General features: G+C 55.5%; 103 protein-coding genes, 2 tRNA genes and 1 other RNA gene (1 of these 106 running past the window's edge). 46 read left to right on the top strand and 60 right to left on the bottom strand.

The features are described 5' to 3' along the window. The first annotated feature begins 729 nt into the window (after positions 1-729). Entirely contained in the window at positions 730-1,452 is a 723-nt protein-coding gene (locus AUQ42_RS05175; RefSeq protein ID WP_068518044.1) for a glycoside hydrolase family 25 protein, read from the top strand. A gap of 253 nt (positions 1,453-1,705) precedes the next feature. Here the strand turns inward: AUQ42_RS05175 and AUQ42_RS05185 are convergent, their stop codons facing one another. The 3 genes from AUQ42_RS05185 to AUQ42_RS05195 form a co-directional block, all read right to left on the bottom strand. Beyond that, positions 1,706-2,290, bottom strand: coding sequence for a YceI family protein (locus AUQ42_RS05185; RefSeq protein ID WP_068518046.1), 585 nt, complete (start codon positions 2,288-2,290; stop codon positions 1,706-1,708). Further along, a complete protein-coding gene (locus AUQ42_RS05190; protein ID WP_068518273.1) occupies positions 2,290-2,886 on the bottom strand; it encodes a cytochrome b in 597 nt (198 codons plus the stop codon). The genes AUQ42_RS05185 and AUQ42_RS05190 overlap by 1 nt, the downstream gene beginning before the upstream one ends. 83 nt (positions 2,887-2,969) lie before the next feature. After that, positions 2,970-3,563, bottom strand: coding sequence for a YceI family protein (locus AUQ42_RS05195; protein ID WP_068518047.1), 594 nt, complete (start codon positions 3,561-3,563; stop codon positions 2,970-2,972). 35 nt (positions 3,564-3,598) lie between these two features. Here AUQ42_RS05195 and AUQ42_RS15775 point away from each other — a divergent pair, with 35 nt between their 5' ends. Beyond that, positions 3,599-3,913, top strand: a complete 315-nt coding sequence (locus AUQ42_RS15775) for a hypothetical protein (RefSeq protein ID WP_156480840.1) — start codon at positions 3,599-3,601, stop codon at positions 3,911-3,913. A 120-nt stretch (positions 3,914-4,033) separates the two neighbouring features. Here the strand turns inward: AUQ42_RS15775 and AUQ42_RS05200 are convergent, their stop codons facing one another. The 4 genes from AUQ42_RS05200 to AUQ42_RS05215 all read right to left on the bottom strand — a co-directional run bounded on the left by AUQ42_RS05200 (position 4,034) and on the right by AUQ42_RS05215 (position 5,875). Further along, a complete protein-coding gene (locus AUQ42_RS05200) occupies positions 4,034-4,480 on the bottom strand; it encodes a DUF2155 domain-containing protein (RefSeq protein WP_068518048.1) in 447 nt (148 codons plus the stop codon). An 8-nt stretch (positions 4,481-4,488) separates the two neighbouring features. Continuing rightward, positions 4,489-4,776: a hypothetical protein gene (locus AUQ42_RS05205; protein ID WP_231856686.1), complete on the bottom strand. Its 288-nt coding sequence runs from the start codon at positions 4,774-4,776 to the stop codon at positions 4,489-4,491. A gap of 123 nt (positions 4,777-4,899) precedes the next feature. After that, the gene (gene mlaD / locus AUQ42_RS05210; protein WP_068518050.1) at positions 4,900-5,352 is read right to left on the bottom strand and encodes an outer membrane lipid asymmetry maintenance protein MlaD; all 453 of its coding nucleotides are present in this window, start codon (positions 5,350-5,352) and stop codon (positions 4,900-4,902) included. A gap of 160 nt (positions 5,353-5,512) precedes the next feature. Then, positions 5,513-5,875 (bottom strand): NADH:ubiquinone oxidoreductase subunit NDUFA12, encoded by a 363-nt coding sequence (locus AUQ42_RS05215; RefSeq protein ID WP_068518051.1) that lies wholly within the window; start codon positions 5,873-5,875, stop codon positions 5,513-5,515. Positions 5,876-6,813: 938 nt separating this feature from the next. Between AUQ42_RS05215 and AUQ42_RS05220 the strand changes: the two genes are divergently transcribed. From AUQ42_RS05220 to AUQ42_RS05230, 3 genes are all read left to right on the top strand, one after another. After that, positions 6,814-10,527, top strand: a complete 3,714-nt coding sequence (locus AUQ42_RS05220; protein ID WP_068518052.1) for a vitamin B12-dependent ribonucleotide reductase — start codon at positions 6,814-6,816, stop codon at positions 10,525-10,527. Positions 10,528-10,629: 102 nt separating this feature from the next. Then, positions 10,630-11,199 carry an isochorismatase family protein gene (locus AUQ42_RS05225; RefSeq protein ID WP_068518053.1) on the top strand — a complete coding sequence of 190 codons (570 nt, stop codon included), beginning with the start codon at positions 10,630-10,632 and terminating at the stop codon, positions 11,197-11,199. Between the two features lie 103 nt (positions 11,200-11,302). Continuing rightward, positions 11,303-11,512 carry a DUF3185 family protein gene (locus tag AUQ42_RS05230; RefSeq protein ID WP_068518054.1) on the top strand — a complete coding sequence of 70 codons (210 nt, stop codon included), beginning with the start codon at positions 11,303-11,305 and terminating at the stop codon, positions 11,510-11,512. A 487-nt stretch (positions 11,513-11,999) separates the two neighbouring features. Here AUQ42_RS05230 and AUQ42_RS05235 read toward each other — a convergent pair whose 3' ends face one another. Further along, entirely contained in the window at positions 12,000-13,052 is a 1,053-nt protein-coding gene (locus AUQ42_RS05235; RefSeq protein WP_068518055.1) for a helix-turn-helix domain-containing protein, read from the bottom strand. Positions 13,053-13,314: 262 nt separating this feature from the next. Between AUQ42_RS05235 and AUQ42_RS05240 the strand changes: the two genes are divergently transcribed. Then, positions 13,315-14,163, top strand: a complete 849-nt coding sequence (locus tag AUQ42_RS05240) for a class III extradiol ring-cleavage dioxygenase (RefSeq protein WP_068518056.1) — start codon at positions 13,315-13,317, stop codon at positions 14,161-14,163. A gap of 83 nt (positions 14,164-14,246) precedes the next feature. Here AUQ42_RS05240 and AUQ42_RS05245 read toward each other — a convergent pair whose 3' ends face one another. The 4 genes from AUQ42_RS05245 to AUQ42_RS05260 all read right to left on the bottom strand — a co-directional run bounded on the left by AUQ42_RS05245 (position 14,247) and on the right by AUQ42_RS05260 (position 17,922). Beyond that, a complete protein-coding gene (locus AUQ42_RS05245; protein ID WP_068518057.1) occupies positions 14,247-14,972 on the bottom strand; it encodes a copper resistance protein B in 726 nt (241 codons plus the stop codon). Positions 14,973-14,978: 6 nt separating this feature from the next. Beyond that, on the bottom strand, positions 14,979-16,769 hold the full coding sequence (locus AUQ42_RS05250; RefSeq protein ID WP_068518058.1) for a copper resistance system multicopper oxidase: 1,791 nt from the start codon (positions 16,767-16,769) through the stop codon (positions 14,979-14,981). 83 nt (positions 16,770-16,852) lie between these two features. After that, complete coding sequence (locus AUQ42_RS05255; RefSeq protein ID WP_156480841.1) at positions 16,853-17,419, bottom strand: plastocyanin/azurin family copper-binding protein; 567 nt, start codon at positions 17,417-17,419, stop codon at positions 16,853-16,855. Between the two features lie 140 nt (positions 17,420-17,559). Next, on the bottom strand, positions 17,560-17,922 hold the full coding sequence (locus AUQ42_RS05260; RefSeq protein ID WP_068518059.1) for a hypothetical protein: 363 nt from the start codon (positions 17,920-17,922) through the stop codon (positions 17,560-17,562). 172 nt (positions 17,923-18,094) lie between these two features. Between AUQ42_RS05260 and AUQ42_RS05265 the strand changes: the two genes are divergently transcribed. Continuing rightward, complete coding sequence (locus AUQ42_RS05265) at positions 18,095-18,514, top strand: secondary thiamine-phosphate synthase enzyme YjbQ (RefSeq protein ID WP_369813518.1); 420 nt, start codon at positions 18,095-18,097, stop codon at positions 18,512-18,514. Between the two features lie 6 nt (positions 18,515-18,520). Here AUQ42_RS05265 and AUQ42_RS05270 read toward each other — a convergent pair whose 3' ends face one another. The 3 genes from AUQ42_RS05270 to AUQ42_RS05280 all read right to left on the bottom strand — a co-directional run bounded on the left by AUQ42_RS05270 (position 18,521) and on the right by AUQ42_RS05280 (position 22,022). Beyond that, positions 18,521-19,141: a TetR/AcrR family transcriptional regulator gene (locus AUQ42_RS05270; protein WP_068518061.1), complete on the bottom strand. Its 621-nt coding sequence runs from the start codon at positions 19,139-19,141 to the stop codon at positions 18,521-18,523. 96 nt (positions 19,142-19,237) lie between these two features. Further along, positions 19,238-20,965, bottom strand: coding sequence for a phosphoethanolamine transferase (locus AUQ42_RS05275; RefSeq protein WP_082817747.1), 1,728 nt, complete (start codon positions 20,963-20,965; stop codon positions 19,238-19,240). Positions 20,966-21,122: 157 nt separating this feature from the next. Beyond that, a complete protein-coding gene (locus AUQ42_RS05280; RefSeq protein ID WP_068518062.1) occupies positions 21,123-22,022 on the bottom strand; it encodes a DMT family transporter in 900 nt (299 codons plus the stop codon). A gap of 290 nt (positions 22,023-22,312) precedes the next feature. Here AUQ42_RS05280 and AUQ42_RS05290 point away from each other — a divergent pair, with 290 nt between their 5' ends. Next, the gene (locus AUQ42_RS05290) at positions 22,313-22,777 is read left to right on the top strand and encodes a RidA family protein (RefSeq protein WP_068518275.1); all 465 of its coding nucleotides are present in this window, start codon (positions 22,313-22,315) and stop codon (positions 22,775-22,777) included. Positions 22,778-22,940: 163 nt separating this feature from the next. Then, complete coding sequence (locus AUQ42_RS05295) at positions 22,941-23,852, top strand: NAD-dependent epimerase/dehydratase family protein (RefSeq protein WP_068518064.1); 912 nt, start codon at positions 22,941-22,943, stop codon at positions 23,850-23,852. On the opposite strand, the gene AUQ42_RS05300 is transcribed toward AUQ42_RS05295, so the two are convergent. Then, positions 23,849-24,337 carry a multidrug efflux SMR transporter gene (locus tag AUQ42_RS05300; RefSeq protein ID WP_231856687.1) on the bottom strand — a complete coding sequence of 163 codons (489 nt, stop codon included), beginning with the start codon at positions 24,335-24,337 and terminating at the stop codon, positions 23,849-23,851. The genes AUQ42_RS05295 and AUQ42_RS05300 overlap by 4 nt on opposite strands. Positions 24,338-24,946: 609 nt before the next feature. On the opposite strand from AUQ42_RS05300, the gene AUQ42_RS05305 reads away from it, so the two are divergent. Then, positions 24,947-26,137, top strand: a complete 1,191-nt coding sequence (locus AUQ42_RS05305) for an FAD-dependent oxidoreductase (protein ID WP_068518065.1) — start codon at positions 24,947-24,949, stop codon at positions 26,135-26,137. 78 nt (positions 26,138-26,215) lie between these two features. Here the strand turns inward: AUQ42_RS05305 and AUQ42_RS05310 are convergent, their stop codons facing one another. Beyond that, positions 26,216-27,607, bottom strand: coding sequence for an ATP-binding protein (locus AUQ42_RS05310; RefSeq protein ID WP_231856688.1), 1,392 nt, complete (start codon positions 27,605-27,607; stop codon positions 26,216-26,218). Positions 27,608-27,619: 12 nt separating this feature from the next. Further along, positions 27,620-28,273, bottom strand: a complete 654-nt coding sequence (locus AUQ42_RS05315) for a response regulator transcription factor (protein ID WP_068518067.1) — start codon at positions 28,271-28,273, stop codon at positions 27,620-27,622. Between the two features lie 260 nt (positions 28,274-28,533). Between AUQ42_RS05315 and AUQ42_RS05320 the strand changes: the two genes are divergently transcribed. Together AUQ42_RS05320 and AUQ42_RS05325 are read left to right on the top strand one after the other, a co-directional pair. After that, a complete protein-coding gene (locus tag AUQ42_RS05320) occupies positions 28,534-28,845 on the top strand; it encodes a PepSY domain-containing protein (protein WP_068518068.1) in 312 nt (103 codons plus the stop codon). Positions 28,846-28,944: 99 nt separating this feature from the next. Next, positions 28,945-29,478 carry a cytochrome b/b6 domain-containing protein gene (locus AUQ42_RS05325; protein WP_068518069.1) on the top strand — a complete coding sequence of 178 codons (534 nt, stop codon included), beginning with the start codon at positions 28,945-28,947 and terminating at the stop codon, positions 29,476-29,478. Positions 29,479-29,575: 97 nt separating this feature from the next. On the opposite strand, the gene AUQ42_RS05330 is transcribed toward AUQ42_RS05325, so the two are convergent. Then, on the bottom strand, positions 29,576-30,127 hold the full coding sequence (locus AUQ42_RS05330) for a sugar O-acetyltransferase (RefSeq protein WP_068518070.1): 552 nt from the start codon (positions 30,125-30,127) through the stop codon (positions 29,576-29,578). 173 nt (positions 30,128-30,300) lie between these two features. Next, positions 30,301-31,413, bottom strand: coding sequence for a patatin-like phospholipase family protein (locus tag AUQ42_RS05335; RefSeq protein WP_082817748.1), 1,113 nt, complete (start codon positions 31,411-31,413; stop codon positions 30,301-30,303). 166 nt (positions 31,414-31,579) lie between these two features. Between AUQ42_RS05335 and AUQ42_RS05340 the strand changes: the two genes are divergently transcribed. Continuing rightward, positions 31,580-33,151 (top strand): hypothetical protein, encoded by a 1,572-nt coding sequence (locus tag AUQ42_RS05340; protein WP_068518071.1) that lies wholly within the window; start codon positions 31,580-31,582, stop codon positions 33,149-33,151. An 8-nt stretch (positions 33,152-33,159) separates the two neighbouring features. Here AUQ42_RS05340 and AUQ42_RS05345 read toward each other — a convergent pair whose 3' ends face one another. Beyond that, positions 33,160-34,167 carry an alpha/beta fold hydrolase gene (locus AUQ42_RS05345; RefSeq protein WP_068518072.1) on the bottom strand — a complete coding sequence of 336 codons (1,008 nt, stop codon included), beginning with the start codon at positions 34,165-34,167 and terminating at the stop codon, positions 33,160-33,162. A 226-nt stretch (positions 34,168-34,393) separates the two neighbouring features. Here AUQ42_RS05345 and AUQ42_RS05350 point away from each other — a divergent pair, with 226 nt between their 5' ends. Beyond that, positions 34,394-34,981, top strand: coding sequence for a TetR/AcrR family transcriptional regulator (locus tag AUQ42_RS05350; RefSeq protein WP_068518073.1), 588 nt, complete (start codon positions 34,394-34,396; stop codon positions 34,979-34,981). 441 nt (positions 34,982-35,422) lie between these two features. Here the strand turns inward: AUQ42_RS05350 and AUQ42_RS05355 are convergent, their stop codons facing one another. Next, entirely contained in the window at positions 35,423-36,580 is a 1,158-nt protein-coding gene (locus tag AUQ42_RS05355; protein WP_068518074.1) for a LysR family transcriptional regulator, read from the bottom strand. A gap of 1,136 nt (positions 36,581-37,716) precedes the next feature. Here AUQ42_RS05355 and AUQ42_RS05360 point away from each other — a divergent pair. Continuing rightward, positions 37,717-40,764, top strand: a complete 3,048-nt coding sequence (locus AUQ42_RS05360; RefSeq protein WP_068518278.1) for an FAD-binding and (Fe-S)-binding domain-containing protein — start codon at positions 37,717-37,719, stop codon at positions 40,762-40,764. Positions 40,765-40,856: 92 nt separating this feature from the next. Here the strand turns inward: AUQ42_RS05360 and hydA are convergent, their stop codons facing one another. The 5 genes from hydA to AUQ42_RS05385 form a co-directional block, all read right to left on the bottom strand. Then, positions 40,857-42,272: a dihydropyrimidinase gene (gene hydA, locus AUQ42_RS05365; protein ID WP_068518075.1), complete on the bottom strand. Its 1,416-nt coding sequence runs from the start codon at positions 42,270-42,272 to the stop codon at positions 40,857-40,859. A gap of 41 nt (positions 42,273-42,313) precedes the next feature. After that, the gene (locus AUQ42_RS05370; protein WP_068518076.1) at positions 42,314-43,564 is read right to left on the bottom strand and encodes a cysteine desulfurase-like protein; all 1,251 of its coding nucleotides are present in this window, start codon (positions 43,562-43,564) and stop codon (positions 42,314-42,316) included. Between the two features lie 33 nt (positions 43,565-43,597). After that, positions 43,598-44,326 (bottom strand): amino acid ABC transporter ATP-binding protein, encoded by a 729-nt coding sequence (locus tag AUQ42_RS05375; protein ID WP_231856698.1) that lies wholly within the window; start codon positions 44,324-44,326, stop codon positions 43,598-43,600. A gap of 11 nt (positions 44,327-44,337) precedes the next feature. Beyond that, on the bottom strand, positions 44,338-45,009 hold the full coding sequence (locus AUQ42_RS05380) for an amino acid ABC transporter permease (RefSeq protein ID WP_068518077.1): 672 nt from the start codon (positions 45,007-45,009) through the stop codon (positions 44,338-44,340). 96 nt (positions 45,010-45,105) lie between these two features. Further along, the gene (locus tag AUQ42_RS05385; RefSeq protein WP_068518078.1) at positions 45,106-45,903 is read right to left on the bottom strand and encodes an ABC transporter substrate-binding protein; all 798 of its coding nucleotides are present in this window, start codon (positions 45,901-45,903) and stop codon (positions 45,106-45,108) included. A 175-nt stretch (positions 45,904-46,078) separates the two neighbouring features. On the opposite strand from AUQ42_RS05385, the gene AUQ42_RS05390 reads away from it, so the two are divergent. Continuing rightward, complete coding sequence (locus AUQ42_RS05390) at positions 46,079-46,768, top strand: FadR/GntR family transcriptional regulator (protein ID WP_068518079.1); 690 nt, start codon at positions 46,079-46,081, stop codon at positions 46,766-46,768. Between the two features lie 22 nt (positions 46,769-46,790). Here the strand turns inward: AUQ42_RS05390 and AUQ42_RS05395 are convergent, their stop codons facing one another. Further along, positions 46,791-47,720, bottom strand: a complete 930-nt coding sequence (locus AUQ42_RS05395) for a LysR family transcriptional regulator (protein WP_068518280.1) — start codon at positions 47,718-47,720, stop codon at positions 46,791-46,793. Positions 47,721-47,841: 121 nt separating this feature from the next. Between AUQ42_RS05395 and AUQ42_RS05400 the strand changes: the two genes are divergently transcribed. The 6 genes from AUQ42_RS05400 (at position 47,842) to AUQ42_RS05425 (ending at position 54,960) form a co-directional block, all read left to right on the top strand. Further along, positions 47,842-49,146, top strand: a complete 1,305-nt coding sequence (locus tag AUQ42_RS05400; RefSeq protein WP_068518080.1) for an aspartate aminotransferase family protein — start codon at positions 47,842-47,844, stop codon at positions 49,144-49,146. A 38-nt stretch (positions 49,147-49,184) separates the two neighbouring features. Further along, positions 49,185-49,535, top strand: coding sequence for a Dabb family protein (locus AUQ42_RS05405; RefSeq protein WP_231856690.1), 351 nt, complete (start codon positions 49,185-49,187; stop codon positions 49,533-49,535). 87 nt (positions 49,536-49,622) lie between these two features. Next, entirely contained in the window at positions 49,623-49,835 is a 213-nt protein-coding gene (gene vapB / locus AUQ42_RS05410) for a type II toxin-antitoxin system VapB family antitoxin (protein WP_068518081.1), read from the top strand. A 161-nt stretch (positions 49,836-49,996) separates the two neighbouring features. Next, positions 49,997-51,007, top strand: a complete 1,011-nt coding sequence (locus AUQ42_RS05415) for an HlyD family secretion protein (protein WP_068518082.1) — start codon at positions 49,997-49,999, stop codon at positions 51,005-51,007. Further along, entirely contained in the window at positions 51,007-53,814 is a 2,808-nt protein-coding gene (gene rbbA / locus AUQ42_RS05420) for a ribosome-associated ATPase/putative transporter RbbA (RefSeq protein WP_082817749.1), read from the top strand. The genes AUQ42_RS05415 and rbbA overlap by 1 nt, the downstream gene beginning before the upstream one ends. Before the next feature lie 3 nt (positions 53,815-53,817). Beyond that, positions 53,818-54,960: an ABC transporter permease gene (locus AUQ42_RS05425; protein WP_068518083.1), complete on the top strand. Its 1,143-nt coding sequence runs from the start codon at positions 53,818-53,820 to the stop codon at positions 54,958-54,960. A gap of 69 nt (positions 54,961-55,029) precedes the next feature. Here AUQ42_RS05425 and AUQ42_RS05430 read toward each other — a convergent pair. Both AUQ42_RS05430 and AUQ42_RS05435 read right to left on the bottom strand, forming a co-directional pair. Further along, positions 55,030-55,106 (bottom strand) — tRNA-Val (locus tag AUQ42_RS05430). A 16-nt stretch (positions 55,107-55,122) separates the two neighbouring features. Further along, positions 55,123-55,199 (bottom strand) — tRNA-Val (locus tag AUQ42_RS05435). 260 nt (positions 55,200-55,459) lie between these two features. Between AUQ42_RS05435 and AUQ42_RS05440 the strand changes: the two genes are divergently transcribed. From AUQ42_RS05440 to AUQ42_RS05450, 3 genes are all read left to right on the top strand, one after another. Then, the gene (locus tag AUQ42_RS05440; protein ID WP_068518084.1) at positions 55,460-56,326 is read left to right on the top strand and encodes an N-formylglutamate amidohydrolase; all 867 of its coding nucleotides are present in this window, start codon (positions 55,460-55,462) and stop codon (positions 56,324-56,326) included. Then, the gene (locus AUQ42_RS05445) at positions 56,326-56,901 is read left to right on the top strand and encodes a GNAT family N-acetyltransferase (protein WP_068518085.1); all 576 of its coding nucleotides are present in this window, start codon (positions 56,326-56,328) and stop codon (positions 56,899-56,901) included. Before AUQ42_RS05440 ends, AUQ42_RS05445 begins: the two co-directional genes overlap by 1 nt. Positions 56,902-57,066: 165 nt before the next feature. After that, on the top strand, positions 57,067-57,909 hold the full coding sequence (locus tag AUQ42_RS05450; protein ID WP_068518086.1) for a hypothetical protein: 843 nt from the start codon (positions 57,067-57,069) through the stop codon (positions 57,907-57,909). A gap of 1,152 nt (positions 57,910-59,061) precedes the next feature. On the opposite strand, the gene AUQ42_RS05455 is transcribed toward AUQ42_RS05450, so the two are convergent. From AUQ42_RS05455 to dgcN, 3 genes are all read right to left on the bottom strand, one after another. Beyond that, positions 59,062-60,168, bottom strand: coding sequence for a diguanylate cyclase (locus AUQ42_RS05455; RefSeq protein ID WP_231856691.1), 1,107 nt, complete (start codon positions 60,166-60,168; stop codon positions 59,062-59,064). A 466-nt stretch (positions 60,169-60,634) separates the two neighbouring features. Continuing rightward, a complete protein-coding gene (gene dgcA / locus AUQ42_RS05460) occupies positions 60,635-61,615 on the bottom strand; it encodes an N-acetyl-D-Glu racemase DgcA (protein WP_068518088.1) in 981 nt (326 codons plus the stop codon). A 1-nt stretch (position 61,616) separates the two neighbouring features. Continuing rightward, on the bottom strand, positions 61,617-62,621 hold the full coding sequence (gene dgcN, locus AUQ42_RS05465) for an N-acetyltransferase DgcN (protein WP_068518089.1): 1,005 nt from the start codon (positions 62,619-62,621) through the stop codon (positions 61,617-61,619). 270 nt (positions 62,622-62,891) lie between these two features. Between dgcN and AUQ42_RS05470 the strand changes: the two genes are divergently transcribed. From AUQ42_RS05470 to AUQ42_RS05490, 5 genes are all read left to right on the top strand, one after another. Beyond that, on the top strand, positions 62,892-64,241 hold the full coding sequence (locus tag AUQ42_RS05470) for a glutamine synthetase family protein (protein WP_068518283.1): 1,350 nt from the start codon (positions 62,892-62,894) through the stop codon (positions 64,239-64,241). Positions 64,242-64,466: 225 nt separating this feature from the next. After that, entirely contained in the window at positions 64,467-65,567 is a 1,101-nt protein-coding gene (locus AUQ42_RS05475) for a polyamine ABC transporter substrate-binding protein (protein ID WP_068518090.1), read from the top strand. Between the two features lie 448 nt (positions 65,568-66,015). Beyond that, the gene (locus tag AUQ42_RS05480; protein ID WP_068518091.1) at positions 66,016-67,182 is read left to right on the top strand and encodes an ABC transporter ATP-binding protein; all 1,167 of its coding nucleotides are present in this window, start codon (positions 66,016-66,018) and stop codon (positions 67,180-67,182) included. Beyond that, a complete protein-coding gene (locus AUQ42_RS05485; protein ID WP_068518092.1) occupies positions 67,179-68,108 on the top strand; it encodes an ABC transporter permease subunit in 930 nt (309 codons plus the stop codon). The genes AUQ42_RS05480 and AUQ42_RS05485 overlap by 4 nt, the downstream gene beginning before the upstream one ends. Next, positions 68,105-68,944, top strand: coding sequence for an ABC transporter permease subunit (locus AUQ42_RS05490; protein WP_068518093.1), 840 nt, complete (start codon positions 68,105-68,107; stop codon positions 68,942-68,944). Before AUQ42_RS05485 ends, AUQ42_RS05490 begins: the two co-directional genes overlap by 4 nt. A 116-nt stretch (positions 68,945-69,060) precedes the next feature. On the opposite strand, the gene AUQ42_RS05495 is transcribed toward AUQ42_RS05490, so the two are convergent. Together AUQ42_RS05495 and AUQ42_RS05500 are read right to left on the bottom strand one after the other, a co-directional pair. Next, positions 69,061-69,771, bottom strand: coding sequence for a TetR family transcriptional regulator (locus tag AUQ42_RS05495; RefSeq protein WP_068518094.1), 711 nt, complete (start codon positions 69,769-69,771; stop codon positions 69,061-69,063). Between the two features lie 257 nt (positions 69,772-70,028). Beyond that, entirely contained in the window at positions 70,029-70,487 is a 459-nt protein-coding gene (locus AUQ42_RS05500) for an Lrp/AsnC family transcriptional regulator (protein WP_068518095.1), read from the bottom strand. Between the two features lie 204 nt (positions 70,488-70,691). On the opposite strand from AUQ42_RS05500, the gene ald reads away from it, so the two are divergent. Further along, positions 70,692-71,795 carry an alanine dehydrogenase gene (gene ald, locus AUQ42_RS05505; RefSeq protein ID WP_068518096.1) on the top strand — a complete coding sequence of 368 codons (1,104 nt, stop codon included), beginning with the start codon at positions 70,692-70,694 and terminating at the stop codon, positions 71,793-71,795. A 70-nt stretch (positions 71,796-71,865) separates the two neighbouring features. Here ald and ilvD read toward each other — a convergent pair whose 3' ends face one another. Beyond that, complete coding sequence (gene ilvD, locus AUQ42_RS05510) at positions 71,866-73,719, bottom strand: dihydroxy-acid dehydratase (RefSeq protein ID WP_068518097.1); 1,854 nt, start codon at positions 73,717-73,719, stop codon at positions 71,866-71,868. 531 nt (positions 73,720-74,250) lie between these two features. Between ilvD and AUQ42_RS05515 the strand changes: the two genes are divergently transcribed. After that, a complete protein-coding gene (locus AUQ42_RS05515) occupies positions 74,251-76,320 on the top strand; it encodes a tetratricopeptide repeat protein (protein ID WP_068518098.1) in 2,070 nt (689 codons plus the stop codon). Positions 76,321-76,380: 60 nt separating this feature from the next. On the opposite strand, the gene AUQ42_RS05520 is transcribed toward AUQ42_RS05515, so the two are convergent. Further along, entirely contained in the window at positions 76,381-77,022 is a 642-nt protein-coding gene (locus tag AUQ42_RS05520) for a D-glycero-beta-D-manno-heptose 1,7-bisphosphate 7-phosphatase (protein WP_068518099.1), read from the bottom strand. 250 nt (positions 77,023-77,272) lie between these two features. On the opposite strand from AUQ42_RS05520, the gene AUQ42_RS05525 reads away from it, so the two are divergent. Then, entirely contained in the window at positions 77,273-78,148 is an 876-nt protein-coding gene (locus AUQ42_RS05525; protein WP_068518100.1) for an AEC family transporter, read from the top strand. Positions 78,149-78,196: 48 nt separating this feature from the next. On the opposite strand, the gene AUQ42_RS05530 is transcribed toward AUQ42_RS05525, so the two are convergent. From AUQ42_RS05530 to glmM, 4 genes are all read right to left on the bottom strand, one after another. Beyond that, positions 78,197-78,556 carry a hypothetical protein gene (locus tag AUQ42_RS05530; protein ID WP_156480842.1) on the bottom strand — a complete coding sequence of 120 codons (360 nt, stop codon included), beginning with the start codon at positions 78,554-78,556 and terminating at the stop codon, positions 78,197-78,199. 9 nt (positions 78,557-78,565) lie between these two features. Next, the gene (locus AUQ42_RS05535) at positions 78,566-79,114 is read right to left on the bottom strand and encodes a DinB family protein (protein ID WP_068518102.1); all 549 of its coding nucleotides are present in this window, start codon (positions 79,112-79,114) and stop codon (positions 78,566-78,568) included. 49 nt (positions 79,115-79,163) lie between these two features. Next, positions 79,164-79,961: a bifunctional hydroxymethylpyrimidine kinase/phosphomethylpyrimidine kinase gene (gene thiD / locus AUQ42_RS05540; protein ID WP_068518103.1), complete on the bottom strand. Its 798-nt coding sequence runs from the start codon at positions 79,959-79,961 to the stop codon at positions 79,164-79,166. 66 nt (positions 79,962-80,027) lie between these two features. Then, a complete protein-coding gene (gene glmM, locus AUQ42_RS05545) occupies positions 80,028-81,377 on the bottom strand; it encodes a phosphoglucosamine mutase (protein WP_068518104.1) in 1,350 nt (449 codons plus the stop codon). A gap of 245 nt (positions 81,378-81,622) precedes the next feature. Here glmM and AUQ42_RS05550 point away from each other — a divergent pair, with 245 nt between their 5' ends. Together AUQ42_RS05550 and AUQ42_RS05555 are read left to right on the top strand one after the other, a co-directional pair. Continuing rightward, entirely contained in the window at positions 81,623-83,662 is a 2,040-nt protein-coding gene (locus tag AUQ42_RS05550) for a sensor histidine kinase (RefSeq protein ID WP_068518105.1), read from the top strand. Between the two features lies 1 nt (position 83,663). Continuing rightward, complete coding sequence (locus AUQ42_RS05555; protein WP_068518106.1) at positions 83,664-85,694, top strand: 7TM-DISM domain-containing protein; 2,031 nt, start codon at positions 83,664-83,666, stop codon at positions 85,692-85,694. Between the two features lie 133 nt (positions 85,695-85,827). Here the strand turns inward: AUQ42_RS05555 and AUQ42_RS05560 are convergent, their stop codons facing one another. The 15 genes from AUQ42_RS05560 to AUQ42_RS05630 form a co-directional block, all read right to left on the bottom strand. Further along, positions 85,828-86,553 carry a response regulator transcription factor gene (locus AUQ42_RS05560; RefSeq protein WP_228195907.1) on the bottom strand — a complete coding sequence of 242 codons (726 nt, stop codon included), beginning with the start codon at positions 86,551-86,553 and terminating at the stop codon, positions 85,828-85,830. A gap of 331 nt (positions 86,554-86,884) precedes the next feature. Then, complete coding sequence (gene folP, locus AUQ42_RS05565) at positions 86,885-88,000, bottom strand: dihydropteroate synthase (RefSeq protein WP_068518108.1); 1,116 nt, start codon at positions 87,998-88,000, stop codon at positions 86,885-86,887. Positions 88,001-88,012: 12 nt separating this feature from the next. Next, positions 88,013-89,956: an ATP-dependent zinc metalloprotease FtsH gene (gene ftsH / locus AUQ42_RS05570; RefSeq protein ID WP_068518109.1), complete on the bottom strand. Its 1,944-nt coding sequence runs from the start codon at positions 89,954-89,956 to the stop codon at positions 88,013-88,015. A gap of 84 nt (positions 89,957-90,040) precedes the next feature. After that, positions 90,041-91,507 carry a tRNA lysidine(34) synthetase TilS gene (tilS, locus tag AUQ42_RS05575; RefSeq protein WP_068518110.1) on the bottom strand — a complete coding sequence of 489 codons (1,467 nt, stop codon included), beginning with the start codon at positions 91,505-91,507 and terminating at the stop codon, positions 90,041-90,043. Positions 91,508-91,528: 21 nt separating this feature from the next. Beyond that, positions 91,529-92,530, bottom strand: a complete 1,002-nt coding sequence (ybgF, locus tag AUQ42_RS05580; RefSeq protein ID WP_068518284.1) for a tol-pal system protein YbgF — start codon at positions 92,528-92,530, stop codon at positions 91,529-91,531. Positions 92,531-92,824: 294 nt separating this feature from the next. Further along, complete coding sequence (gene pal, locus AUQ42_RS05585; RefSeq protein ID WP_068518111.1) at positions 92,825-93,319, bottom strand: peptidoglycan-associated lipoprotein Pal; 495 nt, start codon at positions 93,317-93,319, stop codon at positions 92,825-92,827. Positions 93,320-93,448: 129 nt separating this feature from the next. Then, positions 93,449-94,819 (bottom strand): Tol-Pal system beta propeller repeat protein TolB, encoded by a 1,371-nt coding sequence (gene tolB / locus AUQ42_RS05590; protein ID WP_068518112.1) that lies wholly within the window; start codon positions 94,817-94,819, stop codon positions 93,449-93,451. Between the two features lie 40 nt (positions 94,820-94,859). After that, entirely contained in the window at positions 94,860-95,825 is a 966-nt protein-coding gene (locus AUQ42_RS05595) for an energy transducer TonB (RefSeq protein ID WP_068518113.1), read from the bottom strand. Positions 95,826-95,831: 6 nt separating this feature from the next. Next, complete coding sequence (tolR, locus tag AUQ42_RS05600; protein WP_068518114.1) at positions 95,832-96,287, bottom strand: protein TolR; 456 nt, start codon at positions 96,285-96,287, stop codon at positions 95,832-95,834. Positions 96,288-96,289: 2 nt separating this feature from the next. Then, a complete protein-coding gene (tolQ, locus tag AUQ42_RS05605) occupies positions 96,290-97,021 on the bottom strand; it encodes a protein TolQ (RefSeq protein WP_068518115.1) in 732 nt (243 codons plus the stop codon). A 7-nt stretch (positions 97,022-97,028) separates the two neighbouring features. Further along, positions 97,029-97,490: a YbgC/FadM family acyl-CoA thioesterase gene (locus tag AUQ42_RS05610; RefSeq protein WP_068518116.1), complete on the bottom strand. Its 462-nt coding sequence runs from the start codon at positions 97,488-97,490 to the stop codon at positions 97,029-97,031. Then, positions 97,490-98,563: a Holliday junction branch migration DNA helicase RuvB gene (gene ruvB, locus AUQ42_RS05615; RefSeq protein WP_068518117.1), complete on the bottom strand. Its 1,074-nt coding sequence runs from the start codon at positions 98,561-98,563 to the stop codon at positions 97,490-97,492. The genes AUQ42_RS05610 and ruvB overlap by 1 nt, the downstream gene beginning before the upstream one ends. Beyond that, on the bottom strand, positions 98,560-99,255 hold the full coding sequence (ruvA, locus tag AUQ42_RS05620; protein ID WP_068518118.1) for a Holliday junction branch migration protein RuvA: 696 nt from the start codon (positions 99,253-99,255) through the stop codon (positions 98,560-98,562). The genes ruvB and ruvA overlap by 4 nt, the downstream gene beginning before the upstream one ends. Then, a complete protein-coding gene (gene ruvC, locus AUQ42_RS05625; RefSeq protein ID WP_068518119.1) occupies positions 99,252-99,827 on the bottom strand; it encodes a crossover junction endodeoxyribonuclease RuvC in 576 nt (191 codons plus the stop codon). The genes ruvA and ruvC overlap by 4 nt, the downstream gene beginning before the upstream one ends. Positions 99,828-99,911: 84 nt before the next feature. Beyond that, positions 99,912-100,658 carry a YebC/PmpR family DNA-binding transcriptional regulator gene (locus tag AUQ42_RS05630; RefSeq protein ID WP_068518120.1) on the bottom strand — a complete coding sequence of 249 codons (747 nt, stop codon included), beginning with the start codon at positions 100,656-100,658 and terminating at the stop codon, positions 99,912-99,914. 487 nt (positions 100,659-101,145) lie between these two features. Here AUQ42_RS05630 and AUQ42_RS05635 point away from each other — a divergent pair, with 487 nt between their 5' ends. Next, positions 101,146-103,320 (top strand): methyl-accepting chemotaxis protein, encoded by a 2,175-nt coding sequence (locus AUQ42_RS05635; RefSeq protein WP_068518121.1) that lies wholly within the window; start codon positions 101,146-101,148, stop codon positions 103,318-103,320. A 377-nt stretch (positions 103,321-103,697) separates the two neighbouring features. Beyond that, positions 103,698-105,920 (top strand): methyl-accepting chemotaxis protein, encoded by a 2,223-nt coding sequence (locus AUQ42_RS05640; RefSeq protein WP_068518122.1) that lies wholly within the window; start codon positions 103,698-103,700, stop codon positions 105,918-105,920. Between the two features lie 121 nt (positions 105,921-106,041). Here AUQ42_RS05640 and AUQ42_RS05645 read toward each other — a convergent pair whose 3' ends face one another. The 4 genes from AUQ42_RS05645 to AUQ42_RS05660 all read right to left on the bottom strand — a co-directional run bounded on the left by AUQ42_RS05645 (position 106,042) and on the right by AUQ42_RS05660 (position 107,910). Further along, positions 106,042-106,857, bottom strand: coding sequence for a TIGR00282 family metallophosphoesterase (locus tag AUQ42_RS05645; RefSeq protein ID WP_068518123.1), 816 nt, complete (start codon positions 106,855-106,857; stop codon positions 106,042-106,044). Positions 106,858-106,979: 122 nt separating this feature from the next. After that, a non-coding RNA gene (ssrS, locus tag AUQ42_RS05650) (6S RNA) lies at positions 106,980-107,140 on the bottom strand. A 161-nt stretch (positions 107,141-107,301) separates the two neighbouring features. Then, positions 107,302-107,640 (bottom strand): cell division protein ZapA, encoded by a 339-nt coding sequence (locus AUQ42_RS05655; RefSeq protein ID WP_068518124.1) that lies wholly within the window; start codon positions 107,638-107,640, stop codon positions 107,302-107,304. 3 nt (positions 107,641-107,643) lie between these two features. Beyond that, positions 107,644-107,910, bottom strand: a complete 267-nt coding sequence (locus AUQ42_RS05660) for a hypothetical protein (RefSeq protein ID WP_068518125.1) — start codon at positions 107,908-107,910, stop codon at positions 107,644-107,646. Between the two features lie 104 nt (positions 107,911-108,014). Here AUQ42_RS05660 and AUQ42_RS05665 point away from each other — a divergent pair, with 104 nt between their 5' ends. The 9 genes from AUQ42_RS05665 to AUQ42_RS05705 form a co-directional block, all read left to right on the top strand. Then, positions 108,015-108,209: a hypothetical protein gene (locus AUQ42_RS05665; RefSeq protein WP_156480843.1), complete on the top strand. Its 195-nt coding sequence runs from the start codon at positions 108,015-108,017 to the stop codon at positions 108,207-108,209. 122 nt (positions 108,210-108,331) lie between these two features. Next, positions 108,332-110,314 carry a transketolase gene (gene tkt, locus AUQ42_RS05670; protein WP_068518127.1) on the top strand — a complete coding sequence of 661 codons (1,983 nt, stop codon included), beginning with the start codon at positions 108,332-108,334 and terminating at the stop codon, positions 110,312-110,314. A 113-nt stretch (positions 110,315-110,427) separates the two neighbouring features. Continuing rightward, positions 110,428-111,435 carry a type I glyceraldehyde-3-phosphate dehydrogenase gene (gene gap, locus AUQ42_RS05675; protein WP_068518128.1) on the top strand — a complete coding sequence of 336 codons (1,008 nt, stop codon included), beginning with the start codon at positions 110,428-110,430 and terminating at the stop codon, positions 111,433-111,435. A gap of 124 nt (positions 111,436-111,559) precedes the next feature. Continuing rightward, complete coding sequence (locus AUQ42_RS05680) at positions 111,560-112,282, top strand: spermidine synthase (RefSeq protein WP_068518129.1); 723 nt, start codon at positions 111,560-111,562, stop codon at positions 112,280-112,282. A gap of 13 nt (positions 112,283-112,295) precedes the next feature. Then, positions 112,296-112,724 carry a hypothetical protein gene (locus AUQ42_RS05685; protein ID WP_068518130.1) on the top strand — a complete coding sequence of 143 codons (429 nt, stop codon included), beginning with the start codon at positions 112,296-112,298 and terminating at the stop codon, positions 112,722-112,724. Positions 112,725-112,787: 63 nt separating this feature from the next. After that, positions 112,788-113,429, top strand: coding sequence for a thiamine phosphate synthase (gene thiE, locus AUQ42_RS05690; protein WP_068518131.1), 642 nt, complete (start codon positions 112,788-112,790; stop codon positions 113,427-113,429). 197 nt (positions 113,430-113,626) lie between these two features. Beyond that, positions 113,627-114,193 (top strand): elongation factor P, encoded by a 567-nt coding sequence (gene efp, locus AUQ42_RS05695; protein WP_068518132.1) that lies wholly within the window; start codon positions 113,627-113,629, stop codon positions 114,191-114,193. A gap of 53 nt (positions 114,194-114,246) precedes the next feature. Continuing rightward, positions 114,247-115,056 (top strand): inositol monophosphatase family protein, encoded by an 810-nt coding sequence (locus AUQ42_RS05700; RefSeq protein ID WP_197460791.1) that lies wholly within the window; start codon positions 114,247-114,249, stop codon positions 115,054-115,056. A gap of 266 nt (positions 115,057-115,322) precedes the next feature. Beyond that, a protein-coding gene (locus AUQ42_RS05705) for an OmpA family protein (protein ID WP_068518134.1) crosses the window boundary here: on the top strand, positions 115,323-115,343 show its 5' portion. 1,266 nt of this gene lie beyond the right edge of the window; the window shows 21 of its 1,287 coding nt (coding positions 1-21); its start codon is at positions 115,323-115,325; its stop codon lies off the right edge, out of view.

Consider the following 115,343-nt stretch of genomic DNA (forward strand, 5'->3'; position numbering starts at 1 on the left):
GGGCGCGTATCTTCCGGCACCAGCCAGCTGGCCCATTCGGCCGAAAAACTGGTCGATGAAGCCCGCTCGCTTGATCAGGCGGTCGAAAACTTCCTGGCCGACCTGCGTCAAAGCGCGACCAAATGACCGCGCTTTGATCCCTGCGGATATTTCCGCCCCCGCTTTCATCCCCCGGTGCCCGCCACCGGGGGATTTTTGTCTCCCCGGCATGTCTCCCTGTCCGCCCGCTTGGTGCGTATTGACCCGCTTGTCTGACCGCATTTCCGACAGCATCTCCGACGACAATTCGGATCACGCTTCGGACGGCCCCGGACCTGTTTCCCTGGCCGTTTAGCAGGTCGTGTCTCTGGCCATTTCAATCGTCCCTTCACTGGTCGGCTTCTCTTGTCACGTCCCAGGCCCCGTCTCTTGCCACGTTTCTGGCCACGTCTCTAGCCACGTCCCCGGCCGCTCCCGTCTACCGCCCTCCGGACCGCTTCCCAAACTGCGTTCCAAACCTGCCCCGCCCGCAATCACGCCCCGAACATCGCCGCCCGTCACCCTGACAAGCTCCCCACGTTCCGGGCGTGTTTCAAAACACGGATCACATCCTTTGGGGCAAACAGTGTACCGATCCATGCGCCATATGGCTCTGGCCTGATTGTGGTCTTGGATTTACACTGAGTGCGACTTCAGTTCATTGATCGACCGGCCGCCATGCGGTCATGGCCATCGGAAGGACGGAATATCATGACGCCTTCAACCAGTCTGAACACGGTTATTCGCCATGTTTTATCGGGCATCGCGATTGCGGCACTCCTTGTGGCCTTCAATCCGCTTGATGTTCGCGCCGATGACCGGAACCCGTCCCTGCATGGCATTGATACATCCCATCACAATGGCGATATCGACTGGCAGAAGGTGCAAAATAACGGCATTGCCTTCACCTTTGTAAAGGCCACCGACGGGCTGGATTATCTTGATCCGACCTTCACCGACCATTTCGCTGCCGCCCGCAAGGCCGGGCTGTTGCGCGGGGCCTATCATTTCTATGAAACCAATGATGACGGTGCCGGTCAGGCCGACTGGTTTATCAAAAACGTCACCCTTGAACCGGGGGACCTGCCGCCGGTTGTTGATATCGAACGGATCAAACCGCCGGTAAAGGGCGATCTGCATCAACAGTTCGAAACCTTCCTGACCAGACTGGAAACCCATTATGGCCGCCGCCCGATCATCTATACCGGCCCGACATTCTGGGAACATGCCATGAAGGATCATTTTCCCGGCAATCAGCTATGGATTGCCGAATATGGCGTTGATCAACCGACCATCCCGGTGGAATGGGCCAGTTGGAGTTTCTGGCAATATACCGAAGAACTCAGCGTGCCGGGCGTACCGACCAAGGTTGACGGCACCTATTTCAACGGCGATCACGCCCATCTGCGCGCCATGCTGATCCCGGCCAAATAGCCCCCCGTCACACAGCTTCAGGCACATAGCATCACATACTGGCACGTTCACGCTGGCACATGCATACTGGTATCAGCCCCCCGAACGCCACAGACAACAAAGGACGGAAAGCATCCTTTCCGTCCTTCATCATCAGCAATTTTTTATTAGCAGTTCCGGGCCTGCCCCGATGCCCGATGCCCGATGCTTCACGCTTTGCCCCGGCAACCCCGACCGCATCGGCTGTCATGACAGGGGGCTGGCGTCTGCGGCGTTATTTCGACGCCGCAATCGTGATATTGATCGTCACGTCATCGCCAACCTGGCTGGTATCGGCCCACTGGCCCTGCCCGACGCCAAAATCGGTACGTGCGATAGTGACGCTGCCTTTTGCCTCGGCCTGATCGCCAGTGATCATCAGATCAAATGGCAAGGTCACTTCACGCGTCACATCACGGATCGTCAGATCGGCGACCGCCTGATAGCGGCCCGGTTCGATCTCGGAAAACGACTTGGTTTCAAATTTGGCGGTTGGCCATTGTGCAGCATCAAACCAGTCGGGCGATACGATCTGGCTGTCGCGGTCGCCATTCTGGGTATCGACCGATGCAATATCAATCAGCACCTCGACCGAGGATCCGGCAAGATCGTCTGGCGAAAAGGCAATGGTTGCGGTGAAATCTTCAAACACCCCGTCAAACCCCGCACCCAGCTGTGTTCCGGTAAAGGCAATCGTGCTTTGGCTGGCATCAACAACCCACTGGTCGGCGGCCTTTGCCGGGGCGGCAAATACCATAAGCGATGCCACGAACGCGGCGGCAAGCGGGCGCATCAGTGTCGATTTAAAAGTCAAACCCATCAGGAATTCTCCTTGGCAGTCGTATTGGCGCCGATATCGGCATTGTCATTGCCGCCAAACGCCGGCAACATCCGGCGCAATGTGGCATCGCGATCAATAAAGTGATGTTTCAGGGCCGCACACACATGTCCGCCAACCAGGGCAACAATCACCCAGGACAACACGAAATGCGCAGTCCTGAGACTTTCAAAAAGCCCCTGATCCGGCGCGACAAGGTTTGGCAATGTAAACAGTCCGAAAACACTGACCGGGAAATTGGCCGCGGACGACATCATCCAGCCAGTCAGCGGCATGGCAATCATCACCCCATACAGGCCAAGATGCCCGATCTTTGCCGCCAGCCGTTCAATCGCATGTTTGCCCAGTGCCGCGGGTGTCGGTTCGGACAAACGCCAGATGATCCGCAAAACTGCAAGCATCAGGATCGTCACACCAAGCGATTTGTGCCGTGACATCCATTCAAGTTTGGCCATGCCAAGCGGCAGGAAATCCATATACCAGCCGATGGCAAACACACCGATAAACAGTGCGGCAACAATCCAGTGCAGGCTTTTGGTCACGCTGCCAAAACCGTTGCGGTGACTACGCAATGCCATACCCATCCCCTTCCACGCAGAAGACGAAAATGGCAGGCCGGCCATGATGCCAAACCCGCCATTCTCTTTTAAAAAAAGTCGGCTTATTTCTGCTTCAGGAATTCCGAAGAAATCTGCAATTTGACGTCATCGCCAACGCCCGGAACCAGGAAGTTCATGCCATATTCCGAACGGGTCACGGTACCAGTCGCGCCAAAGCCGACAACATGATCGCCGGTCATCGGATGATCGCCTTCACCGGTCAGGGTAACATCAAGAACCAGCGGCTTGGTTTCGCCAAGCAGGGTCAGATCACCGGTGATTTTGGCTGCATTGTCGCCAACCAGCTCGACCGAGGTGCTTTTGAACGTCGCGGTCGGGAATTTTTCAACATTCAGGAAGTCGGCGGTTTTCATATGATTGTCGAGCGCCTCGACACCGCTATCAACCTGGTTAAGGTCGATCGTGATGATCGCAGCCGATGCTGCCGGGTTTTCACGATCAAGGGTCAGTTCGCCCGAAACACCGGCAAAACGGCCCTGGAAATTCGAAAAACCAAGATGGTTAACAATAAAGATCACGCTGGTATGGGTCGGATCAAGCTTATAGCTTTCTGCCGCCTGTGCCGAAAAAGCAGCTGCCGAAAGACCGGTTGCAAGTGCCAGTGCAAGACCGGCTTTTTTCATCGCTTTGAACATTGTCTATTTCCCTCAATTTCGGATCGCGATCCGCAATGCTGCGTCGCAAAACTTGTGGCATGAGGATGACAGTCAAACAACCGGCTCTCAAGCCGGTGCTGCGGCAACATATATTTTCTATTCAGGAAACAATATCCGGCGCTTTTGCCATATTTGGGACAACATCCAAACAATCAAATATTGGTTCGCCCGACCTTCTCGACCCTGAAACGGCGCAAAACCGCCAAAAACCGAAATCCCGCCCGCAAACCACATATCGTCACGGCCTGCCTCTATATTCCGGCAAAATGGCACGACTGGGTCCGTTCCGTGAACGATCAAGCATTCACCTAAAGACACCAAACAGATGACGGAAAAACCCAGGATCAGGAGCCCGCTGCCCGAGTGCCCGAGAGCACAAGGCTGATGACAGCCTTACATCCATGCTTGTATGGCTGCCATATTAAGGCTGCGATCTTATGGCTGCAATCTTATGGCTGCTCGGGGGCCGGTTTGCCCTGTGCGGCTTCGGGTTTGGAGTCGTCCGCATCCGCCGGATCAAGACATTCTTTCAGCCACACATCGTAAACCGGATGTTCAAGTGCCGAAAGACCGGGGCTTGATGCAAACATCCATCCCGAAAACAGTTGTTGGCGCGTCGCGTTACCATCATCGCGCACATCGGCGATCTCAAGGAAGGTCGCACTTTCCGGGCGTTCTTCGGGCGGGGTCCGGTAACAGGCATCGACCCGGATCGACAGGGTGCCGAAACTGGCAACCTGCCCGACCGGCACTTCAAAAGTCGAAATGCGGGCGGTAATTTTATCAAGCCCCTGAAGCTGGGCAACCGGGGCCGGACGATAATCAAGCGCGGCATAGGCCGTTCCGATCATTGCACATGTCGAACAGATCGCGGCAATCGCAAAAGATCGTTTCATCTTGTTATTCAGTCCTGTGTGTCGCTGGTATCATAGGGATTGTGCAATTCGGCCACGAGATCGCGCATCACCTTGCGGAATTGCTCCTCGTCGCAGCCCATCAGAAGTGCATCTTCAAGCGCATCCTGCATCATCTCGCGCAATTCGCCGAAATTGTCGTTCAAAACCTTGATCTTTTCCACGCAGGACAAAGGCGACCCGTCTGTCGCCTGCCAGGTTGGAAAATGTTCCATCTGTTCGGTTTTCTTCATCGAACGCTCCGACATTTCTTGCACAGCAGACCATTTTACTGCCATTGCCCGGCACCCTGCCCGGCAAAACCGGCAAAATCATGACCGGTTTGATATTTCCCTGCGAGTTGCAAGGCCACCATTCCCGAACTGGTCACAATGTCCCGTCACAATATGGTGTGCTTGTGCCTATTCGCTGCTACTGGTCGAGGAATAAATAACCTGACCAATCAGATCTTCAAGATTGACCGACCCTTGCGTGTATTCGATTTCACCACCGGCCTGGATCATGTCGATATCCCCGCCCGGCTCGATCGATACGAACTTGCCGCCCAAAAGACCATCCGATGCCACCTTGGCCGAACTGTCCATCGGCAACGACAGGTCCGCGCGCACCGACATTTTGACAACCGCCATATAGGTATCGGGATCAAGTTCCTGTCCGGTAACGCTGCCAACCTTCACGCCGGAAATCCGCACGTCGTTGCCCACGACCAGACCATCAATACGGTTAAAGCTGGCTTTGATTTCATACCCTTCTACCGTGTCGATCCCCGCACGGCTGTATGAATATGCTGCAAACCCGATCGCGACTGCGATCACCGCAGCACCTGCAAGGGTTTCAATCAGTCTGTTGCTCATGGACCTTATCCGATCTGTATCTCTTTGATTGGCATATTGTATTGCACAGCGCCAAAACACAACCGCCCAAAACAGAACCACTTAAACAAAAAGCAGGCCCCGAAACAAAAACGGGCGCGAGTTGCCCCGCGCCCGCCTGAATTTTCAAATTTCCGGCTGATCAGCCTTCCGGCGACCAGGCCTGATAATCGCCCGTCGCTTTCGCGCGCTTGCCACCGCTATATTCGTGGCCCTGCGGGCGATATGCGTGTTTGGTCCCGGTCAGGTTCGGCAGATGCTCTTTCTGCCAGTCATAACGGTCCTCGGCCTTCTCCGACAGCGGCGCATCAAGGGTATAATGCAGCCATGCATGCCATTCGGCCGGAACTTTCGATCCTTCGTCAACGCCCTTGTAGATCACCCAGCGCTTGGTGCGGCGGCCCTTGGCCGGAGTCTTTTCGGTGTAATAGACATTGCCGAAACGGTCTTCGCCAACGCGCTTGCCAAACAGCGCAGTATAAATACGGGTGCCGACGGTGGCCATGTTGGGTCTCTCTCCAGATTTGGTTTGTCCGCCAGACTGAAACCGGCGGAACAGGGGTCATGCGGTGTGAACCCTGTCGAACAAGTGACTTATATGTCGTGATGCGGTTTGAAAGTCAATGTTTCAAGGACATCGACCCGCCCCAAATCACAACATTTGCCCGCAGCCCGCCCCGCCACCACAAGCCGCCTCAACCCCGACCTGAACCAGCACGCCGCGACAGTGCCATTTATCGGTTCAAAACAACCCACAACTGCTTGTAGTGCGACGACTCATTGATCCGCATATATCTGGGGCGTCTGTCCACCCGGTTATCCACAATCACACACATATATATGGTATGGGCTGTTGGCTGATATCCGCGGATTTGCGCCTGCGATAAAATCAATACTTTAATATAAATATCAAACTGTTATCATTACCGCATGTGCTAAGAACATCATTGTTACGGCACATTTTCAGCTTCGCACTGGAAATGAAACGCAAACAGCGTTAGCTTGGGTTCGTGTTCGGGAAAACCGATCCTTCCCACACAACATCTAGTCCGAGTCTTAGGACAGGCACACAATCTCGCGGTAACAGAAACCGCAGTTTTACAGGCCCTTAGCCCTGATTCAGAGATTGTTAACACGAATCCCACCAGCATCGAATCAGCAAGACAGCAACCGACCCACTACATGTTGTGGTAAAAATTGCTGTCAACCACAAAGATTAGTGGACTGTGGCGAAATTTTGCCATTATAGTCTTCCCCACGGACCGGATGGTTCCAAGGGGGGACCACACCACCGAATTCAGATAGATGCGAGGCGCCAAAAACACCGGAAAATATCGGGTATTGGGGCAGCGCAAAAGCGATGAGCAAACTATATAAAGTCAGGCGATGTTGGCGCATTACCAGATAGCGCCCCCTCACGTCTGATCAAAACCGGAGCAGACCATGCGGATTACCAGAAAGTTCACTCAGGACGGTGTCAGCCCTTACGCCGACATCGAGTTTCGTAAGTCATCTTCTGTCATCAAAAACCCGGATGGTTCCGTTGTTTTTGCGATGAATGACATCGACATGCCCGCTTCCTGGTCACAGGTGGCGAGTGACGTTCTGGCTCAGAAATATTTCCGCAAGGCCGGCGTTCCGGTTGCCCTCAAACCGGTCAAGGAAAAGGACGTCCCGTCCTGGCTGTGGCGCAAGACTGCCGACACCGCCAAACTTGACAAAATGCCGGCTGAAAAACGCTACACCAGCGAAACCAGCGCGACCCAGGTCTTTGATCGCCTTGCCGGCACCTGGACCTATTGGGGTTGGAAAGGCGGCTATTTTGACGCCGAATCTGACGCGCAGGCCTTCTTTGATGAAATGCGTTATCAGCTCTCCCACCAGATGGGTGCGCCGAACTCTCCGCAGTGGTTCAACACCGGTCTGCATTGGGCCTATGGCATTGACGGCCCGGCACAGGGTCACTCCTATGTTGATTTCAAAACCGGCGAACTGACCAAATCGGCCAGTGCCTATGAACATCCGCAGCCCCATGCCTGCTTCATCCAGTCGGTTGCCGATGACCTGGTCAATGAAGGCGGCATCATGGATCTGTGGACCCGTGAAGCCCGTCTGTTCAAATTTGGTTCGGGTACCGGTTCGAACTTCTCGAACGTTCGCGGTGCGGGTGAAACCCTGTCGGGTGGCGGTCGTTCTTCGGGCCTGATGAGCTTCCTGAAAATCGGTGACCGTGCTGCTGGCGCGATCAAGTCGGGTGGCACCACCCGCCGTGCGGCCAAAATGGTCGTGGTTGATATCGACCATCCGGATATCGAAGAATATATCGACTGGAAAGTCGTTGAAGAACAGAAAGTTGCCGCCCTTGTTGCCGGCTCCAAACTTGCTGAAAAGCACCTGACCGCAGTTCTTGCGGCCTGCACCAACTGGGACGGTGCCGCAGATTCGGAAGACCGTTTCATTCCGCGCGCCAACCCGCAGCTCAAAGAAGCTGTGCTGGCAGCCCGCGCTGTGATGATCCCGGATTCCTATATCAACAAGATCATCGAATTCGCCCGTCAGGGCTTCACCGAAATCAGCTTCAAGACCTATGACACTGACTGGGATTCCGAAGCATATCTGACCGTTTCGGGTCAGAACTCGAACAACTCGGTTCGTGTGTCGAACGACTTCCTTCAGGCTGTTCTTGATAACGGTGACTGGAACCTGATCCGTCGTATCGACGGCAAGGTCGCAAAAACCATCTCTGCCCGCGAATTGTGGGACAAGGTTGGCGAAGCAGCCTGGGCCTGTGCCGATCCGGGCATCCAGTACGACACCACCATTAACGAATGGCACACCTGCCCGAATTCGGGTCGCATCAATGCGTCCAACCCGTGCTCGGAATACATGTTCCTTGATGACACCGCATGTAACCTCGCATCGCTCAACCTGATGAACTTCCGTTCCGATGATGGCGGCGTTGATATCGAGGCCTACGAACATGCCGTTCGTCTGTGGACTGTGGTTCTGGAAATCTCGGTTCTGATGGCACAGTTCCCGTCCGACCGTATTGCCGAACTGTCCTATCGTTACCGTACCCTTGGCCTTGGCTATGCCAACATTGGCGGCCTGCTGATGAGCATGGGCATCCCTTATGACAGCGACGAAGGCCGTGCAATCGGTGCGTCCCTGACCGCGATCATGTGTGGTATTTCCTATGCGACCTCGGCCGAAATGGCTGGCGAACAGGGTCCGTTCCCGGGCTATGCCGACAATGCCGATGAAATGCTGCGCGTCATGCGCAACCATCGCCGTGCGGCTTATGGCGAACAGGAAGGCTACGAAGGCCTGTCAATCAATCCGGTTCCGCTGGTTGCTGCTGACAGCCCCTATGCCGATCTTCCGGTTGCAGCGCGTGCTGCATGGGACAAGGCACTGGAACTGGGTGAAAAGCACGGTTACCGCAACGCCCAGACCACCGTTATTGCGCCGACCGGCACCATCGGTCTGGTCATGGATTGCGACACCACCGGGATCGAGCCGGACTTCGCCCTTGTGAAGTTCAAAAAGCTTGCTGGCGGCGGTTACTTCAAGATCATCAACCGCACCGTTCCGGTTGCACTTGCAACCCTTGGCTATACCGAAAACCAGATCCGCGACATTGAAAAATACGCGGTTGGTCACGGAACCCTCGTTGGTTCGCCGGCCGTCTCCCATGACGATCTGCGTGCCAAGGGCTTCGATGACGACGCCATTGCCAAGGTTGAAGGTGCACTTAAAAACGCATTCGACATCAAGTTCGTCTTTAACAAATACACCTTTGGCGATGATTTCTGCGTCAACACCCTGGGCCTCGATGCCAAAGCCATCAACTCGATGGACTTTGACATGCTTGCCGCTCTTGGTTTCGACAAGAAACAGATCGAAGCAGCCAACACCTATGTTTGCGGTTCGATGACCCTTGAAGGTGCCCCGCATCTGCGTGACGAAGACCTTCCGGTCTTTGATTGTGCAAACCCGTGCGGCCGTATCGGCAAGCGTTACCTGTCGGCTGAAAGCCACATCCGCATGATGGCAGCAGCCCAGCCGTTCATCTCGGGTGCGATTTCCAAAACCATCAACATGCCGAGCAGTGCTAACATTCAGGATTGCAAGGACGCCTACATGCTCTCCTGGCGCCTGGGTCTGAAAGCCAACGCTCTGTATCGTGATGGCTCGAAACTCAGCCAGCCGCTCAACGCTGCCCTGGTTGAAGAAGACGATTACGCCGATCAGCCGACCGCTGCCAAGGCAACGGCCGTGTCTGAACAGATCGTTGAAAAAATCATCGAACGCGTCATCCGCGGCGAGCGTCGCTCGCTTCCGGGTCGCCGCAAAGGTTACACCCAGAAGGCCACCGTTGGCGGTCACAAGGTTTACCTGCGCACCGGTGAATATGAAGATGGCAAGCTTGGCGAAATCTTCATCGACATGCACAAGGAAGGCGCTGCTTTCCGCTCGCTGATGAACAACTTCGCAATCGCGGTTTCCATCGGCCTTCAGTATGGCGTGCCGCTCGAAGAATATGTCGAAGCCTTCACCTTCACCCGCTTTGAACCGTCGGGTATGGTCTCGGGCAACGATGCGATCAAGATGGCAACCTCCATCCTTGATTACATGTTCCGCGAACTCGCCATCTCTTACCTTGGCCGTAACGATCTCGCCCACGTTCAGCCGTCCGACATCCTTCCCGATGCCGTTGGCGAAGGTGTCGCCGAAGGTGATCTTGGCGAAACCGCCCAGAAAGCCGGCGATCAGGCGATCGAAACCATCCGCAAGGTCGCATCAAGCGGCTTCGTACGTCGCAACCTCTACGTTGTCGATGGCGGTGCCCAGACCGAAGAACGCGTTGTCGAAGTCAAGTCCACCGGCACGGACGGTCATGGCCATAACCACAGCCATGAAACCACCGCAAGTGCCGCAACCACCGCGACCCCGTCCGCACCGCAGACCTCTGCGATCCTGACGGCAAGCGAAGAAGTCATCGCCAAAACCGATGACAAGATGGACAAAATTCGCGAAGCCCGCATGAAGGGCTACGAAGGCGACGGTTGCCCCGATTGCGGCAACTTCACCCTGGTGCGTAACGGCACCTGCCTGAAATGCGACTCTTGCGGCGCGACCACCGGTTGCTCCTAAGGGTTACGGCCCGAACGACTTTCTGATCTGATCAGCAAAACGGCCGGGATTTTCCCGGCCGTTTTTGGTTTGCCCCGGCCCGTCAGACAAGGAAACACCACCATGCCCCTTCCATCGCTTGGCCAAGACACCGCCCTGATCATTCTAGATGTGCAAAAGGCAATGGATCATTCGCGCTGGAATGCCAAAAACAATCCCGGTTATGCCGATGTGATTGCCAAATTGCTCGCGGCCTTTCGCGCCGCCGACCTGCCCGTGATCCATATCCGCCACGAAGAAGCCAATCCGGCTTCAAGCTTCTATGTCAACGGCCCCGGACAGCCGTTCAAGGACGAAGTTGCGCCCATTGCCGGTGAAACCGTCTTCGCCAAGCAGCAAAACTGCGCATTCGTCGGCACCACGCTTGAAAAACACCTGCATGATCATGGAATCAAACGCCTGATCTTTACCGGTGTGGTCATTCATAATTCAATGGATGTCACCATCCGCATGGCCCATTGTCTGGGCTTTGAAAACTGGTTGCCGCTCGATGCGACCACGGCAATCGATGTGACCGATGCCAACGGCAAAACCTTCCCGGCACAGGATGTGTTTGATCTTTATGCCGCCGTTCTGGCCTCCGAATATTGCCAACTGACCGATGCCGATACCGTGATCAAATCCCTGCCCTGACACCGTGTTTTTGACGCGTCGGGAACAAGCTTCCCGATTGCGCGTTATCAACCCTGTTCAAAAGTTCTGGCAAACGGAACCGAAAAAAACAGGAGCAAACATCATGTCGATTGGCCGCATTCTTGGCGTTGTTATCCTTGTGATTGGCGTTGGCCTTCTGGTGACGGGCTATAACGCATCGGAAAGTGCTGTGGATCAGATTTCCGAAACACTGGTTGGTCGCTATACCGATGAAACCATCTGGTATCTGATCGCCGGGATTGCCGGCATCGTCGGCGGTGTCTTGCTGATGCTGTTTGGTCGCCGTCGCTAATTCTCCCCCCGACAGCCTGTTGCCATCGCCCTCGGCCCTCCCCCCCCACTGAAACGCGGGCCTTGGCGGCAGGCTGTTACCCTTTTTTCCCCTCACGTTCTGACCTCGGGATCTGATCGCGACACTGTTTCGTAAACGAAAACACGCAACATCCCAACGTCCCCCCGGTCAACATCACCCGGACTTCCCGACCGATCCCGGAATTGGCAAAGCACCCGCAATCCCTGCCAGACGCCCAATAGCAGTTCGCCCGCAGCCCCCCGGAAAGCCGATCTTAGGCGCCGCAGCTCTGGCATACCCTCCCAATAGACCATCCGAACACGCCATCACCACGACACGACGCGCCCTCTCCCCCGCTTTCAACTCAAGACCCGCGCTCCGACGCCCAAAGCTGGTTTTCCCTTACAAGCCCGGCCCGCACCAATCTTACCCGGTCCAGCACATGGCCGCATGTGCATCTGGAATTACGATGGGTGGTGCATGGCCGTCAGCTCAGGCCGTGGATCCAGCTTTCATAGCGATGATCCAGCAGATCATTTTGCGGTTTGGTCGAACGCGGTACATGTCCGGCCCGCACATCCCCCGGCGTCACGTCATACTTGGCGCGAAAGGCCCGGATAAAGCTGGCATCGGTCGCATATCCGCATTCAAGGGCAATGTCATAGATCGAACTGCTGCGCCGTGCCGGATCGCTCAGCAAATGCAACGCATGGCGCAGGCGCATATCGCGCACAAACTGGTTCACGCCGCCATATTGCGCAAACAGCTGATACAAAACACTGCGCGACACCCCAAGATCGGATGCCGCACGTCTTGCGGTCAATTCCGTCGACAGCATATTGGCCCGCAAATAGCGCCGCGCACGTACCAGTTTATCAAGATCCTGGCGAAAACCTGTATTTTGCGCCCCAATGCCCGATGCATCATTCATGCAGGCAGCTAGCATCATGACGATGGTTTTCTGCATCACGGCAATCTGTTCGTCACTCATAACATCAACATGGCGATGCAACGCCAAAATCTGGTCATGCAGGATCCGCACCAGCGGATCGCGTTCCGACAAAAAACGCAGATTGTGGTCATCGGGATTTTTAAGCTGATCTTCCAGAAGCCGACGTGGCAAAAACAGATGCAGGGAATTGAAATGGCTGGTCTGAGCTTCTGTGGGCTGGGCCAGATCAAGCAAAAGCAAGCCGCCATGGGAAATCGTATCGCCGCCAAGTCCTTTTTCCGCCGCAACATGCCCGCTGGTAAAAAGCTGCACATTGTAATGGTCAAGCCCGTCCCGGCCTGCCATTTGGGAGGATCGGACAAAGTTCTGGGGTTGGCTTTTCGCCTGCACCATCACCATGTCCTTGTGGCACCATGAATTCAGATCGGCGCTAAAGCCGTCCTTGCGATCCTGCCGAGGGGCATCAACCGAATAGACGCAATTGATGCTGTCCTTCCAGACTTCAAACTGCTGGTCGCGTGGAAGCGCATCAAGCGAGAAAACCGATCTTTCCAATATCCGGCTGCCAAGTGGCGGCTGCTGGTCCATTCAAAATATGCCTCGGTGGAACAATGACTTGCCCCAGATTGATGCAATTCCGTTTCATTATCAAGACCACCGGTCATTTATATCGCACCCTGACGGCAAACCGGCGGCAAATCCCGCCTGTTTGCCCCTGCCTTTTTACCCCAGCCCGTTTACCCCTGCCTGCTTGCTGGCAACAGACTGTTGCCAAACCGGGTCTGGTCTTGCTGCCCGCAGCGGCGCATAGTCATGGCAAATGATGCAATTCTGACCAAGGTAGTCCGCCATGACTGACACCGCGATCTCCCCGTCCCGGCCGGATCAATCCGTATCGCAAGACCGGCATAATCTGGCCCCGATCTTTATTTCGCACGGCTCGCCGATGCTGGTGGCGCGCCAACGCACGCCGGCATTTGATTTTTTTGTCGGCAATCTTGGCCGTCATACCGATGGCGTGCGGGCCATCCTGATGGTTTCCGCCCACTGGCAAACAGCCGAACCGACCATATCGACCGCTGCGCGTCAGGAAACCATTCACGATTTCTATGGCTTCCCGCAGCCTCTTTATCAGTTGCACTATGACGTTGCTGGCGATCCGGCACTGGCCCGCCAGATTGCCGATCAGATCGGCTGTGCCACAGACAATGCGCGCGGTCTTGATCACGGGGCCTGGATGCCGCTGATCCTTGCAAGGCCCAATGCCGACATCCCGGTCTTCCAGCTTTCCATGCTGGCCCATGGCGGTCCGTCCGATCATTTTGAACTGGGCAAAAAATTGCGCGGTTTGCGCGATCTTGGCGTTCTGGTGGTGGCAAGCGGTGCGATGACCCACAATCTGCGTGCGCTTGATCGTCACGAAGGCCCGATTGATCCCTGGGCGATCGAATTCACCACCTGGATGATCGACCGGGTCAAGGCCCATGATATTGACGCCCTGCTCGATTATCGCCGCCTTGCGCCCCATGCCGCCATGGCCCATCCCGAAGACGACCATCTGATGCCGTTCTATGTCGCCCTTGGCGCCGCATCCGATGATTTCGCCCCCGATGTCATCCATGACAGCTATGAATTTGGCAATCTCGCCATGACGGCCCTTCGTTTCTATGGACCGAACGAGGACCGCATTGCAGCCTGATCAAGCTACCCGCCTGATCTGCCGGGTCTTGCTGATCCTCACATATAAAAAGGGCCGGAAGGAAATCCTCCCGGCCCTTGTTTCTAGAACATCAACCGAAGCCCCGTGACGATATAGGTCGCCTCGAAATCCTCGCCGTCTTCCTTGGCAAAGTCGGCGGTATCGCCAAATTTGCGTTCATAGGACACCCCGATATAGGGCGCGACACTGCGATCAATCAGATCGTAGCTTAACCGCAATCCGATCTCTGCACTTGATATCCCTGTGCCGACTTCAATTTCCCGATCCTCGGAAAAGGCAGCATTCAGTTCAATCGACGGGGTCAGGATGACGCGATTGGTAATCAGCCCCTCATATTCAAGATCAAGCCGTGCGCTGCCATCCCCGGTTTCGCTGACAAAAAGATCGGCATCGACTTCGATCCATTGCGGGGCAAGCCCCATGATCCCGATCGTCCCGTACCAGCGATCCGTGCCCGTCGGGGTATCGAGCCTTATCCCCGCCTTGGCATCGAAAAAGTCACTGATCGGGGTTTGCAGCACCAACCGGTTTTCAAACCCTTCATTGATATCGGCATCAAGGTCGCGTTCGCCCTCGCCCTGCCAGCGCAGTTTGAGCTCGTCCGTTCCCCAAAAGGCATCCGCATCCCAGACCAGCCGTTTTTCATTCTCGTCACCAAGACGATATTCAAACTGTTCGGCCTGGAACCCGTAATAGGTCCGCCCTTCTGCGGCCTGTCCGGTGCCCGGAACGGCGGCCATCACCATGGCGACAAAGCCGCCCTTCATCATCAGATCATGTCGTTTCATGATGGATCAATTCCCGTTCTTCAGTGTCGCAACCGCCGGACCGCCTTCAACCACGACCTTGCGGAACATGCCCGTCGCCATGTGATAGCTCAGATGGCAATGAAACGCCCATTGGCCGGGCTCATCGACCTCGGTCTCGGAATAGACGGTGGTGCCGGGATTGATATTGATGGTGTGCTTGACCGGGTTCCATTTGCCCTGCCCGGTATCAAGGATCGACCACATGCCATGCAGATGCATCGGGTGCGACATCATGGTTTCATTGACAAATTTGAACCGCACCCGTTCGCCGTATTTCAGGCGGATCGGCTCGGCATCCTCGTATTTCACGCCATTGATCGACCAGCTATAACGTTCCATATTCCCGGTCAGGCGCAGCTCGATCTCGCGCGTGGCCGGACGGTCGGCATAAAGCGGCTTTTGCGCCTTGAGATCGGCATAAGACAGGAACTTGCCGCCATTTGCCGCCTTGGGCGTCAATCCGCTGCCCGCCGCATAAAACGGATCGGCGCGATTGCCCATCGCCATCGCCGAATGATCCATCCCCGCCATATTTGAATGGTCCATACCGGCCATGCCGGAATGATCCATGCCCGGCATCGCCCCGGCCGATCCATGATCCATTGCTGCATTGCCCATTGCCGAATTGCCCATTGCCGCACTTCCCGATGGTGCTGCGCCATGATCCATACCGGCCATATCGCCTTTGCCCATATCACCGTGCCCGATGTCACCATGGTTCATGCCCATATCGGCCATGGTCAGAAGCGGTGCCTCCTTGCGCAATTCGGGCATTTCGGCACGCATGCCCTCATGCGGGGCCAATGTGCCAAATCCGTATCCCGAACGGCCCATCGATTCCGCCATGATCGCATAGGCCTTGTCGTCTTTGGGCTGGACAATCACGTCATAGGTTTCGGCAACCGCAATGCGGAATTCATCAACCTTTACCGGCTGCACATTATTGCCATCGGCCTGCACCACCGTCATTTCAAGTCCGGGGATCCGCACATCGAAATAGGTCATGGCCGATGCATTGATGAACCGCAACCGCACCCGTTCTTCGGGATGGAACAGCCCCGTCCAGTTCTGTTCGGGCGACATGCCGTTGATCAGGCCGACAAAGCCCTGCACATCCTCGATATCGGTCGGCATCATGCGCATCGCGCCCCAGTCGGCACGCTCCGAAAGTGTCGCGCCCAGGCCGTTCTTGCGCGCATCCATGATGAAATCGCCAAGGCTGCGCTGATTGCGGTTGTAATAATCAGGCATCATTTTCAGATTGCGCAGGATGCGCTCGCCCGAATGCGGGTGCTTGTCTTTCAGAACCACCACATATTCACGGTCAAATTTGAATGGTTCACGCTTTTGCGGCTCGATAATGATCGACCCATAAGCGCCGTCGGGTTCCTGAAAACCCGAATGGCTGTGAAACCAGTATGTGCCGTTTTGCGAAACCGGAATGCGATAGGTAAAAGTCTCGCCCGGCTCGATGCCGGGGAAACTAATGCCCGGCACCCCGTCCATCTGATAGGGCAGGATCAACCCGTGCCAGTGGATCGACGTTGCTTCATCAAGATTGTTGGTGACATTGATCACCACTTCCTCGCCTTCCTTGAACCGCAAGGTCGGCCCGGGCGATGACCCGTTATATCCGATGCCGTGCGTTTTCATGGTTCCGGTATCGATTTCGACATAATCGACCGTCAGATCATAGGTCGCAGCAAAACTGGGCGCAGACAGCATGACCGTCCCCAGCGCACCCAACAGGGCGCGTAAGACAATGCGTTGTTTCATTTCAAATTACCTGAAAAGGCCGGACAGACGCCCGGGATGGCAGACAAGCCGATCCCGAACGCCCCCGGTCACATCAATGATGATTACTGAAGACGGATTTTGCCCATCATGCCGCTTTCATAGTGGCCCGGCACATTGCACGCGAATTCAAGTTCGGTGTCCTTGGGGAACGTCCAGATCACTTCGGCACTTTGGCCCGGCTCAAGCAGGACACTGTTGGGATCGTCATGCTTCATCGTCATGCCGTTGCCCATGTCCATTTCCATCATCGCCATGTTGATTTTGTCGGCTTCAAGCGCGCCATGCTCCATCATCATGAACATTTCCTTCTGATGGTCTGCATGCATTGCGGCGGTGCCGATATTGAATTCGTGAACGAATTCGCCCTTGTTCTCGATCATGAAGCGTACGGTTTCGCCCGCACGCACAATGATCTTTTCCTGATCAAAGAAATTGTCTTCCATCACGATCCGGATGGTCCGGCGAACATCGGACAACTGGCCGGGCATGCCGATATCGGTCGATGCCCCGCCATGACCACCGCTATGGCCTGCACCGGCAAAGGCCGGGGCCTGCATACCGGCAAGCGCGCCCAAAAGAACGGTCGATGTCGCGATGTGACGGATAAGGGATTTCTTGAAACTGGGCATATCATGCTCCTGAAAATAATCGTCAGAATGATTGCCATCGCCGCATGAAGACATGCGCAAACCTTGCTGCTTTGCCCAACACTGGTCAAACAGACACGGGCCAAACAAACGACGGCGTTTTCTTTAAAACGGGATTATTTTCAGGCGCGCGGCGGCTTGTAGCTGCCATCCGCCTCGGCGGAAACAAGGGTACGGTCCTGCACCCAATAGGTCACAGACGTCACCACCGGCATGAACAATGCTGTGCTGACATGTTCCTCGGCATAGGGACCGCACACCGTCATGCCGCAAATATCGGCATGGGATGAATGCGGATCATGGGACACCGGTTTGGTGACATCGATCGTCACAACATGGTGCCCGTCACCGGACGAACCGGAACCTGCCTGCACGGTGCCATGCCCCGACAGCAGAACTGTCAGGCTGATCAGGATCACAAGCATGCAGGAAATGAAACGCAACGGATTTTCCAGTCGAAAGTTAACGCCCAGATCGTTATTCACACCGGCCGTTTGCGTCAAGTGGCAATATTGTGGCACGGATAACATGCTGAAAACGTGATGTTTTTAATGCACCTGCCAACAAACATGACAGCCCCCTTGTCAGCAACAGATCGCACTTCTACCATCACCGCCAGACCAATTTCCCGTCAATGACAGGCAAGATGAAATGATGCTGCGTCAGGATCAATGCACCCTTGAAATCAAAACCGGTACCCAGGGACTGACTGAAATCACCGATCAGGTGCAATCATGGGTCGCCTCGACCGGCATTGCGCGCGGGCAGTTGACGGTCTTTGTCCGCCACACATCGGCCAGCCTGACCATTCAGGAAAATGCCGATCCTGATGTGCGTCTTGATCTGGAAACATTCTTTGGCCGGCTGGTTCAGGAAAATCCTAGCCTTTATCGCCACACCTGCGAAGGCCCCGATGACATGCCCGCCCACATCAAATCAGCCCTGACCGATGTGTCCCTTACCATTCCGGTTGCCGATGGCTTTGCCATGCTTGGCACCTGGCAGGGCATCTATCTGTTCGAACATCGCCACGCCCCGCATCGGCGCCAGGTCATCCTGCATCTGATCGGGGAATAGGTCCGGTTACGCCGCACATTCGGGTTTGCGGGCCCAAAGTCCGATTGTCTGGACCTCGATCAGTTCGCGCAGCGTCGCACACATGTCTTCGCAGTCGAAATTCTGCGTGCTCATATGTTCGTGGATCGTAAACAGGAACAGCGCCATCAGGCTTTTGCGGATCAGGGTCGGCGACAGATCCGGGTTCAGTTCCCCCGAAAGTTGCGCTTCTTCGATCAGGTCGGTAATCGCCTTGATCAGGCCGCTGCGCTGCATCATGTCATGCACCGCCCCCTTGCGCGGCGCAAAGGTCAGCTGGCGCATGATCACGTTCCAAAGTGTCGGATGAAGGCCGATCTGGGTAAAGCGGTATGACGCCACATGCATCAGCTTATCCACAAAGCACCATTCCGGGTCCATCGTATAAAGACCCTTTTCAATGGCTTCGGCCAGCTGTGTGGTCACACAGCTGATGATCAGTTCTTCCTTGGTCGAAAAGTGATGAAAAATCGTCCCTTCGGCGACCCCGGCCCGCTTGGCGATTTCGCGCGTCGATGCCTCCTCGAAATCACCGCTTTCAAGGATGCCCCGCGCCGCCTCAAGTATCTTCTTACGGGTTTCTTCACGTCTGGTTGCCCGAATGCTCATCGGGGCCCTCCAACTCATCAAGCAAACTCACTGAGTTCACTCAACTAATACGAAGTGCCCCGTCTGTCAATTCCTTGCGGGCCTTGTCCCTGCACCTTACTGCCGTTGCGGACCGGCCGCGGACACTGTTGCAAGGGCCGCTTCAACGGCCCCGTCGCGCCGCCCTGCCATGTCGGCATCGTTGGCGGCACAGCGCGCCAGAATATCCTTGGCCGGCTGATAAAGCGCGGTTTCGACCCCCATGACGCCAAGCACGGTTGAAAACAGATTGTCATGGGAAAACGCGCCATTTTGCGCCTGATCACCAAGGCACTCCTGCCCGACCGCGCGCGCGGTCTGATATCCATCGGACATCCACATCATCATCGGCACATGGGTCTGTTCATCCGGGGCCAGCATATAGGGCGCGCCATGCAGATAAAGCCCGCCTTCGCCAAGCGATTCCCCGTGATCGGACACATAAAGCAACACGGTGTTATAGCGATCCTCATAGGATTTAAGCTTCGCCACCAGTTCCGCCACCACATAATCGGTATAGCGGATCGTATTGTCATAGGTATTGATCAGCTCCCTGGCACTGCAATTTTCAATATCGCTGCGCGGGCAGTCCGGCGCAAAGGCGCGATGGGCCTCGGGATAACGTTTGTAATAGGTCGGCCCGTGACTGCCCATCAGGTGAAAGGCAATAAGCTGATCGACCGGCTTATCTGCCACCTGCTGATCAAGGTTGCGCAACATCACCTCGTCATAACAGGTGCCAAGAACGCATTCTTCGGGAAACGCATCGGCTGAAATCTCGATGCTCGGAATGCGGTCACAGACCCCCTTGCAGCCTTCGTCATTATCCTTCCACAGGACCTTGACCCCGGCACGCTGCAACACATCCATCAGGCTTTCGCTGTGGCGCGCGATTTCGCCATCATAGTTGGCATGATCCATCGGTGAAAACATGCAGGGAACCGAAACAGCGGTCGCCGTGCCACAGGATTGCACATTCTGAAACGCCAGAAGCCCGTCAATCTGACTGGTAAAGGGCGATGTCGGGCGATCATACCCGTTGGCCGCCACACTTTGCGCCCGCGCGGTTTCCCCGATCACCAGAAACATCAATGTCGGCTTGGTCTTCCCCGGTGCAGCAACAAGACGCGCATCCTCGCCGATCTTGCGAAACGGCATATCGGCATAAAGATAGCGCCGCTTGACCAGCTGGATCGTCCCGGTGATGAAATTTGACGGGATGATCTCCTTGCCCAGCACCTTGTTATTGCGCCCGACCGATGCGTAATCCTTGAAATAAAGGCCGCCAATTCCGCCCAGCAACACCAGCGGCACAAGCATCATGACAATGCGCTGCCCGACCCCGCGCAACACTGTCGACGGATAGCGCACCGGCACGATCAAAAGAACACATACCGGCACGATACCGGTCGCCACAAACCACAACAGGGCCGACACACTGAAATAGGATGCCGCTTCAAGCTGGTTGGTTTCGATCACGTTTTCCATCATGCCGCGATCAAACACGATGCCGTATTTCATCATCCCGTAATGGGCAAGCGCACTTGTTGCGATCAGCACCACGAAAAACGGCTTGAACAGATAGCGCCACGAAAACGGCGTAAACACCACAAGTGACGCCAAAATCAGCACAAACGGCGCACTGATCGCAAATCCACGGTCATAGGCACCAAGCGCACCCAGAATGTCATAGAAATGACCAAGCACCCTGGCATTGAGAACCAGCGTGAAAAAGACCGCCAGCACAACAAGAACAATACGATAATCAATCGGTGGAATTTTCGGCATGAACCGGGAACGGGGCATAAAGGCCTACCTGCTATCTGGGCACATCCACCCCGCAGCAGAAAGCGCACCTCAACAGATGCCCTGCGGGGCGATTGGTCCTTGACCAACCCCGCAACATTTAAAGCCCCAACCTGACAGCAACCTGAAAGATGTGCGCTGGCAACAACCGCCCCGGTCAGGCCGATGCACCAACCCGCATCCGGCGCACTTCACGAATACCAAGATAGCTGTGAAGCACCAGTGTCACGATCACCACCGATCCGCAAATCAGTGTCGTGTTGCTTGGTACTTCACCGATAAACAGCCACACCAGAAACGATCCGAAAATCGCTTCGTTCAGCATGATCAGGCCAACCTCGGCTGCCGGTATTTTGCGCGCCCCTGCCGAAATGAACAGAAACGATACCGGCAACACCCAAAAGCCCAGCATCGCCAGCCACAACCAATCCATGCCGGTCACAGTAAACGGCTCCGCTGTTGGCAGCAAAATCACCGCCCCCAGAACAGCGCCCAGCAACATTGCCTTGATTTCATTGATTTCGGGCTTGGCCCCGATCACGTTGAAAAACCCGGCCATGCAGGTCGCCGTTCCCAGCGCCAGAAGATCGCCAAGCGCATTCTTGCCGCCAAACCCGGCCCCGACAATCATGCCCAAAGCCGCCAGCACGACAAAGGATGCCACCCAGGTCCGCATCGGTTGTCCGCGCTTGAAAATGAAGACCCCCATCACCCCGGCAATCAGCGGGGTTGCGGCAATGATCACCAGCGTATTGGCCGCATCGGTATTGCGCACCGACAAAATGAAAAAGATCGTCGTGCCGCAATAAAACAAGGCTGCCGGGATCTCGGTCCTGCCCGGTGTGACCGATTGCAAAACACCTTCGCCGCGCCGCTGCCCTTTCCACAAGGCCAGCATCAGGGTCGCAACACTCAACAATGCCAGACGCCAGAACGACGCCGTCATGTCATCGACTTCAATCAGCCGGATCAACAGCGCATCCGGGCAAATCACCAGTACCCCGATCAGGGCAAGCCACCCGCCATGCAAATTTCCGATCTGGTCGCGCAATGCCATGAAGTCCCCTTTGGCGAACTGGTTTCATTCCAAACATGTGCCCGGCATCTGCCACCGGCACCGGTTGTTGTGCATACAGTTTTGCGGTGCTTTGCCGCCCGGCACAATTTGATTTTTCTCAACTATCGGTGAAATGCGGCACCGCAGCAATGCCCAATCCCTGCCATCGTCATAAATCCCCGATGACCGACGAACCAAAAGAAACTGTTTTGTTCGGCGGTCAGGATCGGTAAGTTTGCCTCAAACGAGGGTTCCGACCCTGTGCCACCACAGTCAGAAGGATGGAAATCATGGCTGGTAAAATCGACGCACGTCTTGCCGAACTTGGCATCACCCTGCCCAATGCCACCGCACCGGTTGCGAATTATGTGCCCTATGTTGTCTCGAACAATCTGGTTCACATTTCCGGTCAGATCACCATGGAAAATGGCGAACTGAAATTTGTCGGCAAACTCGGCAAGGATTATCAGGTCGAAGACGGCCAAAAGGCCGCCCGCCTGTGCGCGCTGAACCTGATTGCCCAGCTCAAGGCTGCGATCGGCGACCTTGATAAAGTCACCCGCGTTGTCAAACTCAATGCCTTTGTCAATTCCGCCCCGGAATTCACCGATCAGCCCAAAGTCGTCAATGGTGCGTCTGACACCATGGTCGAAATATTTGGCGATGTCGGCAAACATGCCCGCTCCGCGGTTGGTGTGGCATCGCTTCCGCTTGGCGTTGCGGTTGAAATTGACGGCATATTCGAAGTCGCCTGATCAAATCGCCGATCACAATTTCAAAGCCGGGCAAATGCCCGGCTTTTTTGTTTGCCCGGATTTTGATTGCCCCGATAAAACCGCTTGACCTCAACCGCGGTTGAGGTCCGAAAACACCGCCTGTGGCCATCGCCAAATCTGTTCTCACAGGAAGGAATTTCAGATGCGTGTTTTCATTACCGGCGGAACCGGGCTGATCGGCTCGGCAATTGTTGACACCCTGATTTCCCGTAAATACCGGGTCTTTGCGCTGGCCCGATCTGAAACCGCCTGCACCAGATTGCGCGCGATCGGGGCTGTTCCGATCCATGGCGATCTGACCGATCCGACCCGCTGGTGTGCGGCCCTTCCACCCGTTGATGCGGTCATTCATGCGGCCTGCGATTTTTCCGATGCCATGACCGATATCGACCGCACCCTGCTTGATCACCTGATCCCGGCGATGCACGCCATGCCTGGACCTGTGCGCTTCCTCTATACCGGTGGCAGTTGGTTGTTTGCGCAAACCCCGCCCGGACAGTCAATCGATGAAGGCAGCCCCTTTGATCCGCTGCCCGAATTTCAATGGATGTGCTCCGGCATTGATCGCGTGCTGGGCGATGAACGATTGCACGGCATCGTCATTCACCCGGGCTGTGTCTATGCCACCGGGCGGCACGGGCATTACGGGCTTCTTGGCCGTGATCTGCAAACCGCACGTACCGATGGCCGCGTCACCCTGATTGGTGATGACGATGTGACCCTGCCGATGGTTCATGCCGATGATCTGGCCGATCTTTATTGTCTGGCCCTTGGCAAAGCCACCCCCGGTTCAAGCTATACCGGGGTTGCGATCAATGATCTGACCAACCGTGCGCTGGCCGGTCTGATCGCCCGCCATGTCGGCACGCCCGATTGCCAGATTGATGCGATCACGGTGCAAACCGCCATCTCGCGACTGGGCCGCTGGGCGGCGGGACTTGCCCGCCATCAATCCATGACCGCGACAAGGGCCGTCACCGATCTTGGCTGGAATCCGGCTCATTGCGATCTTGAAAATGATCTTCGCCGGATCGGCGCACAATTTCGGGATTAGCTTTCCGAACTGATCGCCTTTAATCCGACCACACCGCCAATGGTCATCAACAGGAAAACACCCTTAAGGACGGTCATCGGCTCCTTGAAAAATACCAGGCCAATGATCGCGACGGCCGCCGTGCCAAGCCCCGACCACACCGCATAGGCCGTGCTGATCGGCAAAACCTTCAAGGTCAGCGCCAGCACCCAGAAGCTCAGCCCGTACATCACAAGCGTCAGGACCGAAAATTTCAGGTCGGTAAATCCGTTGGAAAATTTAAGCGACACGGTCCCGATCACTTCAAGACCGATCGCGCCCATCAAATAGACCCAGGCGAGCATGGCAAATATCCTGCACATAAAGGTGGTGGCAACAAACGCCCGCCCAAAATGCCCGATCCGCCCTTCCGGCGCAATCCCGCCCGCCACATGCCTGCTGTGACATGCGCCCGGAACGGCCTGAACCATCTCGAACATCCACTGCAACACACCCACCACCAGCACCGTTCACGTACCCCCCTGGCACTCGCAAACCACAAACACCCGCGCAACGCTCCACCCGCCCCCAACACATATCCGCCCACGCAATCACCCGAACGCTGCCCCTCCCAAACCAAAAGCCCGCACCCGCCCGCAAAAAACCGCCCCGTTCACCCCCAACACCAACACGGATGCCTTGGGCAGCGATACCACGCCCCAAACATCATCCCCCCACCAGCGATGGCTGTCATCGCCCGTCACGCCCCGAACCACCACAATGCCACCCCCTAGCCGCCTCACTGCATCACCACATCACGGCAAAACCACACCACCACCTCCCCGCCTAACCGCCTCACGGCATCAAAACACCACTGCACCACTGCAACACAGCACCACCAGCCCGCCCCCTGCTCCGACGCCCCGAACACCTCCCGTCCCCGATACGATGCCTCTTGCACCTTCCTGCTGCCGCATGATCAATCGGATGGCGGGTGCAATGCGTATAGCAAGACGATCTGTATCAAGACATTTGGCAAAACAATTGCGTATAGTCCGCCAAACGGGCACATTGCCCGACATCAAATGTATGGCTTTGGCCGCTGCATTTTGCCGTGAAGACAGGAAAGACCGATCATGATCGAAACCGATATTCTGATTGCTGGTGGCGGGATCGCCGGAATGAGTGCAGCCGCGCGGTTTGCAGCCGACGGACATCAGATCGTGATTGTCGATCCGGCCCCCGCCGATATTGGCGAAGGCACGGATTTGCGGACCACCGCCTTTCTTGAGCCGGGCATCGAAACCCTTAAAAAGGCCGGTGTCTGGGATGCGATCAAACCGACCGGGGCGGAACTTCGCGTCATGCGGATCGTCGATGCCGGCGGTTCCGAATGGCAACCGCGCGAAACCGCCGATTTTGACGGGGCCGAAACCAAACAGGGATTTTTCGGCTGGAACGTTTCAAACAAGGCGGCCCGCGTTGCCCTGATGGCCCGTCTGGCCGAACTTGAAAATGTCGATTTCCGGTTTTCGACCACGGTAACCGGATTCAAAAGCGCTGCGCGTTTTGTCGAAGTCACGCTGTCCGATGGTGAAACCGTCCGGGCCAAAGTCGTGATCGCCGCCGATGGCCGCAATTCCAGCTTGCGCGACATGGCCGGGATCAAACACAAACGCTGGGCCTATGATCAAAGCGCGTTGGTCTTTGTCGTCACCCATGACAAGCCGCATGACAATATCTCGACCGAAATCCACCGCACCGGCGGGCCGCTGACACTGGTGCCGATGCCTGATCTTGATGGCAAACCGTGCTCGTCCGTGGTCTGGATGACGCCTGCGGCCCGTGCCGATGAGCTTAATGCCATGAGTGACGATGCACTGTCCGCCGAAATCACCCATGACACCATGAACCTGTTTGGTCCGCTAAGCGTGGCATCCCCGCGGGCGGTCTGGCCGATGATCGCACAGATCCCCACCCGCCTGATTGCCGCCCGTCTTGCCCTGATCGCCGAGGCTGCCCACGTCGTGCCGCCGATTGGCGCACAAGGGCTGAATATGAGCCTGCATGACATCGAAACCCTGGCCGAACTGATGGCAAAGGCCAAGCTGCACGGCAAGGATATCGGCGAAACCCCGCTTCTGAAATCCTATGAACGCCGCCAGTTGCCCAAAACCGTGATGCGGGTCGGCGGTATCGATATCCTGAACCGCGCATCGATGCTTGAACCCAAACCGTTGCGCGACCTGCGTCTGGCGGGCCTGTCGGCAATCAACCGCATCAGCCCGCTTCGCAAACTGGCCATCAAGGTCGGGGTCGGCAAATAGCCCGCCCCATCTTCGCGCTTATCACGGATATCACGATACCAATGACGCAAAGGCCACCTTCGGGCGGCCTTTTTGCGTTCAGCTTTGATGCAGGATCAATTCCGCCATGAAACCGTCCGTCTTGCCCGGACGCGGCGAATAAAGGTTCAGCTCGGACCGTGTATTGCGCACGATCGCATCAACGATCGCAAGTCCAAGCCCCGCCCCGTCCCCGCTGTTATGGGACCGTTTGAACCGGGTTTTAAGATCATCAAGATTGCCCGCCGCGATCGCCGGTCCGCCATTGGCCACCCGGATGATGTGGCGGTCTGTGACCGTAATCTCGACCGCCTGGTCCTTTGCCCCGTGTCTGAGCGCATTTTCAATCAGATTGCGCAAACAGATGGCAAAGGCATCATGATCGATATTGGCCTCAAGCGTTGCCACCGCATCGCTGTCATAGACGATATCACCGCCATAAATTCCCGCACGCATCAGATCATCAATCACCAGCAAAAGCGTCGATCCAAGCTTCTGGTCATGCCCGGTCGGGCTAAAGCCGCCGCCCGCTTCGGCCCGCGCCAGCTGCAAAAGCTTTTCGGCCAGCCGCGACAACCGTTTAAGCGATGCCTCGGTCTGAAGGGCGCGCTTGCGGCTTTCATGACCTTCGGGCAGTTCAAGCACAAGCCGCTGGGTCTGTGCCAGGGCTGCGGCAATCGGGGTGCGCAATTCATGGGCGCTGTTGGCGGTAAAACTGCGCTCGACATTCAGCGCCGCCTCAAGCTTGCCCATCAGGCTGTTGACCGCCGATACGATGGTGGTGATTTCTTCGGGGGCTTCTTCCTGTTCAATCGGCGTCAGGTTGCCTTCGCCGCGCGCCTCGATCTCGTCGCGCACCCGCTGTACCGGCCTAAGCCCCTGACGCACGCCAAGGATAATCCCGATAATCACCGTCGGGATCAGAAGCGCAATCGGCAAAAACTGCGCCGCCACACTTTCAAGGATTGCCTCGTGGCGATGCTCAAGCGGCTCTGCCACCTGCATGTAAAGCTGCCCGTCGCCACTGCGGGCGGTATAAATCCGGAAATCGTCATCCTGATAAAACCCGACCGCCACCGGGGCGGCAAACGGTGCGGCCATGGCATTATGCGATCGCAACAACACATCCCCGTTAGCCGCCCGCAACTGATAAAGCAGATAATCGGCGACATTTTCCTCGTCCCCGTCATTATCGGTGCTTGCCATTTGATCGGCCGGGGGCGGCATCACCACCATGGATGATCCGTCCCAATGGGCATCAAAATAAAACCGCATAAGGGTCGAACCCCGCCGCGCGGTTTCAACAAGCCCGGTATCGGCGGCCTCTTCGAGTTCGTGATACATGCTATAGGCCGCAAGAACCGAGCCTGCGATCCAGCACAGTGCGACAATGATCGTCAGCCGCTTGGTCAGGATGAATTGCAGGCTGTTTTGCTGCTTGATTTTCATCATGCCGGCCCCGCCCTATACCCGATAACCCACACCGCGCACGGTCTTGATCACATCGCGCCCAAGCTTTCGGCGCACCCGGCTGACATAGACTTCAACCGTATTGCTTTCAATTTCCGCCCCGAATTCATAAAGCGCTTCTTCAAGCTGGCGTTTTGACAATGTCTGACCGGGGCGGCGCACCATCTGGTCAAGCAACGCCCATTCGCGCGATGTCAGATCGGTCTGCACCCCGTCCACCAGAACGGTCCGCCCGGCAAGGTCAACCTCGACCCCGCCATCAAGGGTGACAAACGGATTGGGATTGCCGCTATAACGCCGCGCAACCGCGGCCAGACGGGCCGATAATTCATTCAGATCAAACGGCTTGACCAGATAATCATCCGCCCCGGCATTCAGCCCGGCAATCCGGTCGGAAATCTGATCCTGGGCGGTCAGAATGATACAGGGAATGGCCGATCCGCGCCGCCTGAGCCCGCGCAAAAGATCAAGCCCGCTGCCATCTGGCAAATTAAGATCAAGCAACAGCACATCATAATTGGTGGTGCGCATCATGATCTCGGCATCGGTGACATTTTCGCTGTGATCCACCGCCTCGCCACTGGCCAGCAAATGATCGCGCACTGCCTCGCCCAGCATGATCTCGTCTTCAACCAGAAGAATTCGCAACGATTTTCCATCCACGATATCTGCACCAGACCGTTATTGAACCAAACCGTCTGGCTATGCCCCTGTCCTGACAGCAACCTGAACAACGCACATGGCGCCTTCAGTTGGCTGTCAGGAAACACCGTCATTCTTGTTCCTGTTCGGCGCATCGTTGACACGGCACATCCCGGAAATGTCCGTCACATCGCCTGCGTCCGCCGGAATTCCTGCATCGTTCCCTCTGCCGGATCCGCGTCCCACAGTTATGAAGGATTATGCCCATGAAAAGAACTGTTTTCCCAACCGCCCTTTTTGCCGTTGCCATCACGGCCCTTCTGGCCGGGGCGGTCGCGTCGCTTTCCTCGACCGCGGCCTTTGCTGACGAGGATTACTGCAAGGTTCCGAAATCGGAATGGAAAACCACCGACGAACTCAAGGCCAAGCTGACCGGCGAAGGCTGGGACGTCCGCAAGATCAAGGAAGACGAAGGCTGCTTTGAAGTTTACGCCATCGACAGCGACGGCAAGAAAATCGAAGCCTATTTCGATCCGGCATCTTTCGTGATCGTCAAACAGGATGGCGAAGACGACTGATCCCCAAAGTCAGTTGTTGCCATATCCGGGTGTTTCTGGCGGCGCCAACAGTCCCCCGCGTCGCCGGAAACGCTTTCTGTCTGTCTGAAAGGAACCATCATGTCGATCAAGGTCTGGGATCCGTTCATCCGCCTGTTCCACTGGGGATTGGCAACAAGCTTCCTGATCGCCTGGATCACGGCCGATGAATGGCATACCCTTCATCACTGGGCCGGTTATGCTGCCGGATGCCTGATTGCGCTGCGTCTTATCTGGGGATTGGTCGGTACGCACTATGCCCGCTTTGCCCAGTTCATCAAAGGCCCGGCAACCACACTTGGCTATCTCGGCGATATCGCGCGCGGTCGTGAACACCGCTATATCGGCCATAATCCGGCCGGGGCGGCCATGATCATCGCCCTGCTGCTTGCCATGGGTGGCTGCGCCTTTACCGGCTGGCTTTATACCACCGATGCCTTCTGGGGCTCTGATGCTGTCGAACATATCCATGAATTTCTGGCCAACGGCCTGCTTGCGCTTGTGCTGCTGCATATTGGCGGTGTGCTGCTGGCAAGCCTGCGCCATCACGAAAACCTGATCCGCGCCATGTTTACCGGGCGCAAACGCCGCCCGATGTCTGACGATATCGCCTGAATTCGATCTTTCCCTCATACTGCAAACTTGCGGCGGCCGGTCCTCACCCCCTTCTGGCTGCCGCTTTTTTTTGGAAAAAGTCAAAACGATCCGAAGATCACCCGATGGCCCGTGCCGGATTCCCGACAACCGTGGTGCCCGGCGCAACATCGCGGGTCACCACCGATCCGGCCCCGACAATCGCATCATTGCCGATGGTAATGCCCGGCAGAATGATCGCTCCGCCGCCGATCCAGACATTTTCCCCGATCGTCACCGGCTTTCCGACTTCAAGATGTTCCTTGCGCAATTGCGGATCACGATGATGGTCCGCACAGTAAATCTGCACATTGGGGCCCAGCATCGAATGATCGCCGATATGGACCGGTGCGGTATCAAGGATCACGCAACCGACATTCAAAAACACATCCCGCCCAAGATGGATATTGATGCCATAGGCACAATGAAACCGTGCTTCGATCCGCACATCATCGGCACAGGCAGCAAACAGGGCACGCAAGGACGGCCCGATATTGCCGCGTTCTGCCGGGGACAGAACGCTATGCTCGTGACAGGCTTCAAGCGCACGACGGCGCAGGGCCGAAAGCTCCTGATCAAGGCAGCTATACCATTCCCCTGCCTGCATTTTTTCAAATTCGGTTTTGGACATTTCCGGTCGCACTTTGTTGGTTCTATCGGGCGGTTTGTCTTTGGACTGCCGTCTCTGGACGGCCTTCTCTGGATTCCTTCTCTGGACTGCCAATCTCCGGGCGCCATGTATCTGGTGCAGACAAACAAGCCTACGCCCCGCACGCGCAATGTGCAATCGCCCAACAGAGGGTCTCAGGACGTATAATCGGGCGCAAACAGATCAAGATCAAGCGACGGCCTGACACCGATATCGCGGCGATGGCGGCTCAGAAACGCGCTTGCCGCCTCCCGCCCGAGATCGCGCAACATGGTCATGAAGCTCCATTCCGCATTGAGTTTCGAGGAATGATCAAGATCGAGCATATCTTCACTGGCAATACAATGCATGCGCATCGCCCCCCATTTGGCGGCTTCGCACATATGTTCGGGCGCATCCTTACGCAGGATCGAAATCATCCGCAGCTCTTTCATCAGGCTGCTGTTAAATGAAACCTCATTAAGCCGGTTGGCAATTTCACGTGACGTTTTGGGCACCCCCGGCCGCCGGACCGGATTGATCTGCACCAGAACCGTGTCATCGGACCCGCATTCCAGCACCAGCGGACCAAGGCTCGGATTGCCGGTATAACCGCCATCCCAATAGGGCACGCCATCAATCTCGACCGCCTTGTAGATCGTTGGCAAACAGGCCGATGCCAGCAACACATCAACCGTGATATCGGGATTGCGAAATACCCGCCCCTGCCCGGTTTCAACATTGGTGGCGGTGATAAACAGCTTGGCCGGGCTACTGTTCAACGCCTTGAAATCCACGACCTCTGTCAGGATCGCGGCCAATGGATTGTCGCCGGTTGGGTTAAGGTCATAGGGAGAAAACATCTTGGCACTCATATCAAGCCACATATAGGCCAGCGAGTTTTCAAGCGACCAGTTGCCAAACAGAATATCAATCGGGCTGCGTTGCAGCGGGCTGAACCGCGCGGCTTCGGACACCGCCCGCCAGAAGGTTTCAAGATCGGCCCGTGCGCCTTCATACCCGCCCCTGGCAACCCCCGACGTCACCACAGCGGCATTCATCGCCCCGGCCGAGGTCCCCGAAATCGCCTCGATGCTCAGTTCCTCATCCTCAAGCAACCGGTCCAGAACGCCCCATGTAAACGCCCCGTGCGACCCGCCCCCCTGAAGGGCAAGACTGATATTTTTGCGCGGCTTTTTGCCCGCACTGGCACCATCACCCCCGGCATCAGCCCCCTTTTCGGTTTCGGTTTCGGTTTCCGTCCCCGTATCCGCGCCCTTCGCACTCATACCGCCTCCTGCCTGACATCACACAACCCGCAATCATGATATGTCGCAGCCGGCACAAATTGCCAGTTTCTCTCCTGCGACGAACGTCCATAACAATCCTAGGTTGATAAATTTACCATCATAAGTTACTAATATAATATTGCAACAGACGGCAAAGGGGGCTCTCATGGGTCGACAGCACTTCAAATATATGCTTCCGGCCTTCCTGGGCCTCGCGACCATCACTGGTTGCACCGAGCTAAAATCAGGTCTGGTAAGCGACGACGGAAAAGAAGCACTGCAAGGGGGCGTTCTTTATAGCCTTCCAATGGTGCAATACGAGCTCGAAACAAGCTTCCGTATAACGGGCTGCCCCGATCCCTCGATTGCCGACATTCCATTAGAAGCTGGAAATATTCTTCTTGCGCCGGATTTTGAAATCAAACAGACCGCAAAGGAAAACATAACCCCCGACCCGGACCGGCTCTATATCCTGAACTATGAAGACATGTCAGGTCCGACCAAAACCTCGACTTTGAAAGTGGATTTGCACGAAAACGGCACACTCAAAAGCATCAATGCAGGCGTCACGGATCGCACCACCGAAGTTGCAAAGTCTGCGATCAAAACCGGCTTCAAAATCGTCCAGCTGGCCTCCGGTTTTTCAGGCGCTATGCCATTAGACAAAACCAAGTCTACAGACGTTGGCGGTGTCATATGCACTCCCTACGCAGAGCAACTAATGATCAAGCGGAGCTCAACCAGCAGCAAGCAACAGACAGAAACGGCAACATTACTTGTTAAAACACAGGCACTTGAAAAAGCACGTGCGGTTGTAGAAGCATCTGCCAAACCCAGCGATCAGGCCGTCCAGGCGCTTGAAACCGCTTTGAAAGACAGCCTGGCTGCGGAAAAGGCACTGGCTGGAACTCAAAAACTGCTGGCAAAAATAGACGCTGCCTTGACGATCAAGGTTTCTGACACGTGGCCGAAACAAGGAACCGAGACGTCAACCCGAACCCGCATGCCTGCGCCACCGATTTCCAAGCTTTTGAGGGATGGTTCATTCACGCTGGCAAACGACGGTTTGAAGGCACAAGTGACCACAACGTCCCTTGCTGAACTGCCTGAACAGCTTGCTGTCCTCACCGAAATATCAAAGGTAACAAGCACCGGCCCAACCGCCGGAAATTGCAGTGACGGGAGTTGGGATTGCAGCTCTGACAGACAGGGTGTGTACTACCGGATTCCGGCGAAGGCCTATCTGCGTTCCTGCATGTCAGGTTCAGCCATAAATGCCGGATGCGGCAGCATCCCCGAAAGCAGCCTGCTTTTGAACGAGTATCTAGACGTGCCGCAACTTGGCGTCCTTGCCGTCTTGCCGCTTAAGAATGGCGTCGGGCAGGATAATGTTCTGGCCGCGACATTTTCAGACAAGGGCATGCTGGAAACATTCAGCTATGATGAAAAAACGGCTTCCCTTGAAAAGATTGCGGGTGTTCTTGATGACGCTGTCGACAATGCTTTGGCCTTCAAGGAACTTCGTCGAACTGCCGAACTTGAAGACCTGAAACTTGAAAAACAGGAGGTCGAAGCACGCAACGCATTGCAGGCCGCGATCGCCGAAGGCCAACCCGACCCGACAAGCGAAAGCACCGCACAAATCAACAGCGAGACAGAACTGCTAAATGCCCTGCTCGAACGCATCAAGGCCCAAAAGGCCCTTGAGGAAGCCCAGGCTGCCTTAGCGGCGCAGTGATCCTGCGATCAGGCGACGGCTCCTGATTGGGTTGGTTCCGTTGCGGCCTGCTTCGCCTCGACATACGCCAACTCGCCTGCGTGTTGCGCAAGCCCCGCACAGGCATCCGTCCATGCCGGGTCATCACCATAAAGGGCGGATCGCAGATAGGCCCATGTCATGCGCTGGGTAATCGCAAGGCGGTCCGGGTCCTCGTCATCGGTTTCCTTGGCATCATAACCGGCAATGCCGCCAAGCCCGTGTTTGCCACCGATCAGGGTCAGCAAGAACTCCCCGCCCGGCGCATGATGGAACGGATCGGTGTGCCAGGCCGCCCCGCGTGTGGTCAGGTTCGGATTGAGATCCTGATCGCCCGCCACCACCAATGTCCGCGTCGTCATATGCGAAAAATCGGGATTAAGCGCGGTATAGTTCCGGCGCGCATGATCGCTCAGGCTGTCGCCACCCAGGCCCGGTGCCGCCAAAAGAACCCCGGCCTTGATCCGTGGATCGATCAGATTGACATCCTGCGCATCCGGGTCGGCACTGTCGCTCAGCCGCGCGCCCAGCAACATGCCCACCGTCTGCCCGCCAAGCGAATGACCGACCGCCGCCACCCGATCATGATCCAGTCGCCCGTCCAGAATAGGGCTGGCACGTTCGATATCATCAAGATGATCGAGAATGGTTTTGAAATCCTCGACCCGCGATCGCCAAAAGAACGGTGCACCGGGCGCGTCCGCGCCAAACCCGGCGACTTTGGAATTGCCATGGGTCGGCTGGATCACGACAAAGCCGTGCTCGGCATAGAAATTGGCAAGCGGCCCATAGCCATCCTTGGACGGGATATAAAGCGACGGACCATGCCCGTGCGACAACAGGATAATCGGCAAATCCCGCCCCTGTGCCGGGGCCGTCACCCGCATTTCGATCGGTTTGGGCCGCCCGGGTGCGGCCAGGATCACCGGACATACCGAAATGGTCGAAACAGCTTCATTGACCGGAATGTGGCGGGCCTTATCAATCAGGTTATTCATCGCTGAGATCCTTTTCCGATTGGCGAAACCGGATGTTTCACCTATATATCCCGAAACGGAACATTGATCCGATAAGCTGTGGCCCGTAAGCGGGCTCATAAATGGATCAACGTTCCGCTTATGCGAATGCAAATATGGAACATTGTTCCGTTTATCAAGCACAAAATTTGACGCGACGATTCCGTCCGCACGTCAAAACCCGATTTTGCTATTGGAAAACAATGAGATGACCGACGACACTGCCGTCGAAAAAAAAAGCATCCGTGCCGATGCCCTGCGCAATGAGGACGCGCTTCTTGAAGCCGCCAAGGAGATTTTTGCGACCTCGGGGGTGGATGCGCCGGTGCGTGAAATCGCCGCCAGGGCCGGTGTTGGTGTCGGAACGCTTTATCGTCGTTTTCCCAAACGCAGCGACCTTGTGGTTGGTGTTTACAAGCGCGAAGTCGATGCCTGCGTCAAAGCCGCGGCCGACTTTACCGGCCAATATGGTCCGGGTGATGCCCTGACCCACTGGCTGAAACGCTATTGCCAGTTCATCGTCACCAAAAAGGGACTGGCCGCCGCCCTCTATTCCGGCGATCCGGCCTTTGACGCCCTGCCCGCCTATTTCCGCGCCAATTTCGAACCGACCCTGCAATCCCTCCTGCAATCAGCAGCCAGGGCCGGCGAAATCCGCGGCGATATTGACGCCTTTGACTTGCTCCGCGCCATCGGCAACCTCGCCTCGGTCGGCGGCACCGAAGGTGCTGAACACACGCATCGCATGCTCGAACTGATGATTGATGGCCTGCGTTTCGGGGCGGCGAAGCCCTAGGACCAGCTCGCCAGCCGCACATTGCATTACCCCTTTGCCCCAATCCGGGGATATCAGTTCCCGGGCAACCGGCACCTGCAAGATGCTGGCGGCAAAGCAAAGCTGCCTGGAACACCCTGCGCCCAAGATCACCCTTTCCCGGATGCCCCGCGCAGCAATTCATCCATCAAGGGGCCAATTTTTTCTTCTGTTGACGCCCATTTGGAAGCGCTGAGCCCGCTGCCGCAAACTCATTACTGGCAGGACCAGCTTATCACCCGGCGCGGACTGGCGTGTGCCCGGGCCTGCCCCATCACAGTACGCAGCACCAGGCACTTGGCACTCAGGACCCGACACCGGGCACTAGGCACTCGGCACTCGACACTCGACACTCAGTACTCGACACCGGGCAATCTGTCTCCCACTCCTTTCGCATCGGTGCTGCCTCCTGCATCCCTTGCCTCAATACCACTCCAACGCCGCTGGCAGATCAAGGCCTGCGGCCTGTTCGCGGACCTGATGCAGGAACAGGCTGGCAATCGGCGACAGGCTTTTGCTTTTGCGGGTGATGATGCCGATATGGCGCTGACGGACCGGGGCGGACAGCGGCACGAAGACGAGCCCCTTGTCGCGCGTCATGTCCGATACCCGGGCGGCCAGTTCCGGCAGTACCGTGATCCCCACCCCCTGGGCCACCATGGCGGCCAGCGTTAGGGTATTGGACGCCTCCACCGTCGGGCGCGGCAGGGTGATCGGCATGGCCGAAGCTCCGTCGCCCGCACTTGCGCGTACTGCGGATTTTGCGGCTTTTTCTGTGCGCTGGTCGGTCAGTTTATTCTGTGCGCGCGCCAGTTTTTTGGCCTGTTTCATCACCCCTTTGGCCGCCGCGATGCCAAGCCTTGCGGCATCTTCGATGGCCGGACTTGTGAAATCCGATCCGCTATGTTGCGGGGCCTTTGCCGTGCCCTCCCCCCGGGGCTCGCCGCTGACCCCGGCCATCATTGCCGATGTCCCGGATTCCGGACCCAGCCCGACAAAGGGTTGATCGGCCAACTGCGCCCAGGTCACGAACGGGTGTTTGGCAAAGGCATGATCGGCCCGGCACAGCACCCCGAACCTGTCGGAAAACAGCGGCCGGAACGCAATATCGGGCAGCGCTTCCCACTCCCCGGCGATGCCGAAATCGGCCTCGTTCGCCGCCACGGCTGCATGGACCTCCCCGGCATTCATTTCATCAAGCCGTAATCGCGCATCGGGATGATCGACCACAAAACGCGATATCACGGCCGGCAATATCCGGGTCAGGACCGACGGGGCCGCGGCAATGGTGATTTTCCCGCCAATCCCCTTGGACAGCGCATCAAGATCGCCAAGTGCCTCCTCGAAATCACCGATCAAGCGCTTTGCCACCGGCAAAAACCGCTCCCCCGTATCGGTCAGGGTGACTTGCCGTGTCGTGCGATCAAAAAGCGCTGCCCCCGTCACATCCTCGAACTGGCGAATGGTGGTGGTCAGGCTGGGCGGGGTGACCCCAAGAACGGCTGCCGCCGCCGTAAAGGACCCGTGATCGGCCACCGCCACAAAGGACCGCATATGGCGCATATTCAGCGATGAAAACATCGAAACTCCCCTTTTTTCGGCCATTTATGACCTGGCAATACCGGCCATCACAGCCCAATCAAATCACCGACAACATCAGTACAGTGTCAGCACGGCTTCTGCATTCTTTCCAACGGCTTCAGCACAGCTTGCAAACGGCTTCCGAGCGGCTTCAACATGATCTCAACACGACACCTGCATCCGCACGCCGCCAACACGACCACCGCACAATTGCGACCCGGCTGCTGCACGGCTATTGCGCGGCCACTGCACGACTTCCACCTGGCTATTGCACCGCTTCTGCACGACTTCTGCCCGGCGATTGCACTACTTCTACCCGGCGATTGCACCGCTTCTGCAAGGCTCCGGAAGACCTTTGGCTCACGCTCTTCCGCTCATGCCCCCGGCACAGAAACCATGCCCAAAACACCCAAATCCCCAGTCCGCATGCCAGCCGGACGATTAAAGGCCGCCTGTACTAAGCTCCAGCGCGCTGGGCTGTGCCGGGTCGGGTCGCACCGAAACGGACCAACTCAGAGCCGACCTACCCAAACCAAACTTGCCCGAACTGAACCGAACCAAACATGCCCTGTCCAGGCCAGTCCGGGCCAAACACCATCAGGCCATGCACCATCAAACCAGCCCCCGTTGCCAGGACGGGTTCACGCCAGAACAGACCGCGCCACCGCGGCTCAACCAAACAGCACCACGCGCTGTAAACTTTTCTTTACATCGGCACTTTATGGCGGCTGCGCATCCGCACCCTTTGATCGATGCCCGATGCAAATTTCACAGCCGGAAAACAAATCCTCATACAAATAAAATGGTGCTGTGGCTAAAAACGGGTTCCGGTTTCCCGGCGATGAGGCCCGAATTCCAAAATTCTGCCAGGAGGTGTCAGCAAGTCGGTCTTTGCAGCATGGTTTTCCAGTCGGGATTATTAGGCAAAAACTAATAATCATTCGGAATTTTCAATTTGTCCAATTAATCCTGATCGGGTCAAATAGGGAAAATTGCCATGACATCGATCCCGCCCCGGTGCCAGATCCGCCATGAAATCCGATATCAAGTCCGGTATCAGACTTGCTATCAGAACAGGCATCAAACCCGGAACCAAACCGGCATCCAGCCGGGGGATCGCAGACAGAGAGATCACCATGCCCGCCGCGACCGCCGCCAAAAGCGTTATTGCCAAATTGCCCCGCCTGACCCCGGACCGGTCGCTGGACAGTTTGACGCTAAGTTTCCTCAAAACCCTTGAATCCGAAGGAAAATTTAGCGGCGAGATCCATGCAGATTTCCCGACCCGCCTGATCCATGCCACCGACAACAGCGTCTATCAGGTGATGCCGCGTGCGGTGTTGCAGCCGCGTACCCGCGATGACATCAATATCGTCATGGAAATGGCCGGTCGCGAAAAATTCAGCGAGGTCAAAATCACCCCGCGCGGCGGCGGGACCGGCACCAATGGCCAGTCGCTGAACAACACCATCATTCTCGATACTTCCAAATATCTCAATAACATACTGGGTTTTGATGCGGAAAAGGGACTGGTTCATGTTGAACCGGGCGTGGTGCTTGATCAGCTTAATGCCTGGCTGAAACCGCATGGCTATTTCTTCCCGCCCGCCGTCTCGACCGCAAGCCGCGCCACGGTTGGCGGCATGATCGGATCGGACAGTTCGGGCAAGGGATCGCGGATTTATGGCAAAACCAGCCACTATATCCATGACATGACCACGGTTCTGATTGACGGCACCGATTTCCGCACATCGGCCCTAAGTGCCGATAAAGCAAAGGAAATCATGTCCCGCGACGACCGTGTTGGCGCGCTTTATCGCAAGGTCCATGACGAAATCGCCCCGCGTCGTGATCAGATCAAGGCAACCTTCCCGGAAATGAACCGCGGGCTTACAGGCTATAACCTTAAGGAAGCCGTTTCCGATCAGGGGGATATGAACCTTTCCTTCCTGATTGCCGGGGCCGAGGGCAGCCTTGGCATGGTCAAGGAAATCACCTTCCGGGTTATTCCGCTGCCCAAGCACAAGGCGATCACCGTTGTCCGTTATGACAGCTTTGATAGCGCCCTTCGTCACGTGCAAGCCCTTGTAAAGTTTGATCCTGTCGCGATTGAAAGTATTGATGACAAGGTCATGAAACTGGCCGAGCAGGATGAAAGCTGGCACATGCTGGGCAAGCTTTTGGGTACGGAAACCAGTACCGTTGCCACGCGCGGCTTTAACGTCGTTGAATTTGTTGGCGAAACGCCCGAAGAAGTCTCTGCCAAACAGGACGAACTGCGCGCCTATCTTGATGGCAATCCCGATACCGCTTACGCCCCGATCGGCTTTGTGCAGGCAACCGACCCCGGCCAGATCGCGGCAATCTGGTCAATCCGTGCCAAATCGGTAGGATTGCTCGGCAATCTTGAAGGCAAACGCCGCGCGACACCATTCGTCGAAGATACCGCTGTCCCGCCCGAAAACCTTGCCGATTTTATCGCCGAATTCCGCGCACTTCTGGATGCCGAAGGCCTTGATTACGGCATGTTTGGCCATGTCGATGTCGGGTGCCTGCATGTCCGCCCGCTGCTTGATATGTGCGACGAAGAAGACGAAGCGCGCCTGCGCCGGGTATCGGACGCGGTCGCCGAATTGACCAAGCGCTATAACGGCTTGATCTGGGGCGAACATGGCAAGGGGTTCCGCGGCGAATACAGCCCGATCTATTTCGGGCCGGAGCTTTATGACGTTCTGCGCCGTATCAAGGAAGCCTTTGACCCGGAAGGACAATTAAACCCCGGCAAGATCGCGTCCCCCTATTCCAAGGACATCCCGATCACGGCAATCGACGAAGCCCCGATGCGCGGGCAGCTTGACCGTCAGATCGAAGATGCCCTTCGTGATGAATACCTTAATGCGACGCGCTGTAACGGCAACGGGGCGTGCTTTAACTGGGATCTGATGGATGCCATGTGCCCTTCCTATAAGGTCACGCGGTCGCGTGTGCATTCGCCCAAGGGCCGTGCGGGAATGCTGCGCGAATGGATCAGGCAGCTTTCGGTCGGCACCGATCCGATGAACCAGGATTTGGCGGTGATCAACGGGCGCGATTTTTCGCACGATGTGTATGAATCGATGGCCGGTTGCCTGTCATGCAAGGCCTGCGCAGGGCAATGCCCGGTCAAGGTCGATATCCCGGAAATGAAATCCCGTTTTTTGGAGACCTATCACACCCGTTACAAACGTCCGGTGAAGGATTATGTCATTGCAAAACTTGAATATATGGCCCCGCTTCTGGCAAGCGCGCCGGGCCTGTTCAATGCCCTGCAATCAATCCCGCCAATGCCGTGGATTTTCAAACGCTTCATCGGCCTGACCGATCTGCCGAAGCTTGACACCCGGGGCCTTAAATCAGGCCTGCGTGCGCGCGGCATTGGCAAATTCCGGCAGGCTGATCTGGATGGCCTGAGCCCTGATGAAAAGGCGAAGTCGGTCATTATCTTGCAGGATTGCTTTACCACGCATTATGACACCGACGTGTTCCTTGCCCATGTCGATTTGCTGCAACGCCTTGGATACCGGGTGTTTGTGCCGCCCTATCGCCCGAACGGCAAAGCGATGCATGTCAAAGGGTTCCTGAAGAAATTCGATTATCAGGCCAAACAGAACGATATCGTTTATGGCCGCCTTGCCAAATCCGGTGTCGCCATGGTCGGCATCGAGGCCAGCGTCACCCTGACCTATCGCCAGGAATATGCCCAGCGCCTTTCAGACCGACCGGATTACCGCGTGCATCTGTTCCATGAATGGCTGGCATCAGAAATCAGTGACGGTCGCCTGAACGCGCCAAAAATTGATAACGCCGTTAACATCAACACCCCGGCAAGCCTGTTCCCCCACTGCACGGAAAAGACATCGATCCCCGATGTTGGCGTAAAATGGCAGAAAATCTTTGAGGCGTTTGGTCTTAAACTGACGGCAGAGAAAACCGGCTGCTGCGGCATGGCGGGCGTTTACGGACACGAAACCCGCCATCAGGAAACCTCACACGAGTTGTATGAGCTGAGCTGGAAAAAGAAGGTCGATGCGACGGGCCCCGAAAACATGCTGGTCACCGGCTATTCCTGCCGCTGTCAGGTCAACCGCTATGAAGGCGTGAAACCGCAGCATCCGGTGCAGTATCTGGTGAAACTTGTGGCTTGATACAGCCCGCCAAGCGACATCGAAACCAACAAAAAATGCGACGTTTTTCACGTCGCATTTTCTTTGTTAATCAGTTCAGTAGCCTGGCAGGGCTAGCCAGCCATGTTGGAAACCAGGTTCGACTTCTGTCTGGGCAGGTATTTGCCATCGCCTTTTTGCCCCATGACCTCACCATCCTTCACCACAGTTTTGCCGCGGACGATGGTGTGGACAGGCCAGCCTTTGACCTCCAAGCCTTCATAAGGGCTGTAATCGCAGCCCTGTTGCAGGATGTCGTTGGTGATGGTGACGTTTTTGGTCGGGTCCCAAAGGGCAAGGTCTGCGTCCGAGCCAATCGCGATTGTGCCCTTTTGTGGGTACATGCCATAAAGTTTGGCGTGGTTGGTCGATGTCAGGGCTACAAAGCGGTTCAGGTCGATGCGGCCCTTTTGCACGCCTTCGGAAAACAGGATCGGCAGGCGGGTGGCGACACCGGGGATGCCATTGGGGATCCAGCGGAAGCTTTTCTTGCCCTTTTCATTCAGCTTGCCTTCCGGGTCGTTAAAGCGGAACGGGCAATGATCGGACGAGAACAGGTCAAACACCCCGCGTTCCAGACCATCCCAGCAGGCATCCTGACTTTCCTTGTCGCGTGGCGGCGGGGAGCAGACGAATTTCGCGCCTTCGAGTTCATCCTGATCCAGATCATCGGCAGTCAGCATCAGATATTGCGGGCAGGTTTCGCCCACGACCTTACTGCCGCGTACACGGGCGCGTTCGATTTCTTCCATCGCCTGCCGGTTGGAGACATGGACGATGACAATCGGCGTATCAACGATTTCGGCCAGTGACAGCGCACGATGGGTGGCTTCGCGTTCAGCGGCAATCGGGCGCGCGGTGGCGTGTGATTTGGCAGAGAATTCGCCGGCTTCTTCGTGCTGTCCGATCAGGAAGCGAATGGCGTCTTCGTTTTCGCAATGTACCAGCACGAGCGCCCCGGTACGCCGTGCGGCATCAAGCGTATCAAGGATTTCATCATCGCGCAGACGCAGGTTTTCATAGGTCATGAAAACCTTGAACGAGGTATAGCCGTCTTCGACCAGGGCCGGGAGTTCCTGCCCCAAAACCGAGGGCGTCGGATCGGTGACGATCATGTGAAACGCCACATCGATATGGCAATTGCCATCGGCCTTGGCGTGATAGACATCCAAAGCATGGCGCAAGCTGTCGCCCTTTTCCTGCATGCAGAATGCAAGGATCGAGGTATTGCCGCCAATGGCAGCCGAGCGTGTGCCACTTTCGAAGTTATCGGCCATGACGATGCCATCGCCAGATGGCTGATCAATATGAACATGGCTGTCGATGCCGCCGGGCATGACGTAAAGCCCTTTGGCATCAACAATATCATCGGCCCCGTCAAGGGATGCAGCGATGGCAGAAATCCTGCCATCCGTAATCCCGATATCGGCGCGATAGGTATCACTGGCGGTCACGATGGTGCCGTTTTTGATAATGCGGTCAAACTGCATGATACATCCCCTGCTGGTTGGCTGATTTCCGGTGATGGTCCTTATTGATCCGATGCATCAAGCAACCGGTCAAAGGCCGCGGTCAGGCGGTCGACCTGTTCGATGGTGTTATAATGCACCATCGAAACACGCAGTGCGCCGCCATTATCAGACAGACCCAGATATTCGACCAGACGACGGGAATGGAAATCCCCAAAACGAATGGCGATTTTTTCGCGATCAATGATCTTGCAGACTTCTTCGGCATTGCGGTTATCAAACCGGAAACTGATGGTCGGAATGCGCGTGCCGTCGCGATTGTCGGCCTGCCCGATCACCACGCAATCATTGCGCCCGCGCAGATATGACAACAACCGTTCGGTCAGGGCATTTTCCTGATGGGTGATGGCATCATAGGCGGCAACGATTTTATCGCGCACCGATCCGGTTTCCCCAGCCCGTTCGCCCAGTTCGCACAGGTAATCAACAATACCGCAAACCGAATAGGCCATTTCATAGCTGGGATTGCCTGGCTCCAACTTGCCGGGGACTTTATCCTTGCCATAGAAATAATGATAAAGCGTATCAAGTTCGAGAAGCAGGTCATACTTCCCGTACATCATCGCCCCGTGCGGACCATAGGTTTTATACAGGCTGAAGACATAATAATCGGCATCAAAGGCCTGCACATCAACGGCACGGTGCGGCGCATAGGCCACCGCATCAATGCAGATTTTGGCCCCCATCGCATGGGCGTAATCGGCGAACTGGCGGACCGGATTGACCTCGCCAACGATGTTTGACACATGAGTCACACAGACAAGCTTGGTCTTATCGGTCATGACGGCCTTAAGCCCGTCAAGATGAAGACGACCGCTTTTGGCATCAGGTTCCCAAAAGCGGATATTCACACCGAATTCTTCCAGTGCCACCCAAGGCCCGATATTGGATTCATGATCGCCGATGGTGACAACGATTTCATCGCCTGCGGAAAACTGGCTGCGCATGGCGCGCGCAAGGTTTTGCAAAAGAACGGTGGTCGAAGCACCGAAAATGATTTCCTCGGGCCGGGACGCATTGACCAGCTGTGCCGCACTTTTGCGCGCATCAAGCAGGGCCTCGGCCGCAAGTTTGGAAACCTCGTAAGAGCCGCCGATCTGCACATTGCGGTTGAGCAGGAAGCTGTTGATACGGTCCAGCGCCTTGGTCAGAATTTGCGACCCGCCGGCATTATCAAAAAAGGCCCAGCCGTTTGACAGTGCCGGAAACTGGCTATGGACATATTCCATATCAAGGGTGCGTGTGTTTGCCATGAAAGGCATCCTCCGGGTGTATGGTTTCTATTTTTAATGATCGAGAACGGCGTGGAGGAAATTCCGCGTGCGTTCTTCTTTGGGGGCGTCAAATATTTCGGTGGGTGTTCCGGCCTCGATGATGTTGCCACCATCCATGAACAGGACCCGGTCAGCGACCTGACGCGCAAAGCCCATTTCATGGGTCACGACGACCATGGTCACCCCGGTCCCGGCGAGCTTTTTCATCACATCAAGCACCTCGCCGACCATTTCGGGATCCAAAGCCGATGTCGGTTCATCAAACAACAGCACCTTTGGTTCCATGGCGAGCGCCCGGGCAATCGCCACGCGCTGTTGCTGTCCGCCAGAAAGCTGACCGGGATATTTTTCGGCCTGAACCGAAATACCGACACGATCCAGCAGATCACGGGCACGTTTTTCGGCGTCGGCCTCTTTCATGCCGCGCACCCGGATCGGGGCCAGCATGACATTGCGCAAAACGGTCATGTGCGGGAACAGATTGAAGGACTGAAACACCATGCCGACTTCGGCCCGAACATCGGCAAGATCGCGACCGGGGCGGACCGGAATGCCATCAACGATGATCTCGCCGTCATTTTCGAACGGTTCGAGATGGTTGATGCAACGGATCAGCGTTGATTTCCCCGAACCGGACGGACCGACAACACAGACGACCTCGCCCTGTGCGATTTCAAGATCAATGCCGTGCAAAACGGTGAAATTGCCATAGGCCTTGCGGAGGTTTTTGATTGTGATCAGGGGCGCTTTCATCATGATCTCCCGCGGCTAAAACGTTTTTCAAGGCGGGCGACGAACCGCACCATCGGCAACAGCAAGATCAGATAGATCACAGCCGCCCCGATCAGTGGCGTCGGGTTGGCAGAAAGTGCCTGTGCCTGGGTCGCCTGTTTGAGCAGGTCCGGCATGGCAACAACCGATGCCAGCGCGGTATCCTTGAGAACGTTGATACAGTTATTGGTCAGCGGCGGGATGACGATGCGGATCGCCTGGGGCAGGATCACATCCGTCATGGTATAGCGGTTGGAAAGACCAAGGGCGGCGGATGCCTCGAACTGGCCCTTGGGGATGGCTTCGATCCCGGCGCGGAAAATTTCGGCAGTATAGGCGGCAGAAACCAGTGTCAGGGCCGTTACCGCCGAAAAGAACGGCGACAGGCGAATGCCGACAAAAGGCAGCGCGTAATAAACAATGATCAAAAGCACCAGAAGCGGGATCGAGCGGAAGACATCGATATATCCGCGCACCAACGTATTGGTGACAGGTCCGGCATAAAGCCGCAAAACAGCCAGGAAAAGCCCGCCAATCAGACCGGCAATAATACTTGTTACGCCAATCCCGATGGTCACAAGCAGGCCGTTTAACAATTGCGGCAGGCTGGCGACCAGGACGGGGATGTTAAAGAAGGTCGAAAATAAATCCATTTCACCACCAGTTCAAATTCACCCTGCCGACAATGCCGGGAGCCGCATGCCAATATCGGGGGCATCATCGGCAGGGTTGATGTGCGATATGCGCGATTATTTCAGGGTCGGCATATCAAGCACTTTGACCGTCGAGGTGGTGTCTTCCGGCGTTGCGCCGAACCAGGTTTCATGCAGACCGGCGATGAAACCTTCTTTTTTAAGTTCGGTGATCACGTCATTGACTTCGGTCGCAAGCGCGGCGTCCTTGTTAAACATGATCGAGTATTTTTCGCCCGTGGTGATACGTTCAACAACCTTCAGGTTCGGCTTGTCCTTGACGTAGTAAAGCAATGCCGGAATGTCGCTGATATAGCCGTCGATACGGCCCGCAGTCAGATCAAGCATCGCAGGCGAAAGACCTTCGTAGCGACGCACATCGCCAATACCGTATTCGCCGCCGTTTTGGGTGACCCACATGTCCCCGGTGGAGCCGGTATCAACACCGACAACCTTGCCCTTCATGGCATCAAGACCGGTAACACCGCCTGCGGCCGTCGCGGTCAGAGACTGGTCACTGTCATAGTAAGGCTGTGCAAAGGTCACAGACTCAAGACGCTTGTCGGTGATGGTGATCGAGGAAACCGCCATATCGATGCGGCCCGACTGAACGGCCGGGAACAGACCGTTGAACGGAATATTGACGAATTCGACGCTTTTACCCAGACGCTTGGCGATTTCGTTGACCAGATCGACTTCAAAGCCGACCACGGTGCCATCTGCCTGTTCAAATTCCCACGGAACGTTGCCGATATTGGCACCAACGGTCAGATCGGCAGCATTGACCGAGCTTGCGACACCCATCGCAAAAACCCCACCGACAACGGAAGCCGCAACATATGAAAAGAGCTTCATTTTATTATCCTTGTGTTTTTCGATATCCCTGATAACTACTGGTCTAACCGGTCTGACCAGTTAGACCACAAGGAAACATAAATCCGAAACCGTTGCAAGTGGGTTGGAGAAAAATCGTGACAAGCACACAACCAGCGCGGTATTCGCTTTAAGAACAAGGAACGAGGGAAGAGCAATGTTCAACAGGACCCTATTGCCGCAATCTGTGGCGCGGGAAATTCAGGGAATGATTCAGGACGGCACCCTGAAGCCCGGCGAAAAGATCCCCTCGCAGCGCGAATTTGCCCAGAAATTCGGGGTAAGTCGCGCATCGCTCCGCGAAGCCCTTTTAACGCTTGAAACCCTTGGCCTGATCAAGACCGAAGCCGGTCGTGGCACCTTTGTCACCGCAGGCGGCGGTAAATCAGAAGGCGATATGGCCCCCTGGCGCTATTCCGAAACCCATAGCGTTTTTGACGTTTTCCAGACCCGCATGATCCTAGAAAGCGAGATTGCCGCACTTGCCTGTGGACGCCTGACCGCAACCCAGTTTGACGCGATGGAAGACGCCACCAATCGCATGGAAAAATGCTGGGCTGATCAGGACCTTATTGCCAATGTCGAGGCCGATCTTGAATTCCACGGAACCATCGTTGCGGCATGCAGCAACAGTATGTTGCGCGACCTTTACAAGACCGTGCGCGACCAGATCACGGAAACCCAGCGCCAGCCGATTCCGATCACCGACCCGGAACGCATGCGTGAATCCATTGGCGAACATCGCAAAATTATGGCGGCCCTGCGCGACAATGACCCTGAACGCGCCCGCAAGGAAATGCAGACCCATGTCCGCAACACGGCACGCTGTGCGGGTTTGCAGGCCTGATCAGCCCGCGACACCAGTTCCCTTATAAAAACGGCAGCATATTTTTGACGTGGTCGGCGAAGGCGGTTGTAGCCGGGTTTTGAGTACCCTCGCCTGCGATGACTTTCAGGCCCAGTTTGGGCAAGGCGGGTAGCGGCGCCTTGAGGATATACAGATCATTTGGCACCGCCTTTTGCATCATCACACTGATGGCAAGGCCGGAACGGGCGACGGCGATCAGGCCGGTCAGGCTGCTGCTGGCATAGGAAATCTTGTAGGGAATTCCGGCTGCCTCGATTGCATCACACGCGGCCTTGTGATCAAGGGCGTTTGATGCGGGCAAGGCCAGCGGGATGGTTCGGGCGGGTGTCGGGCTGTCACCTGCCCCCGATGCATCGCTGATAGTGTTTCCGATCCCGGTTCCAATTCCTGTACCAAAATCATGCAGATCAAGGGTCGGCTTGGCACCGACCCAGGCAAGTTGTTCGGCCCGTGCGATATCAGGTTCCCCGTCCGGGTTGGCGACCGAGACCAGTGCCAGATCAATCTGGCGGGCGCGCAGCATTTTATGAAGCTCCGGCGTCGGGGCCGAAACCACCCTGATCTCGACATCCGGGTAGATCGTCCCGAAGCTTTTAAGCAGGGCCGGGAAAAAGGCGATCAGGTAATCCTCGGGACAGCCAAACACCATCGATCCGCGCAAACCCCGGTCGGAAAAGGCAAAGACCGCCTCGTCATGCAATTTCAAAATCCGTTCGGCATAGCCAAGGAACCGTTCACCGCTTCCGGTCAGGGCAACGCCACTGCCGCTGCGATGAAAAAGCGTCTGGCCCAGCGCATCTTCAAGACGCTGTATCTGCATGGTGACGGTTGATTGCGTGCGCCCGACCTGAAGCGCAGTTGCACTTAGCGTCCCGGAATGGGCAGCGCGTACAAAAGTCGTCAGCAGTTTGAGATCAAGCAGGTTTTGCATGGCTTTGCCCACCGCATATCAATTTTTCCAATACCGGAATGCCATAATTATCAATTTTACCAAGATATCAACAGCCGATACCCTGTATCCATCAAAGACACACGCTTGCAGGGAGCCAACCATGTCAAACAATGCCGATCCGAAATTCTGGGATGCCGCCAAAAAACACCTGATCCGCTATGGCGGAACGTTCGAACCAGCCATCATTGAACGTGCCAAGGGATCGTTTGTATATGATGCCGACAATCGCGCGATCCTTGATTTCACATCCGGGCAAATGAGTGCGGTTTTGGGGCACGGGCACCCGAAAATTGTCGAAACCGTGCAGCGCCAGGTCGAAACGGTGGCCCATCTGTTTAGTGGCATGTTGACCCGCCCGGTGGTGACCTTGGCCGAACGTTTGGCCGCCCTTGCGCCGGGGCTTGATCGCGTGCTTTTGCTGTCCACAGGGGCGGAAAGCAACGAAGCCGCCATTCGCATGGCAAAGCTTGTGACCGGCAAGCACGAGATTGTCGCCTTTTCCAAAAGCTGGCACGGGATGACCGGGGTTGCGGCATCGGCGACCTATAGTGCGGGGCGCAAGGGTTATGGCCCGGCGGCAGTCGGATCGCTTGCCATTCCGGCCCCCAATGCGTTTCGTCCGCGGTTTAAAAATGCTGACGGATCGCTTGACTGGCAGACCGAACTTGATGACGCCTTTAACCTGATTGATGCGCAATCAACCGGCAATCTGGCGGCATTTGTCGCCGAACCGATCTTATCAAGCGGCGGGATGTTGGAACTTCCCAAAGGGTATCTTGCCGCACTCAAGCAGAAATGCGTTGAGCGCGGGATGCTTTTGATCCTGGACGAGGCCCAAACCGGCATTGGCCGCACCGGCACCATGTTTGCCTTTGAACGTGATGGCGTGATGCCCGATATCCTCACCCTTTCAAAAACCATCGGGGCCGGATTGCCGCTTTCGGCTGTGATGACGACGCCGGAAATCGAAGATGCCGCCCATGAAAAGGGCTATCTGTTCTATACCACCCACGTTTCCGATCCCCTGCCCGCCGCCGTGGGCGTAACGGTTCTTGATGTCGTGGCCGAGGAAAACCTTGTGGCGCGCGCAGGTCACATGGGCAAACGGCTGTTTGACGGGTTGGCCGCACTGAAAAACCAGTATTCGTGTGTTGGCGATGTGCGCGGACGCGGGCTTATGCTGGGTATGGAGATCGTCAAGGATGGCGGTGCGCCCGATCATGATCTGGGGGCTGCGATTGCGAGTGAGGCATTCAAGCGCGGGCTTAGCATGAATATCGTCAAGCTTCCGGGCATGGGCGGTGTGTTCCGCATTGCCCCGCCGCTGACCATTACCGAAGAAGAACTTGATCTTGGCATTGCGATCATCGGGGATAGCATTGCAGCAAGCCTTCATGGTCGCTGATCACGTTCACATCAGTTGACAGACCAAACGAAACAGAGGTGAAATCAGACAAAGCCAACCTTCGCAAAGGTCTTGTCATGATCCGCCATATCGTTCTGGTCAAATTCCAATCGGGCATCAAACAGGATGACATCACATCCCTGTTTGATGCCCTTGCCAATCTTGGCACCCTTATCCCCGGCATGCGGGGCTTTGATGGCGGCATATCGGTCAGCCCGGAAAAGCTTGAACAGGGTTTCCGCCACGGGTTCTGCATTGATTTTGATGATGCCGCCGCGCGTGATGCCTATCTTGAACATCCCGAGCATCAGAAACTTGGCGGGCAACTGGTCGGGATGCTTGAAGGTGGTTTGGCGGGATTGGTGGTGTTTGATCTTGAGATGGCGTGATTCGTCGATTTTGGTCTCTCATTGAAACCAGATTGAAAATGCACATATTGGCCCTCAGACCCTGCATATCCGAGCGGAGGGATTGCCATGAAACAGACAACGGTATTCAGCGATAGCAAGGGACAGGCTGTTCGTATCCCGGCAGAGATGGCCTTTCCACAAGGCACGAAAACAGTTGCCGTACATTCCATCAATGCGGCTCGCGTTGTTACGCCAGTCGATCATTTGTGGGATACATTCTTTGACAGCCCATCGGTCAGTCTCGATTTCATGGAAGATCGCAACCAGCCCAAAGTGTAATAAAATACTTTGCGCAATATCAAAGAACACCCTCGCACAACCCTTTAGGATCATTCCAGAAAATCGGACATTGCAAGCGTAAGCGAACTCTGGTCAGATATTACGATCAGAGATTGTAGATCCCTTGCCCCCTGTCCTGGCCCCGTTTCTCGGAGAATGGAATGAAGAACCTGCGTTCTGTGCTGATTGTTCTTGTGGTGATTGTCGTGGCGGCCGGTGGCGGCTTTGCCTATTGGAAATCCCAGCAATCCGAGCTTCCCGACTTTATCGCATCGGGCAATGGCCGCATTGAAGCCGAAGAAATCCGGGTGGCGACCAAATATGCCGGGCGGGTCGACGAGGTTCTGGTTGATGAGGGCGATACGGTCAGTGCCGGTCAGGTCCTGGCACGTATGGATACCGCCGAACTGATGGCCAGTCAGGCGCGTGCGCGGGCCGAAGTTGCCGGTGCCGAACAGGGCATTGCCGAGGCCGAGGCATTGATCATCCAGCGCCAAAGCGAGCTTTCCTTTGCCCAGCAGCAATTGGCGCGCGCCAATGAGCTGGTGAAAAACAACAACATTTCCCGCGAACAGGTCGATCAGCGCCGGGCCGACCGGGATGTCGCACAAGCAGCCCTTAGTGCCGCCCAGGCCAAGCTTGTGAGTGCGCAGCGCAATGTCGAGGCGACCGAAGCGGAACTCAGACGCATTCAGGTCCAGATTGATGATTCAGTCCTGAAAGCGCCGCGCGATGGGCGAGTGCAATATCGCCTTGCCGAACCGGGCGAGGTTTTGTCGGGTGGCGGGCCGGTCATCACGATGATTGATCTGAGCGATGTTTACATGAATGTGTTCCTGCCTACGCGACAGGCCGGTCTGGCCTTTGTTGGCAATGAGGCGCGCATCATGCTCGATGCCGCGCCGGGCTTTGTGATCCCGGCCAAGGTATCGTTTGTTGCCGATGACGCGCAATTCACCCCGCGCGAGGTCGAAACACGGTCCGAACGTGACAAGCTGATGTTCCGGGTCAAGGTGCGGATTGATCGGGAATTGCTTGCCGAACATATCAAACGGGTCAAGACCGGCCTTCCCGGTGAGGCCTATATCATGCTGGCCGATCATCAGGACTGGCCCGATGCCTTCACGCCAAATGTGCCCGATGACGCCACCCTTCGCCAGAGCATGAAGTAATGAGTGATACCGGCTCAAAGCCCGTTCACGCTGTCGGTCAGGGCGTCGTTCAGGGTGTCTATCATGCCATCGAACATGCCGTGCGGCTTAAAGATGTGTGCCACCGCTATGGCAAGGTCACGGCGCTTGATCATATTGATCTGGAAATCCCGACCGGACAGACCGTGGGCTTTATCGGGCCGGATGGTGTGGGGAAATCGACCGCCCTTGCCCTGATATCGGGTGCGCGCAAGGTTCAGGACGGGTTGGTTGAGACATTGGGCGGATCAATGGCCGATCGCGCCCACCGCAACGATATCCTGCCCCGGATTGCCTATATGCCCCAGGGACTTGGCAAGAACCTTTATATGGATCTGACAATCCGCGAGAACCTTGATTTCTTTGGCCGGTTGTTTGGTCAGGGCAAGCGAGAACGCAACGAGCGGATCGCGTCCCTTACCAAGGCGACCGGACTGGCACCGTTTACCGAACGGCCCGCCGGAAAGCTTTCGGGCGGGATGAAGCAGAAGCTTGGTCTGTGTTGCGCGCTTATTCATGATCCCGATATCCTGATTTTGGATGAACCGACCACAGGGGTTGATCCCCTGTCGCGACGGCAATTCTGGCAACTGATTGACGCAATCAGACAAACCCGGCGCGAGATGACGGTCCTTGTCGCCACTGCCTATATGGATGAGGCCGCCCGGTTTGACCATCTGATTGCGATGAATGACGGCAAGATCCTTGCGACCGGCAGTGCCGATGACATCCTGAGCCGGACCGGAACAGATAACCTTGAAGCGGCCTTTATCGCCCTTTTGCCCGAAGAAGAACGCAGCGGGCATCATGAACTGGTCATTCCGCCGCGCACCAGTCATGGCGACACACCGGCCATTGTTGCCGAAAACCTGACCCAGCGATTTGGCGATTTTACCGCCGTGGACAATGTCAGCTTCCGCATCGAAAAAGGCGAGATTTTCGGGTTTCTGGGCTCGAACGGTTGCGGCAAAACCACGACCATGAAGATGCTGACCGGGCTTTTGGCAGCAACCGAAGGCACGGCAGAACTTTTTGGCAAGCCGGTCGACGGACAGGATATCGAGCTTCGCCGCAAGGTTGGCTATATGAGCCAGGCCTTTTCGCTTTATTCCGAACTGACCGTGATGCAGAACCTTGAGCTGCATGCGCGGCTGTTTCACCTGTCCGAGGATCAGATCAAGCCGCGTATTGACGCGCTTTCCGAGCGGTTCGGGCTTGGTGAATATCACCATGATCTGGCAGAGCGCCTTCCGCTTGGTGTGCGGCAACGCTTGTCGCTGGCGGTTGCGATCATTCATGATCCGGAAATCCTGATCCTTGATGAACCGACATCGGGTGTCGATCCGGTGGCGCGTGACGGGTTCTGGGAATTGCTGGTTGAACTTTCGCGCAAGCAGGGTGTGACGATCTTTATTTCCACCCATTTCATGAATGAGGCGGAGCGGTGCGATCGCATATCGCTGATGCATGCCGGCAAGGTGTTGATCAGCGACACCCCGGACGCGATTACCAAGGGACGCGGATCAGACACCCTTGAAGAAGCCTTTATCAGTTATCTGGTCGAGGCCAGCGGCGAACAGGAAGCTGCCCCCGAACCGGACCCGGATCAGATTTCGGGCGATGACATTCAACCCGATCACTGGAAACCGGCAAAGGCATCGATATTCAGCCCGCGTCGACTTTGGGCCTATTCATTGCGCGAAACCATGGAGCTGATCCGCGATCCGATCCGGCTGATGTTTGCCCTGATCGGGACGGCGATCCTGATGCCGGTCTTTGGCTATGGCATTACGTTTGATGTTGAAAACCTGACCTATGCGGTGCTGGACCGCGATCAGACGCCGGAAAGCCGGACCTATATCGAAAATCTTTCGGGATCGCGCTATTTCCGGGAACAGGAACCGCTGATCAGCAATGCCGATCTTGAGGCACGATTGCTGTCGGGCAGCATTTCACTGGCGATTGAAATCCCGCCCGGTTTCGGGCGCGATGTCGGCCGGGGTGCCAGCCCGGAAATCGGGGCCTTTATTGACGGCACCATGCCGTTCCGGGCCGAGACCATTCATGGCTATGTCGAAGGCATCCATCAACGGTATCTGAGCGAGACAGCCCGCCGTGAGGATGGCAGCACGACATCATCCCTGCCGATCCAGATTGAAACCCGGTATCGCTACAATCAGGATTTCAAAAGCATCTATGCCATGGTGCCATCGGTGATTGCCCTGCTTTTGATGTTTATTCCGGCCGTTCTGATGGCAGTGGGCGTGGTGCGCGAAAAGGAATTGGGATCGATCACCAATCTTTATGTCACCCCGGTTTCAAAGCTTGAGTTTCTGTTGGGTAAACAGTTGCCCTATATCGCGCTTGGTTTGATCAACTTTGTCCTGATGAGCGCCATGGCGCTGTTCTGGTTCGAGGTGCCGTTGCGCGGCAATGGATTGACGCTTTTGCTTGGGGCAACACTATTTGTGATTTCGACCACGGGGCTTGGTCTTTTGATTTCGTCCTTTACCAGCACCCAGATTGCCGCCCTGTTTGGCACGGCGATCATTACCATGGTGCCATCGGTGATGTTTTCAGGAATGATGCAGCCGATTTCATCACTGGAAGGCGCGCCGGCGGTTCTTTCGACCATCATCCCGACATCGCATTTCATGTCGATCAGTGTCGGCACCTTTACCAAGGCGCTTGGCTTTGCCGAGCTGTATCCCGAACTGATCAAGCTTGCGATCTTCTTCCCGGCACTCAGCATGATTTCGATGCTGCTTTTGAAAAAGCAGGAGGCCTAAGCGATGTTGGCAAGACGGATCAGCAATATCTATCGGCTTGGCATCAAGGAGCTTTACAGCCTTAAACGCGACATCGTTCTGATGATCCTGATTGTCTGGGCGTTTTCATTTGCGATCTATAACGCGGCGACCGGGTTTTCCCATGACCTTAACCATGCGTCGATCGCGATTTCCGATCAGGACGGATCGGCACTTTCTCTGCGCATCCGTGATTCATTCCTGCCACCATTTTTCCAGAACCCGGTCCAGATCGAGGAACGCGACCTTGATGCGGCAATGGATAGCGGTGAATTCACCTTTGTACTGGTGATCCCGCCGCAATTCGAACGCGACCTGATTGGCGGGCGCAATCCGGAAGTGCAGCTTAATATCGATGCCACGGCGATGATGCAGGCCGGGATCGGCCAGGGATATGTCAGCAATATCATTTCGCGGGAAGTATCAACCTGGCTCGGCGGCAAATCGGCCTATGCCGGGGCCAATGGCGACAGCACGGCCCAGATCGTCACGCGCTATGCCTATAACCAGAATGCGACCAGTTCGTGGTTTACCGCGACCATGGAAATCATCAATGCCATTACCATGCTGTCGATCATTCTTTCGGGGGCGGCCCTTATTCGCGAACGCGAACATGGCACGATCGAACACCTTCTGGTCATGCCGCTTGATCCGTTTGAAATCATGATGGCAAAGGTCTGGGCCAATGGGCTTGTCATTCTGATTGCCAGTACGCTGTCGCTGACCTTTGTGGTCGAGCTGATCCTTGGCGTGCCGGTGATCGGATCTAAGCTGTTATTCATGGCCGGCACGGTGCTTTATCTGTTCTTTGCCACTGCCCTTGGCATTTTCCTGGCGACCATGACGCGATCCATGCCGCAATTCGGGTTGCTGTTTATCCTGGTCGTCCTGCCGCTTCGGATGCTTTCGGGGGGCACCACCCCGCTTGAAAGCATGCCCGAAACCCTTCAGAACATCATGCAGATCGCGCCATCAACCCATTTCGTGAAATATGCGCAAGCCATCCTGTTTCGCGGAGCGGGCATTGATGTGGTGTGGCCGGAATTTCTTTTGGTCTTTGTGATCGGCAGCGCCTTTTTCGCATTCAGTGCCATGCGGTTCAGAAAAAGCATCGCGCAAATGCGGTGAGGACCGGGCCAGAAACACACTCCCCCCGAGAAACACAAAACCCCGCGCGGCAACCCGGCGGGGTGGGAATGGTGGGCCTAACAAGACTCGAACTTGTGACCTCTCGCATGTCAAGCGAACGCTCTAACCAACTGAGCTATAGGCCCCTATGGGTGTAAAAGATGGTGGGCCTAACAAGACTCGAACTTGTGACCTCTCGCATGTCAAGCGAACGCTCTAACCAACTGAGCTATAGGCCCGCAAATCCATCTTTTGAAAAACCGCCCCGATCAGGGTGAAAGGATTGGTCCGTGCCGTTTGCGTCGGCGAGGCGGTATTTAGCCCAAGGCAGACAAAGGTGCAACCCCAGAAATGGTTTTTTGACAAAAAATCTTCATCAATTCTGCTCCAATTACCATATGCTAGGGAAGCCTGCTGCACCTGATCGGGTGCAGGATGGTTTTGGGGACCGCGGGATATTGAAGAACACTGTTACCAGGGATGGACGTTACGCACGACAATGAACCAGTTGCCTTCGGAAATTACCTCAACCGGCCCAGCTACTGTTATCCTGCCACCACGGCAAACATTGCCAGTGGTGTTTGCATCCCCACATTCAGGACGCCAGTACCCCCAGGACCTTATTGAAAGCGCGCGGATCGGATCGTTCGAACTGCGCGCATCGGAAGATGCCTTTGTCGATCAGCTGTTTACAGCCGCTCCGAAACTTGGCGCGCCGCTTTTATGCGCGACATTTCCGCGTGCCTATGTCGATGTGAACAGGGCCGCGATGGAACTTGATCCGCGCATGTTCGAAGGCGACCTGCCCGATGATGCGGAAATCAATTCGATGCGGGCACTTTCGGGGCTGGGATCGATCCCGCGCGTGGTCAGCGGCGGGGTCGAGATTTACAAAAGCCGCCTGCCCGTCGAAGAAGCATTCGAGCGAATTGATACCTATTACCGGCCCTATCACAGCGCGTTGCAGAAACTGATTGATCAGACACGCGACAGTTTCGGCTATTGCATTCTGATTGATTGCCATTCAATGCCCGGTGATTCCACCGACAGCATGAAAAACCGCGTTGATCTGGTGCTTGGCGATTGCTATGGAAGTTCATGCCACCCGTCATTGACGCGGTTTGTGGATGATTGTCTTCGCAATATGGGCTTTGGCCCGGCGCATAATGACCCCTATGCCGGGGGATATTGCACGCGCCATTACGGCCGCCCCGAAGAGCATGTGCACAGTCTTCAGATCGAGCTGTCACGCGCGCTTTACATGGATGAAGCCACAATCACCCCGCATCGCGGCTTTGACATTCTGCGTGACCAGATGACCAATCTGATTGCGGCCTTCCATGATCTCGACGGGAACCCGTTTTAATGACCGATACTGCGACCAGCGTTGTTTTGCACGATCTGGTGATCCGCGATGCCGAACCCGAAGATTTCGAACGCATTACCGAAATCTATGGCCATCATGTCCTGCACGGGCTGGCATCATTTGAAGAACGTGCACCCGAAATTGCCGAGCTGACATCACGCTGGCAGCATGTGCGCGAACGCGGCCTACCCTATCTTGTCGCCGAACTTGACGGCCGGGTCGAAGGCTTTGCCTATGCCGGATCATACAGAACGCGCCCGGCCTATCGCTTTACGGTCGAAGACACGATCTATATCGCGCCCGATGTTGTCGGCAAGGGTGCGGGGCGTGCCCTGCTTTCGGAGCTGATCAAACGGTGTACCGCCCTTGGTTACCGCCAGATGGTAGCCGTGATTGGCGATAGTGCCAATGTGGCATCGATCGGGCTTCATGCGCGGCTTGGCTTTAGGGTTGCCGGAACCCTTCAGTCGGCCGGGTTCAAGCTGGGCCGCTGGGTCGATAGCGTCATCATGCAGCGCGGCCTTGGCGATGGCGATGGGACAACCCCGCAAAACAACCCCTCGCGCGAGAAATAATTCCGGAATCAAGCCCCTGATCCGGGAATACATCAAGCCCGACACACTTATTATTCGATTTTTCTAAAATAAACTGCAAAACCTACTCTTGCAGCTAGTTCCGCGGGGCCTGAAACGCTCTTATTCTCCGACGCGTGATCCGCAATCGGGGGAAAGAGCGATAAGATGCTGAACGATCTTGCGACCAGCTATGCCGGCCTGCCCGATCAGGCTGCCCGTGCGGTGAATTTCTGCATGTTTGCCGCTGCCGGATTGCTTGGCGCGATGTCGCGCAGAAACAACGTATCGATCACGCGAACACAGTATTTTGTCAGACTGTCGCTTCTGGGATTTGCCATTGCGCTTTCCGGGGTCGCCTATGTTTTCACCACGCCCGCGATCGAGCATAATCTTTACTGGGTGATCACGGTATATCCGCTGCTTGTCGCCATGGTGGCGGGCTTTGTCCTTGGCCGCCTTTCTGTTGCCCGGGCGCTTGATATCGGCGGGCAGAAGCAACTGGCCATTCTGGGATTTATCCCGGTTCTCAATCTTTATCTGCTTTTGAAAAGCGGTCGGACAAGGCCAGGCATCATAAGATCCGGCTCGGCATCCCTGCTGTCTGGCGGCAAAGGCATCATGATCGGACTGGCGATCATTATGCTGGGTGCCTATACGTCATTCAATTTCAAAACATCCGCCTTTACGATCAATGATCAGCAACAGCTCAGTGCGAAGCTTGGCAAGATCGCAAACGACCTTCAGCCGATGCTGCCGATCACAACGGGGGAAACGGTTGACCTGGTCATGATCAAAGCTGCCAGGAACGAGCTTCAGCGGACCTATATCGTTTATGATCCCGCCTTTGCCTTTACCGCAGACTCCCATGATCAGATCGCGGCCTATTTATGCAGCGATCCGAAAATAGCACTACTGGTGAATGCCGGTGCCGTATTTGTCGAGAACTACGTCACCAGTCAAAAGCATCTCAATACATTCCGGGTCAGCCGAACCGATTGCAGCCATTAGGGCAATCGTGCCCCAAAATATCAGCCCCGCGCATACTGGCGCGGCCTGGTTGATTTGCAACGCACAAAAATCCGCGCAAAAATTCAAACCGTATATCAACAGGATTATTGAGACAGCCGAAATCAACCTAAATGGCTGAATTCAGGCAAAAAAGAAGGCCGCCTGTGACAGCGGCCCAAGTCTAGGGAGGAAACGTCCAAGAAACGAGCGACAAGTCGCTCGCCGGAATGCACTGCGTCCTACCGCAGCGCACAAATGGAGATTACCCATTTGACGGGGAGGACGCAATAGCTTTTTGACTATTTTTTCGTCAAAAATATCGATGCATATTTTTTCATCACAATTTTATGACAATGCCCGCCAATCGGTCTGAATTTCCGACGTGAGAGGCTATTTTTTGATCATCAAAGAAAAGCGGATTTTCGAATCTGGAAAAAGAATCGATGCGAATCCATCGCATCAATCGCCCGAAATCCCCCTGCCCGGTTCGGGTGATTCGGGAAAATCACCCCTGAAAGCAAGAAAACCACCCGGGACAAGCACATCAAACGGCGTTTCGCCCGTCAAACACAGACCGAAAGCCCGAGAGCTGCACGCAAGCGTCGAAAACATCAGAACTCTTTCCCCCAATACCGGGGATTAAAGTCGATCACAAAAGAAAATAAAAACCCGCGATTTGATGGCATGCCCGCAAAACACCGCCATGGGCAACCAACAATGCACCAACACCGCCAAAGCTTGCGAACGTGCACAGCCAGCTTGAACCACCGCGCAAAGGCCGTCGTAAATCGGAAGTGGTTATGAGAGCTTCGGATATCGGGTGCTTTAGCTGAGTGCAGCGTGCTGGATGGCCCACGCCGAGCAACCGGTACTGGATGACCGGTGCTGGCGCTCAGATGCTTCGGCACCAAGCCCAAGCGCCAAGCGTCCGAGAGACCGCCGACAAACAGGCATCTGACGTTAAGCGCCAGAAGCATGGCCCGTGGTGTGAAGCGCAGAGAGAGAGAGAGAGAGAGAGAGAGAGAGACAGTCCCGGACATGGACTTAAGGAGCTGCGGTGCTTCCGATGCAAATTGTCAGGTGAAGAACAGGAGCACGTACCGCCGCCGTCCTTTACCCGATGCAGGCAAAGGGCATACAGGATGAGCCCGATCAATTCAGGGTACGGTCAACCGACTGGACATTGGCGCTGCAGGGTGCGCCGGCAGGCTTGCGGGTCGGGTGACGGCGCCCGGACAACCCGTTTGCAATCATGTCATCATGATCGCGGCGTTTTTTGGCTTCATACATGCGGCGGTCGGCCAGTTCGATCAGGTTTTGCGGCAAGGCGATTGCATCTTCGATCCGTTCGGACAGACCGACGCTGGCTTTTTGGACCTGACCATTTTCAAGCGCAGCCAATCCGGGTGCCATGACACGGTCAAGGACCTCGGCGGCGCGGGCGCGATCGAGTTCGGGCAACAGGACCAGGAATTCCTCCCCACCCCAGCGCACGACAAGATCGGAACGCCGGAACCGGGCAACCAGATTTTCACCGACCTCGCCCAGAATGCGATCGCCATAGTCATGCCCGTAGCGGTCATTGATCTGTTTGAAATCATCAAGATCGATAAAGGCCACCGTATAGGGCACCTTTTTGCGCAGGGCACCATCAAAGCTGACCTTGATCATTTCCATGCCAAAGGCACGGGTGTAACAGCCGGTCAAAGGATCAATGGCGATTTCCTGGGCCGCGACAATCGTGCGATAGAGCTGTACCAGTGCCGAAAAGACCGCAAGCGGCAGCAGCACCATCAACAGCAATTCAAGCGGGATCATGCCGGTGGCAAGGTCGATATAGCCCCCGACCACCAGAAGCCCAAGAATCGGCACACACAACATGACTGCTTCGACCAGGGTCACGGGCATGATCGCAATCATCACCACCAGCCCCAGCATCAGGAAACTGTGCGCGGTATGCATGCGTTCGGTCGCCTGAAGATCATTGCCGCAAAATACCGTCAGCAGACAGACCGCAACAATCAGCATCAACATCGGCAAATAGGGAAAATGCCGACGCAAGCGCGCACTGACCGCCCGGTTGGTGATGACGGCCAAGGCCACCCCGGACACCAGCAGCCGCATCACAAAGACCTGTGAGGACCACATATCAATCGAAAGAGAACCATCCCAGAACGGGACAGCCAGCATCAGCACCAACACAAAGAAGGCGGCGAAACGCGCCGATAGCAGAATCGTTTCCTTACGCCGCAGATGCAATAATTCCGCATGTCTTGGCGTATAGAGGAAGTCACGATAGCAACACCGCAAAGACCCGGCAGTGCGCCTACTATCTCTGAAGAGATCAGATAGCACGCAGAACAGCTCCACCTTCAATAATTTCAGGGACCTACCTGTCCCCGAATGTGACCATCATGGTTCCCTTATTTAACCAAAGATACAACTATCCATTAGAGGTGGTCGTATCCAAACGACATAGCGATCTTTGCAACACCGTCGAGAACCGTGGCGCAACATATTGATAAAAAAGATAATTATTCAAGTTTCAATTTTGGAATCGCTTTAAAAAAACTGAAACTTTTTTCAAAATGGCAGCAAAGGCAATTCGACCTGCGGTCATATTGCGCAAAAGAAAAAGGCCGCACCCGAATGCCGGGGCGGCCTTTTGAAACATATCAGTCAGATGACAGGATGCACACAGATCACCGACCTGCGTGCATCAGCATCAGCCCCAAAGGGCGCGATCGGGAAGCCCCATCACCCCGTTCTTGAAGGTCAGGGCGTGGTCGCGATCCTTTGCCATCCAGATCGGACCATCAAGATCAACAATGCGCGACATTGCGCCGATGATCATGGCCGGTGCCATTGCAAGCGATGTCCCGACCATACAGCCGGTCATAAGTTGCATGCCTGCCTTGGAGGCAGCTTCGGCAAGTTCGAGCGCGCCGGTAAGGCCGCCGGTCTTGTCGAGCTTGATATTGATCATGTCATAGAGATTGGCCAGACGCGGAATGTCTGCCACCGTATGAACTGACTCATCGGCACATAGCAGAACCGGGCAATCGATATCGATCAGACCATCATCCTGACCGGCAGGAAGCGGCTGTTCGATCATTTCGACTCCCAGCCCGTCAAGTTCGGCACCGATATCTTCGAGCAGATCAAGTGACCAGGCTTCGTTGGCATCGACAATGATGCGGGCCGTCGGGGCACCTTCGCGAACCGCACGCACGGATTCGAGAACATTTTCCCCGTTCAGCTTGACCTTCAACAACGGCGCATGGGCAATTTTGCGTGCTGCTTCGCGCATGTTGTCAGGGGTATCGATGCTGAGCGTTTCGGCCGTTACCAGACCTTCCGGTGCCTTATGCCCGATCATTTCCCAGACACGACGACCGAACCGCTTGGCTTCGAGATCCCAATAGGCGCAATCAACGGCATTGCGTGCCGCGCCGGCCTTCATGGCATCCTGAAGCTCCTTGCGGGTCATGCCGCGCGACAGGGCATCGGCCTGTGCATTGATATCAGCAATGACACCGTCGACCGTTTCCCCGTAACGGGCATAGGGAACGCATTCCCCATAGCCCGTATGGGTGCCGTCCGTCAGGGTCACCTTGACCACATGTGCCTCGGTCCGGGCCCCGCGCGAGATTTTGAAAACCTGTGCAAGGGGGAAGACTTCGGAAATCACAGTGAGTTGAGGCAACTTAAATCTCCTGAAGCTTGTCGACGATCGACGCAACGCCGGTGCGGACCGGGTCAACAGCCGGAAGACCGAATTCGGCCTCGATATCGGCCAGAAGCTTGGTCGCGGCGGCATCGTCAAGCGCCTTGGTGTTGATGGCAAAACCGACAACCACACAGTTCGGGTTGGTCAGTTTGGCATGCATCAGATTGACATCCATGCAGGTCTTGAGATCCGGAAGCTTGTAGCCCGGAAGACCACGCATGTGCGCACGGGTCGGTTCATGGCAGACAACCAGCGCATCGGGCTGGGAGCCGTGGATCAGGCCCATGGTCACACCCGAGAACGAAGCGTGGAACAGGCTGCCCTGCCCTTCGATAACGTCCCAGTGATCGGCATCATTGGCCGGCGCAATGGTTTCAACCGCACCGGAGATGAAGTCGGAAATCACCGCATCAACCGAAATGCCTTCGCCGGCGATAAAGATGCCGGTCTGGCCAGTTGCGCGGAAGTCGGACTTCATGCCGCGTTTTTTCATTTCGGCATCAATGGCAAGAGTGGTGTACATTTTACCAACCGAGCAGTCGGTACCAACTGCCAGCACGCGCTTGCCGGAACGTTTTTCGCCGTTGCCGACCGGGACCTTGCCATCGAAGTGGCGAACGTCAAACAGCTTTACACCTTTGGCAGCAGCAGCTTCGACCAGCTCGGGAATCGTCGAAAGACGGGTATGAAGACCGTTGGCGATATCCATGCCGGCATCAATTGCGGCAAGCAGGGTTTCCATCCATGCCGGGCCGATAATGCCGCCACGGTTGGCAACACCAAGAACCAGGGTTTTGACGCCAGCGGCCTTTGCTTCGGCGATCGTCATTTCCTGCAGACCGAGATCAGCCTGACAGCCTGGCAGGCTGAGCTGACCGACGCACCATTCCGGGCGCCACTGCTTGATGCCGATTGCGGTTTTTGCAGCCAGTTCATCCGGCGCGTCACCAAGAAACATAAGATAGGGATGTTCGATTTTCATAATACCTCCTTGACCAGCGTCCAAGCGCTGCCCTTATAATCTGGAGCAGTTATACCGCAATATGGTGGGGTCGTTCCAGAGATATGAATTGATATCTTCGACGATCACACCGATATTTCGACTATAATTCGAAAAACCAAAACAATAACAAAATAAAATACAAAACTCTTCGAAGACCAACATTCTTTCTTGTGAAATTTGTCGGGAATGGCCCGAAAAACGCAAGAAAATGCAATTTTGAAGGACTGGCGTGAAAGCGCCCGACTACATATGAGCACCGATCTCAAGAAGTGGCTATCTGAGCGAAAAATCGAAGAAGTCGAATGCATTGTACCGGACATGTCAGGGGTGGCCCGGGGCAAGGTTCTGCCGACGCAGAAGTTTCTGCGCGGTCTGGAAGCCAAAAGCCTTGCCATCCCGGAGGCGATTTTCTGCCTGACTGTAACCGGCGGCTATCCGGAAGAAACCGATGCATTCCTTGACCCGGCGGAAAAAGACGTCGTCATGGTTCCCGATCCGGAAACCATCCGCGTCGTGCCGTGGTACGAGGAGCCGACTGCCCAGATCATCTGCGATTGCTATCACTTCTCTGGCGAGGAAGTTTCGACCTCGCCGCGCGGGGTTCTCAAACGTGTTCTCAAGGCATTTGAAGAACGCGGGATGAAACCCGTCATTGCCCCGGAACTTGAATTTTATCTGGTGGCGAAAAACACCGATCCGGACAACCCGCTTGAACCGCCGATTGGCCGTTCCGGCCGCCCGGAACGTGCATCGAACGCGTTTGGCATTGATGCGATCAACGAGTTCGACCCGTTGATCGAAGATCTTTATGACTATTGCGAAGCCATGGATATCGATGCCGATACCATGAGCCACGAATCCGGTCCCGCCCAGCTTGAAATGAACTTTAACCATGGTGAACCGCTTGAACTGGCCGACCAGTCGTTCCTGTTCAAGCGCACGCTGCGCGAAACCGCACTCAAGCATGGAGTCTATGGTACCTTCATGGCCAAACCGATGGGCAACCATCCGGGCAGTGCCATGCATATTCACCAGAGTCTTGTCGATATCAATACCGGCAAGAACCTGTTTGCCGATGATGACGGCGAAAACTCCAAGATGTTCCTGAACTATATTGGCGGCTTGCAGCGTTATCTGCCTGCGGCCATGCCGCTTCTGGCTCCGAATCTGAACAGTTATCGCCGTTTGCAGCCCTGGTCGGATGCCCCGATCAACATGCACTGGTCGCTTGATAACCGAACGGTCGGCCTGCGTCAGCCCAATGGCCCGGCAGCCGCACGCCGGATCGAAAACCGCATTCCGGGTGCCGATGCCAACCCGTATCTTGCGGTGGCAGCGTCCCTTGCCTGTGGCCTTCTGGGTATTCTTGAAGAAGTCGAACCGACGTCACCGATCGAAGGGTCGGGCTATGACCGGGCGCATTCCCTGCCCCGTCATATCCACGAGGCACTGGCGAAATTCCAGCGTTGCAAGCCGCTGAAAGAACTTCTGGGCGAGGAATTCTCGGCCGCGGTTCTGGCGGTGAAGGAAGCGGAATGGGATGCCTATCAGACCGTGATCAGCGCCTGGGAACGCGAGCACCTGTTGCTCAACGTTTAAAATCACAGATCGAATTTTGCGCCGGGATCCTGAACCCGGCGCAAGATTATTGCTTCTCGAATGCCCAAATTTTCACTTGATGCGAAAAATGCACAATTTTCCATCTTGTGTTTGACAATATCCTGATGCATTCGAAGGATATTGGACGTGTCCTCTTGTCCTGGGGGAATGAAACAACAGGACGCCCAAACTTTTCAAACGCTGCCACATGGGAGGCTCAGCGAAATGAAATCTCTTCTTAAATCTTCAAGCCTTGTTGTGCTTGCATCCGTTGGCCTTGCCGGCGCGGCGCAGGCCGAAGATGTTCTGAACATCTATAACTGGTCGGATTATATCGGCGAAGAAACCATTGCCAATTTCGAAAAAGAAACCGGCATCAAGGTTAACTACGACGTCTATGACAGCAACCAGGTTGTCGAAGCAAAGCTGCTGGCAGGCAATTCCGGGTATGACATTGTTGTCCCGACCCTTGCCGATGCCGAACGCCTGATCAAGGCCGGTATCTTCCAGGAAATCGACAAATCGAAATTGTCCAACTATGGCAATCTTGATCCGGTCATCCTGAAACAGCAGGCCAAATACGACCCGGACAACAAATTTGCCGTTCCGTATTTCTGGGGTACGAACGGCTATGGCTATAACGTCGAGAAGGTCAAGGAAGTCCTTGGCGACGACGCACCGGTCGATAGCTGGTCGCTGATTTTCGATCCGAAATATGCCGAGCCGCTGTCGAAATGCGGTCTGAGCCTTCTGGATGATCCGGGCGAGGTTGTGCCGCTGGTCAACTTCTATCTCGGAAATATGGAAGACGGCGCACCGTCCGCAGAATCGATTGAAACCGCGATTGCCGAACTGGAAAAAATCCGTCCTTACGTGACCTATTTCCACAGCTCGCAATACATCAACGATCTTGCAAACGGGAACACCTGTGTTTCTGTTGGCTGGTCGGGTGACGTTGGCATGGCGGCCCTTCGCGCCGAAGAAGCCGGCAACGGCAACGAGATCAAGTATGTCATCCCCAAGGAAGGCACCCTGATCTGGTTTGATGCCATGATGATTCCGGCCGATGCGCCGAATGCGGAACTGGCACACAAATTCATCGATTATGTGCTGCGTGCCGACGTTGAAGCCGACATTGCCAACTATGTTGCCTATGCCACCCCGAACCTGGCGGCAATGGAACTGGTTGACGAGGAACTCCTGAACGATCCGGGCATCTACCCGCCGCAGGAAGTCAAAGAACGTCTGCGTTCGAAGGTCGAACCGGGTTCGCGCGAACTGCGTACCCGTACCCGTCTTTGGACCAAGCTTAAAACCGGTCAGTAAGACTGTCGTTGCGATCATCCCCTGATGATCGGACAACAAAACATTCGAACCATCAAAGGGCGCGATTTTCATCGCGCCCTTTTCTTATCGGCGACATCAAGTGCCAGACGCCCAGTGCCGACCACCTCCCGCACCCCGGCATGGCTGTGACTCGCAAAGCTGTGAAGACAGTCACACAATCCCCGCCCGTCCGCGCACCATCCTCAGCGGTCGAAGAATGCACATTTTCTGAACACCCAAAGGCCATTTTCTGCCGTTTTGGGCGGCAAATCATATTTGTTGTTCAAAATATCGCACACCCCTCTTTACAGATTGTAGAATTGCTTCATCCTGTTATCAGAGCGAACCGACACCCGGCGCCGACGCAATAATCAAAAACTTGCGCAGCAGATCATCAGGGACTGTCGTCTGGTCAAATCGGTTCATCATGACACTGAAAAAGGGGAGAATGCTGGTGCCTGAGGCGGTTTTGGATCGCGCGCATGAGGACGTGCATAAGACGCAACCTTGGAACAATCCAGATGCGGTTCCCTATATCCGCTTCGAGAATGTGACCAAAAAATTCGGCGACTTTTACGCTGTCGATGACGTTTCCCTTGATATTTATCGCCACGAGCTTTTCGCCCTTCTGGGCGGTTCGGGCTGCGGGAAAACGACGCTTCTGCGCATGCTTGCCGGATTTGAAGAACCCACATCGGGCAAGATTTTCATTGATGGTGTCGATATGGCCGGCGTCCCGGCCTATGAACGCCCGACCAATATGATGTTCCAGTCCTATGCCTTGTTTCCGCATATGAGTGTTGAACAGAATGTGGCGTTCGGCCTTGTTCAGGACGGCGTTTCGCGCGCCGAGATCAAGGAACAGGTTGCTGATATGCTTGCCCTTGTGCAAATGACCAAATTTGCCAAACGCAAACCCCATCAGCTTTCCGGTGGTCAGCGTCAGCGTGTCGCCCTTGCACGGTCACTGGTCAAGCGCCCGAAGGTGCTTTTGCTTGATGAGCCACTGGGTGCGCTTGATAAGAAGCTGCGCGAACAGACCCAGTTCGAACTGGTCAATATTCAGGAAAAAGTCGGCACGACCTTTGTCATGGTGACCCATGACCAGGAAGAGGCCATGACCATGGCATCACGTATCGCGGTGATGAATGAAGGCGTGATCAATCAGATCGGCACCCCGTTCGAGCTGTATGAATATCCCAACAGCCGCTATACCGCGAACTTCCTGGGCCAAGTCAATCTGATCGAAGGCGTTCTGGTTGATGATGATGAAAAATACGCGATCATCAAATCGGACGAGGCCAATTGCGATATCTATATCGATCACGCCGTTCAGGGCCATGAAGGCATGACTTTCTGGGTTGCACTGCGCCCGGAACGCCTGCGTCTGACCAAGGATGCGCCGGAAGATACCAAATATAACTGCCTGTCGGGCAAGGTCGAAGAGATCGGTTATCTTGGTGGTATTTCGACCTATCACGTGCGCCTTGAAACCGGCAAACGCATCAAGGTCACCGAGCCCAATTCCACCCGCCAGATCGAACCGCGCTATACGTGGGAAGACAGCGTGTGGGTATCGTGGGAGGCCGGGGCTGCTTCGGTTCTGAACAAATGAGCAGTGACAAGCTAACCATCAAGCAAAAATTTGACCGCTGGATGATCAAGCATGGCCGGGTACTGGTGATCGGGATCCCTTATTTCTGGCTTTTCCTGTTCTTCCTTGTGCCGTTTCTGATCGTTCTGAAGATCAGTTTTTCAATGGCGGAATATGCACAGCCGCCTTATAGCGCCCTGTTTGCATGGATTGATGAAGGCGTCACGATCACGCTTAATTTCGGGAACTATCTGTTCCTGCTATCTGACAGCCTGTATGCCACGGCCTATCTTAATTCGATCCGGATTGCCGCCATTTCCACGATCATTACCCTTTTGATCGGTTATCCGATGGCCTACGGGATTGCACGCGCCCGCGGATCGATGCGCAGTGTTCTTTTGATGCTGGTGATCCTGCCGTTCTGGACCAGCTTTCTGATCCGTGTTTATGCCTGGATCGGCATTCTGGACCGCGAAGGTCTGATCAATGCATTCCTGATGTGGACCGGGATCATTACCGAACCGCTGATCATGCGTCAGACCGAGTTCGCGGTTTATGTCGGCATTGTTTATACCTATCTGCCATTCATGATCCTGCCGCTTTATTCGACGCTTGAGAAAATGGATATCAGCCTGATCGAAGCGGCGATGGATCTTGGCTGCAAACCGTGGCAGGCCTTTGTGAAGGTGACCTTGCCGCTGTCCCTGCCCGGTATTCTGGCGGGATCGCTTCTGGTGTTTATTCCAGCTGTTGGCGAATTCGTTATTCCGGAACTTCTGGGCGGTCCGAACACGCTTATGATCGGGCGCACGCTTTGGAATGAATTCTTTGCCAACCGTGACTGGCCGATTGCATCGGCGGTGGCGATTGCGATGCTGATCTTCCTTGTGGTGCCGATCATGTGGTTCCAGCATATCCAGACCAAGCAGGAGGAACGTGAACAATGAGTGGGAAACGTTCAACCTTCCTGATTTCGGCTTTGGTTTTCGGCTTTGCGTTTTTGTATGTGCCGATCCTGCTGGTCATTGTGTATTCGTTTAACGAAGGCAAGCTGGTTACCGTCTGGGCCGGGTTTTCGACCAAATGGTATGTGTCGCTGTTTAACAATGACGGCATGATCGATGCCGCCTGGAACAGCCTGCGGATCGGGGTGATGTCGGCAACGCTTGCGCTGGCACTTGGCACACCGGCCGGGCTTGTCATGTCGCGCTTTGGCCGGTTCAAGGGCCGGACCCTGTTTTCAGGCATGATCGCCGCCCCGCTTGTCATGCCCGAAGTCATAACCGGTCTGTCACTTTTGCTGTTGTTTGTGACCCTTGAACAGATGATTGGCTGGCCGGCCGGACGCGGGCTTTCGACCATCACGATTGCGCATACGACATTCTGTGCGGCCTATGTCGCGGTGGTCGTGCAATCGCGCCTGTCAGGCATGGACATTTCGGTTGAGGAAGCGGCGATGGATCTTGGCGCCAAACCGGGCAAGATCTTTTTCGTGATTACCCTTCCGATGATCCTTCCGGCATTGATGGCCGGGTGGCTTCTGTCCTTTACGCTGTCGCTTGATGATCTTGTGATTGCAAGCTTTGTCGCAGGGCCGGGTTCGACCACCCTTCCGATGAAGGTATTTTCATCGGTGCGTCTGGGTGTATCGCCGGAAATCAACGCGCTTGCGACGCTGATTATCCTGGCGGTATCGATCCTGATTGTGATTGCCAGCATCCTGATCCTGCGATCAGAACGCCTGCGCAACCGGGCCGCCAATGGCGGTGCCGAGACCACCTGATCATCAGGCCCTGCAAAGCTACAAACAAAAACAGCGCCGGAAGCACTTCCGGCGCTGTTTTGCATTATGATCCGATTTATATGATCTGTCCGGTCAGCGTCGCACTGTGCGCGGCGCTAGCACTCGCCAGATGCGGCACGGCGCATCATTTCACGGCATTTCATGCCAGGTGCCGCCACCTGCCAGTAAGACACGACAGCTTCTTCGGCAGCTTCTTCGAAATCAATGATCAGATTGGTCAGCGCATTCTGTTCCATCAGCTTTTTGACGCGATCAGGCAACTGCGACATCTGCCAAAGGCCAATCACCAGCGCATAGGATGACCGCATCAGCTTGCTGGCATCGTCCGGGGTGATTTCGTAAAGCTCGGCCAGGGCATCGGCGGTACGTTTGACCATTGATGCCAGAAAACGGCGATGGCCGACGACCATTTCATCGTCCGATCCCGATTCCAGCACACCTTGTGACAAGGACGCCAGATACAGGAACTTTTCGTTTTTCACGAGATACTGCACAAATTCGCGCGCCACACGGGTTGAATCCCGTTCCTCGGGCCGTCGCAGTGCTTCCTGATCGATGACATCAAGATTGTTCTCAAACCAGCCTTTCTGGAAATGGCGCAGCACTTCAAGGAAGAGTGCTTCTTTGCTTGAGAAATAAAGATAGAGGGTCCCTTTTGCCAGATTGGCCTTGCGGGCGACCTCGGCAGCCGATGGCAACGTTCCATCGCCTTCCAGATACAGCTCGCGTGCAGCATCCAGAATATCTGCACGGCGCTTCAGTTTCTGTTCGTGGCTACGCGCACGAACAAGATTCTCTTGTTCCATGTTGGTTAACTTCCCCCAGCGTTTTTCCCCGCGCATATTATTGCATTGTAATTCACCTAAAAGTCAAACCGTGGAACCAGAATAAATTGACAATTTTGATGACGCCTTGAAATAGCAGGGATTTTGCTTGTGCAAAGCTTCTTCCACTAGATGAATTGCAGTCATGTAAATCAACCGACCTTGGCAATTCTGAACATTTTCCGCGAATCTGTACAGTTTTTGGGCGAGTCGTTATTCCCGCCCGGTACCGCAACCGATCACACCGGCAATTCGGTTGTGCGTTTGACTTCGCGAAGGGTAATGACCGTCTGGACACGTTCGACACCGGGAAGCTGGGTCAGGACTTCGCTGTGGATGCGTTCATAATCAGCGGTGTCACTATAAACGACATGCACCAGATAATCGCTTTGCCCGGCCAGAAGATAGCATTCGACGACCTCGGGCACCTTCTGGACTTCCTTTTCAAAGGTTTCCAGGGCTTCGCGGGTCTGGCGGGTGATGGCGATATTGACGAACGCATTGCCCGGTTTGCCAATACGGGCCGGATTGAGAAGCATGGTGTAATGGTCGATGAAACCGGCTTCTTCAAGCAGGCGCACGCGCCGCAGGCAGGCCGATGCGGACAGGTTTACCTTTTCGGCCAGATCCGCATTGCTGATACGTCCGTCTTTTTGCAACAGACGCAGGATCATGCGATCACGTTCATCCATCTGCATTTGAATAATCCTCCGAGATTTTGGTCATTCTTTTAAATTATCTAGCAATGATACCACCAACGCCCCCTAGAAATGAAGATTAATTGCCCTATTTTTAGGGTATCATTCACAAACAATAACAAAATGGGCGCAAAACGCCCGGGCGTCCCCGGTCGATCCCGTGAGACACCCCGATTGCCACCTATTTCGTCGGGAGAAAACGAAATGCTGATTGGTGTTCCAAAGGAAATCAAAAACCACGAATACCGTGTCGGACTGACGCCAAGTTCAGTCCGCGAACTGACCGCCCATGGCCATGCGGTCAAGATCGAAACCATGGCCGGCGCCGGTATCGGTTGCAGCGACGAGGATTATGTCGCCGCCGGTGCGGAAATTGTCGGTACCGCCGCCGAGATCTTTGCCACCGCCGAAATGGTCATCAAGGTCAAGGAACCGCAAAAAGTCGAATATGAACAGCTGCGCGAAGGACAGTTGCTGTTCACCTATTTGCATCTGGCGCCAGATCCGGATCAGACCGCGGGCCTGATCAAGTCCGGTGTCACGGCGATTGCCTATGAAACCGTAACCGATCGAAATGGCGGGTTGCCACTTTTGGCACCGATGTCGGAAGTCGCAGGACGCATGGCCCCGCAGGTGGGTGCAGCCGCCCTGCAAAAGGCCAATGGCGGACGGGGCATGTTGCTCGGCGGTGTGCCGGGCGTTGCACCGGCCAAGGTTGTGGTGATTGGCGGCGGTGTTGTTGGCACCAATGCCGCGGGCATGGGGGCAGATGTCACCATTCTTGATAAAAACGTCAAACGCCTGACCTATATCGATGATGTATTTGGTCCGCGCATCAAAACCCAATATGCCACCATCGACGACACAGAGGCGCTTGTCTTTGATGCCGATATGGTGGTCGGTGCGGTTCTTATTCCCGGTGCAGCAGCCCCGAAACTGATCCGCCGCGAACAGCTTGCAAAAATGAAGCCGGGTTCGGTGATTGTTGACGTCGCGATCGATCAGGGCGGATGTTTTGAAACATCCAAAGCCACCACCCATGCCGATCCAACCTATATCGTTGATGACGTGGTGCATTACTGCGTTGCCAATATGCCCGGTGCAGTTGCACGCACATCAACCTTTGCGCTGAACAACGCCACCCTGCCCTTTGCCCTGGCGCTGGCCAACAAGGGATGGAAGCAGGCCTGCAAAGATGATCCGCATCTGGCAGCAGGCCTTAATGTTCATAACGGCAAGATCACCTATCAGGCGGTCGCGGATGCGCTGGGATATGACAATTTGCCACTTGAGAAGGCATTGTCTTAAACCCGCACAATCCCATGAAAAAAGGGCCCCGAATTGGGGCCCTTTTGTTTTGGTTCATGCCGGTCGAAAATCAGAATTCGACCTGGGTTACGTCGCGCACAGCCCCCTGATCGGCACTGGTTGCCATGGCGGCATAGGCGCGAAGGGCGGTTGTGACTTTGCGTTTGCGCGGTTTGGCCGGGCGCCATGCTTCTGGCCCCTTGGCTTCCATTGCCTGACGGCGGGCGGCAAGGGTTGCGTCATCAACCGCAATCTTGATCGTGCGGTTCGGGATGTCGATTTCGATCATATCACCCGGTTCGACCAGCGCGATATCGCCACCAGCCGCAGCTTCGGGGGAGACGTGACCAATCGAAAGACCGGAGGTCCCGCCCGAGAAACGACCATCGGTGATCAGCGCACAGGCCTTGCCCAGCCCCATCGATTTCAGGTAGCTGGTCGGATAGAGCATTTCCTGCATGCCCGGACCGCCTTTGGGGCCTTCGTAACGGATGACGACAACATCGCCTTCCTTGACCTCGCCACCGAGAACCTTGGCGACGGCTTCGTCCTGACTTTCGCAAATCACGGCCGGGCCGGTGAATTTCAGGATGCTTTCATCCACGCCACCGGTCTTGACTATGCAACCATTGACCGCAAGGTTGCCAAACAGAACCGCAAGACCGCCATCCTGACTATAGGCATGAGCAACGTCACGAACGCAGCCTTCCTTTTCATCAAGATCAAGGTCATCCCAGTAGCGTTCCTGACTGAACGCGGTCTGGGTCGGGATACCGCCGGGCATGGCGCGATAGAATTTGTGGACCGCCTCGTTGGTGGTGCGTTTGATGTCCCACTTTGCAAGGGCATCAGCCATGGTTTTGGTATGGACGGTTGAAACATCGGTATGCAGCAACCCGGCACGATCAAGTTCACCCAGAATGCGCATGATGCCACCCGCACGATGGACGTCTTCCATGTGGAATTTCGGATGGTTCGGCGCGACCTTGGACAGATAGGGGATCTTGCGCGACAGGCGATCCATATCGGCCATGGTGAAATTGACTTCGGCTTCCTTGGCAATCGCGAGAAGATGGAGAACCGTGTTGGTCGACCCACCCATTGCGATATCAAGCGCCATGGCGTTTTCAAACGCCTCGAACGTGGCGATACCGCGCGGGGTCGCAGTGACATCTTCTTCTTCGTAATAACGACGTGCCAGCTTGACCGAGGTACGGGCCGCTTCGAGGAATAGCTCCTTACGGGCGGCATGGGTTGCCAGAACCGAACCGTTACCCGGCAATGCAAGGCCAAGGGCCTCGGCCAGGCAGTTCATCGAGTTTGCCGTGAACATGCCCGAGCACGACCCGCAGGTCGGGCAGGCAGAACGTTCAACGGTTTTGACCTGTTCATCGGAAATTTTCGGGTCGGCGGCCTGAACCATCGCATCAACCAGATCAAGGTGATGTTCTTCGCCATTCAGGACGACCTTGCCGGCCTCCATCGGGCCACCGGAAACAAAGACCGCCGGAATATTCAGGCGCATTGCAGCCATCAGCATCCCGGGCGTGATCTTGTCACAGTTGGAAATGCAAACCATCGCATCGGCGCAATGGGCATTGACCATATATTCAACGGAATCGGCAATGATTTCGCGCGACGGCAAGCTGTAAAGCATGCCGTCATGGCCCATCGCGATGCCATCATCGACCGCAATGGTATTGAATTCCTTGGCGACACCGCCGGCAGCCTCGATCTCGCGGGCGACCATCTGGCCGAGATCCTTGAGATGGACGTGACCGGGCACGAACTGGGTGAAGCTGTTGACGACCGCGATGATCGGCTTGTCGAAGTCTTCATCTTTCATACCAGTGGCGCGCCAAAGGCCGCGCGCACCGGCCATGTTGCGGCCATGGGTTGTTGTACGGGACCGATATTCCGGCATGGAAGGAACCTCTCTTTTTCGCGGGGTACGTTTCTTTAATATACTCGCGTTCTAGCACAGTATTCGCGCTTTTTGACAGTTTTTTGCCTGAAAATTTCACCAGACCCGAACATTTGGTACGATTGATACATCGGACAATGCAAAGACCCGCCGAAACGTCCGATCGGGAATGCCCCGCACCTGCGCGAAGCGCCTTGATCGTCCATCAGGGCCAATTTTGTGACCCAGTTCACAATTTACATTACCTTATTATGAAGTACCTATCCCAAATACCAAGAATACTATCCCCTTGGATAGGCGATCTTTACCTGAACAATCCATATCTTAGTGGATGATTATCGCCGCCAGGCGATTCTCCCACTCCCATTCTCACCCCGGACCTGTAGCGGTTCGGGGTTCTTTTTTTGCCTTTTGGGCAAACGACTGATGGCATGTCAGAACTGTCTACTTTAAAGGTGTCCCGTAACCCTTTAATGTCGGGGGTCAGTCATCCATTCGGAATGAGAAGATCAGGCGGAGAAGCGCACCCAGATGTCGGACCAACTCAAGACATTGTTGCGACGCGGACTTAGCGCGCATGAGGGGAACCGGCCAGACGAGGCCGAGAAGATCTATCGCCAGGTTCTTGATATCGCGCCCAACAATGCAGAGGCAGAGCATCTTCTGGCGACCCTTCTGACCGGACAGGGCCGCCATGGCGAAGCGATTGACCTGTTTGAAAGCTGTTTATCGAGCTTTGGCGCCAATCCGGCCGCCCGGTGCAATTATGCCATCGCGCTTGAAAGTTCGGGCCAGATCGAAAAGGCCATCGATCAGTTCAAGCAGGCCATCAGCTATCATGGGGATTTCCCCACCGCCCTTTATCATCTGGCGCGTCTTGAGATACCGCGCGGCCATCTTGGCCAGGCGGTCGACCTTCTGGGGCGGTTGCTGGGTCTTAAACCCGACCATTATGAAGGGTTGCTTCTGTTCGGGGATGCATTGCATGCACTCGGCCAGGAAGAAGCCGCCCTGACGTCCCTTGAACATGCCGCCCAGGCCGCCGGAATTTCACCGGACCTGATTTGCCGGGTTGGCGGGGCCTATTTGCGGCTGGGCTATCCGAAACCGGCACAGGAACTTTATCAGCGCGCCCTGAGCATCAATGCCAAATTCGTTCCCGGTTTGCGCGGACTTGGACAGGCCCTTGCCCATCAAGGCCAATATGCCAAGGCAATCGCCCTTTTGAAAACGGCGCGCCAGCTTGCCACCCGGACCTCGGATATTGATCTGGTTCTGGCCGATATTACCCTTAAATGCGGTGACCTGACTGAGACCATCGCCCTTCTTGAAGGGATCCTGGCAACGGACCCGGACCATGCGACCGCAGATGCGCTTTTGGTCCGAACAAAGGCCAAGCTTGGCTCAACAGACGGCACAGACCACGCCAAGGCAGCCAAGAACTGGGCAAAGCATCATATGCCGATTGCGGCCAAGCCCAGCTTTGCCAATATCAGACAAGCCGACAAGCGGTTGCGCATCGGGTGGCTGTCGCCGTTCTTTTGTGATCACGCGACCCACGGGCTTTTGCGGCCCCTGGCACGTCATCTGAACCGCCACGAGATCGAACTGTTCCTGTATTGCGCAACACCGCGCCCCGATGATGTCACCCGGTCCTGGCAGGTCATGGCAGATGGCTGGCGCGAGGTGTTCGGACAGGACCCGATGCAAATCGCCGACCGCATCCGCAAGGACAAGGTCGATATCCTGATTGATGTTTGCGGCATTCATCCGACCCAACCGATCGAGGTTTTCGCGCTTTATGCCGCCCCGGTTCAAGCCAGCCTGTCGCCGATCACAACAGGTATCGCCCAGATCGATTATCTGATCGGACACAAGGAAATGTTCAGTGGCAAGCTTGCCGCCAACAAGCTGTTCTCCGAACGTCCGCAGAAGCTTGAACTTGGGCCGTATCTTCCTGATGAATATGATGACGCGCTTCCTGTCAGTCCGCTTCCTGCCGCGGTGGGCGATGATATTATCCGGTTTGGCTGCATCGACCGGGTTGCCAATATCAGTGATGAAACACTCAATTGCTTTGCGCGTATCCTGAACAAGGTCAAAAACAGCCGCATTGTCATCCAGGATGATGTTCTTGAAGACAGTTATGCCGCCAAGACGTTTCTTGACCGTACCCGTCAGGCCGGGATCAAGCGCGACCGGCTTGATCTTGCCGGGGCTGTCGCCAAAGAAGACCGCCCTGCCCTGTTTGCCCAGATTGATATCGGACTGGCGCCATTCCCGGCGATTTCGATCGAGAATTATTTCGACATGTTGTGGTTCGGGGTGCCGTTTGTATCGCTTGCAAGCGACTTGCCGGGATCCCGTATGGGACTGGCATTGCTGGGTGATATCGGGCTTGAAGCATTATGTGCCCAGACCGAGAAGGGCTATGTCGATAAATGTATCATGCTGAGTTCCGATCTTAAGGCGCTGGCCAGCATCCGGGAAAACATGCGTGAACGCATCCGCAACAGCAAGGCATTCCACGGCCCGGCAGTCGCCCGCGAGTTCGAGGAAGCCTGTCGCGAGATGTGGCAAAACTGGTGTCTGGCCAAATAACAGGCCGGATCGGCAACATACCATGCGCGCGCCTGCCGATACTCAGACGGCGCACGCGGCCTAACGGACGATCATCGAGCGCAGAATTTCATCAACAGCAGCGGCCAGATCATCGGCGATGAAGTCGGCTTCTGATGATTCCGGTTGTCTGGTTTCCTTGGCCCCGTGCCCGGTTCGCACCATGATGGCACGTGCCCCCGCGGCATGACCGGCGCGGATATCATTAATGCGATCGCCCACCAGCACGCTGTCAGGCAGTGAAATCGCAAATTCATCGGCCGCGGCCAGCAACATGCCCGGTTCGGGTTTGCGACAGGTCGTTTCGCGACGATAATCGCCTTCGCCCTTTTCGTGATAAGGCGAATAGAAAATCCCCTGAAGGGATGCATGTTGTTCGGCAAGCATCGCAACCATCGCCTTGTGAATATCAAAAAGCTGGTCTTCGGTAATATAACCGCGCGCAACACCGGACTGGTTGGTCACAACGATCACCGGAATGCCGGCATCGTTCAGTTTGCGAATGGCGTCAGCGACACCATCAATCAGGCGCAAATCTTCGATGCGTGACAGGTAATGAACTTCTTCATTGATCACGCCGTCCCGATCCAGAAAAACCGCCGGCAACAGATTGCGGCGATCGCGAAACCGCGGGGCCGGATCAATCAGGTGACGTTTGACAGGATCATCGGAAGGGTTTTGCATCAGGAACCTTTTACGCAATCAATCTGGGGCAACAGTACCGCAAGTAACAATACTGCAAGCTTGGGGCCTGAGCCCATTTTAAACAGTCAATCAGGTTCAGCCCCCAGCCAATATGGCAAGATCGCCGGGAAAAGCCACCCTGCATTCCTCAGCGCGAAAAACAAAGTGGTATTACCATTATTCACTTGCAGGAAGGCCGTCTGCCATGACAGGTTCTGGTTAAAAGAACCTGATCAGGAATACGTATCCAATGTTTGCCGATATCCTAGCCATTCTGGCGCCCGTCTTTATCACCGCTGGACTTGGCTATTTCTGGGCCCGTGCAGGCAAGCATTTTGACACCAATCTTGTGACATCCATCGTCACCTATTTTGCAACACCGTGTTTGACATTTGCCGCCCTTGCAACGGTCGAACTGGGTGGGGATACGCTGATCCTGATGGGGACAGCAGCACTTGCGGCCAATATTCTTTTTGCCCTGATCGGATGGCCGATCCTGAAGGTTTTCAAGCTGTCGCCGCGGACATATTTGCAGTCGCTGACCTGGCCGAATGTCGGCAATGTCGGCTTGCCGCTTTGCATGCTGGCCTATGGCAAGGAGGGATTGGCGCTTTCGGTGGCGTTTTTTGCCACCTATGTGGTGCTTCAGCTGACCATCGGGGTCGCCTTTGTTTCCGGCAGCTTTTCACTGAAATCGCTGGCAAAGATGCCGATCATTCCGGCAACCCTGATCGCCACCATCTTTCTTGCCACCGATACAGACGTTCCGGCATGGCTTTACAATACCACCAACCTGATCGGGCAGCTGACCATTCCATTGATGCTGTTTACCCTTGGCGTATCGCTTGCCAAGCTGCGCCCGGTCAGCCTTGCACGCAGTACAGCGCTTAGCCTGTTGCGCCTTGGCATGGGTTTCGGGGTTGGTGTCGGTCTTTCGGAAGTCATGGGTTTGACCGGGATCGAGCGCGGCGTTGTGATTTTGCAATGCTCGATGCCGGTTGCTGTTTTCTGTTATCTGTTTGCGCAGCTTTACAACCGCGAACCCGAAGAAGTCGCGGGTGTGGTCATCAGTTCAAGCTTCCTTGCCGCCATCGCCCTACCGGCCCTTCTTTGGTACGTGCTGTAAGGCGCGCGCCCTTGAGCAGGTTCCGTTTCAATCCAAACGGAACTTGCACTAGCGGATGATCAGGCGATAGTCCCCCGAAACAGTGCCGTCCGCTGCACTTTTATCGGGATAAAATCCGACAGCGCATTCAAAGCTTCCTTTCTGAAGATCAGGGTCGCCTTTTTCGGCGGCCAGTTCCATCACGTGATCCCGGCAGGCGGCAACATCTGCAAAGACGGCCTCGGTAATCTGGATTTTGCGCGGTTCGGATCGATCAGGGGTATAGACCGCGGTGACATTTTCCCAAGGTGCGGCATCATCAGACCAGAACAGGTCGGCGATATGGCGTTCGGGATTGCCAAAACTTGCGACAGCAAGACCGGCAATCGCCAGTGCAAGAACCGCACGACGTAGCATTCGTTTATTCATCTTCTTCCTTCAGGCCCCTTTGCCGCGAAGCAATGTGAAATCGATTGCCGGAAACGGGGCATCATATTCAAGATGGTAGTCATCCATCGGTGGTGGCGACTGTGTGGTGGTTGCAAGCAGGATGTGAACCTGCCCGCGTTGATGGGTTTGATAGACAAACAGATGCGACAGGATGTCGGCAACAGTTTCATGTGTGACCACATTGTTGCGACGTTCAAGTTCAACATCACGCATCGCATCCTTTTCCCCGAGCTGATCACAAAATGCCATCAGTTTATGGTCGGCATCGCGTTGGGCCGCCGCCAGACCGGCGATGTCGGAAAAGGGTGTCATACGGCCCGAATATAGGTCCCCCTGCCCGTGCCCGCCATCCAGCAAGGCATCAAGATAATAGCTGTCAACCGTCAGGGTCTGGTTCAGGGCTTCGAGGATCGAAGGGGTGAAACGCGTCCGTTTGGCATTGAGTTCACGCGGTGTGAGCTTTTGACACACACCAAACAGACGATGATTGGACCAGGCATTGTTTCGCGCCTGATGAAAAAACGAAGTTCCCGGCATACCGCAAGTGTCCCAATTTATGGCACCCGGCGACGTTTGACGAAAATGTCTATCCGGTCACAGGGTGCGCATGGTTTAGCGGACCGTTTCCTTTGCCGTAATTTGGTGCGGTTCGGATGGCTTCACGGACATAAGCCCGTGCGCGAGCAACAGAATCACTCAATCCCATGCCCTGTGCCAGCCCGGTTGCAATCGAACTTGCAAGCGAGCAGCCCGTACCATGATTATTTTCAGACGGAATGCGAGAACCTTCGAAGCCTTCGACATCACCGTCCCGGCGCCACAAGATATCGACGATTTTATCCCCTTCGGCGTGACCACCTTTGATCAGGACAGCCTGCGCGCCCAGATCACCAATTTTGTGCGCCGCAGCAATCATATCACCTTCGTCGGCGATTTTCATGCCTGACAGTACTTCTGCTTCGGGAATATTTGGTGTCAAAACCGTTGCAAGCGGGATCATTTGTTCGATCAATGCCGAAACCGCGTCGTCTTCGAGCAGTTTTGAACCGCTTTGTGAAACCATCACAGGATCGACAACCACAGGAATCCCGTCAGCTTTTGTCTTGATGAATTCCGCCACCGCATTGATCACCGGCACAGAATGCAGCATCCCGGTCTTGATCGCATCGGCACCGATATCATCAATCGTTACCGTTGCCTGATGGACGATCATTTCCGGTGCGATGCCCAGAACGTCGAAGACTCCGGTCGTATTTTGCACCGTAAGTGCGGTAATGGCCGTGGCAGCATAGCCGCCAAGTGCTGTGACCGACTTGATATCAGCCTGAATACCAGCCCCGCCCGAGCAATCGGACCCGGCAATAATCAAGACGCGACCTTTCATGATCGACTTCCTTTATCCGTGCAAAACGATGTTCTGTTTAACGCCAAACCGGCAACCGGTCACGGCTTAGCCGGCAACAGCGGTGATCTGGGCCACAATCCCGTCGACGATTTTTTCGACCTTGGCGGCGTCGTCGCCTTCGGCCATGACACGGATCAGCGGTTCGGTCCCCGATTTGCGGATCAGAACACGGCCATCGCCATTAAAGGCCTTTTCGGCCGAGGAAATGGCTTCGATCACGCTGCTGTCCGACAGCGGATCGGAACCGGCCGAATAGCGCACATTTTTAAGGATCTGGGGCAGCGGTTCGAACACGCGGCTCATTTCCGAAACGCGGCCTTCGCGGCTGGCAAGAACGGCAAGCACCTGAAGGGCAGCAAGCAGGCCATCACCGGTCGATGCAAAATCAGACAGCACGATATGCCCGGACTGTTCGCCGCCGACATTGCAATCAAGCGCGCGCATCTGTTCAACCACATAGCGGTCGCCGACTTTGGTGCGGATCAAACGCACATCATTGCGTTCGAGATAGCGTTCAAGACCAAGGTTGGACATCACGGTCGCCACCAGCGCATTGCCGCGCAACTGTCCGGTGCGTTTCCAATGGGTGGTGACAAGGCCCATCAACTGGTCCCCGTCAATCAGCTGGCCTTTTTCGTCGCACATCTGAACACGGTCGGCATCACCATCAAGCGCAATTCCGACATCGGCCTTTTCGGCCAGAACGCGGTCGCACATGGTTTTGGTATAGGTCGAACCGCATTTGTCATTGATGTTCAGGCCATTCGGGCTGGTGCCGATTTCAATCACATCAGCGCCGAGTTCGCGCAGAACCTTGGGGGCGACGGAATAGCCCGCACCATGGGCGCAATCAAGGACGATACGCAGACCTTCGAGCGTCACCGAGCCGGGCAAGGAAGATTTGACCGCCTCGATATAGCGGCCCGGCGCATCATCAATACGCTTGGCACGACCAAGGGCATTGGCCGGCACCAGTTTGCTTGAAAGGTCGCTTTCCATCAGTTGTTCGAGTTCGAGTTCGACCTCGTCGGACAGTTTGAAACCATCCGGCCCGAACAGCTTGATGCCGTTATCCTGGAACGGGTTGTGCGAAGCAGAGATCATGACGCCGATATCGGCACGCATGGATTTGGTCAGCATGGCGACCGCAGGCGTCGGCATCGGCCCGACCAGCATCACATCCATCCCCATCGACGTAAAACCGGCCACAAGTGCAGGTTCGAGCATATAGCCCGACAGGCGGGTATCCTTGCCAATGACGACCTTGTGGCGATGGTTGCCGCGCGTGAAATAATGGCCTGCTGCCATCCCGACCTTAAGTGCCACTTCGGCAGTCATCGGGGCCGTATTGGCCGTTCCACGAATTCCATCGGTACCAAAATATTTGCGGCTCATGCTTCTTTTCTCTGTTTCTTCAACGGGCGGTCATGCCCGTCCTATGAATTCTGATTGCCGGTTATATCAAAGTGACGTTTCAATGCTACTGTTCAATGTGTTCGGCAAGCGCGCATTTTAGCCCAACTCACCCACCAATCCGTTAACGCGCCCGGCACTTTGTCGGCCGATAAAAGCAATGACCTGATGGCAAAAACCGGCTATCACAAAGCGACATGTTTTAAAGGCTTGAAACCGGGGGAATTTTGGGGGTTTTCCGCACAAATCTGGCATTGCTTGCGATGATCGTGGCAATCGGTTGCGGTGTGCTTGTTTCCCGGACAGCGCCATCCCATGCCCATGAACTGCGCCAGCATTTTGTTCTTGATGGCAATGGCCCGAAAAACACCGTCAATCTGAACCGGTTTCTTGAACGGATGGTTACCGACCGGTCGATCATCATTCCATCCGATGTCGTCAATCTTCCCGATTCCGAATTCGAACCGGTGTTTGGCACACCGGGGCCCGGCTATACCGACAGGACAATCTGGTATCGGGCATCGTTCCTTGTCGAGGCCGATGACCGCGACAGCAAGGCGTTATCCTATCTTGAAGTTGGCGCGACCTATCTGAATGACATCCAGATGTATGTGCTGTCGGAAGAAAGCGGTCGCACCATCTGGGAGGGACGCGTTGGCGATCGCATCCCCAATGGGCCCGATGCGATTGCCGGGTTAAAGCATATGGCGCAATGGCCCATATTGGGCCCGGGCCATTACTGGCTGGTGATGGCGGTCAGAACCAACAGTTCGCATGTTTTTGAAGTGACGCTATCACCGGAATCCGTTGTCATCGCCGATGCCGGTTCTGAAAGTTATCTCAAGGGCAGTTATCTTGGCATTTTGCTGGTGGCGTTCGGGGTTTATCTGACCTTTGGGGTTCTGACCCGTGACCGCGCGATCAACTGGTATGCGGGCTATATTCTTTCGCTGTTTTTGATCAATCTTGGCACGTCGGGTTATGCGCAACTGATTTTCAAAGATCTTTGGCCGCTTGCCAGTGATTTCGTTACCGGTACGGGGACGGCACTTGCGCTTGGAACCAGTCTTGCGATGTGGGCATCGATTGTCGAGCTGGACCGTCATAACCGCGTTCTGTACCGGGTGATGATGTGTTTTGCCGGTGTGGCGATGTGCGGTTTCCTGACATCGACGTCCGATCTTTATATCTATTTTGCCAAACTGTTCTTCGTTCCCGACATCTTTTTGCTGATTGTGTTGCTGGTCTATTTTGTGATGATCGGCTATCGCGAGAAGCGACTGGCACGGTTGAGTTTCCTTCTGGTGGCGCTTGGTGTGCCGACGCTTGCGGTGATTGTGCATTTGTTGATGTTGATGGGGCTTGTGCCGATCAATGCCTTTACCGGCAATATCTATTCGGCAAGTTCGACGGTGCATCTCGTCATGGTGGCCCTTGCCATGGGGTATCGCACCTATGCGCTTGCCAACCGGCGCCTGGATGCATTTCAGAACAGCCAGCGCGCCAACCAGCTTGCCGGGGAACAGCGCACCTTTATCACCATGCTGTCGCATGAATTCCGCACCCCGCTTGCCATCATTCAGCGGTCGGCGGAAATTCTTGGCCTGCATCTTCGTGACGAACAGGAAGCGGTCCATACCCGGCTGGCCACCATCCGCAGCAATGCCGGACAGTTATCGGGACTGGTTGATGCGTTCCTGACAAAGGAAACACTGGATAGCGCGACCTTTACGACATCGCGCCAACCGGTCGCCATTGACCTTTTCCTGAGCGAACTGATCGCGCGGCGCACCCGGGAAGTCCCCGAACAGAACGTCAATCTGATCAATTCGGAATTCGCAATTGTCGAGGTTGATCGCATTCTTCTGGAACGGGCGATCGTCAATCTGATTGAAAATGCCCGCAAATATGCACCGGGGTCACCGGTATGGATTGCGTGTAACCGGGCGGCAAACGGGTTTGTCTATATCCGGGTTCTGGATGAAGGACCGGGCATTCCCCCGGAAGATCTGAGCAATGTGCTTAATGCGTTTTATCGTGGCCGGGAATCTTCGGTCACCCAGGGGGTTGGTCTGGGACTTCATATCACCAACCAGATTGTCGAAGCCCATGAGGGCACATTATCGGTCAGTGTCGGTGAACGCGGCGGCACGACCATTTTGCTAAAGATCCCCTATAACCACGAAGCTACGATTGCGCGCACCAACGAAATATATCTTGGCGTTCCCGGCAAGTTTCGCCCCAAATCCCGCGGGGAGGACCGGTAACATGCGCAAAACCATGATGCCAGGCCGCCTGTCGGGCCGTTTGCACAAGATCGCGATGATGGTTGGTGCGGTGATATTTGCGATTGTTTGCGCCCTGCCCTTCGGAATCGGAGGCGGATTTATCGGCGGTTCCGGATCCGCATTTGCGCAAACCGGGTCCGCATCCCCAAATGGTGCGGTGGTCCTTTCGGGGCGTCTTGAAACAGCAATCGACCTGACACCGTTTATCCGGTCCTATGTCGACAAATCGCGCCATCGTTCATTGCGCGAGATCCTTGCCCTGCCCGATCAGAGTTTCGCGCCATCCGAACATATCCCGTCATTTGGTTATACGCAGGATATCATCTGGTACCGGATGGCGCTTTCCATCGATGCGCCGGTCAGCAATCAGGCGCTTTTTGAATTTGCGCCAACCTATCTGGATTTCATTGATGTGTTTTTGTTCACCAAGGGCGACGATCAACCCGTCTGGACGGTAAATCTTGGTGACAATATTCCGGCAAGTGCCCGCCCGTACAAGGGCGGCACCCATATTGCGGCCCTGCCGCCGCTGATATCGGGCCAGTATGAGATGTATATCCGGGTGCAAAGCAACAGCACCAACATGATGCAATTGAAGCTGTGGCCCAGCAACGCCCTGATCACGTCCCTGACCTATCGGAATTTGACGACCAATGTGTTTTTCGGGCTGGTGGTGACACTTGGTATTGCCTATTTCACGTTTGGTCTGATTGCGCGCGACTATGTGGTGTCGCTTTATGGCTGCTGGATTGTCACGGTCGGGGCCGTGGTTGCGATTGTCAACGGGCTGGTCCTAAGCGAAATCAGCCCGGAAATTCCGTGGCTCAATGATTTCCTGTTGAGTGAAACCAACATATTGTCGCATGCGGCAATCGCGTTTTTATGGCTTTACATCACCGACATTCGAAAACGCCATCCACTGATTTTCAAGCTGTCATGTTGTTATGCCCTGTTTGTCCTGGCCTTTACCCTGACTGGTGGCGGGCGCTATTACACGTGGTTCGGGACCTATGTCGTTCCCAGTCATGCGCTGTTCATGGCCATGATGTGCCTGTTTCTGGTCAAACGGTTGATCGAGGATATCCGTTCCTGGCTCAACTGGGCCTATCTGGTTGTTCTGGCCATTCCGACCGCAGCGGGGATCACGCTTCAGCTTGTTCATAGCGGCTGGATTGATGCAACACCGCTGCGTATCGGGCTGCATCAATATACCCTTGTGCTGCATCTTGTCGGCATGGGCATTTTGATGGCGGTGCGGCTGTTTCATATGAACAGCGAACGCCTGTCAATTTCGCGGCAGGCATCGGAAACCACGACGCTTGTCGAAGAACAGCGCAAACTGATTTCCATGCTGTCCCATGAATTCCGCACCCCGCTTGCCGTTATTCAGCGGTCGGCCGAAATGTTGATGCTGCGCCTTAAGGGCGGGACGCGTGACGTGATGGATCGTCTGGAACGGATCCAGTTACAGGCCCGCAAGCTTGCCCGTCTGGTTGACATTTTCCTGAGCAAGGATGGCATTGATAATCAGGAATTGTCGCTGGCACGTGAACTGGTCGCGATTAACCGGTTCATGGAGGATTTCGTTGCCAACACCACCCGTGAAGGGGCGGAAATCTTTGTGACCTGCCACGATACGGACGGGTTCGAGGCCTTTATTGATGAAACCCTGATCGGGCTTGCGATTACCAATCTGATCGAAACTTCGCGCCGGTTCGCCCATGGTCGCCCACTGCACATCCAGGTGGTGCGTCATAGCAGCGCGATGGTTGAAATCGCCATTCCGTGCAGCGGACCGGAATTAAATGATGACGAAATCAGATTGATCGGTGATGCGCTGTTTCGTCAGAACATGGAAGCCAAATCCATGCGCAGTGCCCTTGGCCTGCATATTTCCCAACGCATCGTCGATGCCCATGGCGGATCGATCAAATTGCGTGACCAGGGACGTTTGGGGATCGAGCTTTGTCTGTTGCTGCCCTGTGAAGAAGCCGGCGCGGGCGAACCGTAAGACGGGCTATTTACAATCCCCCGCCATCACTGCTGCCCCCCCCAAAGGTTCGGCGCAGCAAAATAACGGCATCGGGCGCAAGCTATCCAGTGCAAGGTATCGGACGCCGGAACGGGGCGATATGCCCGAAAAGTCAGGACGCGTCAGCCGCACCCTGAACAATTGCGGTCGAGGTAAAGGCATAACCGCGACCATAGGCCGTTCTGACCGGCAGTTCTTCGCCGATTTCCTTGAGGATTTTCTGACGGACACGACGGATGGCGGTATCAAGGTTACGGCAATTTTCCGCCGTATCGGCCTTGCCAAGTTCGATGACGATTTCCGGGCGGGTCAGCCAGGCACCGTTTGCTTCGATCAGCAATTTGATGATCGTGCGTTCAGTCGCGGTCAGGGTTGCTTCATCCCCGTTGGGATTGCGCAAAGTCCAGTTCAGCATGTCGAGAACCCAACCGCCTTCAAGTCCGGCCTGTTCGGGGCCGGAGTCGACATCGCTGCGGGTTGTCCGGCGCATCAACGGTTTAAGGGCAGCTTCGATCACGGAAAGCGGGCTGTCTTTGGTCAGGTAGACATCCGCGCCGGATTTGTAACCGGTCAGATGATTATCCATGCCCGAAAGCGATGTCAGCATCATGATCCCGCAATCAATCGTTTTACGGACATGTTTTGCCAGTTCATAGCCATCGGCATCCGGCAGCATGATATCAAGAATAACCGCGTCGGGTTGCTTGGTTTCCAATGCACGATAGAAGGCTGCGCCGGTTTCACATCCCACGACGTCAAACCCGCACATTTCCAGATACTCGCACAGATCCTTGTTCAGGTCTGTGTTGTCTTCAACGACAAATACACACTGTGTCATAGCATCCCGGCCGGATGTGACGCTGCTGAAATCAGGCTGCGTCAGGCCGCCAATTCCGTTCATACAAAGACCTTCGCGTTTGCTTTTTTGTGCCAACCAAGAGTTGTGGCTTTGTGCCACTTGTATTCATTCAATATCTGGTATGTGACGATGTGCCCTATTCTGCAAGCCCCAACCGTCAAAGGTCAGAAAATGCCAGAATCCAAACAGAAAAAGGCAAGACCACATCAGGTTGGGTAAGAAGTCCCCAACCTTTTGAATGATCTTGCCTTTTAATCGAAACGTTAAAAATCACAAGCTATACAGCCAGTGAGTGTAAAGGTCTTATCGGCTATACCATAGAGGTAGAGCTGGACACTGAAAGTGCCTGCACCGTTTCCTGAACATCATGGACGCGGATCATCTGAACCCCGTGGCGCCAGCCATTGACCGCCGATGCAATAGATCCGCCAAGGCGCTGCTTGGGGTCTGCATCAGGGTCGATCTTGCCGATGAAGGATTTGCGCGACGTCCCCAACAGGATCGGGCAACCCAAACCATGGAAGATCGCCAGACGCGACAGCAGTTCAAGATTGTGCGACAACGTTTTGCCAAAACCGATGCCCGGATCAACACAGATACGGTCACGTGCGATCCCTGCCCGTTCGCAGCTTTCGATACGATCCAGCAGATAGTCATAGACATCAAGAACCGCGCAATCATATTGCGGATCGGCCTGCATTGTGCCCGGTTCGCCCTGCATATGCATCAGCATGACGGGTTTGCCCGACGCAGCGGCGACTTCCATTGACCGTTCGTCGCCTTCAAGCCCGGTAACATCATTGATGATCGCGGCCCCGGCTTCGAGTGCGGCCTCCATCACCGAGGCATGACGGGTATCGATCGAAATCACATGACCGTCGGCTACGAGTTCCCGAATGACCGGAACCACACGGTTAATTTCCTCGTCTTCGGACACATCGGCTGCACCGGGGCGGGTTGATTCGCCACCGATATCAAGGATCGATGCCCCGGCCTTTGCCATGGCACGACCGCGTGCAACCGCGTCGGACGTGGTGTTGTAATCCCCACCGTCCGAAAAGCTGTCAGGCGTCACATTGATGATGCCCATGACATGGCATGTCGCCATATCAAGCCCGGCATATTCCGGACGTTTGGCCATCAGGCGATCCAGAACATTGTTGATTTCATCGACACGTCCGCTGTTCTGAACCCAGCCTTCAAGGGCGAGCAGCGGCAGGATCATGCTTTCGGCCCCGCCACCATCGCGGCGGCGGATGATCTCAAGCGCAGAAAAGCCGCGGCGCGATCCGGCCAGCGGAAGCGTGTTGGGATCATCGGCGTGGTCAATGAAACCCGTAGGTGCGTAGTAAAGCGGTCCATCAAAATCAGCAAAGCCCCGCACATCGGCGGGGCTTCGCAGGACCGATCTTTTGATCTCGTCCATCAGTCTCTTTCGTTAGCTTCCCGGTTGCGGTTCCGGGGACAGATCCCCGCCACCTTCGCCAGGGTTGTCTTTGCGGGCACCACCGGTGCTCGGCACGGTGGAACGACGTCCACCACCCGCATCCTTGCCGCCGCCGGTCGAATGGCCCGGACGGTTGATTTCCTCGCCGCGCAGCAGCGCATTGATTTCATCACCCGACAGGGTTTCATATTCCAGAAGACCTTTGGCCAGAACATGCAGGTCATCAAGATGTTCGGTCAGAACACGCTTGGCGAATTCATAGGCCTCGTCGGAATAACGACGGACTTCGTCATCGATCAGCTGTGCCGTTTTCTCGGACACGTTTTTATGCTGTGCGACGCTGTGACCAAGGAACACTTCTTCCTGGTTATCAACGTATTTGACGTTACCCAGTTTGTCCGAGAAGCCCCATTCGGTCACCATCTTGCGGGCATACTGGGTCACCATATTGATGTCCGAAGATGCGCCAGTGGTGACCTTGTCCTTGCCAAAGATGATTTCTTCGGCAACACGGCCACCCATGGCAACAGCCAGATCCGAGATCAGCTGTTCATAGGATTTGGAAACCTGATCACGTTCCGGCAGGCGCATGACCATCCCCAGTGCGCGACCGCGCGGGATGATGGTTGCCTTGTGGATCGGATCGGATGCCGGGGTATGAAGGGCAACCAGTGCGTGGCCACCTTCGTGATAGGCGGTCAGCTTTTTCTCGTCATCGGTCATGATCATCGAACGGCGTTCCGCCCCCATCATGACTTTGTCCTTGGCATTTTCGAAATCGGCCATGGTGACGACGCGCTTGCCAAGACGGGCAGCAAGAAGGGCCGCTTCGTTGACAAGGTTGGCCAGATCAGCACCCGAGAAGCCCGGTGTACCGCGTGCAACCGTGCGCAGATCAACATCCGGACCCAGCGGAACCTTGCGGGCATGAACACCAAGAATGTGTTCGCGGCCTTCAAGATCGGGGTTCGGGACAACGATCTGACGGTCAAAACGACCCGGACGCAGCAATGCCGGGTCCAGAACGTCCGGACGGTTGGTTGCAGCAACCAGGATCACGCCTTCGTTGGCTTCGAAACCATCCATCTCGACCAGAAGCTGGTTAAGGGTCTGTTCGCGTTCATCGTTACCGCCGCCAAGACCGGCGCCACGATGGCGACCAACCGCGTCGATTTCATCGATGAAGATGATGCAAGGTGCGTTTTTCTTGCCCTGTTCGAACATGTCACGGACACGCGATGCACCAACACCAACAAACATTTCCACAAAGTCCGAACCGGAAATGGTGAAGAACGGAACGTTTGCTTCGCCGGCGATTGCACGTGCCAGAAGCGTTTTACCGGTACCCGGAGGACCAACCAGCAGCATGCCTTTGGGGATTTTACCGCCAAGACGCTGGAATTTCTGGGGATCACGCAGGAAGTCGACGACTTCTTCAAGTTCGCCCTTGGCTTCTTCGATGCCCGCAACGTCTTCAAAGGTCACGCGACCGGACTTTTCGGTCAGCATCTTGGCCTTTGACTTGCCAAAGCCCATGGCCTTGCCGCCGCCGCCCTGCATCTGACGCATGAAGAAGATCCAGACACCGATGATCAGCAGCATCGGGAACCAGCTGATCAGTGCGCTCATCAGTGGCGAAAGGCTTTCTTCCGGCTGTGCGATGATGCGAACACCCTTGTCGTTCAGTTTTTCGACAAGGTTCGGATAATCGGGGGTGTAAACATTAACAGAGCGACCGTCGCGCGTTTCTGCTGTCAGATTATTGCCCTGGATGGTGACTTCCGAAATCTGGCCGGTATCAACTTCGGCAAGGAAGTCCGAAAATGCCAGCGACGACTGGCCGGACCGTCCGGAGGGCGACTGAAACAGGTTAAACAAGGCCACCAAAAGGATGGCAATGATAACCCACAGTGCGAGATTTTTTCCCATATTCATTCCAAGCTACTGGTCGCAATTATGTGTGCCGTGACGCAAAACTTCCTGCGCAAGGCTTGATCATCAGATAGTCACAAGCCCTGCTTACGCAAGTAGGTTGTCGGGTTTCGGCGACGATTTGAAACCACTTTCCCACAAAGGTACTGGTGGTGCAAACCGCCATCGCCCGCCAAATGCAAATTTTCCCCTGCCCGAAGGCGGTTCACAGTCGGCGGCGGATAATACGTCGGAAAGCTCCGAAACCTCAAGCCCGCCAACGGATCGCAAGCCTTCTTTATCGTAGAGTGCAGGCATGGATGCAAGGGCCGCGCGCGGCAAATTGCCAATAAATGGTACGATTTCGCGCAATGCAGCCCGAAATGCCTTTGTGTGAAACACATCACAAAGATCAAGCGGCCCGATCCACGGATCGGTCAAGCCCCCGAAATCGGCGCGATTTAGCAGCAATTCGAACCGGTTATCCCAACAAACCGATCCGGTTTTAACATCCGCTGGCACATCCATCGTCACCGCCTGATGCACTGCCGCACCATCAAGCCGCCCCCGTTCGCGATACACGCAAACCTGATCGCGGCGCGCATGCAAAACGCATCCGCCCAAACTAAGGCGCGCGGACGGATTTTCAGAAATCCGCGCCAAGGCACCCGCGAGACTGTCAAAAGCCGGCATATAGCCCGCCCCGCCAACCGTTCGAACCACCTGCCCCACAGCATAAATGCGTGCGGTATCGTCGTGATGCCCGGTCATGAACAGGGACCGGTCGCAAAGCGCAACCCCATTGACATGAAGGGTTACGCACCCGGCCAAAAGACGTCCGATCGACTGTTCAAGCGCCCGCCGTTCCTTGGCAATATCCGCGCGGCATGATGATGGCCCGCAGTTGTCAGCAAGCCGGTTGCGCACCCGGACGCGTTCGAATTTTTCATTGCGATTTGACGGGTCTTCGACCCAGGTTTGATGGCGGCTCTGAAGAGTTGCGACCAGATCGACCTTTTCCACGGCCAAAAAAGGGCGCAGCACACGGGCATGTTTCATAAAGCGCCGTGCCGACATGCCTGCCTGCCCCAGCGGGGTTGGGCCACGCATTTCGCGCATGGCAATTGTTTCGGCCTGATCACCGGCATGGTGGGCCACCAGCAAATGGAAAATACCGCGATCGGCCAACAACTGATCCATCAGATCATAGCGCGCGCGTCTGGCCTGTTCCTGCACCGCACGCGACGGTTTGGTGCCCTGCCATCGCAAAATGACATGTTCAATCCCGTGACGGGAAAGCTGGTTTCCGACCCATTGCGCTTCCTGGGCGGAATCGGCGCGCAATCCGTGATCGACAGTGATTGCCAGGATTGCGCCGCCCCGCGCCCGACACCATTCATGGGCCAGCAACGCCAATGCCATGCTGTCTGCGCCCCCCGAAACCGCGACACCCACAACCGGGGCTGCTTCGAACGGGGCAAATTCGGCCATCAGTTTTTCAAAGACAACGGCGTCCAGTGGAGTTCCACTGGACGCCGCAGCATGTTCGGATCTGTTCGGGACGCTGTCGGTCATGACATGCCTGTTGCCAATGGCCTATTGCGCGCAACCGCGGCTTTTGCGTTCCTGACGGGCGCGATCAAGGACAACATTCGATGCATTCGGGAAGTTATCGATCAGGTGGCCGAATGCAGTGCAGGCATCTTCGTTTTTGCCAAGATTGGCCAGCGACATGCCGAGTTTCAAAAGATTATCCGGTGCCTTGGTGCTGTCGGGATAGGTCTGGAAACCTTCAGTAAAGGCGATGGCGGCATTTTCATACTGTCCGCGCACATAATAGGTTTCGCCCAGCCAGTATTGCGCATTACCCGCCAGCGGATCATTGGGGTGCTGGGCGACAAAGCTGCTAAGCGCCTGTTCGGCAGCCGGGAAATCCTGTTTGCGCAGCAGGCCAAAGGCTTCGCGATATTGTTCTTCGGGGGTGCCGGTCGATGCCGATACCGATGCGGACTGGGTCGATGCCGCAGATACATTGCCCGACGGACCGGACGGAATTTTTGGCGGCTGCCCTTCGCTTTCGATCACGCCAAACAGCTTGGTGCCGCGTTCGTTAAGACGTTCGCCACTTGCCGATCCGCCCAATTCGCTTGATGCGACCGCATCACCGGTTGGCGCCGGACCATCCGCAGCCCCCGCAGCCAGCGGCGCAGCACCGGACGGGGCCGCACCGGACATGGCACCACCATTTTCAAGCTGGCCAAGACGGAAATCGATATCGGCAACCAGACGTTCCAGACGTTCTTCCATCTTGCGAATACGGAAATCGAACTGTTCGAGTTGCCCGGTCAGTTGCGACGCATTGCGCTGAAGTTCATTGATCTGAACCTGCTGGCGGGCTGCTGCCGGGGTTGAGGCGCTGTCGGCACCAGATGCGGCAGCACCGGCAGCCGCACCTGCGCCACCAGTCCCTTCGCGGTAGACATAACGCTGCAAGAGATCGAGATCCTTGCGCAGTTGTTCGACCTGGCGGGACATGTTGGCGTCCTGGGCGTGGACCGTTCCTGATCCAAGTGACGTCATCGCAAACACGGTACCCATGGCCAAAGCCACAAGAATCCGGCGGCCTTTACGCGAAGTTGCGGCCCCTGTTGCGCGTGAACCCGTGGCACTGGCCCGATCGGATCGGATCGCGGCACAGGCAGCAAGGTGCGATTCAGTGGTGGGTCGAACTCGGATCATTATCAGGTCCTTTGTCGTCAATGCTGTCTTTGTTGCGTCACTATGAACAGGACACGATGACATTTTCAACATTTTCAGGCGGCAAAAATAAGGCGCCTGCCCCGGACGGGACAGGCGCCTTGGTATTCAAGTCAGGCTTTCACCTGCACGCGCTTAGCGGATAACCGATACAGCGCGGCGGTTTTTCGCCCAGCTTTCTTCGTCATGGCCAAGAGCGACCGGACGTTCTTTACCATAAGAAATGGTTTCAACGCGCGACGGGTCGATACCCAGAGCGATCAGGTAATCTTTAACCGAGTTCGCGCGACGTTCGCCGAGTGCAAGGTTGTATTCACGGGTGCCGCGCTCGTCGGCATGACCTTCAACAACAACTTTGTACTGCGGGTATTTTTTCAGCCAAGCGGCCTGCAATTCGAGGGTGCGACGTGCTTCGCCAGCCAGATCGTATTTATCGAAGCCGAAGAAGACGCGGTCACCAACGTTAACAGCGAACCACTCTGGGCTGCTTTCCGACAGCGACGTGCTGGTGGACGGCTGGTTTACAGTCGATACACCCTCGCCACCAGTGGTCGCAGAGCTATCAGGTGCAGTTTCACATGCAGCCAGAAGAGCGGCAGCAGCAAAAACGCTGAGAATACGAAGTTTCATTTAAGTTTTCCCCTTAACACCGGACGCATTCGCCCGAGGTTGGTGTTTTCCATGTCTCGCGACACCGAAAATGCCCGCGATAAAAGCGAATCGCATTCAGTGCTTCGCGATGACTATACTCTTGAGATATCAGGGAATCAAGGGTGACCATGCTGGATCCGACCCATCCGCAGGTGTAACGATCTCTCGCTCGTTATAACCTGTGAGATCTATCGAATACAGACGATAGCGATCCTTGGTCCCGTCCCTGGACGGGTGCTGGCGGTGATACATCAACACTCTTCCGTTCGGAGCCCATGTTGGTCCCTCTACGAGGAACCCTTCGGCCAGCAGCCTTTCACCACTGCCGTCTGGCCGCATGACACCGATATAGAACCTACCTCCTTGTGATTTGGTGAATGCAATCAGGTCTCCGCGTGGCGACCAGACTGGTGTGGCGTAAAGACCCCCACCAAAACTGATACGCTGAACGCCACCACCATCTGCATTCATCACGTAAATTTGTTGTGACCCACTGCGATCAGAGTTGAACGCAATGCGCGAACCGTCAGGCGAATAGGAAGGCGAGGTATCCACGGCGGCATGACGCGTCAGCTGATGCTTTTCGCGCGTGCGCAGGTCCAGTTCATAAATTTCACTGTTCCCGTCAAGCGCTTGCGACATGACAACCGAGTTCCCGTCTGGCGCGAATCGGGGCGCAAAAGTCATCCCCGGAAAATCGCCCAGCAATTCCAACTCGCCGGTATCGATATCCAAAACATAGACGCGTGGCTTGTCGTTGAAATACGACATATAGACCACTTCCTGTGCTGTCGGCGAGAAACGCGGGTTCAGCACAAGGAACCGACCGTCCGACAGGAACCGGTGGTTTGCACCATCCTGATCCATGATCGCCAAACGTTTTACACGTTTGTCGGCCGGGCCTGATTCAGACACATACACAATTCTGGTGTCGAAATATCCGGTTTCGCCGGTAATGCGCTTATAGATCTCGTCAGCGATCTTGTGCGCAATACGGCGCCAGTTATTGGGCTGTGTACGGTAGGCAACACCAGACATCTGGGTTTCTGCCAGCACATCCCAAAGACGGAATTCGACACGAAGCAATCCGTTTGGTTCCGTAACAACGCGACCATTGACCAGTGCCTGGGCACTGATGGCGCGCCATTCGGCGAAGTTCGGATTGACCGCCAATGATGCGGCACTCTGGATGAATGCCTTTTCATTGATCGGCGCAAATAGCCCCGAACGTTCGAGGTCGGCAGCAATCACCTGTGTCAGGTTCTGGCCGATCTCGGTTTCGGCAACGCCTTCACCCGGGAAGCGGGTGACGGCAATTGGCATTGGCTTGAGTTCACCCCGGGTGATGTCAATCCGGAGTTCCGCCTTTGCCGGCGACATGAAACCGACATTCAGGCCAGCGACAACGGCAAGGGCACACAGTGTCGCGACACTGCTTCTTACCCAAAATCGTTTTCCTGCGTTGGTCTTGATCGTCATCCTGCCTCGCTATTTTCCACGCGTGTTCAAGAACTTATCATTAAAGGCCCAGCATTTCACGCATGTCGAAATTAAACGTGAATGTGCGCCACATTTCATATTTATCCAGCGGCAGTTTTAGAGGACTGCATTGCGGATTTAGCACTGCTCGCAAAGCACTTTCTGCAATCGTACGGCGAGAAGAATCGCCCTGTATGTCATTCAGATTACTGATACGTGCCTGTCGAACGGTTCCGTCAGGGTTTGCGCTGACGTGAATTTCAACAGCAAAGCTCCCGGCTTCCTTGGCACCGGCCGGCGGGCTCCAGCATTTTTCAATCTGGCGCTTTACGGCATCAAGCTCGCTCATGGTCAGATTCGCATCCAGTCTGGTTGCCACGACCTCGCTGGCGTTTTCTTCGGGTACCTGATCAGGTTGCGGTTCCGGGGTTGCCTGTGCCGTTTCCTTCAGCTTGCTCACATCCTTGAGAACACTCATCAGGTCGCGCTTTTTCGGCTCTTCCTTCTTGGGTTCTTCCTTTTTCGGTTCCGGCTTTTTGACCGGCTCGGGTTTGGGCGGCTGTGGCTTGCTGTCGGGCTTTACCGCAGCCAGTTCGGTCGGCTGTGGTTCCGGTTTGGGTTCAGGCTGCTTTTTAACCTCGGGCGTGGGCACCGGTTCCGGCTTTGGCGCCGGTTTTGGTTCGGGCTTCGGCTCTGGTTTCGGCTCGGGCTTCGGTTCCGGTTTGGGCTCGGGTTTCGGTTCGGGCTTTGGTTCCGGTTTCGGCTCAGGCTTTGGCTCGGGCTTTGGTTTCGGCTCGGGCTTGGGTACCGGTTTTGGTTCCTTTTTCGGTTCGGGCTTTGGCAATGCCTTGGTCGGGGCAGCGGAAAACTCGTCCACTGTCACGACTTCGACCGAAATGGACTGCAATTCCAGCGGCGTTTCATCAAACAGGTCAGGCAAGCCCAACCACGCAATCAGAAACAGCGCAATATGCAAACCAAGCGATATGAGAGCGTAACGCAGCATAGTCTGTTACGAACCCTTGTTGGGCAATTCGGCGATCAGGGCGACCTTGGTAAAGCCGGCATCCTTGATCAGCCCCATAACTTCCATCACCCGGCCGTAATCAATGGCCTTGTCACCGCGCACAAAGATGCGGGTGTCGGCCTTGTTATCGGTAATGGCCGCGAGCTTTTCGGTCAGGGTGTCCTGCGCGATTTCACTATCCATAATATAGATGGTGCCTTCACGCGAAACCGAGACGACAAGCGGCTCGTCCTGCCCGGTCATCGGGGCGGCGCTGGTTTCGGGCAGATCGACTTCGACACCAACCGTCATCAGGGGGGCTGCGACCATGAAGATCACCAGCAGCACCAGCATGACGTCCACCATCGGCGTGACGTTGATGTCGCTCATCGCTGCGCGTCGGTTACTCCGACGTCCGCGACGGCGTCCTCCACCAGATCGGGATGCGAGTTGAGCGCCCATAATCAGTCTCTCGTATCGTCAAGTTGGCGCGAGAGGATCGAGCTGAACTCGTCCACGAAGGCTTCAAGACGGTTGCTGTAGCGATTGAGATCACTGGAAATCTTGTTATAGGCAACCACGGCCGGAATTGCGGCAACAAGACCCATGGCGGTTGCAAACAGGGCTTCGGCGATCCCCGGTGCGACGACCGCAAGCGAGGTGTTTTTGGATGCGGCGATCGACTGGAAGGACACCATGATCCCCCAGACAGTACCGAACAGACCGACAAACGGTGCGGTCGAGCCGACCGATGCCAGGAAGGTCATGTAACGTTCGACGCGATCCATTTCACGGCCCAGCGTGATTTCCATGGATTTTTCAAGGCGCTGCTGCAAACGGGCGCGCATGGTATCACCATGAACACCGCGCGCATTCGAACGACGCCATTCGCGCATTGCCGAAACAAAGATTGCCGACATCGGATCACGCGGCTTATCCGCAATCCGGTCATACAGGTCTTCAAGCGAACCGCCCGACCAGAATGCTTCTTCGAATGTGCTGGCTTGCGCGCGCAACTTGCGCAGGCGCATCAGCTTTTCGATGACAATCGCCCATACCCAGACAGATGCCAGCAACAGTCCGATCATCACCGTTTTGACGACCAGTCCAGCCTGCATGAACAGTCCCCACAGAGACATGTCATGCGCCATGACCGACTGCCCCAGCGTTACCGCGTCGACCACTTGATTTTCCATATTCCCGTTAGTCCTTGTTCACATCCAGATATCGACTAAATACTGTTCTTAATTCTTCGGGCAGTCTTTGTGCCCGAAGTTCTTCCAACGACATGCAGGCGAGATAAATCTCGATCACCACAAGTTCTTCTTCGCCGCGCATGATCTTTTGTTCATACCCGAGTGATGCGCCCCCTAGCTTAATCACCCTGGTTTCCACCGTCAGGCGGTCTTCCAACTGAGCGGCGCGACGAAAATCGAGCGTACAGTGTCGAACGGCTATGGCAACTTTGTGGCGTTCTGCAACATTTCGATTGGTAAAGCCCAACAGGTTAAGCATCGCTGAACGCGCACGTTCGGCAAATGCAAGATAGTTGGCGTGATATACGATGCCGCCGGCATCAGTATCTTCATAAAATACGACTAAAGGATAAATGTGACGTTTGCCGTCCATGTAGCCCAGCAGGGCATCATGTGTGTCCTGTCCCATCAGGAATCGCTCCTTGATGATCCATTACCCTGACTGTCAAAAAGATCGGACATCGGCATCCCGCCCGCTTCACGCGGCGGCGTCAGACCAAGATGCTGGAACCCCTTGATACCCAGCATGCGCCCGCGCGGGGTACGCTGGATCAGGCCCTGCTGAAGAAGATATGGTTCGATCACGTCTTCGATGGTGTCGCGTTCTTCCGACAGGGCCGCGGCAAGGGTATCAACCCCGACCGGTCCACCACCGTAATTTCCGGCAATACAATTAAGATAGCGACGGTCCTGACTGTCCAGACCGAGGTTATCGACCTCAAGCCGGGTCAGCGCCGCATCGGCAATAAATTTATCAACCGGTGACTTTTCAGCCACAGCGGCAAAGTCCCGCACACGTCGCAACAAACGCCCGGCAATACGCGGCGTACCGCGCGACCGGCGTGCAATTTCCATCGCACCTTCTTCGGTCATGTCGAAATTCAACAACCGCGCACCGCGCGACACAATCGAAACCAGTTCTTCGGGCTCATAGAACCGCAGACGCAGCGGAATGCCGAAACGGTCACGCAGCGGTGTGGTCAAAAGCCCCGAACGCGTGGTCGCGCCAACCAGGGTAAAGGGTGGCAAATCGATACGGACCGAACGGGCCGCCGGCCCCTCGCCGATGATCAGATCAAGCTGGAAATCTTCCATCGCCGGATAGAGGATTTCCTCAACCGCCGGGTTCAAACGGTGAATTTCGTCAATGAACAGAACATCGCGCGGCTGAAGGTTCGTCAAAAGAGCGGCAAGGTCACCCGCCTTGGCAATGACCGGACCGGAGGTTGCGCGGAAACCGACGCCAAGTTCACTGGCAACAATTTGCGACAACGTGGTTTTTCCAAGTCCGGGCGGACCAAAAAACAGGACATGGTCCATGGCCTCTTCACGCGCACGGGCCGCCTGAATGAAGACATCAAGGTTTTCGCGCACTTCTTTCTGACCGGTGAAATCATCGAGCCGGCGCGGACGCAGCGATCCTTCCTGATGGTCTTCTTCGCGACGCTCACCACTGAGCAGACGGTCTTCTTCTTCGCTCACGCGCTAAGCTCCTTCAGTCCCAGACGGATCAGGGTATCGATTGTCTTGTCATCGCCGGCCTGCTGGGCGGCCTTGCCCACCGCGCCAAATGCCTCGGACCGGCCATAACCAAGATTGACCAGTGCCGATACGGCATCCGCCATTACGACACTATCATCCACAACCGGTTCGGCCGGGGCTGTGTCGATTTTCACATCTGTTTTGGATTTTGCGGTTTTCTTTGCCTTGGCTTCCGGCTTGGCAGGTTCCGCAGCCGGGCTTTCCGGTGCGGCCACCGGACCAAGATTAAGCTTTGCGGCCTTGTCCTTGAGTTCACCGACAATCCGGGTTGCGACCTTGGGCCCGATGCCCGGTGCGCGGCACAATGCCGTCGTATCCTGGGCGGCAAGGGCGCGCAAAAGATCGGTCGGGCTCAGCACCGACAACAGGGCAAGGGCAACCTTGGCCCCTACCCCCTGCACGGTGGTCAGCAACGAAAACCACTGTTTTTCGGCGTTATCGGCAAAGCCATACAGGTGAATGTGATCTTCGCGAACGTGGGTTTCGATCATCAAACCGGCATCCCCGCCCTTTGGCGGCAACATGGAAAGCGTGCGGCGCGAGGCAAACACAAGATAGCCAACGCCATTCACATCAATGATGACGCTGTCTTCGCCAATGAAATCGACAATTCCGCGCAGTTTCGCGATCACCTGTATCGTCTCCCGTTTCCTGTTGGTTTGGCCGCCATGCTTGCCGCAAGCGACCGGTTCCCGGCATGTTGCGCGTGACAGATCGCCACCGCAAGTGCATCGGCCGCATCCGCCCCGGCAATTTCACATCCCGGAAGCAGGGTCGAAACCATCATTTCGACCTGTTGCTTGGCGGCGTGACCGGCACCGACAACAGTCTTTTTGACGGCATTGGGTGTATATTCCGTTACCGGAATGCCATTGCGCGCCGGTGCGAGTAAGGCAACACCACGCGCCTGACCGAGTTTAAGGGTGGATACCGGGTTCTTGTTGACAAAGGTTTCTTCGACCGCGGCCTCGTCCGGGTCCCAGGTCTGAATCACCTCGATCAGGCCGGAATGCAGCTGATCAAGGCGTTCGGCAAGGCTTAGCGACTGGGTGGATGTGACAATGCCGTTGGCGACATGGCGCATCCGGTTGTCCTGAAGGTCGATCACCCCCCAGCCCGTGCGTTGCAGACCGGGGTCAATTCCAAGTACGCGGACCACTATGTCACCCCATTTCCCGGAAGCCAGATACAAAACACCCGCCATTCAAACATGAAGGGCGGGCATCAAACCGCCCCCGAACATGATGGCGTTTGCAACCATATTCGGGGGAGTGGTTTTTAAACAAGTCTAGTTATCGAGACCAGCGACGATTTCGTCGGTCCAGGCAACGTTGGTCCAGACGTTCTGGACGTCATCATTGTCTTCGAGAACATCAACAAGCTTCATGATGCTCTGGGCCTGTTCGACATTGATTTCGGCCTCGGTCACGGCACGGAAGACCATTTTCGCACTTTCCGGATCGCCAAACTTTTCGGTCAGCGCTTCGCGAACAGCGTTCAGGTCTTCAAGTTCGGTATCAACTACGTGGCTGTTTTCATCAGACTCAACGTTTGCCGCACCGGCTTCGAGGGCCGCTTCGAAGATTTCGTCAGCATCGGCGGCATCTGCCGGATAGACGATTTCACCAAGACGGTTGAACATAAAGCCGACCGAACCGGTTTCGCCAAGGTTGCCACCGCTTTTTGCAAAGGCAGCACGCACTTCGGACGCGGTACGGTTACGGTTATCAGTCAGTGCTTCGACGATGACGGCAACACCAGCGGTGCCATAACCTTCGTAGCGGACTTCTTCGTAATTGTCGCCCTCGCCTGCACCGGTCGCCTTTTTGATGGCGCGTTCGATATTGTCCTTGGGCATGTTCTGACCGCGGGCCGCCGCGATCGCAGCACGCAGACGCGGGTTGCTGTCAATGTCTTCGCTGATTTTTGCCGCAACCGTAATTTCGCGGGCAAGCTTGGTGAAGATCTTGGCGCGTTTTTTATCCTGGGCACCTTTGCGGTGCATAATGTTCTTAAATTGGGAATGGCCGGCCATAACCTAAAACCTGTATTCATTGAACTCGATGTGGAACGGTATCGGGTGATACCACGCCGGTCATGCGGGAGTTCCCTGTCAGACCAGCCCGTCCGGACATCTGCAAGACAATGCTTTGTGTCGTTTGCAGCAGGTACGAACGAAAATTTCGACCGCTCCTATAGCCTGTTTACCTGCCAAGGTCCAGCGATGCTTGGTATCGCTGCCAAGATCACCGGGAATGAACCGCCCCGGACCACAGATCACACCACCAATCCAGGTGGCAATTTTCTTGCATTTTACAGCTTCGGTTTGGTTAGATGTTGCAGTCGCAAAGATATTCTTTCATTAATAATACGAATGTAACTTATTAAACTAAAGAAGAACACTCTCCGGGGTCCAAGATGCCGGCCTGGTTGAAAAGACCATTTTCTTTTCAGGCGGCCGAAACAACCCGAATGGACACAGAAGCCATACGGGAACAGTCAGGAAACAAAGGTTAGATAGAATGGGAACTAAATTCGGGGTCCAAAGCAAGTTACTGATTTCATTTGCTCTGGTTGGATTGATGGCGGTTATTTCCGCTGTTGTCGGCGCTGTATCCTTCAACAAATTCGGTGATGCTCTTACGACCATCACGGAAGAAAAGCTTCCGCCTATTGCTGCGGCACAGGCCTTGGCAACCGAAAGTGCAGAAATTGTCGCTATTGCACCGCGTATCGTTGCATCCGCAAACACGGATGAAGAAAACGCGATCAATGACGAACTTGCTATCCGTCTTCAGGCGCTGGTTTCGAAAATCAACGAAATCGAAGCCACCGGCTTCATGCCCGAGGTCATTGCAAGCATCAATGACAATCGCGGTCTTTTGCAGGACAACCTTGAAAAGCTTCATGCGGTAACGCAGGAACGTTTCCAGATTGCCAACGAAAAAGCTGAAAAACTTACGGAATTCCAGAACCTGTCCAAACGGTATGCAGATACCCTGAAACCGGTTCTGTCCTATACGCAGAATGATATTTCCCAGGGTGGCCAGTTCGCCGCATCGCTTAAAGATGACCCGGCAAAGAAATTCAGCACCGACAAGGAAGAAATTCTTGAAGTCTTCCAGAAATATTCTTCTGCCATCGAGACCCGCACCCCGATCCTTGACATTGAGCGTCTTGGATCGTCTGCGTCGAACATGATCATTTCGAGCACCACGGAAACCCAGGCGGTGCGTCTTTCGATCATTCCGGTGCGTATTCGCGGCACCTATAGCGACGCGCTGAGCCAGCTTGATGCCATCGGCAATGACCGTCTGAAGGCATTTTATGTCGATCTGATTGACAAGATGCAGAAGCTTTCGGTCGGCGAAGGCAGCCTTCCGGATCTTCGCAAACGCGAACTTGAAGCCAGCGAACAAAGCCAGGCACTGGTTGTGCAGAGTGGCGAATATGCCAATGCGATGCGTGCAAGCGTTGCCGAACTGGTTGCCGGTCTGAATCAGGAAGTCGCCGAAGCCGCTGCCGAAGCCGGTATTGTTGAAAAGCAGGGCCTGACCGCCCTTGCAGCCGTTGCCGCAATCGCAATCATCATTTCGCTTCTGATCTATGTGCTGTATGTCCGCGGCAACGTTCTGCGTCGTCTTGGCGGTCTTCAGAAAACCATGGTTCAGCTGGCGGATGGCAATCTTGACGTTGATGTCCCGGCCAAGGGCAATGACGAAATCAGCGCCATGGGCCGTGCGGTTGAAGTCTTTAAGGACAACGCCCTTAAGGTTCGCGAAATGCAGGCCGAGGAAGAGCGCCTTAACCGTGAACGTAACGAAGCCCTTCGTGACGAGCTTCTGGGCCTTGCCGATACGTTGCAGAACGAAGTTGAAAGTGCCGTGAACGAGATCGCCGCCCTTGGTGATCAGCTTCAGGGTGTTTCCGGTCAAATGACATCGAGCGCCGAACTGGTATCGGGTCAGACCGAAGATGTTGCCAATTCCGCACAGGAAGCCACCGGCAATGTCGAAACCGTTGCAGCCGCAACCGAGCAGCTTTCGGCATCGAATGCGGAAATCAACCGTCAGATGGCGGAATCAACCCGCATTTCGAGCGAAGCATCGACCCGCGCACAGCAAACCAACGAACTGGTTGTCAGCCTGTCGCAGTCAGCTGATCGCATCGGCGAAGTGATCGCCCTGATCACCGACATCGCCGAACAGACCAACCTTCTGGCACTTAACGCAACCATCGAGGCCGCCCGTGCCGGTGATGCCGGCAAAGGCTTTGCCGTGGTTGCCGCCGAGGTTAAAAACCTGGCCAACCAGACCGAAAAAGCGACCGAGGAAATCTCGGGCCAGATTGCCGGTATCCAGAAAGCCACCGGTGAATCTGTTAACGCGATTGGTGACATTGGCCGCATCATTGAAAACATCAATGAAATCGCCACCACCATTTCAGCCGCGGTCGAAGAACAGGGTGCCGCAACCGATGAAATCACCCGCAACGTGCGCGGTGCTGCGGACCGTACCCGTTCGGTATCGGCGTCAATCACCGAGGTTGCCAGTGAAACCGGTAAAACCGGCGAACTGTCCAGTCAGGTTCTGGCCACAGCCCAGAACGCATCGGAGAAAGTTGAAAACCTTCGGTCGCGGATCAACGGCATTCTCGATGACTTGCGCAAACAGGCGCATGATCGGGCTGCTTCCTGATCGAAGAATCGACACCATCCTGACTGAAAGGGTCCGCCGTCCGGCGGGCCCTTTTTCGTTTTGCCCCTGTGACCGGGTATCCGATTTGTCGGAAATTCGGCAGAAACGCCCGTAAAAACCCGTAGCAAAACCGCACAACCTATACGTCTGTTTAAGCATAAAAACTCATGCTTAGTTTGCGTGCTATGTGCTATATGGGCTTTAACTATAACAGAAAAGTCGCTTTTTCCGATCAAGCCGCCCCACAACCTGGCAGACCGGCCCTACCCTTAAAGTGACATATCCAGGGAAGCTACATCTGAGAGACCCACAATAAGCAGGTCGACGCAGCACGTGTGTCGGCACGGGACTCATTCGTCTATGGGGTATCATGAACTATGGGACTTAAATTCAAGCGCGGCAGCTCCCCGTCGCCATCCAGTAAAACAAAAACATCGGGACTTGGTGTCCGTGAAAAGCTTGCCGGTGCGTTCTTTCTTGTCGGTCTGATCGCTGTGCTTGCCGCGACTGTTTCGGTCTTTTCATTCAACAAATTTGGCAGCCAGCTTGACGAAATCACCCATGCCCAGCTGCCACCAATGTTCACCGCCCAGCAGTTGGCCACCGATAGTGTAAAGGTTGTCGCATCCGCACCGCGCATCGTTGCCGCCACGTCCCCGGAAGAAGAACAGGTCGTCAAGATCGAACTGGACATGCTGCTTGACAGTCTGCGCGAGAAACTTGAACAGCTGTCGCAGTCCGGCCTGCCGCCCGCATCGCTGTCTCATATTGAAACCAACGGCAAAAACCTTGCCGATAATCTTGAGAAACTGCACGACACCACGCTTCGCCGTTTTGAAGCCGCCAACAAGCTGGCAGAAAGTCTTGATAAGTTTCAGCAGCTCAATAACCGGTTTGGTTCGATGCTCAAGCCATTGCTGGCAATGTCACAGAACCAGATTTCCAACATCGGCACCCAGGTTGAAGACATCCGCAAAAGCGGTTCTTTCCTGACGCTGGATCAGAAAACCCAGGGCACCGAGCTTCTGGTCAAACTTGATCAGACGATTGCCGAACGTGCACCGATTCTTGAGCTGTCGAAACTTGGCGGTGATATGGCCAACACAATTCTGGCCGCGGCATCAAGCACGGATGAAACCCGCCTGAAAATCATCGGCGTGCAGGTCAACGGGGCGATCGGCACCATCGAGACCCTGATCAAGAATCTCGAAAACAAGAAACTTCAGACATATTATTCCGACCTGATGGGCGACATCAAAACGCTTGCCGTCGGGGATCAGAGCATTCCGGCATTGCGCCTGGCCGAACTGCAACTGATCAAGGAACAGGGTGAAGTTGTTATTGAAAGCGCCGATTACGCAACCACCATGGAAAGTGGTGTGAATGCATTGGTCGAGGCCTTGCAGACCGGTGTTGACCGTTCTGCCGGTGCGGCCAATACGCTTAGCATCCAGAGCACCTATGTGATGTATGCGGTCGGCGCGCTGGCGGTTCTGTTGCCGCTTCTGATCTTTGTATTCTATGTGCGGGGCAATCTTCTGCGCCGTCTGGCCGGCTTGCAGAAAACCATGGTTGCACTGGCAGCCGGGGATCTTGCGGTTGATGTCCCGTCCAAGGGCAATGACGAAATCAGCGCCATGGGGCGCGCGGTTGACGTGTTCAAGGAAAACGCCATCAAGGTCCGCGACATGCAGGCCGAGGAAGAGCGCCTTAACCGTGAACGCAACGAGGCCCTTCGTGATGAGCTGCTTGGTCTTGCCGATACCCTTCAGGGGGAAGTGGAAACCGCAGTAAACGAAATCGCCGCCCTTGGCGAACAGCTTCAGGGGGTTTCCGGTCAGATGACCGAAAGTGCCGAACTGGTTTCAAGCCAGAGCGAAGACGTGTCGACATCGGCACAGGAAGCCACCGGCAACGTCGAAACCGTTGCCGCCGCGACCGAGCAGCTTTCAAGTTCGAATGCGGAAATCAACCGTCAGATGGCGGAAACCACCCGTATTTCCAACGAAGCCGCCCAGCGGGCCCAGCACACCAACGAGCTGGTTGTCAGCCTGTCACAATCGGCCGGCCGCATTGGCGAAGTGATCGCCCTGATCACCGACATCGCCGAACAGACCAATCTTCTGGCACTTAACGCGACGATCGAGGCCGCCCGTGCCGGTGATGCCGGCAAAGGCTTTGCCGTTGTTGCCGCCGAGGTTAAAAACCTGGCCAACCAGACCGAAAAGGCGACCGAAGAAATTGCAGGTCAGATTTCCGGTATTCAGAAGGCCACCGGTGAGTCCGTGACCGCAATCGGTGAAATCGGGACAATCATTGATAATCTTAATCAGATTGCCACGACGATTTCCGCCGCGGTCGAGGAACAGGGTGCCGCCACCGATGAGATCAGCCGCAATGTTCGTGGTGCTGCCGATCGTACCCGTGCGGTATCGGCATCGATCACCGAAGTCGCCAATGAAACCGGGCGCACCGGTCAGTTGTCGGGCGAAGTTCTGACCACGTCGCGTGCCGCATCGGAAAAAGTCGGCGAAATGCGCAATCGTATCGCCAGCATCCTTGAAGATCTGCGTCAGCAGGCCCGTGATCGCGCAGCGTGATCACGCCCTGCCCGACGGTTCCAATCTGAATGACAAAGGCCCACCGGTTGGTGGGCCTTTTTTTCATCTTTTTCATCGCGGATCCGGTTGATCCGTATATGCAATCTGATTGCAGGGGCGATCAGGCGCTTGGCCAGCTGCCTTTAAGGCGCCCGCCGATGCGCACCGATTCAATACGCTTGGCAAGGCCGGTCTTGTCATCGGTTTCGACAAACACACCGCACACGGTCGCCGGGCCTTCGGCCGGTTCAAAACGACCGGACGGCATTTTGGTCAGGAATTTGCGAACCGAGTTTTCCTTTTTCATGCCGATGACGGAATCAAAGTCACCACACATGCCAACATCGGTCTGATAGGCCGTACCATTTGGAAGAATTTGCGCATCCGCCGTTGGCACATGGGTATGCGTGCCCAGCACAAGCGATGCCCGCCCGTCGCAATGATGGCCAAACGCCATCTTTTCCGACGTGGTTTCGGCATGGAAATCCAGAATGATCGCATCGACATTCTTGCCCAGCTTGTGCTTACCAAACAGCTTGTCCGCGCCCTGGAACGGGCAGGAAAGCGGATCCATGAAAAGACGGCCCATCATATTGATGACGCAGACCTTCTTGCCCGATCTGGTTTTGAACACGTAATCGCCATTGCCCGGCGTCCCATCAGGGAAATTCCAGGGACGCAGGAGTTTTTCATCCTCGTCGATATAGGCGATGATTTCGCGTTGATCCCAGACATGGTTGCCGGTGGTCAGGACATCCGCCCCCGCCGCGTAGAATTCCTTGCAGATTTTGGCGGTCACACCGAAACCATGGGCCGCGTTTTCGACATTCACCACAGCGATATCAACAGACAGGCGATCGCGAAGCATCGGTAATGCTTCCAGCGCTGCCTTGCGGCCGGTTTGGCCGAGAACGTCGCCAAGATGAAGTAAACGCATATTCTTTCCTGTGTTTTTTTACATACCTCAACTTGCAGGCATGATTTTAGCAATGCTCCCTGATCCGGGACGCACCGCATACTGCATTACGCAAAGGAGAAGGGATTTGTTCAATAAGATAAGCGGGAGCCGCCGCTGCCGTTGGCCATGTGGTAATTCCTCGTGACCTGCAGGTGCAGGTGGGCGCCGTATAACCAGACCACGGCCTGGCAAGGGACAGCTCCCTAGAGAAATGAGCATCGGCCCCGGGAATTAGCGAACCTGACGAACAGGGCAGCCCCCTTATGCTGGGTTCTTGATCTCCGCGTACGGCGCATCGCAAACGGTCAGCGACGGGAACTTAGTCCCCGGTCATTGGAATTTCAAGTGGATTACACGCATTTGTCAGCGTCCCCCACCCCGCATCTGACCATCGCGCGATCACGGATCGCCGATAATCGGCAATCAGCTTTGTGCAAGCTTGTCGGCGATGGCTTCGACCCGGGCAGCCATTGTTTCGATATTTTCAGCCAGTTCATCACTTTGCGCATCGGACAAACCGACCGGTTGTGGCTGTTGCGGGGTCTGGTTTGCGAGCTGTTCCTGCGCATTACCAAGTTCATCGGCAATCAGCAGGCTGGTCATGACCAGCAAACGCTGTTCCCCGATCTGGCCGACCGCATCGGCAATTTCCTTAACACGGTCATTCACATAACCCGCAAGGGCGTGAATGCGATCTTCCTGCCCGTCATCACATGCGATGTCGTAGCTGCGACCATTAATGCGGATGGATACCTGTGCCATGGATTACGCCTGTTTCTTTACGGGGTCTTCGGCAAGAACGAATTTAAGCTGATCTACTGCACCGTCGAGCCGGGCGGAAACCGTTTCGGTTGCCTCGGTCAGACGATCATAATCCGCGCGCATCGCCGAAAGTTGCGCACGCAACGCTTCAACTTCCTGGGTGTCTGAAACGGCGGACTGATTTTTCTGACTGATGGCCGACTCCGCTGCCAGTTCCAGACGGTCCAATGCTGATTTCAGTCGATCACTTGCCTGTTGCAACCGCGACATGGATTATTACCCGATTGTTTGCTGTTTTTCCCTAGACCACAGAACGAATTGATCTGTGACGAATCACTATCGGCCTTATCAAGACCTGTGAAGATGTCATGATCATGGCTTTAACACCCGACACCCTGATCAACAACATTTTTGCCCGGCTGACGGCAAAAACACCACAAGCCGACATTGGTGATAACATCAGGAAAACACGGGGTGCCAATCACAAACCGGTCAGCATGGCGAACCGCAGCCATGCACAACCGACACATCTGTTAGCCGGAATCCGGGTAACTGGCGTCGTTTTTTGACAGAAGCGGTTGACGGATGCCCCCCATAAGGGCATCTTCCGCGCGAATTCCGTTAATTATGGAATAACCGTATTTAAAGTGTTTTCATCGCCCGACCGCGAAACCCCCAGGAACCGCATCACATGACGACGCAAGTAGAACACAACCGCATGGCCAATGCCATCCGCTTCCTCTCGGCAGACGCTGTTGAGAAAGCCAACTCCGGACATCCCGGCATGCCGATGGGCATGGCAGACGTTGCGACTGTTCTTTACACCAAATTCTTGAAATTCGATCCGAAGCACCCGAACTGGCCGGACCGCGACCGTTTCATCCTGTCGGCTGGTCACGGCTCGATGCTTCTTTATTCGCTTCTGCACCTGACCGGTTACGAAGATTTCGATCTTGATCAGATCAAGAATTTCCGTCAGATGGGCTTCCGCACGGCCGGCCACCCGGAATTCGGCCATGGCGCGGGCATCGAAACCACCACCGGCCCGCTGGGTCAGGGTATTGCGACCTCGGTCGGTTTCGCACTTGGCGAACGCATCATGAATGCACGTTTTGGCGATGATGTTGTTGATCACTACACCTATGTGATTGCGGGCGACGGTTGCCTGATGGAAGGCATCTCGCAGGAAGCCATTTCGATGGCCGGTCACATGAAACTGTCGAAACTGATCGTTCTGTTTGACGATAACGGCATTTCGATTGACGGCCCGACGTCGCTTTCGACGTCTGAAGATCACACCAAGCGCTTCGAAGCTGCTGGCTGGGATGTTCAGGAAATTGACGGCCACGACCCGGTCGCCATCGAAGCCGCCATTGCCAAGGCAAAAACCACCAACACCCCGTCGATGATCGCCTGCAAAACCCAGATCGGTTTTGGCGCACCGACCAAAGCAGGTAGTTCGGCAACGCACGGTGCTGCCCTTGGCGCCGAAGAACTTGCCGGCATGCGCAAGAAACTGAATTGGGATTACGAGCCGTTCGAAATCCCGGCCGACATTCGCGAAGCTTGGCTTGCAGCCGGTAGCCGTGGTGCGGATGATTTCAATGCCTGGGGTTCACGTTTCGAAGGTCTTGAAGCTGGTCTGAAAGACGAGTTCGAGCGCCGCGTCGAAGGCAAGCTTCCGGAAAACTGGATCGAAGCGTTCAACGACTACAAAAAGCAGATCACTGCTGATCAGCCGAAAGTCGCGACCCGTAAGGCTTCGCAGAACATTCTTGAAGTTCTGACCAAAGCGATCCCGGAAATGATCGGCGGTTCTGCCGACCTGACCGGTTCGAACAACACCAAGACCGGCGTTCAGGCACCGATCACTGCCGAAGGCGGTTATGAAGGTGCGTATATCTATTACGGTATCCGTGAACACGGCATGGCAGCAGCCATGAACGGTCTGGCACTGCATGGTGGCGTTCTGCCCTATGGCGGGACCTTCCTGGTCTTTACCGATTATTGCCGCCCGTCGATCCGCCTGTCGGCTCTGATGAACCAGCGCGTTGTTTATGTCATGACCCATGATTCCATCGGTCTTGGCGAAGACGGCCCGACCCATCAGCCGGTCGAACATGTTGCGTCGCTGCGTGCGATGCCGAACGTTACCGTCATCCGCCCGGCGGACGCGGTTGAAACGGCAGAAGCATGGGCAATGGCTATCACCAATGAAAGCGGCCCGACCGTTCTGGCACTGACCCGTCAGAACCTGCCGACGCTGCGTACCGATTATCGTGAAGACAACCTTGTCGCACGTGGCGGTTATGTGATTTCCGATTGCGATGGTGATCGTCAGGTTACCCTGATCGCGACCGGCTCCGAAGTCGAGATCGCAGTTGATGCGCAGGCCAAGCTGAAAGCAGACGGCATCAATGCCGCTGTTGTTTCGCTGCCGAGCTGGGAACTGTTTGACGCCCAGTCGCCGGAATACCGCAAGGACGTTCTGGGCAGCGCACCGCGCGTTGCCATCGAAGCCCTGTCGGTGTTTGGCTGGGAAAAATATGTTGGCGATAACGGCAAGGTTATCGGCATGCACGGTTTCGGTGCTTCGGCCCCGGCCCCGGTTCTTTACGAGCATTTCGGCATCACTGCCGACGCGCTGGTCAAAGCAGCCAAGGAACTGGTTTAATTTACAGGGCCGGATCGGTAACATGCCGATCCGGCCTTTTTTCTATGGGTTTTGAACCCTAAGCCGTGATTGATACTCCCCAGGTACCAATCATTATAATTTTGGAGGGATGAATGGCTATTCGCGTAGCGATTAATGGTTTTGGTCGTATCGGCCGTCTTGTTCTGCGTTCTATCGTTGAAAGCGGTCGCACCGACGTTGAAGTTGTTGCCATCAACGACCTGGGTGACGTCAACACCAACGCACATCTTCTGAAATATGATTCCGTTCATGGCGTTCTTGCCAACGAAGTCAAAGCCGAAGGCGACAACCTGGTCATTGACGGCAAAGCCATCAAGGTTTGTTCCGAACGTGACCCGGCGAACCTGCCGTGGGCAGCGCTCAATGTTGATATCGCATTTGAATGCACCGGTATCTTCCTTGACGAAGCCGGCGCAGGCAAACACCTGACCGCTGGCGCAAAACGCGTTCTGATTTCGGCCCCGGCAAAAGGCGATATCAAGACCGTTGTTTACGGTGTTAACTCCGACACCCTGACCGCTGATGATGTCATCGTTTCGAACGCTTCGTGCACCACCAACTGCTTGGCACCGGTTGCAGACGTTCTGAACAAGACCGTTGGCATCACCAAAGGCTTCATGACCACTGTTCACGCCTTCACCGGCGACCAGAACACCGTGGACAGCCTGCACAAGGACCTGCGCCGTGCACGTTCGGCATCGCTTTCGATGATCCCGACCTCGACCGGTGCAGCCAAGGCTGTTGGTCTTGTTCTTCCGGAACTCAAGGGCAAACTCGATGGCACCGCCATCCGCGTTCCGACCCCGAACGTTTCCATGGTTGACCTGACCTTCGTTGCTGGCCGTGACACCACCGTTGATGAAGTCAACGCAGCGATCAAAGAAGCTGCAAACGGCCCGCTTAAAGGCGTTCTTGGCGTTTGCGAAGCACCGCTGGTTTCGGTTGATTTCAACCACAACCCGAACAGCTCGACCTTTGATGCGACCCAGACCCAGGTCATGGATGGCAACTTTGTTCGTATCCTTTCCTGGTATGACAACGAGTGGGGCTTCTCCAACCGTATGAGCGACACCGCTGTCGCCATGGCGAAGTTCCTCTAAGCTTCGTTTGATCCGAATTTGGAAAGAGCCCGAAGTATTCTGCTTCGGGCTCTTTTCTTTTGGCGGCCAATCGGTCAGTCTTGCCGTCACCCTGCCCGCCCGGTCAACGCAAAGGAACCAGACCGTGAGCCTATTGTTCAAGGAACTCGATTATCGACCGACCCCGATGGGGGTTTTGAGCCTGCGCCGACGTCGCGAGCTCAGCCTTGATATCGATGTTTATGAAATCAAGCTTGATGACGAATACCTGATGTCGAGCCTGTTTACCGATGCTGAAATCGCGCTGGCCGACCTTGGGCTGGCGGACCTTGCCCGTGACAATCTTGATGTTGTGGTTGGCGGACTGGGCCTTGGCTATACCGCAAAGGCGGCACTCGACAATCCGAAGACCGGAAAGCTTACGGTTCTTGATACCCTTCCCGAAGTCATCGAATGGCACCAGCAGGGATTGCTGCCACTTGGTGAACAGCTTTCGGGTGATCGGCGCTGCGAACTGGTTCATACGGATTTCTTTGGCGCATCACTTTCCGATATTGCGGGCATGAACCCGCAACGCCCCGATACCAGACATGATGCCATTCTGCTTGATGTTGATCATTCACCGGGCAATGTTTTGCATGACGATCACAAGCGCCTTTATACAAAGGACGGCTTGCAGAAACTTGCAACACATCTGGTGCCGGGCGGGGTCTTTGCCCTTTGGTCCACAGAATTGCCCGAACCCTGGTTTGAAGAAAATCTGGCGGCGGCCTTTGACGACATTCGCGCCGAAGTCATTACATTCCGCCATCCGCTGATTGACCGTGAAGATATCAATACGGTCTATATCGCGCGCAAAGCATCGTAAGACGGTCCTGCCGATGACGGTATTTCCCGATCCGGTCATTCGTATTCATGGCATAAAAGGTGCCAGATCGGCCTGTCGTGTGTTGGCCGACCGGCCATTTGTTTTGCTGTCGCCAGAACATGCTGCCCAAATCAACGGGGCACAATGGTTTGCCGGTCTGGTCGGGCTGACACGCGATGAGTTTCCGACTGCGGCCTTTCGCGCCATTCTTGATTGTCGCGGGCGCATGTCCGGGGCACTGGCCGCGATCGAAATCGGTCTGGATGGCGTGATCATTGATCCGACTGGTAACAGGCAAACCGAAAACCTGCGCGACATGGGTCAGCAACGCGGATGTCAGGTTTTCACAGCCCCGCCCCCGGCCGATGCGATATACGAGATGGAAGACCACCGGCTTCCCGATCATGAACTCGACCGGCGCCTTGCTGCCAGTCTTGGCTAGGCAATTGCCAAAAGCAGCGCCAGGCGTTACATAACACGCAGGAAATCATCAGGAATTATCACCGTGAACACTGACGAACTTGCCGGTCTTTATCTTTTGACCCCGCCGAAAATCGAACTCGCATCCTTTGGCGAGACGCTGAAGTCGGTTCTTGATACCGGTGCGGTTGATTGCCTGCAGCTTCGTTTGAAAGACGTCAGCGATGATGAAATCCGCAAGGCGATCGATACCATCCTGCCGATGTGTAACGACCGCGACATTCCGCTGATCCTTAATGATCGCCCCGACATTGCCAAAAAGTCCGGCTGTGACGGTGTCCATGTTGGCGAAGAAGACGCCAGCTATGACGAGGCGCGCGCCATCATGGGCGAGGAACATATCGTTGGTGTATCGTGCTATGACAGCCGCCATCGCGCGATGATCCTTGGTGAAAAGGGTGCGGATTACGTTGCCTTTGGCGCGTTTTACCCGACCCAGACCAAAGAAGCCAAAACCAGCGTTACGCCGGAAATTCTTGAAATCTGGACGACCTTTACCACGGTGCCATGTGTTGCCATCGGCGGCATCACCGCGGACAATGTCGCCCCGATTGTTCTGGCCGGGGCGGATTTTGTCGCCGTGACCGGCGGGGTCTGGAACCATCCGGACGGCCCCGAAGCCGGTGCCAGGGCCATCAAGGCAGCAATTGCCGCAACCGAGGCCTGAGACAGGCTGACATCGTAAAATGTCAGGGGTGGCAAAAGCTTGGCCCCAGCCATGCGGGAATGACGGGCTGTCATGCGCGATAACCCTGATCAATCTGCTTGCAGCAAAACAGCCAAACTGATAGTTAGAGCCCCTTAAATGGGGCGAGTGCCCCCTATTGCATTGTGAATCTGTGATCTGAAAGAACGGTTGGTGCCATGAAAATCAACGGCAACGAAATCCGTCCGGGTAACCTTATCGAACATAAAGGTGCCCTGTGGCGTGCAGTAAAATGCCAGGCTGTAAAGCCGGGTAAAGGCGGTGCTTTTAACCAGGTTGAACTTAAAGACATTCGTACCGGCACCAAGCTGAACGAGCGTTTCCGTGCATCGGAAACCGTCGAAAAGGTTCGCCTTGAGCAGAAAGAATACACCTACCTGTTCGCCGATGGTGACATGATCACCTTCATGGACACCGAAACCTATGATCAGATCACGATCAATTCCGACCTTGTTGGCGAACCCGCTGTTTATCTTCAGGATGGCATGGTTGTTACCATCGAATCCTTCGAAGGTGAGCCGCTTGGCGTGACCCTTCCGGAACATGTCGTCTTCCAGATTGTCGAAGCCGATGCTGTTGTCAAAGGTCAGACCCAGTCTTCTTCTTTCAAACCGGCCGTTCTTGAAAACGGTGTTCGTGTGATGGTGCCCCCGCATATTGAATCGGGTACGCGCATTGTCGTGAACACGGTTGAAGGCACCTATATCGAGCGTGCCAAGGACTAAGGGCGTTCCCTGCCCTTCGGTTTTTCTTTAATTCAAACACCGGGAGATATGCCGTGCGAGGCGCCGCCCGTCGTTCTGCGAATATCAACGTTATGTACAAGGCTGTCGAAAAGGCAGCCTATGGACTGAAACGCGACTTCGGTGAAGTCGAAAACCTTCAGGTGTCGATGAAAGGCCCGGCAGATTTCGTATCTGCGGCTGATCACCGTGCCGAGAAACGCCTGCGTGAAGAACTTGAACGTGCCCGTCCGGGTTACGGCTTCCTTCTTGAAGAAGGCGGTGAGGTCAAGGGTTCCGATCCGGAACATCGCTGGATCATTGATCCGCTTGATGGCACCACCAACTTCCTGCATGGCATTCCGCATTTTGCCATTTCGGTTGCCCTTCAGAAGGGTGACGAAATCATCGCTGGCATGATTTATGACGTTGCCAAGGATGAGTGCTTCTGGGCGGAAAAGGGCCTTGGTGCGTTTCTTGACAACCGTCGCCTGCGTGTTTCCGGCCGCCGTCGTTTGAACGAATGTGTTCTGGCTTGTGGCGTTCCGCATCTTGGTCGTGGTGATCATGCTGCATTCGAAAAACAGCTGCATTCGGTCATGGACCGTTGTGCGGGTGTTCGTCGCATGGGTGCCGCATCCCTTGATCTGGCCTATGTCGCAGCCGGTCGTTATGACGGCTATTGGGAAGCACATCTCAATGCCTGGGACATTGCAGCGGGTCTTCTGATCGTGACCGAAGCTGGCGGTTATGTCCGCGATGCCAATGGCGGTACCAACATGCTTGGTACCGGCAGCGTGGTTGCAGCCAACGACTATATCCAGCCGGTTCTGGCCAAAACGCTTAAGAAAGCGATCACGGACTAACATCCCGCTTTTATTACCGTTTTTTGAAAGGGGCACTTCGGAATTTACCGAAGTGCCCCTTTTGCTTTATCGGTCAAAGCGGTTGTCCATTATCTGTCTCTAAGCTATGGTGCATGGTACTGCGTAGCCATTTGACAGGCTGCCAGACAACAGGGGTGGCATTCGATAATTTTTCCGGGTGCCTAACGATCGACACAAAACTGTGTAAAAAAGAAAAACGTTATAAGACGATTTCAAACACAGGGTATTAAGGGGCCTGCGATTTGATGAAGGGGTATTCCAAGATT

It is taken from the genome of Thalassospira sp. MCCC 1A02491 (assembly GCF_001613785.1).
GTDB lineage: Bacteria > Pseudomonadota > Alphaproteobacteria > Rhodospirillales > Thalassospiraceae > Thalassospira > Thalassospira povalilytica.

Coding starts and splice junctions, on each gene's coding strand:
- AUQ42_RS05175 (WP_068518044.1), top strand. CDS start 730: ATGACGCCTTCAACCAGTCTGAACACGGTTATTCGCCATGTTTTATCG.
- AUQ42_RS05185 (WP_068518046.1), bottom strand. CDS start 2,290: ATGGGTTTGACTTTTAAATCGACACTGATGCGCCCGCTTGCCGCCGCG.
- AUQ42_RS05190 (WP_068518273.1), bottom strand. CDS start 2,886: ATGGCATTGCGTAGTCACCGCAACGGTTTTGGCAGCGTGACCAAAAGC.
- AUQ42_RS05195 (WP_068518047.1), bottom strand. CDS start 3,563: ATGTTCAAAGCGATGAAAAAAGCCGGTCTTGCACTGGCACTTGCAACC.
- AUQ42_RS15775 (WP_156480840.1), top strand. CDS start 3,599: ATGCTGCGTCGCAAAACTTGTGGCATGAGGATGACAGTCAAACAACCG.
- AUQ42_RS05200 (WP_068518048.1), bottom strand. CDS start 4,480: ATGAAACGATCTTTTGCGATTGCCGCGATCTGTTCGACATGTGCAATG.
- AUQ42_RS05205 (WP_231856686.1), bottom strand. CDS start 4,776: ATGGCAGTAAAATGGTCTGCTGTGCAAGAAATGTCGGAGCGTTCGATG.
- mlaD (WP_068518050.1), bottom strand. CDS start 5,352: ATGAGCAACAGACTGATTGAAACCCTTGCAGGTGCTGCGGTGATCGCA.
- AUQ42_RS05215 (WP_068518051.1), bottom strand. CDS start 5,875: ATGGCCACCGTCGGCACCCGTATTTATACTGCGCTGTTTGGCAAGCGC.
- AUQ42_RS05220 (WP_068518052.1), top strand. CDS start 6,814: ATGCGGATTACCAGAAAGTTCACTCAGGACGGTGTCAGCCCTTACGCC.
- AUQ42_RS05225 (WP_068518053.1), top strand. CDS start 10,630: ATGCCCCTTCCATCGCTTGGCCAAGACACCGCCCTGATCATTCTAGAT.
- AUQ42_RS05230 (WP_068518054.1), top strand. CDS start 11,303: ATGTCGATTGGCCGCATTCTTGGCGTTGTTATCCTTGTGATTGGCGTT.
- AUQ42_RS05235 (WP_068518055.1), bottom strand. CDS start 13,052: ATGGACCAGCAGCCGCCACTTGGCAGCCGGATATTGGAAAGATCGGTT.
- AUQ42_RS05240 (WP_068518056.1), top strand. CDS start 13,315: ATGACTGACACCGCGATCTCCCCGTCCCGGCCGGATCAATCCGTATCG.
- AUQ42_RS05245 (WP_068518057.1), bottom strand. CDS start 14,972: ATGAAACGACATGATCTGATGATGAAGGGCGGCTTTGTCGCCATGGTG.
- AUQ42_RS05250 (WP_068518058.1), bottom strand. CDS start 16,769: ATGAAACAACGCATTGTCTTACGCGCCCTGTTGGGTGCGCTGGGGACG.
- AUQ42_RS05255 (WP_156480841.1), bottom strand. CDS start 17,419: ATGCCCAGTTTCAAGAAATCCCTTATCCGTCACATCGCGACATCGACC.
- AUQ42_RS05270 (WP_068518061.1), bottom strand. CDS start 19,141: ATGAGCATTCGGGCAACCAGACGTGAAGAAACCCGTAAGAAGATACTT.
- AUQ42_RS05275 (WP_082817747.1), bottom strand. CDS start 20,965: ATGCCCCGTTCCCGGTTCATGCCGAAAATTCCACCGATTGATTATCGT.
- AUQ42_RS05280 (WP_068518062.1), bottom strand. CDS start 22,022: ATGGCATTGCGCGACCAGATCGGAAATTTGCATGGCGGGTGGCTTGCC.
- AUQ42_RS05290 (WP_068518275.1), top strand. CDS start 22,313: ATGGCTGGTAAAATCGACGCACGTCTTGCCGAACTTGGCATCACCCTG.
- AUQ42_RS05295 (WP_068518064.1), top strand. CDS start 22,941: ATGCGTGTTTTCATTACCGGCGGAACCGGGCTGATCGGCTCGGCAATT.
- AUQ42_RS05305 (WP_068518065.1), top strand. CDS start 24,947: ATGATCGAAACCGATATTCTGATTGCTGGTGGCGGGATCGCCGGAATG.
- AUQ42_RS05310 (WP_231856688.1), bottom strand. CDS start 27,607: ATGATGAAAATCAAGCAGCAAAACAGCCTGCAATTCATCCTGACCAAG.
- AUQ42_RS05320 (WP_068518068.1), top strand. CDS start 28,534: ATGAAAAGAACTGTTTTCCCAACCGCCCTTTTTGCCGTTGCCATCACG.
- AUQ42_RS05325 (WP_068518069.1), top strand. CDS start 28,945: ATGTCGATCAAGGTCTGGGATCCGTTCATCCGCCTGTTCCACTGGGGA.
- AUQ42_RS05330 (WP_068518070.1), bottom strand. CDS start 30,127: ATGTCCAAAACCGAATTTGAAAAAATGCAGGCAGGGGAATGGTATAGC.
- AUQ42_RS05335 (WP_082817748.1), bottom strand. CDS start 31,413: ATGAGTGCGAAGGGCGCGGATACGGGGACGGAAACCGAAACCGAAACC.
- AUQ42_RS05340 (WP_068518071.1), top strand. CDS start 31,580: ATGGGTCGACAGCACTTCAAATATATGCTTCCGGCCTTCCTGGGCCTC.
- AUQ42_RS05345 (WP_068518072.1), bottom strand. CDS start 34,167: ATGAATAACCTGATTGATAAGGCCCGCCACATTCCGGTCAATGAAGCT.
- AUQ42_RS05350 (WP_068518073.1), top strand. CDS start 34,394: ATGACCGACGACACTGCCGTCGAAAAAAAAAGCATCCGTGCCGATGCC.
- AUQ42_RS05355 (WP_068518074.1), bottom strand. CDS start 36,580: ATGTTTTCATCGCTGAATATGCGCCATATGCGGTCCTTTGTGGCGGTG.
- AUQ42_RS05360 (WP_068518278.1), top strand. CDS start 37,717: ATGCCCGCCGCGACCGCCGCCAAAAGCGTTATTGCCAAATTGCCCCGC.
- hydA (WP_068518075.1), bottom strand. CDS start 42,272: ATGCAGTTTGACCGCATTATCAAAAACGGCACCATCGTGACCGCCAGT.
- AUQ42_RS05370 (WP_068518076.1), bottom strand. CDS start 43,564: ATGGCAAACACACGCACCCTTGATATGGAATATGTCCATAGCCAGTTT.
- AUQ42_RS05380 (WP_068518077.1), bottom strand. CDS start 45,009: ATGGATTTATTTTCGACCTTCTTTAACATCCCCGTCCTGGTCGCCAGC.
- AUQ42_RS05385 (WP_068518078.1), bottom strand. CDS start 45,903: ATGAAGCTCTTTTCATATGTTGCGGCTTCCGTTGTCGGTGGGGTTTTT.
- AUQ42_RS05390 (WP_068518079.1), top strand. CDS start 46,079: ATGTTCAACAGGACCCTATTGCCGCAATCTGTGGCGCGGGAAATTCAG.
- AUQ42_RS05395 (WP_068518280.1), bottom strand. CDS start 47,720: ATGCAAAACCTGCTTGATCTCAAACTGCTGACGACTTTTGTACGCGCT.
- AUQ42_RS05400 (WP_068518080.1), top strand. CDS start 47,842: ATGTCAAACAATGCCGATCCGAAATTCTGGGATGCCGCCAAAAAACAC.
- vapB (WP_068518081.1), top strand. CDS start 49,623: ATGAAACAGACAACGGTATTCAGCGATAGCAAGGGACAGGCTGTTCGT.
- AUQ42_RS05415 (WP_068518082.1), top strand. CDS start 49,997: ATGAAGAACCTGCGTTCTGTGCTGATTGTTCTTGTGGTGATTGTCGTG.
- rbbA (WP_082817749.1), top strand. CDS start 51,007: ATGAGTGATACCGGCTCAAAGCCCGTTCACGCTGTCGGTCAGGGCGTC.
- AUQ42_RS05425 (WP_068518083.1), top strand. CDS start 53,818: ATGTTGGCAAGACGGATCAGCAATATCTATCGGCTTGGCATCAAGGAG.
- AUQ42_RS05440 (WP_068518084.1), top strand. CDS start 55,460: ATGAACCAGTTGCCTTCGGAAATTACCTCAACCGGCCCAGCTACTGTT.
- AUQ42_RS05445 (WP_068518085.1), top strand. CDS start 56,326: ATGACCGATACTGCGACCAGCGTTGTTTTGCACGATCTGGTGATCCGC.
- AUQ42_RS05450 (WP_068518086.1), top strand. CDS start 57,067: ATGCTGAACGATCTTGCGACCAGCTATGCCGGCCTGCCCGATCAGGCT.
- dgcN (WP_068518089.1), bottom strand. CDS start 62,621: ATGAAAATCGAACATCCCTATCTTATGTTTCTTGGTGACGCGCCGGAT.
- AUQ42_RS05470 (WP_068518283.1), top strand. CDS start 62,892: ATGAGCACCGATCTCAAGAAGTGGCTATCTGAGCGAAAAATCGAAGAA.
- AUQ42_RS05475 (WP_068518090.1), top strand. CDS start 64,467: ATGAAATCTCTTCTTAAATCTTCAAGCCTTGTTGTGCTTGCATCCGTT.
- AUQ42_RS05480 (WP_068518091.1), top strand. CDS start 66,016: ATGCTGGTGCCTGAGGCGGTTTTGGATCGCGCGCATGAGGACGTGCAT.
- AUQ42_RS05485 (WP_068518092.1), top strand. CDS start 67,179: ATGAGCAGTGACAAGCTAACCATCAAGCAAAAATTTGACCGCTGGATG.
- AUQ42_RS05490 (WP_068518093.1), top strand. CDS start 68,105: ATGAGTGGGAAACGTTCAACCTTCCTGATTTCGGCTTTGGTTTTCGGC.
- AUQ42_RS05495 (WP_068518094.1), bottom strand. CDS start 69,771: ATGGAACAAGAGAATCTTGTTCGTGCGCGTAGCCACGAACAGAAACTG.
- AUQ42_RS05500 (WP_068518095.1), bottom strand. CDS start 70,487: ATGCAGATGGATGAACGTGATCGCATGATCCTGCGTCTGTTGCAAAAA.
- ald (WP_068518096.1), top strand. CDS start 70,692: ATGCTGATTGGTGTTCCAAAGGAAATCAAAAACCACGAATACCGTGTC.
- ilvD (WP_068518097.1), bottom strand. CDS start 73,719: ATGCCGGAATATCGGTCCCGTACAACAACCCATGGCCGCAACATGGCC.
- AUQ42_RS05515 (WP_068518098.1), top strand. CDS start 74,251: ATGTCGGACCAACTCAAGACATTGTTGCGACGCGGACTTAGCGCGCAT.
- AUQ42_RS05520 (WP_068518099.1), bottom strand. CDS start 77,022: ATGCAAAACCCTTCCGATGATCCTGTCAAACGTCACCTGATTGATCCG.
- AUQ42_RS05525 (WP_068518100.1), top strand. CDS start 77,273: ATGTTTGCCGATATCCTAGCCATTCTGGCGCCCGTCTTTATCACCGCT.
- AUQ42_RS05530 (WP_156480842.1), bottom strand. CDS start 78,556: ATGAATAAACGAATGCTACGTCGTGCGGTTCTTGCACTGGCGATTGCC.
- AUQ42_RS05535 (WP_068518102.1), bottom strand. CDS start 79,114: ATGCCGGGAACTTCGTTTTTTCATCAGGCGCGAAACAATGCCTGGTCC.
- thiD (WP_068518103.1), bottom strand. CDS start 79,961: ATGAAAGGTCGCGTCTTGATTATTGCCGGGTCCGATTGCTCGGGCGGG.
- glmM (WP_068518104.1), bottom strand. CDS start 81,377: ATGAGCCGCAAATATTTTGGTACCGATGGAATTCGTGGAACGGCCAAT.
- AUQ42_RS05555 (WP_068518106.1), top strand. CDS start 83,664: ATGCGCAAAACCATGATGCCAGGCCGCCTGTCGGGCCGTTTGCACAAG.
- AUQ42_RS05560 (WP_228195907.1), bottom strand. CDS start 86,553: ATGACACAGTGTGTATTTGTCGTTGAAGACAACACAGACCTGAACAAG.
- folP (WP_068518108.1), bottom strand. CDS start 88,000: ATGGACGAGATCAAAAGATCGGTCCTGCGAAGCCCCGCCGATGTGCGG.
- ftsH (WP_068518109.1), bottom strand. CDS start 89,956: ATGAATATGGGAAAAAATCTCGCACTGTGGGTTATCATTGCCATCCTT.
- tilS (WP_068518110.1), bottom strand. CDS start 91,507: ATGACCGACAGCGTCCCGAACAGATCCGAACATGCTGCGGCGTCCAGT.
- ybgF (WP_068518284.1), bottom strand. CDS start 92,530: ATGGGTACCGTGTTTGCGATGACGTCACTTGGATCAGGAACGGTCCAC.
- pal (WP_068518111.1), bottom strand. CDS start 93,319: ATGAAACTTCGTATTCTCAGCGTTTTTGCTGCTGCCGCTCTTCTGGCT.
- tolB (WP_068518112.1), bottom strand. CDS start 94,819: ATGACGATCAAGACCAACGCAGGAAAACGATTTTGGGTAAGAAGCAGT.
- AUQ42_RS05595 (WP_068518113.1), bottom strand. CDS start 95,825: ATGCTGCGTTACGCTCTCATATCGCTTGGTTTGCATATTGCGCTGTTT.
- tolR (WP_068518114.1), bottom strand. CDS start 96,287: ATGGGCGCTCAACTCGCATCCCGATCTGGTGGAGGACGCCGTCGCGGA.
- tolQ (WP_068518115.1), bottom strand. CDS start 97,021: ATGGAAAATCAAGTGGTCGACGCGGTAACGCTGGGGCAGTCGGTCATG.
- AUQ42_RS05610 (WP_068518116.1), bottom strand. CDS start 97,490: ATGGGACAGGACACACATGATGCCCTGCTGGGCTACATGGACGGCAAA.
- ruvC (WP_068518119.1), bottom strand. CDS start 99,827: ATGGCGGGTGTTTTGTATCTGGCTTCCGGGAAATGGGGTGACATAGTG.
- AUQ42_RS05630 (WP_068518120.1), bottom strand. CDS start 100,658: ATGGCCGGCCATTCCCAATTTAAGAACATTATGCACCGCAAAGGTGCC.
- AUQ42_RS05635 (WP_068518121.1), top strand. CDS start 101,146: ATGGGAACTAAATTCGGGGTCCAAAGCAAGTTACTGATTTCATTTGCT.
- AUQ42_RS05640 (WP_068518122.1), top strand. CDS start 103,698: ATGGGACTTAAATTCAAGCGCGGCAGCTCCCCGTCGCCATCCAGTAAA.
- AUQ42_RS05645 (WP_068518123.1), bottom strand. CDS start 106,857: ATGCGTTTACTTCATCTTGGCGACGTTCTCGGCCAAACCGGCCGCAAG.
- AUQ42_RS05655 (WP_068518124.1), bottom strand. CDS start 107,640: ATGGCACAGGTATCCATCCGCATTAATGGTCGCAGCTACGACATCGCA.
- AUQ42_RS05660 (WP_068518125.1), bottom strand. CDS start 107,910: ATGTCGCGGTTGCAACAGGCAAGTGATCGACTGAAATCAGCATTGGAC.
- AUQ42_RS05665 (WP_156480843.1), top strand. CDS start 108,015: ATGGCTTTAACACCCGACACCCTGATCAACAACATTTTTGCCCGGCTG.
- tkt (WP_068518127.1), top strand. CDS start 108,332: ATGACGACGCAAGTAGAACACAACCGCATGGCCAATGCCATCCGCTTC.
- gap (WP_068518128.1), top strand. CDS start 110,428: ATGGCTATTCGCGTAGCGATTAATGGTTTTGGTCGTATCGGCCGTCTT.
- AUQ42_RS05685 (WP_068518130.1), top strand. CDS start 112,296: ATGACGGTATTTCCCGATCCGGTCATTCGTATTCATGGCATAAAAGGT.
- efp (WP_068518132.1), top strand. CDS start 113,627: ATGAAAATCAACGGCAACGAAATCCGTCCGGGTAACCTTATCGAACAT.